The organism is Cytophaga hutchinsonii ATCC 33406, assembly GCF_000014145.1.
Classification (GTDB): domain Bacteria; phylum Bacteroidota; class Bacteroidia; order Cytophagales; family Cytophagaceae; genus Cytophaga; species Cytophaga hutchinsonii.
This window is the reverse complement of sequence record NC_008255.1, coordinates 2,865,074-2,980,416: the sequence shown is the minus strand read 5'-3', so window position 1 is coordinate 2,980,416 and position 115,343 is coordinate 2,865,074. Positions and strand designations below refer to the sequence as shown.

108 protein-coding genes and 1 other RNA gene (2 of these 109 running past the window's edge) are annotated in these 115,343 nt (G+C 39.1%); 30 read left to right on the top strand and 79 right to left on the bottom strand.

The window, feature by feature from the left end; all coding sequences use genetic code 11:
* Window positions 1–1,409, top strand: the final stretch of a protein-coding gene (locus tag CHU_RS12665) for a PKD domain-containing protein (protein WP_011585966.1). 2,992 nt of this gene lie to the left of the window's left edge; only the last 1,409 of its 4,401 coding nucleotides appear in the window; its start codon lies beyond the left edge, outside the window; it ends in the stop codon at window positions 1,407–1,409.
* 69 nt (window positions 1,410–1,478) lie between these two features.
* On the opposite strand, the gene treY is transcribed toward CHU_RS12665, so the two are convergent.
* The 13 genes from treY to CHU_RS12600 form a co-directional block, all read right to left on the bottom strand.
* Window positions 1,479–4,229, bottom strand: coding sequence for a malto-oligosyltrehalose synthase (gene treY, locus CHU_RS12660; RefSeq protein WP_011585965.1), 2,751 nt, complete (start codon window positions 4,227–4,229; stop codon window positions 1,479–1,481).
* Window positions 4,230–4,254: 25 nt separating this feature from the next.
* Entirely contained in the window at window positions 4,255–5,103 is an 849-nt protein-coding gene (locus CHU_RS12655; protein WP_011585964.1) for a transglutaminase-like domain-containing protein, read from the bottom strand.
* Window positions 5,104–5,133: 30 nt separating this feature from the next.
* Complete coding sequence (locus tag CHU_RS12650) at window positions 5,134–5,889, bottom strand: peptidase (protein ID WP_011585963.1); 756 nt, start codon at window positions 5,887–5,889, stop codon at window positions 5,134–5,136.
* A 226-nt stretch (window positions 5,890–6,115) separates the two neighbouring features.
* The gene (locus CHU_RS12645; RefSeq protein WP_011585962.1) at window positions 6,116–6,442 is read right to left on the bottom strand and encodes a hypothetical protein; all 327 of its coding nucleotides are present in this window, start codon (window positions 6,440–6,442) and stop codon (window positions 6,116–6,118) included.
* A gap of 126 nt (window positions 6,443–6,568) precedes the next feature.
* On the bottom strand, window positions 6,569–7,201 hold the full coding sequence (locus CHU_RS12640; RefSeq protein ID WP_011585961.1) for a hypothetical protein: 633 nt from the start codon (window positions 7,199–7,201) through the stop codon (window positions 6,569–6,571).
* Window positions 7,202–7,206: 5 nt separating this feature from the next.
* The gene (gene priA, locus CHU_RS12635; RefSeq protein WP_041932384.1) at window positions 7,207–9,696 is read right to left on the bottom strand and encodes a replication restart helicase PriA; all 2,490 of its coding nucleotides are present in this window, start codon (window positions 9,694–9,696) and stop codon (window positions 7,207–7,209) included.
* An 18-nt stretch (window positions 9,697–9,714) separates the two neighbouring features.
* The gene (locus tag CHU_RS12630) at window positions 9,715–10,170 is read right to left on the bottom strand and encodes a leucine-rich repeat domain-containing protein (RefSeq protein WP_011585959.1); all 456 of its coding nucleotides are present in this window, start codon (window positions 10,168–10,170) and stop codon (window positions 9,715–9,717) included.
* A 1-nt stretch (window position 10,171) separates the two neighbouring features.
* Window positions 10,172–12,217 (bottom strand): thioredoxin domain-containing protein, encoded by a 2,046-nt coding sequence (locus CHU_RS12625; protein WP_011585958.1) that lies wholly within the window; start codon window positions 12,215–12,217, stop codon window positions 10,172–10,174.
* A gap of 3 nt (window positions 12,218–12,220) precedes the next feature.
* Window positions 12,221–13,186: a GSCFA domain-containing protein gene (locus CHU_RS12620; RefSeq protein ID WP_011585957.1), complete on the bottom strand. Its 966-nt coding sequence runs from the start codon at window positions 13,184–13,186 to the stop codon at window positions 12,221–12,223.
* Between the two features lie 257 nt (window positions 13,187–13,443).
* Window positions 13,444–13,887: a 50S ribosomal protein L9 gene (gene rplI, locus CHU_RS12615; RefSeq protein ID WP_011585956.1), complete on the bottom strand. Its 444-nt coding sequence runs from the start codon at window positions 13,885–13,887 to the stop codon at window positions 13,444–13,446.
* A 22-nt stretch (window positions 13,888–13,909) separates the two neighbouring features.
* Window positions 13,910–14,161 (bottom strand): 30S ribosomal protein S18, encoded by a 252-nt coding sequence (rpsR, locus tag CHU_RS12610; RefSeq protein WP_011585955.1) that lies wholly within the window; start codon window positions 14,159–14,161, stop codon window positions 13,910–13,912.
* Window positions 14,161–14,526, bottom strand: coding sequence for a 30S ribosomal protein S6 (gene rpsF / locus CHU_RS12605; protein ID WP_011585954.1), 366 nt, complete (start codon window positions 14,524–14,526; stop codon window positions 14,161–14,163). Before rpsF ends, rpsR begins: the two co-directional genes overlap by 1 nt.
* A gap of 189 nt (window positions 14,527–14,715) precedes the next feature.
* Window positions 14,716–15,645 carry a hypothetical protein gene (locus CHU_RS12600; RefSeq protein ID WP_011585953.1) on the bottom strand — a complete coding sequence of 310 codons (930 nt, stop codon included), beginning with the start codon at window positions 15,643–15,645 and terminating at the stop codon, window positions 14,716–14,718.
* Between the two features lie 318 nt (window positions 15,646–15,963).
* Here CHU_RS12600 and kdsA point away from each other — a divergent pair, with 318 nt between their 5' ends.
* The gene (gene kdsA, locus CHU_RS12595) at window positions 15,964–16,776 is read left to right on the top strand and encodes a 3-deoxy-8-phosphooctulonate synthase (protein WP_011585952.1); all 813 of its coding nucleotides are present in this window, start codon (window positions 15,964–15,966) and stop codon (window positions 16,774–16,776) included.
* A gap of 114 nt (window positions 16,777–16,890) precedes the next feature.
* On the opposite strand, the gene CHU_RS12590 is transcribed toward kdsA, so the two are convergent.
* A complete protein-coding gene (locus CHU_RS12590) occupies window positions 16,891–17,682 on the bottom strand; it encodes an O-methyltransferase (protein ID WP_011585951.1) in 792 nt (263 codons plus the stop codon).
* Window positions 17,679–18,065 carry a Co2+/Mg2+ efflux protein ApaG gene (gene apaG / locus CHU_RS12585; protein ID WP_011585950.1) on the bottom strand — a complete coding sequence of 129 codons (387 nt, stop codon included), beginning with the start codon at window positions 18,063–18,065 and terminating at the stop codon, window positions 17,679–17,681. The genes CHU_RS12590 and apaG overlap by 4 nt, the downstream gene beginning before the upstream one ends.
* A gap of 92 nt (window positions 18,066–18,157) precedes the next feature.
* Between apaG and ung the strand changes: the two genes are divergently transcribed.
* Complete coding sequence (ung, locus tag CHU_RS12580; RefSeq protein ID WP_011585949.1) at window positions 18,158–18,826, top strand: uracil-DNA glycosylase; 669 nt, start codon at window positions 18,158–18,160, stop codon at window positions 18,824–18,826.
* A 1-nt stretch (window position 18,827) separates the two neighbouring features.
* On the opposite strand, the gene CHU_RS12575 is transcribed toward ung, so the two are convergent.
* The 9 genes from CHU_RS12575 to CHU_RS12540 form a co-directional block, all read right to left on the bottom strand.
* Window positions 18,828–19,289: a hypothetical protein gene (locus CHU_RS12575; RefSeq protein WP_011585948.1), complete on the bottom strand. Its 462-nt coding sequence runs from the start codon at window positions 19,287–19,289 to the stop codon at window positions 18,828–18,830.
* A 2-nt stretch (window positions 19,290–19,291) separates the two neighbouring features.
* Window positions 19,292–19,474, bottom strand: coding sequence for a hypothetical protein (locus tag CHU_RS12570; RefSeq protein WP_011585947.1), 183 nt, complete (start codon window positions 19,472–19,474; stop codon window positions 19,292–19,294).
* A gap of 16 nt (window positions 19,475–19,490) precedes the next feature.
* Entirely contained in the window at window positions 19,491–19,958 is a 468-nt protein-coding gene (locus CHU_RS12565; protein ID WP_041932383.1) for a nuclear transport factor 2 family protein, read from the bottom strand.
* Window positions 19,959–20,265: 307 nt separating this feature from the next.
* Window positions 20,266–21,648 (bottom strand): cell envelope integrity protein CreD, encoded by a 1,383-nt coding sequence (gene creD, locus CHU_RS12560; protein WP_011585945.1) that lies wholly within the window; start codon window positions 21,646–21,648, stop codon window positions 20,266–20,268.
* A complete protein-coding gene (locus CHU_RS19295) occupies window positions 21,638–22,018 on the bottom strand; it encodes a diacylglycerol kinase family protein (RefSeq protein WP_011585944.1) in 381 nt (126 codons plus the stop codon). Before CHU_RS19295 ends, creD begins: the two co-directional genes overlap by 11 nt.
* Entirely contained in the window at window positions 21,993–22,622 is a 630-nt protein-coding gene (locus tag CHU_RS12555) for a DUF1361 domain-containing protein (protein ID WP_041932382.1), read from the bottom strand. Before CHU_RS12555 ends, CHU_RS19295 begins: the two co-directional genes overlap by 26 nt.
* Before the next feature lie 43 nt (window positions 22,623–22,665).
* Window positions 22,666–22,965, bottom strand: a complete 300-nt coding sequence (locus CHU_RS12550) for a winged helix-turn-helix domain-containing protein (RefSeq protein ID WP_011585942.1) — start codon at window positions 22,963–22,965, stop codon at window positions 22,666–22,668.
* Window positions 22,962–23,597, bottom strand: a complete 636-nt coding sequence (locus CHU_RS12545) for a hypothetical protein (protein ID WP_011585941.1) — start codon at window positions 23,595–23,597, stop codon at window positions 22,962–22,964. Before CHU_RS12545 ends, CHU_RS12550 begins: the two co-directional genes overlap by 4 nt.
* 111 nt (window positions 23,598–23,708) lie before the next feature.
* Window positions 23,709–24,749, bottom strand: a complete 1,041-nt coding sequence (locus CHU_RS12540; RefSeq protein WP_041932381.1) for a PAS domain-containing sensor histidine kinase — start codon at window positions 24,747–24,749, stop codon at window positions 23,709–23,711.
* A 378-nt stretch (window positions 24,750–25,127) separates the two neighbouring features.
* Here CHU_RS12540 and CHU_RS12535 point away from each other — a divergent pair, with 378 nt between their 5' ends.
* The 4 genes from CHU_RS12535 (at window position 25,128) to CHU_RS12520 (ending at window position 29,454) form a co-directional block, all read left to right on the top strand.
* On the top strand, window positions 25,128–26,177 hold the full coding sequence (locus CHU_RS12535) for a sensor histidine kinase (RefSeq protein WP_011585939.1): 1,050 nt from the start codon (window positions 25,128–25,130) through the stop codon (window positions 26,175–26,177).
* A 6-nt stretch (window positions 26,178–26,183) separates the two neighbouring features.
* On the top strand, window positions 26,184–26,909 hold the full coding sequence (locus CHU_RS12530; RefSeq protein WP_011585938.1) for a LytR/AlgR family response regulator transcription factor: 726 nt from the start codon (window positions 26,184–26,186) through the stop codon (window positions 26,907–26,909).
* Window positions 26,910–27,014: 105 nt separating this feature from the next.
* Window positions 27,015–27,590, top strand: coding sequence for an RNA polymerase sigma factor (locus tag CHU_RS12525; protein ID WP_041932380.1), 576 nt, complete (start codon window positions 27,015–27,017; stop codon window positions 27,588–27,590).
* Between the two features lie 4 nt (window positions 27,591–27,594).
* Window positions 27,595–29,454, top strand: coding sequence for a cytochrome c (locus tag CHU_RS12520; RefSeq protein ID WP_143144019.1), 1,860 nt, complete (start codon window positions 27,595–27,597; stop codon window positions 29,452–29,454).
* A 92-nt stretch (window positions 29,455–29,546) separates the two neighbouring features.
* On the opposite strand, the gene CHU_RS12515 is transcribed toward CHU_RS12520, so the two are convergent.
* Window positions 29,547–30,455, bottom strand: coding sequence for an NAD(P)/FAD-dependent oxidoreductase (locus CHU_RS12515; RefSeq protein ID WP_011585935.1), 909 nt, complete (start codon window positions 30,453–30,455; stop codon window positions 29,547–29,549).
* A 156-nt stretch (window positions 30,456–30,611) separates the two neighbouring features.
* On the opposite strand from CHU_RS12515, the gene CHU_RS12510 reads away from it, so the two are divergent.
* Complete coding sequence (locus tag CHU_RS12510; protein WP_011585934.1) at window positions 30,612–31,079, top strand: hypothetical protein; 468 nt, start codon at window positions 30,612–30,614, stop codon at window positions 31,077–31,079.
* An 84-nt stretch (window positions 31,080–31,163) separates the two neighbouring features.
* On the opposite strand, the gene CHU_RS12505 is transcribed toward CHU_RS12510, so the two are convergent.
* Window positions 31,164–32,504, bottom strand: coding sequence for a DEAD/DEAH box helicase (locus CHU_RS12505; RefSeq protein ID WP_011585933.1), 1,341 nt, complete (start codon window positions 32,502–32,504; stop codon window positions 31,164–31,166).
* 200 nt (window positions 32,505–32,704) lie between these two features.
* On the opposite strand from CHU_RS12505, the gene CHU_RS12500 reads away from it, so the two are divergent.
* Both CHU_RS12500 and CHU_RS12495 read left to right on the top strand, forming a co-directional pair.
* Window positions 32,705–32,938 carry a (4Fe-4S)-binding protein gene (locus CHU_RS12500; RefSeq protein WP_011585932.1) on the top strand — a complete coding sequence of 78 codons (234 nt, stop codon included), beginning with the start codon at window positions 32,705–32,707 and terminating at the stop codon, window positions 32,936–32,938.
* A 94-nt stretch (window positions 32,939–33,032) separates the two neighbouring features.
* Complete coding sequence (locus CHU_RS12495) at window positions 33,033–33,443, top strand: GxxExxY protein (protein WP_011585931.1); 411 nt, start codon at window positions 33,033–33,035, stop codon at window positions 33,441–33,443.
* Between the two features lie 41 nt (window positions 33,444–33,484).
* Here CHU_RS12495 and CHU_RS12490 read toward each other — a convergent pair whose 3' ends face one another.
* The 12 genes from CHU_RS12490 to CHU_RS12435 all read right to left on the bottom strand — a co-directional run bounded on the left by CHU_RS12490 (window position 33,485) and on the right by CHU_RS12435 (window position 44,059).
* A complete protein-coding gene (locus tag CHU_RS12490; RefSeq protein ID WP_011585930.1) occupies window positions 33,485–33,700 on the bottom strand; it encodes a DUF3820 family protein in 216 nt (71 codons plus the stop codon).
* A 20-nt stretch (window positions 33,701–33,720) separates the two neighbouring features.
* Window positions 33,721–34,329, bottom strand: a complete 609-nt coding sequence (locus tag CHU_RS12485; RefSeq protein ID WP_011585929.1) for a DUF2238 domain-containing protein — start codon at window positions 34,327–34,329, stop codon at window positions 33,721–33,723.
* 29 nt (window positions 34,330–34,358) lie between these two features.
* Entirely contained in the window at window positions 34,359–35,267 is a 909-nt protein-coding gene (lepB, locus tag CHU_RS12480) for a signal peptidase I (protein ID WP_011585928.1), read from the bottom strand.
* A 93-nt stretch (window positions 35,268–35,360) separates the two neighbouring features.
* Window positions 35,361–36,857, bottom strand: coding sequence for a signal peptidase I (gene lepB / locus CHU_RS12475; RefSeq protein ID WP_011585927.1), 1,497 nt, complete (start codon window positions 36,855–36,857; stop codon window positions 35,361–35,363).
* Between the two features lie 2 nt (window positions 36,858–36,859).
* Window positions 36,860–37,579, bottom strand: a complete 720-nt coding sequence (gene dapB, locus CHU_RS12470) for a 4-hydroxy-tetrahydrodipicolinate reductase (protein WP_011585926.1) — start codon at window positions 37,577–37,579, stop codon at window positions 36,860–36,862.
* Between the two features lie 45 nt (window positions 37,580–37,624).
* On the bottom strand, window positions 37,625–38,254 hold the full coding sequence (locus CHU_RS12465; protein ID WP_011585925.1) for a DUF5683 domain-containing protein: 630 nt from the start codon (window positions 38,252–38,254) through the stop codon (window positions 37,625–37,627).
* The gene (locus CHU_RS12460; protein ID WP_011585924.1) at window positions 38,254–39,174 is read right to left on the bottom strand and encodes a ParB/RepB/Spo0J family partition protein; all 921 of its coding nucleotides are present in this window, start codon (window positions 39,172–39,174) and stop codon (window positions 38,254–38,256) included. Before CHU_RS12460 ends, CHU_RS12465 begins: the two co-directional genes overlap by 1 nt.
* Window positions 39,175–39,198: 24 nt before the next feature.
* Window positions 39,199–39,975: a ParA family protein gene (locus CHU_RS12455; RefSeq protein ID WP_011585923.1), complete on the bottom strand. Its 777-nt coding sequence runs from the start codon at window positions 39,973–39,975 to the stop codon at window positions 39,199–39,201.
* Between the two features lie 395 nt (window positions 39,976–40,370).
* The gene (locus tag CHU_RS12450) at window positions 40,371–40,838 is read right to left on the bottom strand and encodes a lipocalin family protein (RefSeq protein ID WP_011585921.1); all 468 of its coding nucleotides are present in this window, start codon (window positions 40,836–40,838) and stop codon (window positions 40,371–40,373) included.
* Window positions 40,839–40,914: 76 nt separating this feature from the next.
* Entirely contained in the window at window positions 40,915–42,777 is a 1,863-nt protein-coding gene (yidC, locus tag CHU_RS12445) for a membrane protein insertase YidC (RefSeq protein WP_011585920.1), read from the bottom strand.
* Window positions 42,778–42,989: 212 nt separating this feature from the next.
* Entirely contained in the window at window positions 42,990–43,583 is a 594-nt protein-coding gene (locus CHU_RS12440; protein ID WP_011585919.1) for a pentapeptide repeat-containing protein, read from the bottom strand.
* A gap of 47 nt (window positions 43,584–43,630) precedes the next feature.
* On the bottom strand, window positions 43,631–44,059 hold the full coding sequence (locus CHU_RS12435) for a hypothetical protein (protein WP_011585918.1): 429 nt from the start codon (window positions 44,057–44,059) through the stop codon (window positions 43,631–43,633).
* Window positions 44,060–44,602: 543 nt separating this feature from the next.
* On the opposite strand from CHU_RS12435, the gene CHU_RS12430 reads away from it, so the two are divergent.
* A complete protein-coding gene (locus CHU_RS12430) occupies window positions 44,603–45,043 on the top strand; it encodes an SRPBCC family protein (RefSeq protein ID WP_011585917.1) in 441 nt (146 codons plus the stop codon).
* Between the two features lie 26 nt (window positions 45,044–45,069).
* On the opposite strand, the gene CHU_RS12425 is transcribed toward CHU_RS12430, so the two are convergent.
* A complete protein-coding gene (locus CHU_RS12425) occupies window positions 45,070–45,471 on the bottom strand; it encodes a hypothetical protein (protein WP_011585916.1) in 402 nt (133 codons plus the stop codon).
* Entirely contained in the window at window positions 45,472–47,430 is a 1,959-nt protein-coding gene (locus CHU_RS12420) for a gliding motility-associated C-terminal domain-containing protein (protein WP_177254149.1), read from the bottom strand.
* Window positions 47,431–48,325: 895 nt separating this feature from the next.
* Here CHU_RS12420 and CHU_RS12410 point away from each other — a divergent pair.
* A complete protein-coding gene (locus tag CHU_RS12410; protein ID WP_011585913.1) occupies window positions 48,326–49,084 on the top strand; it encodes a porin family protein in 759 nt (252 codons plus the stop codon).
* 113 nt (window positions 49,085–49,197) lie between these two features.
* Here CHU_RS12410 and CHU_RS12405 read toward each other — a convergent pair whose 3' ends face one another.
* The 5 genes from CHU_RS12405 to CHU_RS12385 all read right to left on the bottom strand — a co-directional run bounded on the left by CHU_RS12405 (window position 49,198) and on the right by CHU_RS12385 (window position 52,835).
* Window positions 49,198–49,992 carry a hypothetical protein gene (locus CHU_RS12405; RefSeq protein WP_041932378.1) on the bottom strand — a complete coding sequence of 265 codons (795 nt, stop codon included), beginning with the start codon at window positions 49,990–49,992 and terminating at the stop codon, window positions 49,198–49,200.
* Window positions 49,993–50,143: 151 nt separating this feature from the next.
* Window positions 50,144–50,764 carry a DUF4272 domain-containing protein gene (locus tag CHU_RS12400; protein ID WP_011585911.1) on the bottom strand — a complete coding sequence of 207 codons (621 nt, stop codon included), beginning with the start codon at window positions 50,762–50,764 and terminating at the stop codon, window positions 50,144–50,146.
* A 128-nt stretch (window positions 50,765–50,892) separates the two neighbouring features.
* Entirely contained in the window at window positions 50,893–51,690 is a 798-nt protein-coding gene (locus tag CHU_RS12395) for a class I SAM-dependent methyltransferase (protein ID WP_011585910.1), read from the bottom strand.
* Between the two features lie 124 nt (window positions 51,691–51,814).
* Window positions 51,815–52,129 (bottom strand): DUF805 domain-containing protein, encoded by a 315-nt coding sequence (locus CHU_RS12390; RefSeq protein WP_011585909.1) that lies wholly within the window; start codon window positions 52,127–52,129, stop codon window positions 51,815–51,817.
* 154 nt (window positions 52,130–52,283) lie between these two features.
* Entirely contained in the window at window positions 52,284–52,835 is a 552-nt protein-coding gene (locus CHU_RS12385) for an RNA 2'-phosphotransferase (protein ID WP_041932377.1), read from the bottom strand.
* A 262-nt stretch (window positions 52,836–53,097) separates the two neighbouring features.
* Here CHU_RS12385 and CHU_RS12380 point away from each other — a divergent pair, with 262 nt between their 5' ends.
* Window positions 53,098–53,835 (top strand): outer membrane beta-barrel protein, encoded by a 738-nt coding sequence (locus tag CHU_RS12380; protein ID WP_049755559.1) that lies wholly within the window; start codon window positions 53,098–53,100, stop codon window positions 53,833–53,835.
* Window positions 53,836–53,921: 86 nt separating this feature from the next.
* Here the strand turns inward: CHU_RS12380 and CHU_RS12375 are convergent, their stop codons facing one another.
* From CHU_RS12375 to CHU_RS12360, 4 genes are all read right to left on the bottom strand, one after another.
* On the bottom strand, window positions 53,922–54,719 hold the full coding sequence (locus CHU_RS12375) for an IS3 family transposase (protein ID WP_041932722.1): 798 nt from the start codon (window positions 54,717–54,719) through the stop codon (window positions 53,922–53,924).
* A 5-nt stretch (window positions 54,720–54,724) separates the two neighbouring features.
* Window positions 54,725–55,126 carry an IS3 family transposase gene (locus tag CHU_RS19875; RefSeq protein ID WP_011585551.1) on the bottom strand — a complete coding sequence of 134 codons (402 nt, stop codon included), beginning with the start codon at window positions 55,124–55,126 and terminating at the stop codon, window positions 54,725–54,727.
* Window positions 55,127–55,392: 266 nt separating this feature from the next.
* Window positions 55,393–56,103 carry a CPBP family intramembrane glutamic endopeptidase gene (locus CHU_RS12365; protein ID WP_177254192.1) on the bottom strand — a complete coding sequence of 237 codons (711 nt, stop codon included), beginning with the start codon at window positions 56,101–56,103 and terminating at the stop codon, window positions 55,393–55,395.
* Window positions 56,104–56,164: 61 nt separating this feature from the next.
* Window positions 56,165–56,749, bottom strand: a complete 585-nt coding sequence (locus CHU_RS12360) for a Crp/Fnr family transcriptional regulator (protein ID WP_049755557.1) — start codon at window positions 56,747–56,749, stop codon at window positions 56,165–56,167.
* A gap of 357 nt (window positions 56,750–57,106) precedes the next feature.
* On the opposite strand from CHU_RS12360, the gene CHU_RS19870 reads away from it, so the two are divergent.
* Window positions 57,107–57,508 (top strand): IS3 family transposase, encoded by a 402-nt coding sequence (locus CHU_RS19870; protein ID WP_011585551.1) that lies wholly within the window; start codon window positions 57,107–57,109, stop codon window positions 57,506–57,508.
* Window positions 57,499–58,311, top strand: coding sequence for an IS3 family transposase (locus tag CHU_RS12350; RefSeq protein WP_148206040.1), 813 nt, complete (start codon window positions 57,499–57,501; stop codon window positions 58,309–58,311). Before CHU_RS19870 ends, CHU_RS12350 begins: the two co-directional genes overlap by 10 nt.
* Window positions 58,312–58,394: 83 nt before the next feature.
* Here the strand turns inward: CHU_RS12350 and CHU_RS12345 are convergent, their stop codons facing one another.
* A complete protein-coding gene (locus tag CHU_RS12345; protein ID WP_011585904.1) occupies window positions 58,395–60,014 on the bottom strand; it encodes a CTP synthase in 1,620 nt (539 codons plus the stop codon).
* Between the two features lie 341 nt (window positions 60,015–60,355).
* Here CHU_RS12345 and CHU_RS12340 point away from each other — a divergent pair, with 341 nt between their 5' ends.
* A complete protein-coding gene (locus tag CHU_RS12340; RefSeq protein WP_041932376.1) occupies window positions 60,356–61,783 on the top strand; it encodes a CCA tRNA nucleotidyltransferase in 1,428 nt (475 codons plus the stop codon).
* 174 nt (window positions 61,784–61,957) lie between these two features.
* On the opposite strand, the gene CHU_RS12335 is transcribed toward CHU_RS12340, so the two are convergent.
* The 7 genes from CHU_RS12335 to ffs all read right to left on the bottom strand — a co-directional run bounded on the left by CHU_RS12335 (window position 61,958) and on the right by ffs (window position 65,558).
* A complete protein-coding gene (locus tag CHU_RS12335; protein ID WP_011585902.1) occupies window positions 61,958–62,143 on the bottom strand; it encodes a hypothetical protein in 186 nt (61 codons plus the stop codon).
* 56 nt (window positions 62,144–62,199) lie between these two features.
* Window positions 62,200–62,589: a VOC family protein gene (locus tag CHU_RS12330; RefSeq protein ID WP_011585901.1), complete on the bottom strand. Its 390-nt coding sequence runs from the start codon at window positions 62,587–62,589 to the stop codon at window positions 62,200–62,202.
* A gap of 128 nt (window positions 62,590–62,717) precedes the next feature.
* Complete coding sequence (locus CHU_RS12325; RefSeq protein ID WP_011585900.1) at window positions 62,718–63,620, bottom strand: glycosyltransferase family 2 protein; 903 nt, start codon at window positions 63,618–63,620, stop codon at window positions 62,718–62,720.
* Window positions 63,620–64,309 (bottom strand): cell division ATP-binding protein FtsE, encoded by a 690-nt coding sequence (locus CHU_RS12320; protein ID WP_041932375.1) that lies wholly within the window; start codon window positions 64,307–64,309, stop codon window positions 63,620–63,622. The genes CHU_RS12325 and CHU_RS12320 overlap by 1 nt, the downstream gene beginning before the upstream one ends.
* A gap of 8 nt (window positions 64,310–64,317) precedes the next feature.
* Complete coding sequence (locus tag CHU_RS12315; protein ID WP_041932742.1) at window positions 64,318–64,524, bottom strand: hypothetical protein; 207 nt, start codon at window positions 64,522–64,524, stop codon at window positions 64,318–64,320.
* 118 nt (window positions 64,525–64,642) lie between these two features.
* A complete protein-coding gene (gene fsa, locus CHU_RS12310) occupies window positions 64,643–65,299 on the bottom strand; it encodes a fructose-6-phosphate aldolase (protein WP_011585897.1) in 657 nt (218 codons plus the stop codon).
* Between the two features lie 165 nt (window positions 65,300–65,464).
* Window positions 65,465–65,558, bottom strand: an RNA gene (ffs, locus tag CHU_RS19290) — signal recognition particle sRNA small type.
* 417 nt (window positions 65,559–65,975) lie between these two features.
* Here ffs and CHU_RS12305 point away from each other — a divergent pair.
* The gene (locus CHU_RS12305; protein ID WP_238379276.1) at window positions 65,976–72,782 is read left to right on the top strand and encodes a gliding motility-associated C-terminal domain-containing protein; all 6,807 of its coding nucleotides are present in this window, start codon (window positions 65,976–65,978) and stop codon (window positions 72,780–72,782) included.
* Window positions 72,783–72,872: 90 nt separating this feature from the next.
* Here CHU_RS12305 and CHU_RS12300 read toward each other — a convergent pair whose 3' ends face one another.
* From CHU_RS12300 to CHU_RS12290, 3 genes are all read right to left on the bottom strand, one after another.
* Window positions 72,873–74,255, bottom strand: a complete 1,383-nt coding sequence (locus CHU_RS12300; protein WP_011585895.1) for a dihydrolipoamide acetyltransferase family protein — start codon at window positions 74,253–74,255, stop codon at window positions 72,873–72,875.
* A 190-nt stretch (window positions 74,256–74,445) separates the two neighbouring features.
* The gene (locus CHU_RS12295; RefSeq protein WP_011585894.1) at window positions 74,446–75,702 is read right to left on the bottom strand and encodes a competence/damage-inducible protein A; all 1,257 of its coding nucleotides are present in this window, start codon (window positions 75,700–75,702) and stop codon (window positions 74,446–74,448) included.
* A 6-nt stretch (window positions 75,703–75,708) separates the two neighbouring features.
* Window positions 75,709–79,059 (bottom strand): S8 family serine peptidase, encoded by a 3,351-nt coding sequence (locus tag CHU_RS12290; protein WP_011585892.1) that lies wholly within the window; start codon window positions 79,057–79,059, stop codon window positions 75,709–75,711.
* Between the two features lie 247 nt (window positions 79,060–79,306).
* On the opposite strand from CHU_RS12290, the gene CHU_RS12285 reads away from it, so the two are divergent.
* On the top strand, window positions 79,307–80,878 hold the full coding sequence (locus tag CHU_RS12285; protein WP_011585891.1) for a bifunctional GNAT family N-acetyltransferase/carbon-nitrogen hydrolase family protein: 1,572 nt from the start codon (window positions 79,307–79,309) through the stop codon (window positions 80,876–80,878).
* 58 nt (window positions 80,879–80,936) lie between these two features.
* On the opposite strand, the gene CHU_RS12280 is transcribed toward CHU_RS12285, so the two are convergent.
* Together CHU_RS12280 and CHU_RS19805 are read right to left on the bottom strand one after the other, a co-directional pair.
* Complete coding sequence (locus tag CHU_RS12280) at window positions 80,937–81,263, bottom strand: HesB/IscA family protein (RefSeq protein WP_011585890.1); 327 nt, start codon at window positions 81,261–81,263, stop codon at window positions 80,937–80,939.
* Window positions 81,264–81,380: 117 nt separating this feature from the next.
* The gene (locus CHU_RS19805) at window positions 81,381–81,512 is read right to left on the bottom strand and encodes a hypothetical protein (RefSeq protein WP_256235589.1); all 132 of its coding nucleotides are present in this window, start codon (window positions 81,510–81,512) and stop codon (window positions 81,381–81,383) included.
* A 228-nt stretch (window positions 81,513–81,740) separates the two neighbouring features.
* Here CHU_RS19805 and thiL point away from each other — a divergent pair, with 228 nt between their 5' ends.
* The gene (thiL, locus tag CHU_RS12275; RefSeq protein WP_011585889.1) at window positions 81,741–82,781 is read left to right on the top strand and encodes a thiamine-phosphate kinase; all 1,041 of its coding nucleotides are present in this window, start codon (window positions 81,741–81,743) and stop codon (window positions 82,779–82,781) included.
* 49 nt (window positions 82,782–82,830) lie between these two features.
* Here the strand turns inward: thiL and CHU_RS12270 are convergent, their stop codons facing one another.
* The 3 genes from CHU_RS12270 to rlmD all read right to left on the bottom strand — a co-directional run bounded on the left by CHU_RS12270 (window position 82,831) and on the right by rlmD (window position 84,957).
* Window positions 82,831–83,208, bottom strand: coding sequence for a hypothetical protein (locus CHU_RS12270; protein WP_011585888.1), 378 nt, complete (start codon window positions 83,206–83,208; stop codon window positions 82,831–82,833).
* Between the two features lie 38 nt (window positions 83,209–83,246).
* On the bottom strand, window positions 83,247–83,456 hold the full coding sequence (locus CHU_RS12265; RefSeq protein ID WP_011585887.1) for a hypothetical protein: 210 nt from the start codon (window positions 83,454–83,456) through the stop codon (window positions 83,247–83,249).
* Window positions 83,457–83,517: 61 nt separating this feature from the next.
* Window positions 83,518–84,957, bottom strand: a complete 1,440-nt coding sequence (gene rlmD, locus CHU_RS12260) for a 23S rRNA (uracil(1939)-C(5))-methyltransferase RlmD (protein WP_011585886.1) — start codon at window positions 84,955–84,957, stop codon at window positions 83,518–83,520.
* A 201-nt stretch (window positions 84,958–85,158) separates the two neighbouring features.
* Here rlmD and CHU_RS12255 point away from each other — a divergent pair, with 201 nt between their 5' ends.
* The 5 genes from CHU_RS12255 to CHU_RS12235 all read left to right on the top strand — a co-directional run bounded on the left by CHU_RS12255 (window position 85,159) and on the right by CHU_RS12235 (window position 93,827).
* Window positions 85,159–86,994: a gliding motility-associated C-terminal domain-containing protein gene (locus CHU_RS12255; protein WP_041932374.1), complete on the top strand. Its 1,836-nt coding sequence runs from the start codon at window positions 85,159–85,161 to the stop codon at window positions 86,992–86,994.
* 204 nt (window positions 86,995–87,198) lie between these two features.
* Window positions 87,199–87,804, top strand: coding sequence for a TetR/AcrR family transcriptional regulator (locus CHU_RS12250; protein ID WP_041932740.1), 606 nt, complete (start codon window positions 87,199–87,201; stop codon window positions 87,802–87,804).
* A gap of 36 nt (window positions 87,805–87,840) precedes the next feature.
* Entirely contained in the window at window positions 87,841–89,232 is a 1,392-nt protein-coding gene (locus CHU_RS12245) for a TolC family protein (protein WP_011585883.1), read from the top strand.
* A gap of 38 nt (window positions 89,233–89,270) precedes the next feature.
* Entirely contained in the window at window positions 89,271–90,386 is a 1,116-nt protein-coding gene (locus CHU_RS12240) for an efflux RND transporter periplasmic adaptor subunit (protein WP_011585882.1), read from the top strand.
* 63 nt (window positions 90,387–90,449) lie between these two features.
* A complete protein-coding gene (locus CHU_RS12235; protein WP_041932373.1) occupies window positions 90,450–93,827 on the top strand; it encodes an efflux RND transporter permease subunit in 3,378 nt (1,125 codons plus the stop codon).
* Window positions 93,828–94,094: 267 nt separating this feature from the next.
* On the opposite strand, the gene CHU_RS12230 is transcribed toward CHU_RS12235, so the two are convergent.
* The 3 genes from CHU_RS12230 to CHU_RS12220 all read right to left on the bottom strand — a co-directional run bounded on the left by CHU_RS12230 (window position 94,095) and on the right by CHU_RS12220 (window position 96,367).
* On the bottom strand, window positions 94,095–94,967 hold the full coding sequence (locus tag CHU_RS12230; RefSeq protein WP_011585880.1) for a carbon-nitrogen hydrolase: 873 nt from the start codon (window positions 94,965–94,967) through the stop codon (window positions 94,095–94,097).
* A gap of 82 nt (window positions 94,968–95,049) precedes the next feature.
* Window positions 95,050–95,661, bottom strand: a complete 612-nt coding sequence (locus CHU_RS12225; protein WP_011585879.1) for a YigZ family protein — start codon at window positions 95,659–95,661, stop codon at window positions 95,050–95,052.
* A 1-nt stretch (window position 95,662) separates the two neighbouring features.
* Window positions 95,663–96,367 (bottom strand): hypothetical protein, encoded by a 705-nt coding sequence (locus tag CHU_RS12220; protein ID WP_238379275.1) that lies wholly within the window; start codon window positions 96,365–96,367, stop codon window positions 95,663–95,665.
* Window positions 96,368–96,622: 255 nt separating this feature from the next.
* Between CHU_RS12220 and CHU_RS12215 the strand changes: the two genes are divergently transcribed.
* From CHU_RS12215 to CHU_RS12200, 4 genes are read left to right on the top strand one after another with little or no spacing between them, the layout of a single operon-like run.
* Window positions 96,623–97,027, top strand: a complete 405-nt coding sequence (locus CHU_RS12215) for a sugar 3,4-ketoisomerase (RefSeq protein WP_011585877.1) — start codon at window positions 96,623–96,625, stop codon at window positions 97,025–97,027.
* 3 nt (window positions 97,028–97,030) lie between these two features.
* A complete protein-coding gene (locus CHU_RS12210) occupies window positions 97,031–97,933 on the top strand; it encodes a GNAT family N-acetyltransferase (RefSeq protein ID WP_011585876.1) in 903 nt (300 codons plus the stop codon).
* 60 nt (window positions 97,934–97,993) lie between these two features.
* On the top strand, window positions 97,994–99,259 hold the full coding sequence (locus CHU_RS12205; RefSeq protein WP_011585875.1) for an O-antigen translocase: 1,266 nt from the start codon (window positions 97,994–97,996) through the stop codon (window positions 99,257–99,259).
* Window positions 99,235–100,164: a glycosyltransferase family 2 protein gene (locus tag CHU_RS12200; protein ID WP_011585874.1), complete on the top strand. Its 930-nt coding sequence runs from the start codon at window positions 99,235–99,237 to the stop codon at window positions 100,162–100,164. Before CHU_RS12205 ends, CHU_RS12200 begins: the two co-directional genes overlap by 25 nt.
* Window positions 100,165–100,334: 170 nt before the next feature.
* Here CHU_RS12200 and CHU_RS12195 read toward each other — a convergent pair whose 3' ends face one another.
* Genes CHU_RS12195 through CHU_RS12180 form a run of 4 tightly spaced genes read right to left on the bottom strand, consistent with a single transcriptional unit; the run spans window position 100,335 to window position 104,473 of the window.
* A complete protein-coding gene (locus CHU_RS12195; RefSeq protein ID WP_011585873.1) occupies window positions 100,335–101,102 on the bottom strand; it encodes a porin family protein in 768 nt (255 codons plus the stop codon).
* A gap of 32 nt (window positions 101,103–101,134) precedes the next feature.
* Complete coding sequence (locus CHU_RS12190; protein ID WP_011585872.1) at window positions 101,135–101,986, bottom strand: TIGR01459 family HAD-type hydrolase; 852 nt, start codon at window positions 101,984–101,986, stop codon at window positions 101,135–101,137.
* Between the two features lie 57 nt (window positions 101,987–102,043).
* The gene (locus CHU_RS12185) at window positions 102,044–103,090 is read right to left on the bottom strand and encodes a hypothetical protein (RefSeq protein WP_011585871.1); all 1,047 of its coding nucleotides are present in this window, start codon (window positions 103,088–103,090) and stop codon (window positions 102,044–102,046) included.
* 24 nt (window positions 103,091–103,114) lie between these two features.
* On the bottom strand, window positions 103,115–104,473 hold the full coding sequence (locus CHU_RS12180) for a glutamine synthetase family protein (RefSeq protein WP_011585870.1): 1,359 nt from the start codon (window positions 104,471–104,473) through the stop codon (window positions 103,115–103,117).
* A gap of 139 nt (window positions 104,474–104,612) precedes the next feature.
* Here CHU_RS12180 and CHU_RS12175 point away from each other — a divergent pair, with 139 nt between their 5' ends.
* Window positions 104,613–105,050, top strand: coding sequence for a DUF6526 family protein (locus CHU_RS12175; RefSeq protein ID WP_011585869.1), 438 nt, complete (start codon window positions 104,613–104,615; stop codon window positions 105,048–105,050).
* Here CHU_RS12175 and CHU_RS12170 read toward each other — a convergent pair.
* Entirely contained in the window at window positions 105,047–105,514 is a 468-nt protein-coding gene (locus CHU_RS12170; protein WP_011585868.1) for an SRPBCC family protein, read from the bottom strand. The two genes, CHU_RS12175 and CHU_RS12170, sit on opposite strands and share 4 nt — an antisense overlap.
* A gap of 199 nt (window positions 105,515–105,713) precedes the next feature.
* Here CHU_RS12170 and efp point away from each other — a divergent pair, with 199 nt between their 5' ends.
* The gene (efp, locus tag CHU_RS12165) at window positions 105,714–106,277 is read left to right on the top strand and encodes an elongation factor P (protein ID WP_011585867.1); all 564 of its coding nucleotides are present in this window, start codon (window positions 105,714–105,716) and stop codon (window positions 106,275–106,277) included.
* A gap of 92 nt (window positions 106,278–106,369) precedes the next feature.
* Here the strand turns inward: efp and CHU_RS12160 are convergent, their stop codons facing one another.
* From CHU_RS12160 to CHU_RS12135, 6 genes are all read right to left on the bottom strand, one after another.
* The gene (locus CHU_RS12160) at window positions 106,370–106,972 is read right to left on the bottom strand and encodes a hypothetical protein (protein ID WP_011585866.1); all 603 of its coding nucleotides are present in this window, start codon (window positions 106,970–106,972) and stop codon (window positions 106,370–106,372) included.
* A gap of 5 nt (window positions 106,973–106,977) precedes the next feature.
* Entirely contained in the window at window positions 106,978–107,424 is a 447-nt protein-coding gene (locus CHU_RS12155; RefSeq protein ID WP_011585865.1) for a GNAT family N-acetyltransferase, read from the bottom strand.
* Between the two features lie 195 nt (window positions 107,425–107,619).
* The gene (locus CHU_RS12150; protein ID WP_011585864.1) at window positions 107,620–108,027 is read right to left on the bottom strand and encodes a RidA family protein; all 408 of its coding nucleotides are present in this window, start codon (window positions 108,025–108,027) and stop codon (window positions 107,620–107,622) included.
* A gap of 144 nt (window positions 108,028–108,171) precedes the next feature.
* A complete protein-coding gene (locus CHU_RS12145) occupies window positions 108,172–108,702 on the bottom strand; it encodes a hypothetical protein (protein WP_011585863.1) in 531 nt (176 codons plus the stop codon).
* 148 nt (window positions 108,703–108,850) lie between these two features.
* On the bottom strand, window positions 108,851–114,937 hold the full coding sequence (locus CHU_RS12140) for an alpha-2-macroglobulin family protein (protein WP_011585862.1): 6,087 nt from the start codon (window positions 114,935–114,937) through the stop codon (window positions 108,851–108,853).
* Window positions 114,938–115,217: 280 nt separating this feature from the next.
* Window positions 115,218–115,343 carry the 3' end of a DsbA family oxidoreductase gene (locus CHU_RS12135; RefSeq protein WP_011585861.1) on the bottom strand. Its footprint extends 603 nt past the window's final position, so only the last 126 of its 729 coding nucleotides appear in the window; the start codon falls outside the window, past its right edge — the gene reads right to left on this strand; it ends in the stop codon at window positions 115,218–115,220.

The window sequence follows — 115,343 nt, the reverse complement described above, 5'->3', positions numbered from 1 at the left end:
ATACCTGGAATTTTGGAAATGGACAAACAACTACGCAGCCTAATTACACGCTTGTATTTGAAAAAGGAACATTTGATGTGAAGCATATTGTTTCGACAACAAATGGCTGCCGCGATACAATAACCAGAACCTTTAAGGTATACAAACCGGAAGGCGATTTTGTAACAGATAAAAATGCAATCTGTAAAAGTGAAATCATTCATTTCGAAGTTAAAGACCTGGTTGATGTTGTGCATTATGCATGGGCGTTTGGAGATGGTATTGTTGTTGAAGATGAACCAGCAGTAGATCATCAATACAATTTTCACCCGCCAAGCGGTTCAACGGTTGCAAAACTTAGTTTAGTAGGGTCTGAAGGATGTAATGCCCAGATTCAACGACCGATTACCATTTATCAGGTTATTGCAGATTTTGATCGTCTTGAAGGTGGCCTGGATACAGCAACGTGTTTTAACGATGGTCCATATAAATTAACAAACATATCTACAGGAGCAAGTTCGTATCATTGGGATTTTGGAGATGGACAAACCTCTACCGCTGAAAATGTAAATACACATACCTATGCAACGCCTGGTACTTATTCCGTTAAACTGGATGTAATGAGTGAGAATTTAGGCTGTAAGGATACCATTACAAAGGAAATTATTATTTATCCGAACCCGGATGTTGTTGCAACAGGCGATACCGTTTGTCAGGTGGTAGGTGCGGTGAATTTGAATGTTGTTTCACCAAACCCTACAAGTACGTATCTTTGGACTCCGTCTACAGGACTGGCAAGCAATACAGCAACCAGTACCGTTGCAACGATTCAGCACACCGTTCATTATAATGTAGTTGAAACAGATATTAATGGCTGTACGGATAATGCCATTGCTCCGGCTGTAATTATTGAACGCATTAAGCTCCGGGATTTGGATACCAGTATTGTTATCGGCGATATTATTGCGTTGCCGGTATGGGGTGAGAGTTACTACAGCTTTAGCTGGGATCCAAGCAAAGGCTTAAGCTGCTTAACATGTAACTATCCGCAGGTACAGCCGCTGGATGATATTTTATACACGTTAACCGTTAACGATGCAAGAAACTGCTATCCGAATGATCAGTATACATACAAGATTTCGATCAAACCGGAAACGTTTGTGAAAATGCCTAGCATGTTTACACCAAACGGAGATGGTAACAATGATGTTGTGAAAGTAAATGGATGGGGGATTAAAGAACTCCGCGAGTTTCAGATCTTCAACCGTTGGGGGCAATTAATCTATTCATCGAATGATATTAACGAAGGCTGGGACGGCACATTTAACGGGCTTCTTCAAGGCAGTGATATTTATGTGTACAAAGTAAAGGCGTTAACCTGGCGTGAATTTGAAATTAAAGAAGAAGGATATATAAACCTCGTTCGATAAGTAATCATTCTTATAAATGAAAAAAGGTGTCAGGAATAATTTTCCTGACACCTTTTTTCATTTACGGAATTACTGTACACTTTTGAAAACAGCAACCGGGAAAGTCTTACATGCAGCCGCGACAGTAATACTTTTCAGTATTGGGTATGTTTCTGCTGTAAATACATTCATCCATTTATCCGGTAATCCGTCCGGCAACTGTGCGATCATATCCTTCCAGGAACGTTGAGAATATGTTTCGCCGGCTACCTCGAACCCTACAGGTATAATTACAAGCACATGTTTGTTTTGATAACTGCGTACATAGGCTATGACCTTTTTACCTGTCTCCGATGTAACAGAAACAGGTGTATACGTACCGAATAGAAAGACATCCTGGAGATCATTTCTTAGTTCTAATAACTGCCAGGTTGCAAATAATTTTTCTGCTCCGATAAAACGATTCTGACTGATAAAGTTAAGAAGCTTAGTACGGTCGTTTTCCATTGATTGTATTTTGGCTAACAGATCCTTTCTAAAAGAATAATCTACAGGTCTTCTGTTATCCGGATCTACGTAGCTGATGTCCCACAGCTCGCTGCCCTGGTAAATGTCTGGAATACCAGGTGCTGTAATTTTTATAATGGTTTGCGCAAGGGAATAAGCAGCACCATATTTTATCGCCTTTTCTACAAACGGAACAAACGTTTTTAAAAATGCATGTCCGGAATCTAATACAGAACTTATGAATTCCGTGCAGGCATGCTCATATGTATCGTTTGCTTGGGTATAATTTGTGTGCACTTTTGCTTCTTTAAGTGCTTTTACTACAAAGTTTTTTGTTCGGGTAATAAACTCATCTGTAACAAGCATGTTTTCAGGAAAAGCTCCGATCAAGGATTGATAAATAAAATATTCATCATTTAAAGAAGGCGCAGGCTGATCATTGATATGTTGAATGAAGCCATTGTTTTCCTGATGCCATTGATGTAATAAAACTTTCCACTCGGTCTGTAAATGAGATAATACATTGATACGCATACGCGCGTCTTCACCTCGTTTGGTATCATGTGTAGAAGTTGCATTCAGTGAGTATGGGTTATTGGCAAGTCTGCTCAGCATTTTATCATGAAAGGAGTCAATGCTGATCCCTAATTCACAAGGTGCATCTCCAACTTCATTATGCGAAATTAATGGGTTGTATATATAAAAGGTTGTATCTTCAACGCCCTTTGCTGCTAAGGGGCCAGTAAACTGCATAAGCTTTCTGATGAACGTTAGTTTCTGATCACACTGCTCTTCATCATATTCAAACAGATTCTTAATTATATGCAGTGTTGCTTTAAGTGTAGGTTCGTGCTGTATAGCAATATTGTATGCCGTTTCAACAATTTTAAATGCCTCCGGAATTAAAGGCAGGCGATCCGGGTAGATACGGTAAATAGGGAAGGCAGCCATAAAAACAGCTAAGCTTTTTCTGAAAACTTTTTGATCTGTACCTGCAGGCAACACATGCAATTGATTGATCAAGGTCATTAAATTATCCAGCTCTCCCTGCATATGATCATATAAAAACGTATGTTTCTTTTCATACACCATATCATCATAATGTTCATGCCGTTGAATAAAATCAAAATATTCAGAACGTATTTCTTCAGCCCCTTGCTGATCTGTCAGTACACGATTGGTAAAAGATAGAAATTCATAGCCGCTGGTACCTTCTATATTCCAGTCTTTAGCGAAGTCTTCATTATATTCCAGTATTTTTTCAGCAATAATATAACAGTGTTCGCCCAATAAATTGCGTAGCCTTTGCAGATATTGCTTGGGGTCATACAATCCATCAATGTGATCTACACGCACACCCTGAATAATATTTTCTTTATATAAATACGCTGTTAAAGAATGATATTCATTGAAAACAGATTCCTCTTCCATCCGAAGGCAAATTAAATTATTGATGGTAAAGAACCGACGGTAATTCATTTTTGAATCGGATGTTTTCCAATGTACCAGTGAATAATATTGCTGAAGGACAAGTGCTTTTAAAATGTGTTTGTCTTTATTACATTTTTTTGTAAGCCATTCTGCTTCTAGACTGTAATTGTCATCGTTTTTTATTTTTTCTGAAAATTCCGTTTTGAATTTTTTAAATGCTTCAAAAGAAGCAGTAGCAGCCTGATCCAGATAAGTTTTAATTTCACGCACAAAATCTTCATGTATGTGTTTATTCTCCAATAAGGAAATTAAAACAGGATAGGCCGTTATGGATATCGGATACCCGGTTTCAAAATACATCAGTGAAAAGCCGGTATCTGTAAAAGCAACGTGTATGTCGCCTGATTCAATAGCAGCATCTATATCAGTACCTAAGGTTGGAATGATAAGCTTTCCGAGTGAATCCGGATGTTCCCAGTTGATATCAAAAAAACGGTAATAAGAAGAATGATTTCCTCTTTCCAGCACATCCATTAACCGGATATTTTCAGTTGAAAAACACATATGATTCGGAACAATATCCTGTACCCAGCTCATGTTATGTTGTTTCAAAACGGCGGATAATTCTTTTAACTGTTCCAATGTTCCGATCTGCGGATTGATCGCTGTAAAATCTGTTACATCATACCCGTGCGCACTGTCTTTACTGGATGTTGTGATCGGTGCTGCGTAGATCGTTGAGATGCCCAGCTGGCTTAAATACGGAATCTGTGCCTGCAGATCTTTAAACGTAAACGTATGATTTAGCTGAACCCGATACGTTGATGCAGGGAAATAAACCGGGCTTACCGAACCGATGTTTAAAAATGAGTCCGGGGAAATTGTTGTTGCAAATGTATTCATAGCTGATGCATGTTTAATGTTATGTTCACTGGAAAGAGAGACCTTTTAATGAATTTTTATCATACCAGAACGGTGTAAAATCTGTATCGAGTGATGCGCATTCCACATGCATATTTGTACTGGAAGCATTTCCAAAGATGCTGGCCACGGCAGCATCTGCAGCATCACGTCCTGTAGCTATTTTTACAAGTCCGTTAAGTGGTACCAATCGTGTAGCATCAAAGATGATCCAGTTGCCTCCGATATAGGCTTCAAAGCATGCATGAAAGTCAGGTGGATTTAATTTAAAGGCATAACCAGTAAAGTAACGTGCAGGAATAGATAAGGCTCTGCATAAAGCAATCCCTAAATGTGCAAAATCGCGGCACACGCCTGCACGTTCTGTTATGGTGTCAAAGGCCGACGTTTGTGAATTTGTACTGCCGCTGATGTATTCAACATTGTTATAGATCCAGTCTGTAATCGCAAGTACTTTTGAATAGACATTTTCGATTTTGCCGAATTCTTTGTACGCCAGTTTTTGAAGCTTGTCTGATTGACAATAACGGCTTGGAAAGAGAAATGGAATAATATCTCCGTCAAGATCTACCACGGGAACAGTTTCCAGTTCCTGTCTTTGATCAATAACCTTGTATTGTGTATCAACCGTGGCAGTATAAGACATACTGAATGTCGTATTTTCAGTTGCCTTTAATCGCACAAACCGGCTTGTGCCTGAATTATACGAAAACTCTTCTATTTCTATTGGTGGCGTAACGATCAATGATTCGTCCAGTATGTGCTGGCTTTCCGTGCGTAAAGCATGAACGTTAAAAATGAATGTTGTTGGCGACATAACCTGATAGGTAATGTCACTGTGTATTTTAAATTTCATATAGAAGTATGTTAATCGTTTTCTGTAATATTAATTGGAAGGTGCAGGAGGATTGTCGAGTTTCTCTTCAAGTTTGTCAAAGGTCTTATCGATCCAGTCTTCCGGAATTTCGTCCAGTGCATTTTTTAGTTTTGCTGCCCACAGATCAGAGATAGCAGCCAGGTCTTTTTGTTCATACCGTTTTTCAAACATCTGAAAAGAGTCTTTTTTGTAGAGCACAACATCAATAGGGAAATCTACATTGTTTGAACTTACACGTGTAGAATCAAAAGAAAGAAAACCGGCTTTTAATGCCTGTTTCATGCGTGTATTCGGATTAAGAATTCTGTTTAATATGGCTTTGCCCTGCCCGGAATTTCCTATAATCACGTAGGGAGATCCTTCATCCAGTTCAACCCAGTTTCCTTCTGAATAAATAAGAAATAATTTATGCTCATCGTCATCTTTTAATTGCCCGCCAATAATGGTGTTCAAATTAAATTTTAAACCGGCATTTAATAAAAAATTTTTATCTTCCACTGCAACGCGTTTGATCTGCTCTCCAAAGGCATTAACAGCTTTATATAATTTATTATATGTTTTATTTATCTCTGTTAATTCCTGAAAATAATTAATGGCTTTATCACGCACCGAACGCAGGCCGCTTGTCATGATAAACATAGAATGTTTATCATATTGCTCTACATGTACTTTCTTTTTGATGGAAATACTTGAACCTGCTGTAATGCAGGTGTCTGAAATCGCCACCAGGCCGTCCTTAACTTTAATTGCAAGGCAATACGTCATATTTCTGGTACGTCAAAATGTAAAAACTCTTTTGAATGCAATATTGCGTACAACAAGGTATTATGCATTACATAAAAATTAAATTATGTTGCATATATAACATAAAAATGAAAAATGGGAAGAGAAACAGAGAAGGTAGTAAACAGTATTAAGACCTTATAACAAATTAAAAAGCCATCTGTTCAATAATTAAAAACAGATGGCCTGAGTGTATGGGATATTATTTTCATTTGAATTTTCCTACCGATGCAAAATGCGCAATAACATCTCTGTTTTGCATGCCAGCATTATTTAAGCAGCTCATAATTTCTTCTTCTGAAATATGAAAATCATAGAGGTCAAGCACACGCATGAAGTGTTTGCAAAAAATCAGTTTGGATTGTGCAACGGATTCTGAACCTATAGCCCAGGCCAACTGACCAACGGTTGCATCCAGAAAAGGCGGAATGTCTTCAAATGGATTTACATCATGTGCAGGGCTATCCAAAACCCCAAAGTAAACTTTAGTCAGCCAACGGATTTTTTTTTCAGGTGATAGTATTTCATCATTCATAATCTACTTTATTTTAAACAATTTATGATCTAAAATATATTAATAAAAGGCATGGAAATTCTTTCACACCTGCTTATATAAGTTAAGCAGAATAATCAGTAAAAACGAAAAAATACCGTTAAGAAATTATTGCCCCGGCTTATAGGTTTGTGCTGCAATGGTGATGTTACCTGTATTGAGATTGTATACGGCAACCAGATAGTCCGGGTTTAGATACCACATGTTTGTCTGGGCATAATGGTTGTCTTCTTCAATATTCACCAGCTGGTAAGAGCCCAGCTGGTCGCTGTAATAGTTTAATATTTTTTCATACAATGCATATCCTTTTGTATCATTGGACTCATTGAAAACAATGCTGTACCTGACTAACGTATCATTTTTAAAATTGAATTCAAGCTTGCCTTTATATTTTAAAAAAGATATATCCTGTAACGATTCCTGAAGTCCTTTTTTACCGAGCTGTTCATTAAAATCTTCGGCATGTAACGGTTTTACAGCCGGAAGTTTGTCCTTTAACTGATCATAGCTGATACCTAACGAAAATTTTTCAAACAGCAAAAGATGTGTTGCATCTTCTGCTGTATACTGCAGGGTAGATACTTTCTTTTGAATAGGGGTAGTGTCAATCGCAACCGGTGCAATGGTATCGATTTTAACCACCGGAATACTGTCTATTTGCTGTGTACCATCTGTTTCAGATTCTGTACAGGAAGTAATGCCGGTAATTAATATAAGTACGATAATGAATATCTTTTTCATTGCTGTTAATTTTGATCTGTATCTATAATGATCCTGCCTTTAGAACCAATGTGTAAAGTATGTTCATTCTGAACAATAGAGGCGATTTTATTTTTTATAGATTGCAACCCTTTAATGTCTTTTTCTAATTTAATGAAAAGTTCGATATGATAATAATTTCTTAATTTTTCAATCGACGCCACTTGCGGACCTAAAATCCGTTTGCTGCCAATAGCATCTTTAAGTTTAGCCGTTAAGCCATGTGCTGTTTTTAACGCTTCTTTTTTATCCAGATGCAGTACAGAAATATGTGTTACACGGGTGAATGGGGGATAATGATACATTTCCCGCTCATAAAGCTCCCGTGTAAAGAAACCATCGTAATCATTATTCTTTATAAACGCAAAGACAGGGTGCTCGGGTTGTGCTGTCTGGATAATAACTTTCCCCTCGCCGCTTTTTCTTCCTGCCCGTCCGCTTACCTGAACAATCATCTGATAGGTACGTTCAATGGCTCTGAAGTCAGGAAAATACAGCATGCGGTCCGCATCGTACACACCCACAAGTTCAACGTTGGCAAAATCCAATCCTTTTGTCACCATTTGGGTACCTATCAATATATCAATTTCGTGCTGACTGAAAGCTGTGATCAATTCGGCAAAGCTGTTTTTTTTGCGCGTTGTATCAAGATCCATGCGGCGGATCCGGGCTTCTGGCAGAAGTATCTGTAATTCATCTTCAATACGTTCAGTACCTGATCCTACAGTTTTTAAACGATGCGAACTGCAGCTGTCGCACTTTTGAGGCACCTTGCGGGTAAAGCCGCAATAATGGCAACGCAGTTCATGGCTGAACTGGTGATAGGTTAAACTAACTGAGCAGCTGGTACACATCGGAATGTTGCCGCAATCTTCGCATTCCAGCATCGGGGCATATCCGCGGCGGTTCTGAAAAATAATAACCTGTTTTTTATTTGCTATGGTTTCGCGTATCGCTGAAAGAAGTGTTAACGAAAAACCTTGCTGAACAGTTTTATTTTTGCGTTCAACACGCATATCTGCCAGCCTGATCTCGGGCAATGATACATTGCCATATCTGTTCAGCAGAGGCACATAACCCCACCGGTTTTTTAAGGCTGCGTCTCTGCTTTCTATGCTTGGTGTGGCAGAACCCAATACGGTTTTGGCATTGTGAATGCGTGCAAGCATCAGCGCTGCATCCCGGCCATTGTAGCGCGGAGCAGGGTCCTGTTGTTTGTATGAAGCCTCATGTTCTTCATCAATAATAATCAGGCCTAAATGTGTGAAAGGAAGGAAAACAGAAGAACGTACACCAACAATAAAATCGTAGCGGCCTTCCTGCAATCCTCTCCAGACTTCTACACGTTCGTTGTCTGAAAATTTAGAATGATATACGCCCATGCGGTCGCCGAAATATTCTTCAAGCCGCTGTACAATCTGTGTGGTTAAGGCAATTTCAGGGAGCAGCAGCAATGCTTGTGAACCATTATCAATGCTGCGTTTGATCAGGTCAATATAAATCTCTGTTTTACCGCTTCCGGTTACGCCGTGCAGCAGCACACTATCTTTAGTGTCTAACTGAAGCAGGATAGATTCTTTCGCAGCTTCCTGCTGTTCGGATAATTCTACGACAGATTTTTTTTCGTCTGCACGGTAACTTAATCTGGAAATAACTTCTTCGAACGCTTCAAACACTTTATTTTTAATAAGTGTCTGCAACGAAGAAGTAGAAAGTCCGGAAGCAGTAAAAAAAGTTTTTTCAATACCTGGTATGTTAGCGCCGGGAGTCTGAATGACCGGTACTTCCTGCAGATAACGCATCAGTACTTCCTGCTGTCTGGGCTTTTTATCCAGCTCCTGCATCAAATTCGCCAGTGCATGCGGAGTTGTATACTGATCGGCCAAACGTATTTTGGATATTATCTTCGGACTGTATTTTTCTTTTACTTCTTCAAATAACAGGATTGCTTGTTTTTGGATCAGTAATTTTATGATTGGCTGAACGCTTGACTGGTCAATGAGTTTTGAAATGTCTTTATAGCTTAATGTATTGGAACGCAACTCCTGAATGATCCTGCGTTCTTTTTCTGTTAAGTCCACAGACGCTTCCTGAAACAGTGGGTTCAATTGAATCATGGATTCACTGCTCAATTTAAATCCGCTGGGTAAGGCCGCCTGAAGTACTTCGCCGGGTGCACATAGGTAATATTCCGCCATCCAATCCATGAATTTAAATTGATATGCATTCATCGTTGGCGTAACATCCAATACATCAATTAATTCTTTGGTCTGATAACTGGCAGGTGCATGCTGATGAATGGAACGTACCACACCGGTCACAAACTTACGCTGGCCAAAGGGCACAATAATTCTGCAGCCTGCAGAAACGGTATCTACCAGCTGATCGGGTATTTTATATGTAAATAATTGTGGAAGAGGTAAGGGTAATACCACATCACAAAAAAAACCTTCCGCACGAATTTCCTTACTGCTCATTTATATTGTTCAATCGGATTATTTAAGGATTGTAACCGTTGGTAATAATTTTTTTGCTTCTTCAAATGTTGAAGCGGGCCACTCCGGGTGGTCTCTCAGATCCAGCACTTTCAAATTTTGCATGTTGGCTAAGACACTTGGCAGTTTGCCAATATACCGGGTTCCTGCTAAATTCAGGTATTCGATTTTTGTTAATGTTGCAAAGGATGGAGGAAGTGTAGGAATGCGGTTGAATGAAAGATCGAGGCAAACCAGATTTGGAAACTGCATAATTTCTTCCGGAAAAACGGTTAATTTTTGCATTGATAAATCAAGCTTTTGTACGTTCAACGGATCTTTCAGTGCTTCTGCGATTGAATAATATGTTTTATACGATTGGCAAAGTGAATCATAGGAAACCTGTGCCGAAGCATATATGCTTGTTGATAGAATACCAGTAATGGCAAGTGCTGCAATAAAAAGTATTTTTTTCATGTTAGTTTATACGGTTTAATTGATCAAATAATTCAGAAACGGAAGCCGTTGGTAACTGGCATGTTTTATCAAAACACAGATAGATAAGTGTTTTATCATCTACGGGTTTACGGTCTGTCAATAAAGGGAGTGTGCTGGAAACAACAGATCCGCAGATAACTTTATTCGGATAATAAACGGTGTTTATTTCCTTGCGTATTTTAAGCGCATCTTTTCCGCTGATAACAATTTCTGCTGTAGGTGACATAAGGCTTGTAATTAAACAACCCCAATTAGACAGGTAGGAAGGATCTGCCAGAAACGCTTTCTTGAAACGGGAACCTGTTTTACGGCCGTGCTCTATCCAGTCGTTGTTGTTTAGTAATTTACCTAAGTGATATAAATTACGGGCTAAAGAAGAATTCGATGCCGGTATCACATTATCAAATATTTCTTTTTTACGTGCGATCAGTTTTTCACTCGTGCGCGACGTGTAAAAAAATAATCCTTCGTCGTCGTCGTAGAAATGATCAATGACATGATTTACCAGCGTAATTGCCTGGCGCAGCCATTGCTCATCCAGACTTACTTCATACAAGGCCAGATAACCATCGATTACGTGCGTATAATCTTCTAAGAAACCGGGAATAGTTGCTTTTTTATTTTTATAGGAATGGAAAAGTGTTTTTCCATCGTACAGTTTTGTAAGAATAAATTCCGCGTTCATCAATGCGGTATTCAATATAGCTGCGTCGCCGAGAATGCGGTAAGCATCACACAAACCTTTCAGCATAATACCATTCCACGATGCCAGAATTTTATCGTCCAGCCCCGGATGTTCTCTGGGATCGCGCTCGCTGAACAGGATGTTTTTCCAGCGGGAAACAGATTCTCGTAATGCTTCTGCTGAAATGGAATGCGCTGCTGCAAAGGCTTCATCAGACATACGCTTATATAGGATATTCATGCCATGTTCCCAGTTGCCGTTTTCGGTAATGGCATAATACGCACAGAATAAAGCAAAATCTTCCTGAATAAGCTGTGCTAATTCTTCATATTGCCAGCAATAAAATTTTCCTTCCACACCTTCGCTATCCGCATCCAGCGCAGAATAGAAGCCGCCTTCCGGAGAAAGCATTTCACGTTTTAGCCAGGTATAGGTTTCTTCTATTACTTCTTTGTATAAAGGTTTTTTAGTAACGGTATATGCTTCGCTGTATAGAGACAGGAGCTGACCGTTATCGTATAGCATCTTTTCAAAATGCGGCGCGAACCATGCACCATCTACGGAATAGCGTGCAAAGCCTCCGCCTATGGTATCGTAGATGCCGCCCATTGCCATTTTGTCGAGCGTTAATTCCACGTGCTGCAATGAACCTTGTCTGCCCGTAAGGGCGTAGTCACGCAGGAGGTACAGATAGATCGAAGGCATCGGAAACTTAGGAGCCTTGTTCATGCCGCCCATGTCCGTATCAAACTGCTGGGAGATCCGGTCGTATGCAAGATCCAGTTCATCTTTATGAAACGTTTCAGCATCATCTACCAGGCCGTATTTGAATACATCACTCTGGTTTAAGGATTCGGTAAAGCTTTCGGCAGATTTCAGAATGTCTTCTCTGTGATTCAGGTATGCATTTGAAATCTGTCCCAATAAGTTTAACCAATGATCCTGCGGAAAATATGTGCCTCCGTAAAAGGGTTTTGCATCGGGCGTTAAAAATACATTCAATGGCCATCCGCCACGAAGACCCATGGCGCTTACTGCATCCATATAAATCTGATCCAGATCCGGACGTTCTTCGCGATCGATTTTTATGTTGATGAATAAATCGTTCATCACAGCTGCGACCTCTTCTTTTTCAAAACATTCATGTTCCATCACATGGCACCAATGGCAAGCCGAGTAGCCAATGCTTACAAGGATGGGCTTGTCTTCTGCTTTTGCTTTCTGAAGCGCTTCTTCACCCCATGGAAACCATTCGACAGGATTGTGCGCATGCTGCAGCAAGTATGGGCTGCTTTCGCTTGCCAGCCGGTTTGTATGTGTATGTTTTGTATAAGATTTCATAAGCTAGATGCATTGTGCTTTTAAGGAAGCTATTTCAGCAGATACATTCCAATGTGGAAATTGTTCGAAGCGCTGTATGGTTTGCTGCAGAAACTGCTGATGTGCTGAACCGGATGGATGAAAGGCTTTGTGGTGGAGAAGCTTCTGAAGCTGGTCCCATTCCTCCAGTGCTGCAAGAAGATCGGAAGAAAATACCCAGTTAGAAAGTTTTTTCCAGATATACTTTTCAGCCTGTTTGCTTGGGTGAATAAGATCTTCTGCATAATACCGGTAGTCGCGCAGATCATCCATCTGTATTTCATACGAAGGGAAATAATGGCAATCGGTATGCTGCTCGCACATGTAGTGTACGGACGATAGCAGGATGGCTTTGCTTACGCTGTTTAATTGAAGCGTATCCTTAATATGCCGCACCGGACTTACCGTAAAAATTATTTTAATGGAAGGATTGAGCTCTTTCAGTTTTGCATAAACCGTTTCAAAATCTTCCAGGATGTGTTTAACAGAAAGCAATTCTTTTTTGAAATACCTGCCGCTTTGTTTGTGGCAATTATTTACAATGGTGTTGGTTTCTACATGCCTGTACACCCATGCACTACCCAGCGTTATGACCAGACACGAAGCCCGTGCCAAGGATTTTGTAGCCGCTGCAATCCGTTCGTTTGTGAGTTCATGCAATGCTTCTGCACTTAACGCCGACACTTCAGAATGAAACTGGTGATCGTACCATATTTCACCTAAGGAAGCAGGGAAGGGGTTAAATTTTTTTTCGATTGCGATCGTAAGCAATTGAAAAATTGAAATCGGATTGAACGTTGTACCAAATGGATTGGCTAGCACATCAAATTTATAATATTGCAGTTTCTCGCCAATCATATCCGAAAAGCATGATCCGATTGTTACAACCGTTTGATTATGTTCAATTGTAAAAGGAGCCTTTCCGGGTGATATTTCTGTTCGGGTAAGCATGATTTAGTATTTAGTACAAAATACGAAGGATTTCAGAAAGATGCTACAGAGGAGTACGTTAGTAGAGATAGGCAAATCCCAAATAACAAAAAACAAATTCCAAACGAATAGAAAATACTAATCTAAATAAAATATAGAATAGTAATCCTTGTTTCCAGTAGTTTGGATTTTGTTTTTGGGATTTAGAAGAAATGCTAAAAAAAAGTCCCTTGCGTACGAAACACAAGGGACTTTATATGGGGAACAGTAAATACTGATTACTCAGCTACAACTGTAAATTTCAATTCAACTTTAACTTCTTTGTGTAAGTCGATTAATGCAGTGTGTTCACCAGCATCTTTAACATCACCTTTGAAAGCGATTTTTTTACGATCTACTGAGATACCTTTTTTAGCTAAAGCATCAGAGATTTGTAAAGATGTAACAGCACCGAAGATTTTACCTGTATCGCCAACTTTAGCAGCAATCTCAAGTGCAAGACCCGCGATTTTCTCTGAAGTAGCAACAGCATCTTTCTTCAATTTTTCTGCTTTGTGAGCAGCTTGCTTAATGTTTTCAGCAACTACTTTTTTAGCAGAAACTGTAGCATTGATAGCGTATCCGCGTGGGATAAGGAAATTGTTTCCGTATCCAGCTTTTACCTGAACTAAGTCATTCTTATAACCTAATCCTTTGATGTCTTCTTTTAAAATAACTTCCATGATGATAGTTTTCCTTTATAGATTATTTTAAAGAGTCAGTTACATATGGTAATAAACCAATTAAGCGAGCACGTTTTACTGCTTGAGAAACTTTACGCTGATATTTCAAGCTCGTTCCTGTAAGGCGACGTGGTAAAATTTTACCTTGCTCATTTACAAATTTCAATAGGAAATTTGGATCTTTATAGTCGATGTAAAAGATGCCCATTTTCTTGAAACGGCAATATTTTTTTCTGTTCTCGACTCTGTTGATTGATTCGTTCTGAAGTGTCATTATGCTTTCTCCTCCACTTTTTCAGATTTCTTGAATTCGCCTTTTTTTCTTTTGATGTTGTATGCAACAGCGTGCTTATCTAATGCGGTTGTTAAAAAACGCATGATACGCTCATCTCTGCGGTACTCAGTCTCAAGTGTGTTGATTACTGAAGTCGCTGCTTCAAATTCAACCAGGTGATAGAAACCAGTGTTTTTCTTTTGAATCGGGTAAGCAAGCTTACGCAACCCCCAGCTTTCTTCGTTCACAATCTTAGCGCCGTTATCCACGAGCACTTGCTTGAACTTCTGTGCGGCATCCTTCATCTGAGAATCAGATAAAACGGGAGTTAAAATGAATACCGTCTCGTACTGTTTAAGTGACATAGTTAAGTGTTATGTATAATTATTAGGATTGCAAAGGTAAGCTATTTCATATCAATCCACAAATATTTAAAGTAGATAATACAAAATCAGCATTTTAGCTTAAAAATCGGCATTATGTCCCACTTATTCTGTAAACAAAAAAGCCCTTTAACGTACATTAAAGGGCTTTTGAATAAAATTAGAAGAGGTTTAGTCAACAATGAATGAACCTGTACCGATTAGGGCACCTTCACAATATACTTCAATCGTTTGTTTCCCTGCTTTGTAAGCACCTTCTTTTGTATAAGAAACGGTTACAGGTGAAATTAAACCATTGTATAATATGCTTGTTTTAGTTGTGTAGAACAATGTCTGCGTGTTGAATTTGAATTCGCCTGAAGCAGAACCTGTAATTGTTGCACCATCCGGCTCAACAATACGAATGTATAATTCTTTTGTGTTTTTAGGAGCAACTTTGTTTTCAGCAATAGTGAACAAAATTTTGATCTGCTCGATTGCTTTTGCTTTGTATGCATCGCTGATCTTTTCTTTTCCTTTTGAGCTGATAGCAATAACTTTGATATTTTCTGCTCTAAGAATTGACGCAACAGCTACTTTCTGAGCCAGTTCCGTTTTTTCCTGCTCTAACGATGAGATTGTTGCTGTTTTTTGAACAAGCTCAGCATTTTTAATTTGAATTGTTGTGTCTTTCTGAGCCAATTGGATTCTCAGGTCTCTTACCTGATTCTCTGCATCTGCTTTCAACTTATTCGCGTTATCGATTTCTTTTTTGATCTCGAAATATTTGCTCTTATAATTAGCATCTTTCTTTAAACGCTCATTTGTTTCCGTTAATGTTGCGATTGTAGCCTCTAATTCAGTGTTTTTACCACCTGCTTCTTCTAAGCGAACCAACGTAGCCTTAAGTTCTGCGATTTTAGCATCTAAAGCAGTTGATAAGCTGTCACGTTGTGCGTTTCCTTGCTCAATTACTACTTCCTGTTGCTTAATTTCATCGTTTTGCTTGTAATTAAAGAAACCCTGGATACCATTTACGGCTAATAAAACTACTGCTAGTACAACAATCCATGCTTTATTGTTGCTTTTTGGTTCTTTAACTTTTGTTTTTTCTGGACTCATAAAAGATACGTTTTGAAAAGTTCGTTCGTAAAAATACCAAAACTTACATATAATCCAATAAAACATACATTTAAAGTCAATAAAATGTAGTTTCAATCCTATTTCAGGATTTAAACTTTATAGCAATAAAACAGAAAGATATAAATATAACCCGGATGTTTGTTGGGACGGTGAGGCCCTCAAACGGCAATGAATTATTTATTGAATTTATTGTTAGGAAGAAGCAGATGCGCATGTATATTATGAATTGCAAAAATCTAGCTTTAACTTTGAATTTATAACCCAATCAAAAAGAGTTTCACAACTCAACATATAATCATGAATATTACGATACCTAACATTCACCATAAAGATTCGAACAACTTTTTTTTAATCGCTGGTCCATGTGTTGTTGAAGGCAGAGATATTTGTTTTGAAATTGCTGAGAAGCTAATCACCATGACGGATAAATATAAGATTCCGTTGGTATTTAAAGGGTCTTATCGTAAAGCGAACCGCACAAAAGTTGATTCGTTTACGGGTATCGGCGATGAAAAGGCATTAAAAATTCTGGAAGAAGTAGGGAAGAGTTTTAGTATACCAACCATTACGGATATTCATGAATCACATGAAGCAGCTATGGCAGCCGCGTATGTAGATGTATTACAGATTCCGGCTTTCTTATGCCGCCAGACAGAATTACTGGTTGCGGCAGCACAAACCGGGAAAGTGGTAAGTGTGAAAAAAGGCCAATTTTTATCCGGACAATCCATGCAGTTTGCGGTAGAAAAAATAAAAGCTGCGGGCAACAATAATGTTATATTAACGGATAGGGGTAACTCTTTTGGCTACAGTGACCTGGTAGTGGATTACAGAAATATTGTTGAAATGAAAGCGTTTGATGTACCCGTTGTAATGGACTGTACGCATTCGCTTCAGCAGCCCAATCAAGCATCGGGTGTTACTGGCGGTAAGCCGGCACTTATTGAAACAATTGCCAAAGCGGCTATTGCTGTTGGGGCAGATGGTTTGTTTATGGAAACACATCCAAATCCTGCAAAGGCATTGTCTGATGGCGCTAATATGATTGCATTGGATAATCTGGAAGCGGTGTTGGCCAGATTGGTACGGATCCGGGAAGCTATTCTATAAGCCAAAGGCTTAAGGCCTAACGCTAAAAGCAAATAAAAAAGCTCAATGAATAATTTTCACTGAGCTTTTTTATTTGCTTTTAGCATTCTGCTTTTAGCTTTTCGCCTTAAGCTTTTAAAACCGCAGCTTAAAATCTTCCTTCACCTGTCCGGTGTGGAAGTAAAATAAACCGATCTGCCACAGGTCAATACTTACAGTGATTTCTTTTTTCTCACTTAACGCACGCCATGCTTTGGTCATTTCATACGACCAGTAAATATCATCTAATATGATCAGGCCTTTCCAGGATACGCATTCCATAATACGCTCTACATATTTTATAGTCGGCCTGAACCGGTGATTGGCATCGATGTAAGCAACGTCAATATTCGGATGTGTTTCTAAAAAAGCAGGGAGTGTTTCATCAATATTTCCTTCAATGATTTCAATATTGGTAATACCCGATTTAGAAAAAAACTCTTTGGCTGATTCGACAAGCGTAGGATTTGCTTCAAAGCTGTAAACGGTAGCATCTGGGCAGGTGCAGGCAATGTATGCCGTTGTAATGCCAAAGCTTGTACCTAGTTCTACAATAACTTTTGGTTTACGTTCTTCAACAAGCCGGCAGATAAGTTTGCGCCACGGCAGCTGCTTTATAGAATGTTTGGCTAATTTTTGTATCTGCAGCCGTTTGCCTTTACTCATGCTTGTACCGGCGCCGGGGTTCTTATTTAAAATAATGTGGTGGTCACTTAGTAATTCAAAGTAGTGCTGTTCGATCGATTCGTAAAATGGCCAGTCGTGATCCTGAATGGTTTTTGTATATAAGTCATACACAAAAGGGGAATGTAAGCCATGCTCGTTGCCGCCAACGATATAATGCTTTAAAAATTCGTAAAAACGATATATGATAGAGAAAATTTTCAATTTAATTTAAAAGGTGCTATGAGCATAAATTCGGGAATCACAACCGTAAATTGATTTCCATCAACAATGCGTTCCATTAAGTAAGTACCGCGCATTTTACCCATCTCTGTTTTTAAATTGCATCCGGAAACATATTCATGAGAAGCACCCGGTTCAAGCGTTGGCTGTACACCAACAACGCCTTCGCCTTCTACCTCACGGATTACACCATTTGCGTCAAAGATGAACCAATGCCTGCGTAACAGGCGTACAGTATGTTCGCTGTAGTTTTCAATTAATATACGATAGGTAAATACATAGTGCGACTGTAACGGACTGGAGTATTCCTGCTGATAGTCTGTTACAATGCTAACCCGTACACCTTCGGTAATTTTTGAAATCATTGATCGATTGAAGAGAAATTATATATGTTGTTAATTCGATAACAGTTAAATTTACTGAATAGTTTTATAAATAACCACATCAAAACTGAATTATGTCTGAAGATATTAAGATTGAAACTTCCTGGAAGCATAGAATTCAGGATGAATTCAATAAAACATACTTTAAAAATCTGATACAATTTGTAAAAGAACAATATAAAACACGTGTTATTTATCCTGCCGGAAAAAATATTTTCAAAGCATTTGATGCATGCCCGTTTGATGCCGTAGAGGTTGTGATTATTGGGCAGGATCCGTATCATGGTCCTGGACAGGCAAATGGCCTGTGTTTTTCAGTAAATGATGGCATTGTACAGCCGCCATCTTTAAAAAACATTTTCAAGGAAATTGAATCTGATCTGGGGAAATCTGCGCCAGTATCCGGTAATCTGGAGCGTTGGGCAAATCAGGGTGTATTATTACTCAACGCAACATTAACTGTTGAAGCAAATACTCCAGGTTCGCATCAGAAAAAAGGCTGGGAAACATTTACCGATGCTGTTATTAAAAAAGTTTCTGATGAAAAAGAACATGTTGTATTTATTTTATGGGGAGCTTACGCACAGAAAAAAGGTGAAATCATTGATAGAGAAAAACATCTGGTGTTGAAATCAGCTCATCCATCACCGTTTTCAGCATATAATGGTTTTTTCGGGAACAAACACTTCAGCAAAACAAATGCGTATCTTAAATCCGTTGGCAAAAAAGAAATTGACTGGTAGATCAGCGATCCAGGAGTTTATTTAATAGAAGTGAAAGTTCTTCGGATCTGGAATATACCATTAAATGCCCGCCATACGGTACTACATGGCTGCAGCTAATATTGGAAAGCGGAAAAATATTATCAGAAGAACCATGAATATGCTGTAAATTTTTAATCGGTGCTGCCTGCTTCCATTTTAGAAGAACGGATACTGCCCACCTGAAAAAAACAATATCCGTGTTTTTTAAGATCTGATTGAACACCGCTTTCTCGCGGATGGTATTTGCACCCATGAACCAATAAACCAACCGGCTTTTTACCTGTAAAAAACGCGTTGGAATGAATTTATGGAGTTTGAGATATTTTACCATGCGCAAATGCCAGGGTAATTGTTTATCTGTTGAAATGCTTGAAATGATAATGGTTTGAACCGGAGAAACAATTTTAGAAAGCTCTGTCGCAATAATCCCTCCAAAGGACAAACCTACAATGGTAAATGGTTCGTTCTGGTTGATAACAGGAGCCAGGCGCTGTACAAATCTTTAATTGATTCATCTTTTAAAGGCTGCAGCCAGTCAATGTATACAATCGAAAGTTTTTCCGACAGACGTAATTTTTGAAAGATGCGTTTGTCGGCCCCTAATCCACTTAAAAAATAGACAGTCATACATCTTCTATAAAATCTATCTTCTTTTTTTTATATAACCAATCAAGGTCTTTCGGGCATTTGATTGCACAACAGGTTTCAGCTGTCCGAATAAATGCAGCAGCGTACTTTTAATACCTAAAGCCTGATTGGCCCATATCTTCAGGTTGAATGAATCGATGTGCCGTATGATCTTACCATCTTTAAATTCAAATTTCGAAGTAACATGGTTTACAACTTCTCTGTTTGTTTTAGAGAATATATAGGTAGCTGTCCAGTGTGCTTTGCCATGCTCTGCATCGGCAGATATATTGCTGTAATCAATATCCAGTGTTGTACTTCTTTCCAGCAGCATGCGCCACATATTTTTTGCTGCTTCACCTTTTAATGTTCCAAAAGCCGGATCCGTAAATACAACCTTGTCGTGGTAGCAGCTTACCATACCTTCAGCATCTTTGTACTTGAAGCAATGATAAAAATGTTCTAAAACTTCCTGATTTAACATAGCATACACTGGTTTAGGTAAATCAATATAACATAAAAAATACGTAGAAACGTATTTTACAAGACTGAAAATATGTTTATCATATCAACGATTTCAGTTGCAAAATTGTTTCCGTTTCAGGGCAGTAATAACTATTTTCCTGTAAATGCTTCATACGGTGAATATTCGGTTCAATTTTTAAAAATTATTGATGTACATATAATAAATAAGTAGATGATTTTTAATACAGACAAATAAAAGTATAAAACAAGAAAGCGGTCAATCTATGAGCAAGAATGACCGCTTTCTGAAGACTTATCTGTTTTTTTTAGTCAAGTGATTCAGGCGCTGCAGAAAAATTTTCTGTTGAAGAATTGTCTTCTTTGTACCAGTCAATATTTCGGGTCAGGTACATGGTAACAGCCAGTATAATGAATAAGCCGATACTTCCCATTAGTAAAGAGAAATCCTGTAATTGCAGCAAAGCATAAAAGAATACATAAAGCGTGCTCAGGATAGCAGCGATAAGCAGGGTAACTTTAATTTTGCGAAGCATGGATTGTGTATATAAACTGATCAGCAGTACAATGCCGGCGCATGAAATCCAGTAAGCGGTTTCAAAATTGGTATGCTCAGAAATAGAAAGTAATAACACGTAAAACAATACGATACCAAAACCGATCAACAAATACTGTATCGGGTGAATTTTTTTCTTGTTAATGATTTCTACAAAAAAGAAAGCAACAACAGTTAATAATATAAACATGATGGAATATTTTGCAGACCGCGTGATTTTCTGATACTGATCTACGGGTAAAATCAGACGCAAACCAAAGGACGAAGCTTGCCCATCGGTTATGTTTGCAGCTGCGCGTTCACTTTGTCTGATAAAATCACCAAAACCATATTGGGGATAATTTCTGTTTAGCTGCAGTATTTTCCAGCGCGCATAAGAACCTGTTTCAGTAGTGATACTGGTGTCAGGCAGGAAGGCTCCCTGATAGCTCGGGTTGGCCCATGTAGTAGTTAATTCCACCATTGTTTTTTTTCCATAAGGCTGAAAGTGAAGGGATGTGCTGCCATTTAAATTCAGATTGCATGAAAAGGCAAAGGCATCTTTCGCCGTTAAGTCAATCGGAAAACTCATACCTGAATTATAGATATCTGTATTTGGAACACCAGGGTTGAATTCAAATGTGTCTGTTCCATCCATGTTGAATTGCACTACATCTTTTAATCCTTTCAAATCCGATATGCCCAGCTGAATACAGGCCTGATCAAGACGCAGCGTATTGCTTGTTTTTTGCTGCAGGTTTTGAATTTCAGATTTAAATGATCCGAGTATGGACACCTGTGTATTATACAACACAACTTCATAAAGACCACGTTTCTTTGTAGAAGGCACAAGCTTTGTTTTTATTTTAATGTCATCCGGCAAAATGTGCGCATAATTCCGATACGTTTCTTTTTGATTATTTGCGTTTACCACAACGGTGTAATAGGGAATAGAAATAATCGGTGTACCAATTGTTTGGTCCATTCCCCATTTTGAAGCTACCTCTGAAACGGCGCTGTCGCGGGTTGTTTCACGCTCTTGTATTAAGTTCTGCACCATGTTGGTTGGTATAAGCAATACCAAAACCAAGATGCCTATTATGACCAGTTTTAATGTAATGGAGGTACGTGCCCATGTATTGAAATTAGAACTCATAGTTGTAAGTAGTTAAGTATAAAATTTTAGGTAATAGAATAATAAAAGCGAGGGTAAGCGCATATACCGTACTTAGCAGTACAGCGGCAGCGGCAATGTCTTTGATCTTTTTGATCGCAAATGAATAGTCTGCAGTAATAAAATCGCATAGATATTCGATACACGTGTTGATGCTTTCTGTGACAAGAACCAATACAATAGCGGATGCTATAAATGCCCATTCAAGCGTGGAAAGATGCAGACAGAGAGAAAGTATGCAAACGCTCACAGCGGCAAGCAGGTGTATCCGGAAATTCCGTTCGCTGCACAAAAGCCTTAAACCGTTGCAGGCATAGTTTAAACTATTAAACCAATTGACCGGGTGTTTCATGACGGTAGTGGATCAAAGATGAAATGATGTGGTACATACTTAAAAAGGCAAAACCATAGCACAGACTGAATGCCCACACGTGTGGTTCCGTACTTAAGGAAATACATGCAGAAAATAAATCAAAAGGATTGGTAAAGATGTCCCAGCTGTTCCAGCGCTGTTCCCTGCCTAAGTACACACCAAAGCCGGCTAAGAGCGAAATACTGATCAGTATGATGTGCTGAACAAAAGCAGGTGCATATCTTTTCAGTACCTGATTCATTTGATAAAAAGACAACAGGCCAAGTAGCAATGCCAGGGTAGAGAAGCTGAATAAAAGCAGGCAGTCGAACCACTCCGGTACCGGTGGGCGTTCATGTAAATGTTTCAGATCGGTGATGATGTATAAGGCATTCGGCAGGAACAGCAACCAGATAAAACATTTTCCGATCAGGTTTAAGCCTGTTGGTTTTGTGGCCTGTATGTGCGTGGACAACAGATAGGGGACAGCTGCCAGAAACAGGTTCCAGATGAGGAACATGTAGCCAAGTGTGCCTGAATACAGCATACGTCCCGCTTCAAGCAGGAGGCAGAGAATGGCTAAAATAAATAATCTGTTTTTCATATAGTAAAGTACTTTGAATTGCAAAGTTTAAGGATAAAAAAAATCACGAAGATTTTTTTATAAGTTGTTCGAGCGCGTCAATATGGTCTTTAAAAGCCTTCCGGCCTTCTTTTGTGATACGGAAAGACGTATTGGGTTTTTTACCGATAAACGCTTTACGCACTTCGAGATAATTTATTTTTTCAAGCGCTGTAATGTGGCTTGCAAGGTTACCGTCTGTAGCCTCAAGCAATTCTTTGAGTGTATTGAATTCAATCCAGTCATTGGTAATCAGAATAGACATGATGCCTAACCGGAGCCTGTTCTCAAACGCTTTATTTAAATGGGAAATGAAATTTTTCAACGTTCTAATTTAAAGTACATCACTGCTCCATAAATAATATGGAATACGCCAAAGCCAGTTGCCCAAAACAACAGACCTTTACCGGGAAACAGGCCGGCTATTAACCCCAGTACAATTTCAGCCATTCCTAAATAACGAATATGGTCAACAGTGTAACGGCTGCCATTAACTAACGCAAGGCCGTAGAATATGAGCATGGCAGGTGCAATTAAACTAATATTTTGCTGTAAAAGAAACAAACAGAATATACCCCCGGTAATAAGTGGTATGGCTAAGTTCACCAGCATGCGGATGCTAAGAGAATCAAACAGAGATTCGCCGCGTTCGGAAGCTTTTTTATTTGTAAAGAAAAATGCAGCAGCCAGAGCAAGTATAAGCGTAATGCTGGCTAACGCGATCAGTTCAAACAGTAAACTGTACAGCACATCGAAACTGGGAATTGCTTTGTAGGAAACTACGTTGTTGAAATCTAATACATTGTGTATGCGCCAGCGGGCAACAAATGCACCGATCAGCGCAATAACGCCTGCAGATATACCGGATAGTCCGCTTAACGAAATAAATTTTGAAGACCGCTCCATTAATTGACGGATCTGCTTCAGGTCAGAAAGTTGTTTGTCTATTTCAGTCATTATAAAAGAACTTTGTATTTCAAAGTAATGTAAAACCTTTAATCTTTGCAACTATTTTTTTAAAAAAAATAATATTGATTTTTAAAACCTGAAATAAAACCTATAGCAGGCTTATTTATCCGTATTTACATTGGGGATATAGAAAGAGAAGGTCGTTCCTGTATTTTTTTCGCTGGTTAAGGAAATTTCTCCTTTCAGCTTTTTAATAAAATGTTTTACGGTATACAACCCTAAACCGGATCCGGAACTTTTGTTAGTGCCTCTGTAGAACATTTTGAACACATTCTTCTGAATATCATCATCAATACCTATACCGTTATCTTTAATAGTAATGCGGACGCCGCTTTTTTCATCGGACATGTTAATGTCTATTAAAGATTGTATGTCGTGATTTCTGTATTTAATTGCATTGTCTATAATATTTTCGAGGATACAAATCAGCAGAGATTTGTCGCTGAAAAATTTTTCTTTGCTGGAAGAAGTAACAGTAAACTTTATGGCTTCAAAATCTGGAATTTTTGAAAACGAATCAATCACATCGGATACAACAGTTTTCAGATCTACCAGATAAATGATTTTATTATCATGCATTAACCGGCTGGTATTTGCTAATTGGTGAATGATGTGGTCCAACCGGTCTGTCTGATGTTTGATCATATTCAAAAATTCAACCGTGTGGGGATCTTTGGTATCTTCTAATGCCAGCTGAATCAATCCATAAATATTTGAAACCGGCGTGCGCATGTCATGAGAACATTTATAGATAAAGGTTTCCAGATCATCTATCGCGTCGCGTAAATCGGTTATGTTTAAAATCGCTAAACCTATACCTTCACCTACTTTAAAACAGGAAACCCGTATTGTATAACTTCCCAGGTTAGGATGTAAACGGATATCATCCAGAATAATTGATTCCCCGGTTTGCAATACTTTTTGATACAGTCTGAAACGTTCGGTATTTTTAATGGAAGAATTGAATTCAATAATATTTTTTCCAATAAGTTTATCACGGCCTGTTTTTAATGATTCTGTAAAAGATTTATTTATATCAATAAAATTTAAATCTTTATCCAGAATGGCAAATGCTTCCTGCGCATTTTCAAAAAACGATTCGCGCATGGTCTGAAAATCGTGTTCAAAGGTAACGTTCATTGGTATCATGGATGATAAAAATTATAGCTGAAGAATTCGTAAATGAATACGTACAAATTTAATATTCCTTGTCATTAATACGTGACTCGCACTGATTGGTTGATTGAATGATCAAATACTTATGCATATCGTACATGAATGTACCGGATATTTTCATTCTTTGTAATTGTTCATTATCTTTTGTTAACAATTGGTTGTATTTGGAACGACAAAATAGGTGCTTTTATCGAAACAATTACCCCATATATATAAAGAATCACAGGTATAGATTTCTTTTTTGTTTATTTAAATACAGATACTAGTATTTAATGATCTACAGATTAAAAATAACCCATGGATTTAATCTGCGGTTGTTCAAAATGATAAGAATACAGAAATATGAATACTGAAAAAGATATAAAACGCAGCTATATATTCATCGGCACACACGTAATTGTGTGGGTGGTTCTATTCAGTTTGCCGTATCTGCTTTCGGTAGGCGATGAATTTAATCTCATGCGCAACTTACGGCATTCCACTATTCCGTTGGTATACTGTCTGATTATTTTTTATACCAATTATTTTATTCTGATTGACCGCTTTTGGTTTTCCCCGAACAAGTCGGTTTTTATATTATTGAATATAATTATGGTTGTGTTTTTTGTTTTTGTCAACTATGAGGTAAAAAAAGTATGCTGCACTTTGGGTGTGGTAAAACCCAATGCACCTCCGCTGCAGTTATATCTGTATGTAGATATGATTTCACTTATTATTCCGGTGTTGTTTTCGATCGGATTAAAAACGTACGAACGCTGGATGGGATCAGAAGATATACACAGGCAGGCAGCAAATGAAAAACTGATATCTGAATTACAGCATTTAAAATATCAGCTGCAGCCGCATTTCTTTTTTAATTCGCTGAATAATATTTATTCGCTGATTGATCAGCACCCGGAACAGGCGAAGGAAGTTGTCCATAGTTTAGGAAAGCTGATGCGATACTTGCTGTATGATACCTCTGTTGAAATGATTCCGCTATCAAAGGAAATTGATTTTATGAAGCGGTATATTGAATTGATGCAATTGCGTACTTCTACCAATACCGCCATTGAAGCGAATTTCAGTCCGCTTGAAAAAAACATTGATGTAGCGCCGTTGTTATTTATTTCATTGATTGAAAATGCCTTCAAACACGGTGTATCCGCTTCTCAAAAATCTACCATGCGGTTTAATTTATCGGTTAAAAATGATACCATCGTTTTTACGACAGAAAATTTATATATACCTAAAGATGTGTCGGATAAGAGCGGTTCGGGGATCGGTTTGGAAAACATGGAAAAGCGATTGGCATTATTATATCCCGATGCACATGAATTTAAACGCGAAGTGATTTATGGAATCTATCATACCACATTACGCATTCAATATTTGAAATACACACAATGCTAAGTTCATATGCTGAAGATAACCTGTTTGATTGTTGATGATGAACCCATGGCATTGAGCTTAATGGAAAGTTATGTGTCGAAAATTCCTTTTTTAGAATTGAAAGGAAAATGCAGCAATGCTTTTGAAGCGCTGGAAAAAATCAACAATGAAAAAATAGATGTGTTGTTTCTGGACATACAAATGCCGGAACTTAATGGCATAGAGCTTTCCAGAACCATTGGTAAAGATACGCGGGTAGTTTTTACTACAGCCTTTGATCAGTACGCTATTGATGGTTTCAAAGTAGAAGCGTTGGATTATCTGTTAAAGCCCTATAATTTTGAAGAGTTTTATACCGCTGCATTGAAAGCACGCGACTGGTTTGCGCTGGTGCAGAATAGCCGTAAAGGTGAAGGAAAAGAAGAGCCTGTTTATATTTTTATCCGGGCTGATTATAAACATCTCAAGGTGATGCTGGATGATATTTTATATATCGAAGGATTAAAGGATTATGTAAAAGTATGGCTGGTAAATGAAACCAAACCCATTCTTACCCATTCAAGCTTAAAGAAACTGGAAGAAGAATTGCCATCTACCCAATTCATGCGTGTGCACCGTTCCTTTATCATTGCACTCAATAAGATTCAGGCGATTGAACGCAGCCAGGCGATCATTAATAATCAATACATTCCTATTGCCGACCAGTTTAAACAGCAATTTCAGGAATTTGTCGGACGCAATTCGTTAGACTGATCCATCCCTTGTTTTTCTGTCTTTTTTATTCTTTTAAAAATACTTCATCTTTGCATGTATCTTTTTTCCGTCTTCCGGTTATAGGTATGAATAAAGCAATAAAGTATGAGTTCCTCGTCCCGTTATCATGTATCCGTGCAAACCATGGAACAAGAACTTCAGGTTATTGAAGTTTCTAAAAAAGATCCTGCTGCTTTTCAACCTCTGTACGAAAAATACCACGAGCCAATCTTTCGCTATATCTATCAGCGCACCGATGATAAGGAGGCTGCTTTTGATATTAGCCAGCAGGTATTTGTTAAAGCATTGATACATTTGCCGCGTTATGCGTTTAAAGGCGTACCATTTTCATCGTGGTTATATCGCATTGCCCGGAATGAAGTATACCGGTCAATTGAAAAGAATAAGGTGCAGCGTACCTTAAATATAGATGTAGATGCCCTGAAAGGATTGCTGCACGAAGCAGACGCAGATGAAGGCCTGATTCAAAAAGAAAAAAACTTAACAGTATGTTTGGGGCAATTGGCAGAAGCTGATATGCAGTTGATTGAGATGCGTTTTTTTGAAAGCCGTGCCTTTAAAGAGATCGGGCAGATACTTGAGCTGACAGAAAATAATGCAAAGGTAAAAGTATACCGCATTCTGGAAAAATTAAAGAAATGTATATTGGCAACGAGATAAGACCATGAAAAAAATTAAGATAAATATAAACCGTACACCGGTTTCAAAAGAAGAAATTGAATCGAAGCGGAATTTTGAAAATGTGCTGGCTGAATTCAGATCTTATTCAAAACCGTTTTATACAACAAAACTGTTTTTGAATAGTTTGTTCCTTGTAATTTTTGCAATGGTAACTGTATACACGGTTACAAAACTGGAACGGGAAGTTAAAAAAGCACAAGAACATGAAAACGATGGATACGTAAAGGTCCCTGAAGTAAAAGAGATCAGTTCGGTTGATTCATTGGAGACACAGGAATTTGTTGTACGCATTGATCGCGATACAACGCTGCATACGGCTAAGGGGGCACTTATAACAATACCTTCCGGGTCCTTGCAATCAACAGATAAAGATGTTGTATTGGTTCTGAAAGAAGCGTATAGCATGGAAGATATGATCCGTGGAGGTTTGACGACCAAGTCGGGAAAAGAGTTGCTGAGCAGCGGTGGGATGTTTTACATCCGGGCGAAAGACAGTGCGCGCGTAAAGATTGTGAAGCCAATAGTTGTAAGTGTGCCGACAGATGAAGTGAATGCAGATATGAAATTATACAAAGGCCAACCTACTGCTGCCGGTAAGATAGACTGGCAGGATCCGGTTCCGCTAAAACCGGAAACGTCAGAGAACGTAGTTTCAGAAGGAGAGATATTGTTTAAAGAAAATTGTAAAAGCTGCCACACATTAGGGAAAGAATCTGTAGGCCCTGATCTGGCTTATATAGGTAAACGAAGGGATTTTGACTGGCTTAAGCTTTTTATAAATAATTCCTCAAGCATGATTAAAGGTGGAGTGAAATATATGAATAATGATTCGACAGCTATGCAAATATCGCCGGGTGAAGGATATGCATGTTGTTTGTATAATAAATATAATAAAGCAGAAATGACAGCTTTTGTAACGTATACCGATAAAGACATTAAAGCACTGTGTGATTATTTTACTGACGAAAGTAAACGGTTGAAGCTGCCGTATCCGAAAGATGAAACATATATCAATTTTCAAAAATGCAAAACGTATAACACGTTGATAGCATCATTAAATGCGCAAAAGAACATGCTTAAGAATAAACGTATCGATATTAATACAGATAACAGTCCTTTTATTAAACAGGTAAACCGTTCTATGAAAGTGATGCAAATGCCTGATGATGCAGCATTGATTAATAGTGCGGATAGAAAACTCCTGATTCGTACTGCTTATCAGCAATCCGAATATTATCAGATTGAAATCAATTCATTTGGCTGGTATAATATTGATATGCTTACTAAAAATGCTCCGGGATTAGTTGCGTCAAATTTAATTGTGCATGTAGATACATCATTTATTAATACTTTTAATATTTATTTCGTTTTGCCGGATATGAACGTTCATGCACGCGGAGGCTTGCTGAAAAATAAAAATGATACGTATGGTTTTTATGAAGACAATGGAAATATAAAATTGCCTCAGGGAAAAACAGCTCATGTGTATCTGGTAGGTGAAAAAAAGGGTCAGCTCATATACGCTGCTGCTACGTTTACGACCGGTACGTTAAATACTATCAGTCTATCTCCTGCAGTAATTTCTAAAGAAGCATTTAATCTTAAAATAAAAGAGTTACTGAATACAGAGGGGATTTCTGTGGAAGCGAAGGATTCAAAACATGCCGCTTCTCTTCGTAAAATAGATTTCAGTTTAAATGAACTTGAAGAAAAAATAAAAGCTGCAGAGCTGTTAACGCCAAAGGATTGTAATTGCAGTTGTAGTACATATGAAGAAAATGTTGTAGATACAATAATAACTGTAAACGCAGGAGGAGAGAAGCAAAAGATTGATGCATTTTAGATTCAAGTCAACTGCGTTAAAATAGGATATTAGTTTATCTACAGAACAATAAAATAAATGGGATAATCATTTATTTTATTGTTCTGTAATTTCTAGAAGGCTTCTTCAATCATTTCTCTATTCAATACGGCGCCTGCTTTAGAACCTGCAGCTACAGCGGCTGCTACAGCACGCATGGGTGAACTGTTATCACCGGCGGCATATACACCAGGTACACTGGTTTTATTAAATTCGTCTGTTTTTATCAATCCGTCTTCATTCAATGTACAACCCAATTGTGCCGGCACTGCGCAATGCTGTTCAAACGGTATCCTGGCAAACAAAGCTGTTACTGCATGCTGCGTGCCATCTTTAAACAGTACATATTTCACATACCCATTTTCATGAATAAATTCAGCAATTTCTTTTTCAACGATTTTAATGTTGTGCTCTTGTACTTTTCGTGTCTGCTCATACGTCAGCGTTGATTTACCATCGGTGAAAAGAATAAGATCTTTTGTCCAGTTACTGATCAGCTTACAAAATTCAAATCCTATATTTCCATTACCCAACAAACCGATTGTTTTTCCGTGTACTTCGTAGCCATGACAATATGGGCAATGTAAAACAGAAATTCCCCAGCAGTCGGCGAATCCTTTGTAGGCAGGCATCAAATCACGCACACCTGTAGCTATTACCAGTTTTTTGGAAGTAAAAGAATCACCGTTTTCTGTTTTTACCATAAACCCGGTATCCGTTTTTTCTCCGTTTACAGCTAAACCATTGTAAAAGGTGATCGTATCATAGGATAACACCTGTTGTTTTGCAGCTTCAGAAATTTGTTTGGGTGTATGTCCGTCATGGGTAATAAAATTATGGGAATGAGGAGTTTGCCGGTTGCAGGGTTTGCCGCTGTCAATGATTAAAACCTTGCGTAATGAACGCGCAAGCGACATCGCAGCGGATAGTCCGCTGTAGCTTCCACCGATGATAATTACATCGAACCTGTTTTTGTGAGCCATGAGCAGGAATCAATTAAGTTCAGAAATGAAACAGAAAAGGGCTGTATTTTAGTTCAACGGTGATCAGAATAGTTCTTCTTTATTTCGTCTAAGAAAACAATTCCATCATCTGATTGTATCGATCACTTTACCTTTATGGCTTATTTTGATTAACTCATGACTGTAGACTCAAATGAAAAAAATGTGCAGCGGGCAGCTTTGTATTTTTTTCTGTCCACTGTAATTACCTGGTACTTTATTGAATGGTCGCCTGTTTACATCGATGTAAATCAGAAGATTCTTTCCTGCTGTATTGCCGGTGCCAAATGGAACATACAGATGATTGCAGCGTTGATCTTTATGGACGAACGCAGGTGGTTATTTCTTAAAAACATCGGTAAGACCTGTTTAATGGGTTCGCTCATTCTGATTCCATACTCAATAAGCTGCTTGTTGGGAATGGAAAGCGGTATTGTATTTTTTGCAGGTTCTTTATGTGCATCTGTAACGGCAATGATTGTATCGTATTATATACATGTAAAAAATATGCACATCGGGTTTCTCTGGTTTGCAGGCTGGCTTTTGTGTCTGGCAGTTGCAGTTAGCTTACAATTAGCGCTTGTTTTTGATATTCAGCTGCTTTAAAATACATTCGCTAAAACAAAAAAAGGATCCTTCAATATGAAGTATCCTTTTTTGTTTTGCTATATCTATATAATCCGGCTAACCTTATTTAGTATTCGATCCGGATTTGCCATACCATTTCTTTTTGCCTGTACTGCTTCCGCTGCGGGAAGAAGAACCACTGCTGCGCTGGCTTCCGCCGGCATTTCCTGCACGTGAACTTCCGCTGTTTGCTCCGGAGGCTGCCTTAGGTCGTGATGATGAGGCAGGGCGCTGCTGGCGGCCTTGTGGTGTCTTTGGCGGATTGTGGTCCATCAATGGATACGGATGTTCATCAATAACAGGAATCTTTTTTGAAATCAGTTTTTCAATATCTTTCAGATATGCTTTTTCTTCCGCATCGCAGAAAGAGAAAGCTGTTCCTTTTGCACCCGCTCTGCCTGTACGACCAATGCGGTGTACATACGTTTCCGGAATATTCGGAATTTCGTAATTGATCACAAATTCTAAATTGTCTACGTCAATACCACGTGCTGCAATATCAGTAGCAACCAATATCCGTGTTGTTTGTGCTTTGAAGTTAGTCAATGCATTCTGGCGTGCATTCTGACTTTTATTTCCGTGGATGGCTTCTGCTTTAATTTTATGCTCCGCCAGCATTTTTACAACTTTATCTGCAACGTGTTTGGTACGTGTGAAAACAAGGCAGGTTTTTATTTTGGGATCCTGTAATACTTCAACCAACAGATTGTTTTTATTTCCTCTGTCAACAAAGTACATGAACTGTTTGATTGTATCGGCTGTAGATGAAACCGGGGTTACTTCTACTTTTGACGGATTTACTAAAATATTATCTGCAAGTTTTACAATTTCAGGAGGCATCGTTGCAGAGAAGAACAGCGACTGACGTTTGGCAGGCAAAGCAAGCAGCAGGCGTCTTACATCATGTACAAAACCCATGTCCAGCATCCTGTCGGCTTCATCGAGTACAAATATTTCAATGTGGCGCAATGAAATAAAACCCTGGTTCATCAGATCCAGTAAACGGCCCGGAGTGGCAACCAATACATCAATACCGTTTTGCAGGGCTGTAACCTGACGGCTTTGATTAACACCGCCAAAGATTACGGTAGAAGTTAATCCGGTATATTTTCCGTATGCCTGTAAGCTTTCGCCGATTTGTATAGCAAGTTCACGCGTTGGTGTAACAATAAGGCTTCGGATGGGTCTTTTACGATCCGTACTTTTCTTTACACTTAATAATTGTAAAATAGGAATTGAAAAAGCAGCTGTTTTGCCTGTTCCTGTTTGTGCACAGCCTAATAAGTCTTTGCCTTGCAATACATACGGAATAGCCTGAGACTGAATAGGAGTGGGAGTTGTGTAGCCTTCTTCTGAAAGTGCTTTCAAAATGGGGTCTATCAGTTTTAAATCTTGAAATAACATGATATAATGGAAATCAGAATCTTAAATATCAATGTATTTCGATCCTGTAATTAATAAAGTATGCAAGATACAATATAATATGCTAGGAATTGGGTTCTTGTACCTATTTGAGCTAAGTATGAGGAAATTAAAAGCATGTACTGTATAAGAATTTCTGTCAGAATGCATATTTTTGGTGCAGAACCTGAAATTGAAACACCATGGACGATATCACAAAACACTACTCGAACGATGAAATAACGGTTGTATGGAAACCATCCCTTTGCACCCATTCAACGTTGTGCTGGAAAGGGGCAACCGGATTAAAACGTGTATTTAACCCTATGCAACGGCCGTGGATCACTCCTGAAGGTGGTACAACTGCTGAAATTATTGAACGCGTAGACCGATGTCCTTCGGGTGCGCTGAGTTATGTTAGGCTGGAAGATATCTGAATTTGGATTCATTGGATTGATTGGAAAATGGGATTACATGTATTTTTTCACCCTGTTTTTTGTGAATGATTTTTACTTATAACCATATTTTAAAATGAATAATCAGCAAATTGAAGATGATTTGACCTATAAGATTATAGGTTGTGCAATGAAGGTACATACAACTTTAGGCAATGGATTTCAGGAAGTCATATATCAACGTGCTTTAGCAATTGAAATGAAAAAAGCGGATTTGAATTTTGTTAGAGAATTAGAGATGAAAATATTTTATGATAGCGAAGAAATTGGAACGCGTAGGGTTGATTTTTTAGTTGAAGATTCCTTACTCATTGAATTAAAAGCATTAAAATGCATCGAAGATACTCATTTAGCACAGGGATTAAATTATCTCGTAGCATATAAGCTAGATAAAGGCTTATTAATAAATTTTGGAGCAAAAAGTATTGAAGTGAAACGGTTAAGACATCCCAAAAACAAAATGCTTAATACGATACCAAGGAAATAATCTACATTTTCCATAAATCCAACTAATCCAAATTTACACGATCACTTTTTCAACGGCTTCAACAGATCTTCCAGTCCGTTTAGTTTGATCTCATACATGGTTTCAAGCAGCACACCTAACTTGCCCGCAGGAAAACCTTTGCGCTGAAACCATTCCAGGTAGCTTACCGGAAGATTACATAATATCACACCTTTGTATTTACCAAAGGGCATTTGCATGTTTACGAGTTCGAGCAGGAGTTGTGGATTCGCTTGCATAATAAGTGCAGTTTGTTGTTTTACTTTTGATCCTGCAATTGTTTTATCTGTTTGTTCTGCACAGAAGATAAAAGTATCAATGCAGTGATAGCGCCAATAGTAGCATACAGCATGTCGGATTGTGTATCCCACACGTAGCCTTGTGTACCGAGAAATGCATCGCCTGCTTCTCCGCTGAACAGTGAAACAAACCACTCCAGCAATTCATACGCAGCGCTGATTGCCATGCAGATGCAGACAACAATAAAATTGAGCCAGCCTTTATTGAATACAACTTCTTTCCGGATAAATAATTCACGGATGATCAGTGCAGGTACAAAGCCTTGCGCAAAGTGTCCGACTTTATCGTAATTATTCCTGGACTGGTGCAGCATTTCTTTTAACCAATCAAATGCAGGTACTTCTGCATAGGTATAATGGCCGCCAACACACAGGATACATGCATGTATACAGATACATGTATAGACAAGCGGAGTAAACGGAAAGGAATTTCTTGTAGCAATCAGTACAATGGCTCCGATAATGGCAGGAAAAATTTCGAGCAGCCAGGTGAACGTTTCTTTCGGTTGTATACCTGACCAGGTAAGTACAAGCAGAAAAAGTATGAGTAGGATGGATGTGTATTTCATAGATTGGTATTATCTTTAAATAAATATAGCTAATGTATTTTTCGTGCTTTACCTATGATGTGATCTTCCGGAACGAAACCCCAGTATCTGCTGTCAGCAGAGTTACTTCTGTTATCTCCCATCATAAAGTAGTAGTTTTTTTTGAATGTATATTCATGTAAAACTATACCATTAATTGTTAATTTGTTGTCTTTAACTGATGATCCTTTATTGTCTTCGTAGTTCAAAATGGTTTGTCCATATATTTCAATCATATTTGGATCTAATTTGATGGTGTTAGCTTTTTTAGGTATCCAAATTGATCCGTAATTATTTAAGTTCCAATCCTGTGTTTTGTGTGCAAATGGAAATAAAATTTCAGAAGGATTGAATTCAGAAGGATTGAACTCCTGTATAGAATCAAATATTTGTGCCTTAGTTAATTTATGTATGTTATATGGATTTAAATCGATTATATATAGTTTTTTATTATTATACTCTACTAATTTATTCAGATAAATATCATCTGTTTCAATCGTATATTTATTTTTTGTATTTTCCGAAATTTGCTCAGATGTAAAACATTTATATCTGAATTTTAGAGCAGGAGGATTTGCTGCTTTTAGATGGTTAATAAAAACTTCTTTATTTTTTATTGAAAAGGTATCACCTGCGATTGCTATGCATCGGCTTATATAAGGTGTCTTTAGATTAATTTTTATATCGAGTTGTTGTGGATAATAAAATGCAATTACATCATTGCGTTGAATTGTATTATGCAAATAAAAATTTGTATCAATAATTACTTTCTCTCCTTTTGAAATAGACGGTGACATTGAATTATATTTTATGGTGAATATTTTCACATGTGAAATAACCTTCAATGCATAACTAGTAAAGGATAAAAATATGATATATGGCAAGCTGCAATAAAAAAGTTTTTTTTTTAGCTTATACATAATAGCTTTAGCTTATTAAAAGTGCTATTGACAGTTCATAATAAAAATGCCGGATGATATTCACCCGGCATTTTTATTATGTAATATAAAATGTTATTTAATCATTTTAAATGAACGGCTCCAGCGGATGCGTTCCGGGAATGAAAGTTCTGAATCGAGCGATAACCAGACCATCCAGGCTTTACCAACAATGTGGTCACCCGGAACAAAGCCCCAGTATCTGCTGTCGGCAGAGTTATGTCTGTTGTCTCCCATCATAAAATAATAATCCTGTTTGAAAGTATATTCAGATACAAGTTTACCATCTATTTTTAATTTATCGCCTGCTAATTCAATTGTCTTATCTCCTTCATAATTGATGATGGTTTGTCCATACATTTCAACCATGTTTGAATCTAATTTAATTGTTGCACCGGCTTTGGGTACCCACAGCGAACCGTAGTCATCGGCAGTCCAGTTTTGGGATTTGCGTGCAAAAGGGAAGAACAAACCATTCTGATCCAGTTCGTCCAGTTTGAAATCTACAATTGAATCAAATACTTTAGCTGTACGTAACTTGGCAACGGTTGCAGGTGTCAGATCAATCAGGTATAGTTTTTTACCCTGGAACTGCAGTACATCATTAGAATACAAATCGTATGTGTGGATGTTGTATTTTTTACGTGTACGTTCAGAGATGATATTATTTGTAAAACATTTGTACTTAAACTGCATTGCCGGCGGATTTTCTACTGCAACACCATTAATGAATAATTGCTTGTTGTGTACAGATAAGCTGTCGCCCGGAATGGCAATACAACGTTTGATGTAATTTGTTTTCAAATCAACCGGAAGGTCTGTTTCCGGCGGGTAGTTGAAAACAACAATATCGTTGTTGTTAATTTTTGTGAAACCCGGGAATCTGAAATACGGAAGACGAATGGCATCACTGAATGATTTTAAATTTGTTCCCCACACTTTCTGGTGTGTAAGCGGAATCTGTAACGGCGTGATGGGTGCGCGTGTACCGTAGGATAATTTATTTACGAATAAGAAATCACCCACCATCAATGTTTTTTCCATTGAGCCGGTAGGTATGGTGTATGGCTCCAGCCAGATCCAACGTACAAATGTTGCTACAACAATGGCAAACGAAATAGAATCGCCCCATTCCTGAAACGAATTGGTATAAACTCTTTTTTGACCTTTAGGCTGTTCCAGTTCCAATAAAATTGTTTTAGCAATCTTATCATGTAAGCCGCGTCTTTCTTTATCGATCAGAATAGATATGATTACAAAGGGCCACAGGTAATATTTAAGAATGAAACGAATGGCTAATTGCTTTGCCGTTGGATTCGCTCCGCGCTCTTCGCTGTTTCTAAGAAACATACCCATTATATCCTGGCCGGGTGTGAAGTGCATGTATTTGTGGAATACAATATCATACACAATACCCAGTACGCCGAATAACAACCAGTTTACAACTGTGGGAACAGTAGAGAAGAACGGTAAGGCATTCGTAATAATGATCAGTACAATGATCAGAAATAATAAATCAATTGTATTGTATTGAATTCTTCTGAAAAAAGAAGGGGGAACAAGATTCTTCATGTTTAGCTGATTTTTAGCAAATCATTCATACCAAATACACCACGGTTTTTTGCTGTCCACTCGGCAGCCATAACAGCCCCCTGAGCAAAACCTTCGCGGCTGTGTGCAGTATGTTTGATCTCTATTGTATCGATCGGTGAATTATAAAATACAGTATGTGTACCCGGCACGTCATCGATACGTTTGGAAATAATTTCTAATTCATCATCGTTTTCAGATGCTTCATTCACCCATTTTGTTTTAGCTGAGTTCTGGCTCATCAAACCTTCCGCCAATGTAATCGCTGTACCGCTTGGCGCATCTTTCTTTTCTGTGTGGTGAATCTCTTCCATGGAAACAGCATAGTCCGGAAATTTTTTCATCAATCCGGCCAATATTTTATTCAGGTGAAAGAAAATATTTACACCAATGCTGTAGTTGGAAGCATAGAAGAATGAACCGTTGTTCTGACGGCAGATTTCATCCAGTACGGGTTTTTTCTTTAACCATCCGGTTGTACCGGATACGATCGGCAGGTTATTTTCCAGGCAGTGGCTGATATTCAAAAAAGCACTTTCAGGTTGTGAAAATTCTATTGCAACATCCGCCATTGAACCGTTCAGGTTTTTAATGTCTTCTTTGTTATGAACATCAATGATCGCTGAAATGGTGTGTCCTCTTTCTATGGCAATACGTTCGATCGTTTTGCCCATTTTGCCATAACCTATTAATGCAATTCTCATAGGAATGTATTTGGGTATTTAATGTAAAACTTAGGTAATAATGATTTATTTAAGCCTTATAGAAAGGGTTAAACCTGTTGCAAGATGGGAATAATTCGTGGCATAAAAAAGTGGCTTAACCTTAAAGCTGAGGTTCTCATTTACATCAAACTCTTTCAGGTGTGCATCAACATAGGCATCTACAATATTCAGGGCATAGATACCCGAAAAGATGACAATATTCATGTACATGTATCTCCGGGAATCATCCTGCAGGGTTCGGAGTTGTGTGGCAGAGAGTGTTTGCAGGTTATAGCCTGCATTTGTGTAGGATGTAGAGAGAGCGGATCGGTCTGCATTATGTTCCGCAAGGCTTGCAGCTTCCCCGTATACCTTTGTTTTATTGCTGTAATCTATTGCCAGATAGCCTGTGATCAGCAAACCGATTGGCGGCAACGGGGCTTTCCAGTATTTTTTGTTGTATACCTGTCCGGCACCCGGTAATATGGCAGACATCAGCGCAGCTTTGTTGGGCTGGCGGTTCATGATTTTTTTATTCGCTAATTCCTGTTGGGTAGGAGGAGGCTCAATCGTGTCGGAAGGTACGGGAACAGTAGTTTGCTGTTGCTGCTGAGCAAAAACCTGCTGGGCAGCAACAGTAAACAATAAAAATAATGCAAATGAAAAACCTTTCATTAGAAGTTTAATATCTCTAAAATACGGTTCAGGTCTTCTGCAGAAACAAACGGAATCTTGATCTCGCCTTTAAATTGCTTATCACTCTTTACCTGTATTTTAGTTCCGAAGTGAGAGGTTAATTTGTTCTGAAGGCTTGAAATCTCCGCATTGGCAGCCGCTGCTGGTTTTGCAGGTGTTCCCTTAGTATCTGCTGAAGCCGGTTTATTATTCTGTAAGTTACGTACCAGTTCTTCAACGGCACGCACCGATAATTCTTCGCTTTTGATTTTATTTAACACATACAATTGCTGTTCTATTTTTTCCAAACTGATAATAGAACGTGCATGTCCCATACTGATTTCGTTATCACGTAAGGCAACCTGTATATCCGGTGGTAATTTCAGTAAACGTACATAATTGGTAACGGTTGAACGGTTCTTACCAACACGGTCGCCCAGTTCTTCCTGCTTTAAATTACATTCCGTAATCATGCGCTGATAACTGATCGCAATTTCAATGGGATTCAGGTTTTCACGCTGAATGTTTTCGATCAGTGCCATCTCCAGCATCTGCTGGTCGTTTGCTGTACGGATGTAGGCAGGAATGTTTGTTAAACCTGCAAGTTTAGACGCACGTAAACGGCGTTCACCGGAGATTAACTGGTATTGATTAGGAGCTAACTGACGAACAGTGATCGGTTGAATGATACCCTGGATCTTTATCGATTCCGATAATTCCTTCAGAGCTTCATCATTGAAATGAGAACGCGGCTGATAGCTATTTACTTCGATCTGCTCAACCGGGATTTCATTCAGGTTGCTTGCTACAGCAGCGGTTGTTTCAGTAGTGTTTTTGCTTTTTACTGAATCCGCATCTTTCAACAAGGCACCTAAACCTCTGCCCAATGCATTTCTCTTTATATTGTTCGTATTACTCATTAGTCAACTTCTCTTTTAAAAAACTCAGGCAACAACAATACCGTTTCTTACCAATACTTCCTGTGCTAAACTCATATAGCTTTGTGCACCTTTACTTTCCGCATCGTGTGCAATAACAGGTATTCCAAACGATGGTGCTTCACTTAAACGAATGTTTCTTGGAATAAGTGTTTCAAAAATCAATTCTTCAAAGTGTTTTTTTACTTCGTCCACAACCTGATTTGATAAACGCATGCGTGAATCAAACATCGTCATTAACACCCCTTCAATATGTAATTCAGGATTTAAATGCTCCTGGATAATTTCAATCGTTGATAATAATTTACCAATTCCTTCAAGGGCGAAATATTCGCACTGAACGGGTATTAAAACAGAATCAGCAGCGGTAAGCGCATTTACGGTAATTAAACCCAGGGAAGGAGAACAGTCAAGAATGATGAATTCATATTGGTCCTTAATACTGGCCAGGGTTTTTTTCATTCTGAATTCACGTTCTTCCAGATTAATTAATTCAATTTCCGCACCCGCCAAATCGATGTGAGAAGGAAGCAGGTCCAGGTGATTGATTTCTGTTTGAATAATCAATTCGGCCGGGTCAAATCCTTCCACCATACAATCATAAATACCACGTTCAACATCTCTTGGATTTACACTTAATCCGGAAGAAGAGTTTGCCTGTGGATCTGCATCAACTAAAAGCGTTTTGTGCTCCAATGCTGCTAAACTAGCTGCTAAATTGATTGCAGTAGTTGTTTTACCAACGCCGCCTTTCTGATTCGCAATCGCAATGATCTTACCCATAAAATTTGAAACGGTTTAGAATTAAACGAAATCCCCTTTTTTGATTATTTCAGATTATACAAAGATAACATCTTATTGCTTAGCGGGCGGGTGTCTAACTTCGAAGTTACCCTATTGTTATCAAGAATAAATGTGGATAACATGTGGATGTTTGGGTCTAATGCCCAAATAAATAATGGCTTAACTGAATTGGTTCTCTAATATATGCACATGGATAATAAACATATATTCAGGAGTTTTAATTCCAAGGTTGGTATTAAGAATTCAATTGGTTGGTTCTCCACAAAAATAACCAGAGAAATGAGCTGGTTCTTTATTGTTTTTATATCTAATGCCCGTTATAAAAAACAAAAGGACTGCCGGTTATAAATTATCAGCAGCCCTTTTGTTAATAGTCAAGACAGTAATTTATAGCTTTTTGTATGTATCTGTTCGTACATAAGCCGTTCCGTTTTTGTCGGTATCCTCGCGTACGAAACAACTAATGTATCTTCCGTCAGTTGTAAAATTGTCCAGTTATTTACTTGTCCATATGCAGTAATGGTTAATACTGTTTCACCCGAAGTTAAAGCCCATGTAAATCCAATAGATTGTGGGGTCATTGTACCACCGCAATCTCCACCGTATGTCCCTTTTTTATTAGCAGCATACGTGTATTCTACATCTGATGCACAAACAGACATTTGGCTGTAAAGATTTGTGCTTGCCGTTTCGCTTCCTAATACATACACGGGTTTATCAGCTGTTGATGCTGTAAAATGCCAGGTTGTTTGAGTTAATAATTTTTCTTTTGCGGATAAAGTAGCAGTTGTTGTTGGTGTTGAAGCAGGAGCTGGGTCATCACTTTTAACCCAAAGTTTCATTAAAAAAGCCGCCGTTGAAGTTTCAACCGGCGGCTTTTTTAATGTGAAGACGCAATAAATTGCGGTTCTGTCTGAATTATTTTTTCTTGATATTTTTCTTAAACTGTTGTTCCTGCTCTCTTTGTTTCATTGCTTCTTCCATACGTGCCATGAAACGGTTCTTTTTAGGAGCGCCGCCTGTTGTATCGCCGCTTAAGTTTTTATCCCTTTTTGCTTCCAGCTGCAAACGTAATTGACCTTCGTCTACAAAACGACGGATAATTAATTGCTGTGCAATGGTTACTAAGTTTGAAACAAAATAGTAGAAACTTAAACCTGCAGGGAAGGAGTTTAATACAAATAAGAATACAACCGGCATGGCATACGACATGTATTTCATCGGTCCTGTTACGGTGCTTACCTGATTGTTTACCCAGGTATACGCAAGGGTAGAGATGGTCATCAATAATGTAAACATGCTTACGTGTGAACCATAAAACGGAATGGTGAATGGTAGTTTTGCAAACTCATCGTAGCTGGAAAGATCGGTTGCCCACCACAAGGATTCCCCACGTAAGTCGATTGCGTTCGGGAAAAAGTTGAACATAGCAAGTAAGATCGGCATTTGTAACAATACCGGAATACAGCCGCTTAACGGGTTAATACCGAATTGCTTGTAAACCTGCATCTGCTCCATCTGGATTGCTTGCTGATCATCGCCGTGCTTTGCTTTTAATTCGTCCAGCTCCGGTTTCAATGCCTTCATTTTAGCCATTGAAACAAATGACTTATACGATAATGGAAGCAATACAAGTTTGATAAGCAATACCAGAATTACGATGATTAAACCGAAACTGCTGAACACGCCTTTTAAACCATCAAATACCGGGATTACCACAAAACGGTTGATCCAGCTGACAAGCGGCCAGCCAAGGTTTACGTTTTTCTGATAATTTTCAGCCGGTACAGCTTTACATATTTTGAAATCGTTTGGTCCGAAGTAAAACGCATACGCAGCTTTACCGCTGATCACAGCCTCTAAAGGTAATTGTACCTGAGCTTCCAGTGCTTTGATGAATTTTTCTGAGTTAACAGGCGCATTGGGTAATGTGCTGTACATCGGATATGCAGTAACGGTAGCAGAAGGAATGGTACCGCCTTCACGAATATAAAAACCACTGTTAAAGAATTTTTGTTTTAATGAAACCCAATATACATTGGAAAGTGTTTCTGTTTCTCTGTCTTTAGAAGCTTCAGATAAATAGTCGAAACCATCTTCGGCAGCCATATAGTTAACCGTTGATTTAACACGCGCCTGTTCTGAATCGTATTCAATACGTTCAACCTGCTCCCTCCAGTCAAGTGTTAACGGGAGGTTTGGAAGCTCTCCGCCAAAACCGGCTGCTTTCAGATTATAATCTACCGTAAAACCTGCTGCACCTAAGGTATACGTGTGCTCAATTGTTTTACCGTTGCCTGCATCTGTTTTGAACGTTACTACCTGCTTATCGCCTGCTTTGCTTTCAACACCTGCATAGTACAGCGAGTATAGATCTACCGGTTTTTTGTTTGTGTTGAGGATAAGAGATAACTGATTGTTTTCCTGTTTGAATAGGAACAATTGTTTTTTATCCCAGGTAAAATAATTTTTAAGAAGTACTGATTTAATTGTACCGCCTTTTGTAGAAAGCGTAACAACAACATCTTTGTTTTCCAGTTTATATTCTTTTGCTTCACCAACCATTGCAGCAGCAAAGTCACCGTATTCACGCTGGTTTTGAGCTTTAAGTGCTGTATCTGTTGCAGCAGATTTTAAAAGTACGGTATCTGATTGAACAGGTTGTGTAATTGCAGGAGGTGTAGTAACGGGTGTTTCCGGCGTTTGTGTTGACATAAAGCCGAAGTAGCCCAACATCAATACTGAAATTAAGGAAATACCGATAATTTGATTCTTATCCATTGGTAATTTGTATTGTTATCTTATTTAAAACCCTGCAAAGATACCATTTTATATATGATTTATGGCTGTCTGCTGAGATAAAATATACCCTGCTAAATGATGTGTAAGTGCTTAAAAATGAGTGTTGTTGTTGGATGGAATATGCGAAGCATGAAAAAAATAATATAACCGTTACATGTAAAATATGTATGAATGCCAATGTTTAGATGCAACTAACCGCTGTATTCGATATCCAGTTGATGCTTTGATAGGAGGCCGGCAAGGTTCATCGCATGGAACTTTGCTTTTTTCATTTTATTGGAATCCGGGTCAATCGAAAAATGTTGAGCCGTTCTGAAATCTGTTTTTTCAAGGATGGTATTTAAAAAACGTGTTTCTGAAAGATCACAATTTTCAAATACGGCAGATGTTAAGTCTGCTTCAGAAAAGTCTGTTTCTTTTAACGTACAATTCAGAAAGTTTGTCTTCCGTAATTTTGTTCCAAAAAATGTGCAGTAATCAATGTGGCTATCCTTAAAGGTAAAAGAAAACATAAACCGGTTGCAGCGCGTGAAATCAACACCCTGAATTTTACATCCTGTAAACGCAGCATCTCTGAAACCGGTACCTTCAATAATGGACATTGAAAAATTACATTGATTGAAATGACATCCTTCAAAATCGTTATCACGTAAATCACTTTTACTGAAGTCACAGCCAATAAACGTGCACGAGATAAATTCCCTATCGCGTAGTACCTTACCGGAATAGTTGACGTTGGTAAATGTTTTTTGCTGATGTACGATGTGTTCTCCGGAATGGCTCATTATACTGCTTATTCAGTTATGTGCGTACTAATGATTACATATATGGATTACATCCATACATGCCACGGAATTCTGCTTAAAATGAATACCAATCCGATCACATAAAATATACTCAGCAGTTTATATTTTTGTTTGTCTGTTGCAGCGCGTTTAGATTTTGAGTAACCAATCGTAATGCTCACAATCGCAAGAAGCATCATAAGCGGGTGTTCAAGCATGTATAAGCGGCTCATGCTATTACCCATGGAGGCTTTTGAGAAGTTTTCAATACCCAATGGGGAAATAAAATAAATAATTAAACCAACTACTAGCTGAAGGTGTGCCGCTATTAAACCTGCCAGTGCTATACGTTTGCTGGAAGCTGTAAATTCTTTGTTGCCCATGAACCCAATAAGGATATAAATTACTGCAGCGAATAATACAAAGAGTAAAACCAGGGCAAGGTTTGAATGAAGAGATTTGATAATTGAATACATGGGATATTGTTTTAATTAATGTATAGTAGTAGCCTGAATCGATGACTGTAAAATTATTTTTTATATGTTATTAGCTGTTTTCCTTTGATGTATTTTTCGGCATGCACAGCTGCCCGCCTGAATAATCAAATACATAAGAAACGGAAACACAGCTGCCTGTTTGTGTTCAACACAAATATCGGTATTTATTTTTACTCTTGTAGTATTTCAATCAAAACAATAATGGAAACTATTAAGATATATGATAGCACATGTAATTAGTTAGTATTTCAGGGGAATTTTATCAGAGCAGAGAAACTTATATTTTAACGTACAGCATTTAAGAATCTCTATAAAACAAGCTCATTCAGGCACCGTTATGCTGCATGCATTCTTTTAAAATGTAAATAAAAATAAACCTGAAGGACGAAATTTAATGCCGGATTGGAAACCGGAACATTAATTTTTATTCCTTTTTTTCAATAAACAGTATAAAGTAAAATCTACTGTTTTTTGATTGCATTTTTTTTAATATATTATTATGTAGATCAACACGTTAAAGCTATGGAAATAAAATTGATTGCTCAGGTAAAAACAGTTATTAATGCACCCATTGAAAAAGTATGGGAAGCATTGGTTAATCCGGAAATCATTAAAGAATACATGTTTGGTACAACTGTGGTATCAGACTGGAAAGAAGGAAGTCAGATTGTGTGGAAAGGGGAATGGAAAGGAAAGGCATATGAAGACAAGGGAACAATACTTCAATTCAACGAACGGAGTATCTTACAGTATTCGCATTTCAGTCCGCTGACCGGTAAACCCGACCTGCCGGAGAATTATCATGTTGTTACCATCACATTAACAGCATTGAAAAAAGGCGTTGAAGTGGAATTGACTCAGGATAATAATGAAACTGAAAAAGAACAAAAGCATTCAGAAGATAATTGGAATACAATGCTGGAGGGATTAAAGAAATTTCTGGAGAATAAAGTGTCCGCGTAATCTAATGTAAGCGCAATTCTTTTTTCTTACAACTCGCAGATCACAATCCTGAGCCGCATGGGTTCAGGTAATGTATCTCCTTCAAAGATTAACGTGGATGTATTTCTGTCTATGTAAACTTTTTGATGCTGCTTAATCTGCTGTGCACTGTTTACATAGTAAAGGTTTATCGTATCGTGATTCCTGTTCCATGAACCAGCCTCAAACGACTGCAGCATGCCGCTTGATGTATGTTCAAATTTAGTATTCTCCCGAAGGATGAGAAAAGTTCCGGAAAAAGGTCCATCTGCATAGGCTTCCAGCACAGCGGGAGATTCGCGCCAGTCTGCAGTTGCCTTTTTTAACTGCTGTGCTTCCTTAGGCGTGATGCAGGCAAATGTTCCTGACAGGAAGGCAAGCGTAATAAATAGAATTGAATTCTTTTTCATTTATTTAACAAGTTGTATCCAGCCCGTAACAGTATCTGCATATTTCTGATCCTGCAGGTTTATGATGTAAAAATAGGTTCCATCCGGCAACAGATGTCCATTTCTGTAGTTTGTGCCATCCCAGTTTGTTGAGTAGCCTTGTGTGTGCCATACCAGGCTGCCCCAGCGGTTGTAAATATCAATGATTGCATTCGGATACCCTTCAATATTTTCAATCACCCAATCATCATTGATTCCATCTCCATTTACGGTAATCACATTAGGTACCTTGATTGGTCCTTTTACAAACACGGTTACTTCATCTTTCGATGCACAATCATTACCGGGTTCGCTTACTGTTAATACATAAGTAATGGTATGAGCTGCTGTAAGACTTGGATTTGCTATAAAGGCATTGTTTATGGTGTTTCCCGAAGACCAGCTGTAAGCGCCTCCACCGCTGCCATTCAGCGTAACCATGTCGCCCTGCCAGGCAGTAATGTCTTCGCCGGCATCAGCCTGAAGAGTTGGTATGATTGTTAACCTTACCGGGTCTGAAATAAAATCGCATATGGTGTTACTTTCAAACAGTGTGTAGAAGCCGCTTTCAGTTGCCATGTAATCAAGCTCTGTTGCACCTGGTATAGGCGTATTATTCAGGTACCATTGAAAGTGTGTATCTATGCCGCCCGTACCATGATAGGTAAAATTTTCCGGCCAGCAGATTGTTTGATCGCCTTCCATAATTGCAGGGGCCGGTATTGGTTTGATTTCCATTAACACTTTATTGGAGGTATACGGATTTGTTCCTGTCTGGCACATTGCGTTCGATATGAGTTGTACAAATACCTGATCCCCGTTTGTTAAATTGGTCGGATTATATATTTGGCTGCCTGTTCCTACAGGTTGCAGTAATCCCGTAGCGGCCGGAATTACATACCATTGATAGGAGGGAGTTGTTCCGGCTCCGGTAGCTGTAGCGGTAAAGCTTGGTGTTACTAAGCCCGTGCAGATTCTATTGCTTGGTATAGAGACGGTAACCTCAGGTGTTGTAAGGTTTAAGATATTCAATGAAACGATATTGGATGCTGCCCCCCCGGTACAGCTCGACGCACTTGTTACAAATACGGTAACCGTCTTATTATTATCGGCAGCACTTGCGGTATAGGAATATGTTGAGCTGTTGGTACCTACCGGCTCTGAACCGGAAGTACTTGTTACATACCATTGGTAATTTAGCGGACCTGCGCCTGTTGTACTGGCTGATGCAAAAAAATCAACAGGTGTAGTTCCATCACACAGCTGACCGGGATCGTTGATCTGTGCGGTAATTGTTTCAGAATTGGTTGTCACAATTACTTTAAATTGTGCCGTAAGTCCGCAGGCAGAGGTAGCTATATAGGTTGTTGTAACCAATGGCGTTACATCAACGGTAGAAGTGCTGGCAAGTATAACGGATGGCGTAGATGCCTCTGCCCAGCTTATAATGCTATTGTCAATGCGTAACGTAGTGGTAGTGCCTTTACAGATTGTTTCTGTTGCATCCTGCGGGGCACATTCTTTTTTTACTAAAACATCATCAATAAAATAATAGGCATTAGGTTTCATTGTATTTGCCAATTTTACTAATGTATTTGTACTGACATTGTCGTAGAAGTTACCTATGATTAAATATTCCGCGGCTTCAGTTGCTACAAACGTTCCTGATATTTTAACCCAGTCATCAGTATCAATAATAATAGTACTGCTCCTGATTTGAGGTGATAATGGTATATACGACATAGAGCCAGGAGCCAGAATTTCGGTGGTAGAAAAATACATGCCAACATTGTCGCAGCCATATTGCATATAGTCTGCTGCAGATACATACATTTCGGCATAATAGCGTTCGCCTGCGGTAAGTGGTGTTGTTAATTTAACTTCAAGATATTCTCTGTAAATAGGATCGCCCCCAGACCCGTACGCGAAAAAACCGCACATGTTTTTTCCTGATCTGGGAGCCTGGGTACCTAAAGAATTCATTTCTACTGAGAAGCAACTGGCAAAGCAACTGGGAGGAACATCTGTGCTGTAGATGTCGCTTGAACCATTACTGGGCATTGTCCAATCTTGTATTAAGCTGTTAAAATTACTTGGCGGGTCAATAATCCAGGAACAGGGCAAGCTAATCGTATTTTCAAAACTTGGATTTGGAACCAGATTTTGACTTTTTACCTGAAAAAGAATAAAGAGTAAAAAAAAACCAAAAAAGCCTTTTTTATACAACATCAGCACTTACATTAAAAATGTTTAATATATTATTTTGTATTAATGGATTTGTATGATTATTTGTAACCCTAATGTAGAGAATTATTCTTGAATGTATAAATTTATTGAGTATTAAGTATTTCTGCTCACAAAGGAAGGATGAAAGAGTTAACATGAAGTCAGATGGAATAAATGCACATGCAGGCTGATTCAAAATATTGATGGTATTTTTATACCTGTTTTCAACACCGGTACAGAAATATAAAAAACAGATCATGAAAAGCGTTCCGTTTTAGTATTCAAGTGCGTGCGTCATGTAAACTCATAATGATGTTGATGCAATTTTTAAATTTTCAGATCTGTTTCTATTGCAATTAAGTACACGAGAAATATGTTAGTTCTTTCATGTAAAATTTGAAAGAAAAATATTAAACCCTGCATGAATGGGTAAAGAGCAGATCTGTGTGTTGTCGCCTGTTTTTATAAAATATATAGTTAGCGGTTTAACTCTTCATATGAAGAAAATGTAATTCAAAATCATAATGGTGTAAGCTGCCTGTTATTTTTTTATATGAAATTTGATTAACAAAATAAAAACATGATCAACCACAGCTAACTGATATTTATTATGAAACTTTCAAGACAATTCCTACTAAGTCATTTATTATTACTTTCTTCATTCGCTTCTTTTGCAGGAGAGAAGGACACTACAGAGGCATCTCATTATTCAGGCAGATTCAATGTTGAAAAAATCAGATCGTTAAGAACAATTCAGGATGACGATGTTGAATTACGTCATGTTGAATTAGGTGTACGTTATATGCCAACGTTTTCTTCTATTGATTTTAATACTTCAGATGGGGGCGTGGTGGAAGGAAGCTTCACAATGAGCCATGGCTTTGGTGTTATGGCCGGTATTAATCTTACTAAAAATATTGGTGTGCAGGCAGAAGTGAACTATTATCAAATCAATCAAAAATATGCGGATGGCAATTTAAACCGCGATTTAACAATTAATTATTTCAACATACCCGTATTGTTATCGCTGAACACAAATAAAGCAGCTCCGGTTAATTTAAACCTTGTAGCTGGTCCGCAGTTTGGTATAAATGCAGGCTCTAAATTTGAAACATCCGGTAACGGAAATACGGATTCTACAACAGCAGTAGTTGCGTTGAGAAAAGGGGATGTAGGTGTAGCTTATGGTGCAGGTTTGGAGTTTGCACTGAATAAAAGTCACAGCGTACGTCTTGATTTAGGCTTCAGAGGTTTTTACGGTCTTGTAAATATGGATTCGTCAACAAACGGACAGGGTACTTATAATGTTATTGTAAGTGCTTCCAGAAAAACATATGGCGGTTATGCAGGTATTACCTGGATGTTCTAAAAAATATATTCATAAAAAAAGCTGCTTCTTCATATTATGAAGAGGCAGCTTTTTTTATGAAAAAAATAACATAACTTATGCATCAATAATAAATCCTGAATAAGAAATATTTTTTATTCTACATCTATTATATAAGATTTCGGGGGGTAATTGTTTGTGTATTTTTTTATATAAGGAAGGATCATTTTTGCATGCGTTTTATATTCTATGGAAAACCCATATTCCTTTAATTTATTTGTATCCATCTTTACAGGCAAATAAAACAGAATACCTGTATGATTTAATAAAATGTGTTCAGTAAGTATATCGTCTAATTTTATCGTTGAAATAAACTCTTTGTAGAAATCGGGATTCGAAATATCTTTTTGAACAGAGGAAAGAATAGAAATATATTCTTTTTTAAAAACAGCGGTATCTACAACATCTTTTAATAGCAATACCTTGTTTGTATTGCAGTCAAGTGTAAAGGCATAATTAAATTGGCGCGATAAACGTGTACTGTTTTGGCAGCAATCATATTCATTTTTATAAAACATTATACTAAGGATATCTTTGCTGAGGATATTTTTTGTATAATATATTTTGGTAAGACTTGGTTTTTTATTTTCTAATGTAGAAATCCAGGTTGCGTTTAATGTATTCATATTGAATGTATCTGAATCTAATCCCTGATTGTGTATATAGTAGGCTAAATACTTGTTTTCTGATTCATCTGATGAAATAAAAAAAGGAAGGGATATTTGATTGACATGTGTCAGAATGGTATCATATGAGGTATTTACATTGTGATTTGTTGATTGTTCAACTATATAGGTATAATTGTAATATTTTTTCATAACTAATTTATTCTGTGCAGATACAGATATCGGTAGTAATGCTGTAAGTAAAAAGAAATAGATTAATCGCATAGTCAGATTTGTTAATTGTTTGTTTGAGAATCTGTATTGTAAAAATGGCATTGAAATTTTATTGTCAATAATTCAATTGGTTTGGCTCAATTGTTTTAAATAAACGCAAACCTATTGGCTTGTCATTTTTAAAACCATTCATCGTTTCGAATTAAACCGGCTGATCTTCCCATTCCATGCGCACCGATGTGATCCAGTTTACAGTAAAGTACCGTTCAAAAGCAATGTGCGCATTCAAACCTTCCACAGGTGTTTTACTCATTGCCCAGTTTAATCTGAATATAAAATCCGCTTCATTTAATATCTCCGTTGCGGTTCGAAGGCTCGCGTCTTTGATATAATCGAATGGATCATCCAGGAATGGCGGGAGCAATGGAAAAAGTTCATCAACGTTTACTTCACGTGTAGGCAATGTAAGACGTTCAACTTTATTAATCGACCAAAGTAATACCCAAATGCATTCTGCCCGCATAGCGATCAGATCTTTTTCTTCATCAGTAAACGACGTTTTTTCAAACAAGCGTTTTTCATTTGGTGAAACCTTTGCCCATAAGCCGTGAGTCTGCAGGTACTCCAGAATGATGGGCTGCAGTTCTTCCTGCGTTACAAGACAATTCAGATACGTTAAGATCATGATGCGCGCTGTGATCTCCTGAACAGTTCTGATGTGTACGTCGCTTTCTTCTTCGATCACAGGTAGTTCATCCTGTACAGGAATACCTAATGTTTTAAGAAATGTTTCTGTTTGTTCTTTTCTTTCGAGGGCTGTCATCGCACAAATGAGTTACTGTTTACTATTCATTTAAGATAAATTATTTTACTTTCTGAATTCCAAAAAGAATAGCTACCTAGATGTCAGATGATGCCAATAAATTTGGTCCGACAAATAAGCAGCAGTGTTTATATTTTCCTTCCAAAGAATATTTTTCTGTAATTTGTTGCCAGCGGATGCTGTGATAAAACCGGCGGGAACAAAACATAATGCGCTGCAACATGTTTGTCAAAAAAATGTTCATCCACTGCGGTAACTTCAAAGCCGGCGTTTTGTAGTATCGTAGTAAAATCGTCTCCGTATATTCTCAGGTGATCGTATTGTCCGAATATTCTTTCCCGTTCTTTTTTATCTGTAATGGAAAGGTCTTCAAAGGTTACCTGCAGATGATCTTTTTGGGGTACTGTAAATATGCAGTAGCCTTCATTTTTTAGTATTCTGTAAACTTCTCTGATACCACCAATATGATCGGGTACATGTTCCAGCACATCACAGGCAATAACACAATCGAATGTTTCTGTTTGTATGGTTTTCATATCCGAAATATCGATGTTGTAATCAATATTTTTATAAGAATATCCTTCGGCGAAAAAATCTGCTGTCCGGTATTCTTTGGCACGCTGTTGTATTAATGCACCTAATGCTTTTTCAGGGGCGAAGTGCAGTACGTTTTTCTTATCTATGATTGAGTGAAAATTGAATCTGTCAAGAAGTGTAAAAGAAGCCATCAGCAGCCGTTGACGCACTCCGGATGAACAATTCGGGCAGGTGCAGTATGCATGCCAGCTGTCACTGTTTAATTTATTTGCCTTGTAGTGACAAATATTGCATTCAACCTTACTGCCAAAAATCTGAAAATAAATTTGCTGCAGTTTAACTACTGTTGATTTAATAATTCTTTTCGCTAATCCCAGAACTTTTCTCATATTCTCTACTTAATTTACCGCTCATACAGAAGCGAATTTAGATGCGCTAAACAAGTTGTCCCACAAATGAACGTAACGTCGCTTATCTTTTCTTCACAAGACTGAAGTACAATCATTACTGATTCTACTGAATGCCTTTTGGATTCAAGCCATATTCGTTTTCACCTTTTTGACCATCAGCAAAAAGTAAAAAGAGGCGGTAAAATGGTATGTATTGAAAGAAGCCGCTGTTGCCTAAATCATGACAGCGTTTAGCCCCCTGAGCAAGGATGAACCAGCAAGCAGGAATAAATCCTACGCATAACATAATCACACCGGCGAAACCAAATAAAGCCATTGTTAAATAACTCATTCCGAAAAAATAGAGGAACATGACAAAACTTATAAAATATTCGGCTCTTCGGATACGGCCGTTAAATGAAAATGGTTTTTTGAACATATGCTGTTGATGATTAACGATTAATACAAAAATAGTTAAAATTATTTGATTGCCCGCTTGATCAAGGTTTGTAAAAGATCGGTTTCATTAGCAGAAAATAACACACTAGCAGGTTACGTAGGAATAACTTCTGAAGTTGTTTTTCTAAGTATCTTCACGGGTTAATAGTTAAATATATAACAGGAACATGATCTGTAAGCCAGACACCATTATCCGAAAGATAAAAACTGAAATCGTTAGCATACATCTGTTGTGCAAGAACTGTAAATACAACTGGTTTTCCGTGGCGCTGGCCAACATGGATGGCAGTTTCAATAGTGCTGCTTAAATGTACATGCTGTCTGCGGCATTTTTCAAGACCTGTTTCCAAAATCGATTGCATAAATTTTTCTGCTGTTCCATGATATAAAATTTCAGGCGGCTTTTGATTTTTGTACCCTAATTCAATATCTACGGAATGTCCCTGACTTGCACGTACGTATTCTGCATCGGGGCTGAAGGCAAAGCGTTTTTTTGAGTTTGTCGCAACAAGGTACTTTAATGTTTGCTTGTCAAAGGAAACGCCATAAGCAGCCGATTTTTCAAGCAGCGTTTCTATATGTGCCCAGCCTTGTTCATTTAATTGCAGACCGATTAACTCCGGCTGATGTCTTAACACAAGACTTAAAAATTTACTTATACGTATTTGTTCTTTTTCAGTAATCATGTATCTAAAGATCAATTCTTTTGATAATAAAAACAATTAAAACAACAGGTGTTTTATAAATGGACCCATGCTTTTTTAAATAACGAACAATAAAAACATATAACGATTTTCAAAAATTATGCAACAAAGGCCTGATATAGGATCTATACCTTTGATCTGTTATATAAATGATATAAGAGAATCACATGATTAAACGATATAGTGTGATACCTTTTAATATCTGAATGTGCAGTGTTTTCAACCTAAACTAAAAATAAACAACATGAAAAAAGTATACACAAGTTTATGTCTTTTACTGGCAGCTTCAGCTCTTCAAGCACAGGTAACCATTGGACCAAAGGTCGGATTAAATGTGAATTATGAAAGTTATGAGTTTTCAGGCGACCTTTCTAACACTCGTGTTCAATCTAGAACAGCTAAAGTTGGTTACCAGGCCGGTGTGGCAATCAACCTTAAAACATCCGATTATTTTTCTATCAGACCTGAAGTTTTATATAACATAATGGGAGGTGATACTCAATATGGCGATGATGAAGGTAACACGAAGGTATTAAAAAACAGATATGATTATCTTTCTATTCCGTTGAACTTTGTTGCTACGTTTGAAGCAGGTCCGGGTAAAATTAACGTCTTTGTGGCTCCTCAATTCAGCCTTGGTTTAGGAGGTAAATACACATCAAATACAGATTCCAGCGCTGTTGGTTTCTTTGGTGTGAGACGCCGCGAAGACAGATCAGGAACATTACAGACAAGTGATGTGCCGGATAACTACACCGGCACTAACAAATACTTTAATCAGATTAACTGGGGTATTAACTACGGTGTCGGTTACCAGGTGAAAGGGTTATTATTTACTGGCCAGTATCACATGGGCTTAAGCAACAATGAACCACATTATTCTAATCCTGATCAGGAAGCACACAGAGGTAATGTTGTTACAAAAAATTATGGTTTCACTGTTGGTCTAACGTACTTCTTTGGAGATACAAAGGATGAGTAGTAATCATATATAGTTTGAATCGTCCTGAAATAGGTTGACAGATTTTAATACTAATCCCAGTTATCAAAAGTAACTGGGATTTTTGTTTAATGCACCATTTCTGGCGTTTTCATTTTTAATGATAAATGAGGTCTTACGTTATTATATAATTGTATTGCTTGCTCAGTAAGCTCTTTTGCTACTTGTCTGGTTATTATTTTTTGACCTAATCCAAATTCTTCTTTGAGCGTTCTATTCATCCTTTCAGCTAACGCATTTTCATAAGGGTCAGATTGTTCGGTCATACTTATGCTTACTCCATTGCTATTTGACAATGCTACATATTCTTTACTGCAATACTGAAGCCCTCTGTCAGAATGATGAATCAATTTTGAATCAGGATACTTTCTATTTTTCAATCCCATTTCAAACGCTTTTATCATGGATTCTGTATCCATAGAGTCTGCTATAGAGTAGCCCATTATTTTTCTGCTGTAGGCATCAGTGACCATATTTAAATAGCAGTTTCCTTCATCTGTTTTTATGTATGTGATGTCACTAACCCATACCTGCTCAGGTCTATGTATGATGAGCCCTTTCACTATATTGGGATATTTCCTGAGCCAATGCTTAGACATCGTTGTTTGAATATATCTGCGCCTGGGCTTAATAAGCATATCATAAAACCTTAATATTGAGAAGAGTTTATCCCGGCCAACTTTGAGTTCTGCCTGATCAATAAACGGCTTTATAATATGGTAAGTCTTTTTTCCTCCTAATCTAGGAAGCTGCTTTCTTTGTGTATCTACCAGTTGTTTGATAGCCTTTCTTCTGTCAATGAGTATCAACTCCTGCTTGAGCATTTTGTATAAATACTGACGACTATAACCTAACGTTGAAGCTATACCTTTTACTGTGATAAATCTTCTTTGTTCCCCTTCTCTTTGAAAGCGGCTTCTGAGAGGGGCAAATACTTTTTTCTGATTTCTGTATCAAACAGCTCATCTGCTATGTCAATAGCGGCATTGAGAATTTCTTTCTCGGCTTCCAGGCGTTTTAGTTTACGCTCCAGTTCTTTGATTTGCTTATTGGGGGCCTTCTTTTTCATCTGGTCAGATTCTTTCCAATCCAATCTACCATGTTTTCGTAACCAAGTCAATACGGTACTTCTTCCCTGGATACCATATTTCAATTGTGCCTGCTTGTAGGTTAAGTCCCCTTTTTCTACTTCATCTACTAATTGTAGTTTAAAGGCTAAACTGTAATCTTTTTGAGTCCGCTTTACATAAACTCTTTTTCCTGTCTTTTCCATAAGTTTGACTATTTTGTGTCAACTTATTTCAGGACGATACAGTTTATTTTCATAAAAAAGCACACTTCTTGGTTGAGGTGTGCTTTTTTATTAGACGCTGGTATAGTACAAATCGTTTATTTTGTTTTTCATTCTGATAAAAAACAAAAATGATTAAAGCGAAAAATATACGATTCTTTTTATTTTAGTTCGTTGCGGTATACGTTGTGTGGTGTCAGCATCATTGGAAAAGTGATTCGCCAAACAGCTGTAAGTTACTCTTTGTCTTATAACAATGTATTTTGCTTAACATGCATCATCATCAACGCTGTAAAAATGATGATGTCCTGTATAAAATGTATTGTCCATGCAATTGAAAGTCCTTTGGTTTCTATTGTCGCCTTGCATAAGATATAACCTAATACTGCTGACATTAAAATGCCAATAAACCCACTTGGAAAACCAAAATAATGCGGCAGCCCGAATAATATAGCCGATAGAATCAATATGGTTGGTTTCGAATACTGATTGAACAGTCCGCCGACAATACCAAAACGAAAAATCAACTCTTCTGACACTGCGTTTGTCAGGGAAAACACTAACACGAAGGGCATAAAGCCCCACGTAAAATTGTCCATGCTGTTTGTATATTTTACGGCTAAGAACATACATATTCCAGTTGCAGCACTTACAAAGAACAACAATTGAAGACCGTTTACTTTCCACGAAGATTTGCCGTTTATTCCAAGCCATTTTTCTTTTTCGGCCATTGTATTTATTTGTCCTATGCGGATAAACTGTTTGCTGGCAGGGTTTAAAAGCAGAATGGATATTGTCGCTAACGTTGCTACTGTCAAAGCAAAAATCTGATACGTTGCTAAACCATTAACAAAATTATCAGAATGAATATGTAGGGAAATATAATTGGTAAAAGTTGGCGCAGTTACTAATAGGAGAGTGGCAGTTCCTGTAATCAAAAGGGTATAAAATAGTTTCATATCAGATCTTGTTTTTGCAAAGTTCTGATTGAAAAATACTTTTTCTGTTACCATATGGTAACTAATGCTTAAGTGCACACTCGTTTCTTATTCTACTCAAACTTTGAGGCGTTATTCCGAGATAAGATGCAATGTATTTTTGAGGTGTTCGCTGAATAATAGTTGGTTGTTCGGCCTGCAATTCAATGTATCTTTCTGTTGCCGTTTTTGACAGTATATCTATTTGCTGCTTTTGTTTGTGAATGAAAAGTCCTTCGGATGCAAACCGGCAGATTTTATCTCCAAATTCTGTATTGCTGCTTAGCTTGTCAAAATTGGTTTTAGATATTCTGAAAAGTTCGGAGGGTTCAAAAGTTATCACTTCAAGCGGTGTTGGTCGTTGGTTAAGAAAGGACATATAATCACCAAAAAATTCTCCTTCGTAGCAAAGGTCAATACACACAAAATTAGCATTATTCCAAAATAAGATTCCGCCACTTCCTTTTAGAATAAAACTCAGGTACTTTTCTGTTGTGTCCGGATTTTTTATGATTTGGTCTTTAGTGGTTGCTATAACTTCTCCTAAGTCCGTAAATGATTGCCACGCTTCAAGAGGAACATTGAAGTAAGGATCAAATGCTTGTTTTATTAGCTCTTCGGTATTCATTTTCGGGTTAAGTTGTAATCCAAAGATGAATTCTTTTGAGTATAAAAACAATGATCAGAAACATAATTGTTTTTGACAGTGCGGAAAGACAAGACACATAAAAATCAGGCCCTCCCTTCACTCACTGTCTCTATGGATCGGTGAGGCTCGTAAGATTAAATCAATCGTATTATTAAAGCTCGCTCAACTCCGCCGCTACGGATTTGAGCGAGAAGCTTAAGGAGAAGAAGTAACGCCACCGGGGTTTAAACTTCAACGACGTTACTAATAAAAAAGCCTCACACTTTACAGCATGAGGCTTTGTCTATTCAATAGTTGTATCGTCCTGAAATAAGTTGACACAAAATAGTCAAACTTATGGAAAAGACAGGAAAAAGAGTTTATGTAAAGCGGACTCAAAAAGATTACAGTTTAGCCTTTAAACTACAATTAGTAGATGAAGTAGAAAAAGGGGACTTAACCTACAAGCAGGCACAATTGAAATATGGTATCCAGGGAAGAAGTACCGTATTGACTTGGTTACGAAAACATGGTAGATTGGATTGGAAAGAATCTGACCAGATGAAAAAGAAGGCCCCCAATAAGCAAATCAAAGAACTGGAGCGTAAACTAAAACGCCTGGAAGCCGAGAAAGAAATTCTCAATGCCGCTATTGACATAGCAGATGAGCTGTTTGATACAGAAATCAGAAAAAAGTATTTGCCCCTCTCAGAAGCCGCTTTCAAAGAGAAGGGGAACAAAGAAGATTTATCACAGTAAAAGGTATAGCTTCAACGTTAGGTTATAGTCGTCAGTATTTATACAAAATGCTCAAGCAGGAGTTGATACTCATTGACAGAAGAAAGGCTATCAAACAACTGGTAGATACACAAAGAAAGCAGCTTCCTAGATTAGGAGGAAAAAAGACTTACCATATTATAAAGCCGTTTATTGATCAGGCAGAACTCAAAGTTGGCCGGGATAAACTCTTCTCAATATTAAGGTTTTATGATATGCTTATTAAGCCCAGGCGCAGATATATTCAAACAACGATGTCTAAGCATTGGCTCAGGAAATATCCCAATATAGTGAAAGGGCTCATCATACATAGACCTGAGCAGGTATGGGTTAGTGACATCACATACATAAAAACAGATGAAGGAAACTGCTATTTAAATATGGTCACTGATGCCTACAGCAGAAAAATAATGGGCTACTCTATAGCAGACTCTATGGATACAGAATCCATGATAAAAGCGTTTGAAATGGGATTGAAAAATAGAAAGTATCCTGATTCAAAATTGATTCATCATTCTGACAGAGGGCTTCAGTATTGCAGTAAAGAATATGTAGCATTGTCAAATAGCAATGGAGTAAGCATAAGTATGACCGAACAATCTGACCCTTATGAAAATGCGTTAGCTGAAAGGATGAATAGAACGCTCAAAGAAGAATTTGGATTAGGTCAAAAAATAATAACCAGACAAGTAGCAAAAGAGCTTACTGAGCAAGCAATACAATTATATAATAACGTAAGACCTCATTTATCATTAAAAATGAAAACGCCAGAAATGGTGCATTAAACAAAAATCCCAGTTACTTTTGATAACTGGGATTAGTATTAAAATCTGTCAACCTATTTCAGGACGATTCAAGTATCAATTAATTATTTCTTTCCTTTCGCAAAATCATTTGCAGCTTTTACAAACTTAACAAAGATCGGGTGCGGGTTTTCTACCGTACTTTTTAATTCCGGATGGAACTGGCTGCCGATAAAGAACGGATGATCTCTTAATTCAACAATCTCTACGAGCTTTGTCTCCGGATTGATACCTGTTGCAAGCATACCTTCTTTTTCATATTGCTTCAGGTATTTGTTGTTGAATTCATAGCGGTGACGGTGACGTTCCATGATCTTAGACTTACCATAGATCGCATGTGCTTTAGAACCTTTTGTAAGTTCGCAAGGATATGCACCTAAACGCATGGTTCCACCTTTCATGGTTACGTTCTTCTGAGATTCCATCATATTGATCACCGGATTAGCTGTGTCTTTATTCATCTCTGTAGAATTCGCATCTTTTAAACCCAGTACGTTACGTGCAAATTCAATTACGGCACATTGCATACCCAGGCAGATTCCGAAAAACGGAATATTGTTTTCGCGGGCAAATTCTACGGCTGCAATTTTACCTTCCAGACCACGTTCGCCAAAGCCAGGTGCAACTAAAATACCGTCTGCAAAGCCTAAGTGATGCTGCAGGTTATCTTTTTGCAATTGCTCAGAAGAGATCCAGCGAATCTTTACTTTGCATTCGTTCATTGCACCTGCATGAATGAATGCTTCAGAAATAGATTTATAGGCATCCGGAAGTTCAACATATTTACCAACCAGGGCAATGTTTACTTCCGACAATGGATTCTTCAGTTTACCCAAAAACACTTTCCAGCTCTCAAGATCCGGTTCGTTTTTGCTTGAAAGTTTTAACTTAGATAATACACGTTCATCCAGTTTTTCTTTTTTCATTAATAACGGCACATCATAGATCGTTTCTGCATCGATTGATTCGATTACAGAATTAATGTTTACGTTACAGAATAAGGCAACTTTTTTACGCAGCTCTGCCGGTAGGGGATGCTCGGTTCTGCAAACAAGAATATCCGGATGGATACCTGTTTCAGACAATAATTTAACGGAGTGTTGTGTTGGTTTTGTTTTTAATTCTTTGGCTGCATTTAAATACGGCACCAATGTTAAGTGAATCACCAACGTATCGGTTGGTCCCATTTCCCAGCGGAACTGACGTACAGCTTCTAAGAACGGAAGCGATTCAATATCACCAACGCAACCCCCAATTTCAGTAATCACGATATCGTACTTGCCGGATTCGCCCAGCAACTGAATGTTGCGCTTGATCTCATCAGTAATGTGCGGAACAACCTGTACCGTTTTTCCTAAGAAAGCACCCTGACGCTCTTTCGTAATAACCGTATTGTAGATTCTTCCGGTAGTAATGTTGTTACCCTGAGAAGTAGGAGTACCTAAGAAACGTTCGTAATGTCCCAGATCTAAATCTGTTTCCGCACCATCGTCTGTTACATAACATTCGCCATGTTCGTATGGATTCAATGTACCCGGGTCAATATTCAGGTATGGATCAAATTTTTGGATGGTGACAGAAAAACCTCTTGCTTGAAGAAGTTTGGCGAGAGAAGCGGCTACAATGCCTTTTCCGAGTGATGATGTAACCCCGCCGGTTACGAAAATATATTTAGTTGCAGACATAATCCCGTTTTTTGACTTACGGGATACAAAGTTAACTAAAACTGGTAATTTTTCTAGGGTTGGGGATAAGAAAGATGGATAATTATAAATTATGAATTACAAATTATGAATGTAAGAAACAGGTTTTTAATGCTTTATCATTATATAACTACACGTAATCATGTTTGCAGCAGCGAATAGATAATAATTTAACCGCAAAGGGCATAAAGATAATTGCAAGGCAGGCAAAGTGTTAACAAACGGCAAGACATAGCCCATGGCTTTAGCATGGGAATATTGAATGTGGTTAATCATCGTTTAGACAAGTTGCAATTTGTCATTTATATGACGTGTTTTGCAGAATGAATCTGAAAACGTCGATTGAGAATAATGTTCATATCCGTGCGGTAGCAGCTGCCGCCGATGAACTTGGACTCGAGACATATATTGTAGGTGGCTATGTGCGCGATCTGATCATGGACCGCGATAATAAAGATATTGATTTTGTTTGTCTGGGCAGCGGTATAGAGCTGGCGCAGAAAGTAGCTGCAAATATGGGCGAACATGTGCAGGTGCATATTTTTAAAACCTTCGGAACGGCAATGATCAATGCCGGCGATACGGAACTTGAATTTGTGGGAGCACGTAAAGAGTCGTACGATTTCAATTCGCGCAAACCCACAGTAGAGAGCGGTACACTGGAAGATGACCAGCTGCGCCGTGATTTTACCATCAATGCATTGGCGATCTGCCTGAATAAAGCCCGTTTCGGCGAGCTGGTAGATCCATTTGATGGTGTGAGTGATATTAAACGTAAAATTATTAAAACACCGCAGGATGCCTTGCTGACATTCTCAGACGATCCGCTGCGAATGATCCGTGCGGTCCGTTTTGCTACCCAGCTGAACTTTGATATTGAAGCGGCAACCTTTCAGGCCATCGCCACCAATAAAGATCGGTTAAGTATTGTTTCCATGGAACGTATTTCGCAGGAATTGAATAAAATCATTTCGGCCCCTGTGCCTTCTTACGGGTTTAAGCTGCTGTATATTTCAGGTGTGTTAAAAGACATCTTTCCGGAATTTGTGGCGCTGCATGGTGTGGAATCCATCGATAATAAATCACACAAGGATAATTTCTATCATACACTGCAGGTACTGGATAATGTGGCAAAAGTATCGGATGATCTGTGGCTGCGCTGGGCAGCTATTCTGCACGATATTGCAAAGCCTCTTACCAAACGTTTTGTAGAGCGTATCGGCTGGACATTCCACGGACATGAAGATAAGGGCGCGCGAATGGTGCCCGCTATTTTCAGAAAGCTCCGTCTGCCGTTAAATGAAAAGATGGATATGGTTGCGAAGCTGGTCCGCCTGCATCTACGCCCGATTTCTCTGGTGAAAGATGAAGTGACCGATTCTGCCGTACGCAGGCTGATGTTTGAAGCAGGTGAACATTTTTCAGATCTTATGATCTTATGCCGTGCCGATGTTACATCAAAGAACAATAATAAAGTAAAGCGCTACCTTGAAAATTTTGATAAGGTAGAACGCAAGGTTATTGAAGTAGAAGAAAAAGATCAGCAGCGTAATTTCCAACCCGTAGTGAGCGGCGAAGATATTATGAAAACATTTGATATCAAGCCCGGAAAAGTAATCGGCGACATTAAGGCTGATCTGATTGAAGCCATCCTGGAAGGCGATGTGCAGAATGAATATGAGATTCTGTTTCCGTTTATGATAAATCTGGCGGAAAAGAAATACGGACTCGTGAAACCGGAAACGCATTAAACATATATCACCCAGCCCCGGGTTTCAACCCGGGGAATACAAAGGTTTCAATCGTGAAATCTATAATGAATGAATCCTGTGCTGCATGATTCATGCCACCGTGTTACACCAGGTACATCCGGGCTTATATGTTAAGAATGCTGCTTACTAAAGCGTCTTACAGCCTGATATATATTACTTGCTGCTGAACAGCAAAACCACTACGTAAATAATCGATACACCTAACAATATAATACCACCTTTTTTGAATAATGATTTTTTCTTATGATAGGATGCATCCTGCTTCTGAACAAGGATATCAGGAAATGCAAGTAATACAACACCTGCTAAAAATGGTATAAAAACGTCGATGTAGCTCATAATTTATGTTCTCCGTTTGAAATTTGTTTTTGTAATTTGAAATTTCAAGCACCGCTTTATCCTTCGTACAACTCAAGTGGAAGCCCATCCGGATCAGCGAAGAATGTAAAACGTTTGTTTGTTAAGGTATCGATGCGGACAGGTTCGCAGGTAATGCCTTTACCGGATAAATACGCAATTGAATTTTCTATGTTATCGACAGAAAAGGCCAGGTGTCTTAAACCGCAGGCTTCCGGGCGGCTCGGGCGTGCAGGCGGCCCGGGAAACGAAAATAATTCAATGATATACGTGCCGTTTATGGCCAGATCCAGTTTATAGGAATTACGTTCCGCACGAAATGTTTCCAATACAATGGTACAGCCAAGAACTTCAGTGTAGAATGTTTTGCTGCGTTCATAATCCGAACAGATTATGGCGATGTGGTGGACGGTTTTTAATCCAAGCATGAATAATTATAAGTTATGAGTTATACATTATGAATTAAAATTGTCTGAACTGCGATTTTTGTGATTGATTTGATTTAACTGAAATATATTGGAATAATAATCATATTCTTTCATGAAAATCAAAAGAATCATAGTTCAGCCTTCATACATTTTTCAAAATACCACAACTTCAGCAGATCCATATAGAACATAGAAGGAGCGGGGCCCAGCAGATTTTTTTCAATCGCGGGAATGAAAAGCCCGATACACGAAGTAACCAATCCGTTTATTTTTAATGCGGCTAATTTGCTATGCAGTTTTATTAATTTTGTTTTAGACGGAAGTTTTTGCTGCTTATATAAATCCACCAGCGTTTCAATGGATTGTTTTATTTTGTCTAAAAAAACAGCATTGGTATCAAGCCCTTCATGATATACAAAATTGTCGGTGTGTACAATATTGATACCATTTGCAGCCAGCGTCATTCCTAATAAGGTGTCTTCATGACCGTATTTCTGAATCGTGTCGTCTAACGGAAATTTCAGCAATACCTCTTTGCGGATCAATAAATTATTTAAGGTAAATGTATCGAATGGATTTTGATTTCTTTTTTCAGCGGAAATTTCTTCCCGTGCAATGCCGTAGGTCCAGCGCAATTTCTGATCGGGTGCAGGTACATTTTTTGTATAAGCAGTGCCTCCGCATATGCAGGTATTTACGATGTGTAAGAAGGGCAGGTATTTTTTTAAATAATCCTCCTTCGTAGGAATGGTATCTACATCTAAAAAAAGCAGCCATTCGTACGACGATTTTTTGATCAGTTCATTGCGTGTGCCCGCACGGCCGATATTTTTATCTGTACGGTAAATGTGCAGGTTTACAACCTTGTCCAGACCAGGCTTCCAGTTTGTATAGCTTTCAACGCTGCTGGCGTCATCAAATACAATGAGTTCAAAAGGAATGCCCAATGAAGAACATTGTCTGTGCAGCGTTGTTACTAATGTTGCAGGATTATATTCGTGAACTGGAATTAAAATTGAAAGGCCTTTCATTACACATGTGTTCCATGTTCCAGCACTTTCTTATCTGCTACACGTAAGGTACGTGCCGGATATTTTAAGAGGAACTGGTGATTGTGCGTGGCCATTAATACAGCTGTTCCGTTGCGGTTGATCTCAAAAAATAATTTCAGAATATCTTCTGCCACTTCCGGATCCAGGTTGCCAGTAGGTTCATCTGCCAGTAAGATAAGCGGCTCATTCAATAAGGCGCGTGCAATAACAACACGCTGCTGTTCACCACCCGATAGCTGATAGGGCATTTTATTCATGGAACTTGTTAAGCCCACACGCATTAGTACATCATTTAAACGGATTTTTATTTTAGCGGAATCTTTCCATCCGGTTGCTTTCATCACAAAAATCAGATTCTCTGCTACACTGCGGTCGTTCAGTAATTGAAAGTCCTGGAAGATAATACCCAGTTTTCTGCGAAGGAAAGGGATTTTTTTACGCTTGATTTTTTCAATGGGAAACCCGGCAACAGTTACTTTACCCGTTGGGTTCAGCAGATCAGCATAAAGTGTTTTTAATAGGGAAGACTTGCCGCAGCCTGTTCTGCCGATGAGATATACGAATTCGCCTTTGTTTATTTTGAATGTAACATCGTCTAATACTAATTCATTTTCCTGAAAAATATCAGCGTTTACTAATTCCAATACGGTCTCATTCGATTCTAACATATCTACATTCAGGCTAATGCGAATTTTTGTAATTTGCCAAATGGTAATTCGTCGATCAGTTGAAGGAACGCTTCTTCTTTACCTTCAAGCCCCAGTTTTTTTAATATTTTTAAAGGCCGGTCTGCTCTGAAGTACGCAACTAATACCATTTTTTCATCACGTAACTGAATATAGTCCGGAATCTTCGCTTTCCCTTTTACTTTGATAATAAACATATCAGAGCCGACAGGGGTTTTAACGAAAATATCTTCTTCCATGGTATTTCAGAAATGTAATAGTCTTTCCACGAATTTACTTCATAGAAAGACTATTAACAATGTTTTATAGATGAAATTAACCGTTTACTTTTTTATGATCGGCTAAAAATTTAGCTAAGCCGCTATCTGTAAGGGGGTGGTTCAATAAACCGGTGATTACATTTAACGGGCACGTAACAACATCTGCACCTACTTCTGCACAGTTAATTAAGTGCATGGTGTGACGTACAGAAGCAGCCAATACTTCAGTCTGGTAATCATAGTTTCTGTATATCCCGACGATCTGTGCAATCAGTTCCATGCCATCCTGAGAGATGTCGTCCAGACGGCCGATAAATGGAGATACATACGTTGCACCAGCCTTGGCAGCAAGTAGTGCCTGGCCAGCAGAGAATACCAATGTACAGTTTGTACGGATACCTTTCTGAGAGAAATATTTTATCGCTTTAATACCATCTTTAATCATAGGTACTTTCACAACAATCTTAGGATCAATCGTAATAAGCTCTTCGCCTTCTTCGATAATACCTTTATAATCGGTTGCAATTACTTCAGCACTAACATCACCATCTACAATATCACAGATCGCTTTGTAGTGCTTGAAAACATTATCTTTGCCAGAGATACCTTCTTTGGCCATTAACGAAGGGTTTGTTGTAACACCATCTAAAATACCAAGCTCTTGTGCTTCTCTAATTTCATTCAGGTTGGCAGTGTCAATAAAGAATTTCATATACAGGATAAATTTTTAATGTATTCGGTTAAAAGGTATAAATGGTTACAATAATCCTGAAACTATTTAATAGAAGTGAACTTCATCAAAACAGCATCAAGGAAATTGAATGAGATTTAATTGGAAAGATAGGGACAGAAATTGACTAAAAGAAGAGAAAAATAAAAAGGCAAACTGAATATCGCACCGCTACAACCACTTATCCTTGCTTCCTTCCGGACCTGGGGAGGTTCACAGGAGCTGGTCGTACCAGTCTGCCGGTACAAATGTACTCAAATTTACTTACGATACAAACTCCTTTAGAAACGAAAGATATTAAGCAACCGAAAAGTTCATCAGAGATAGGTAAAACTAAATGACAATGAATGTTTTAGGAGCACAATAAATAGTGTTTTTTTATTGGATGTGAAGTTAATTATTTTGTAATAATTAAAGATTCTGTAAACATTCAAACAAAAAATAATAGTATATGAATGATATATAATTATATGTAATATATCCATTTGGAATACAAAAAAATAGATTGCAATTTTTTACCCCACATTCTCGGATTAATTTAATTTAAAATGGGTTATATCCTATTAGTGCAATATTAAATTTTGTAAATGCTTATATATAAGTTAATTTTGTAATTGTATACATCGAATTACAATACTTTTTTATTTAACATATGAATATGAAAATCGGAATTCTAACATTTCTGTTTGCTGTTTGCGCTAGTATACAGGGATATGCCCAATGTAATAATTGTACAACTTCTTATGCTTCAAATGCTGCAATTGTTGCAACAGCTAATAATCAGGTAATTTGTATTTCCGGAGGAAGTTCATTTACATTTATTTCTACGTATAGAAATGTACGGTTGAAAATCTGCGCTCCGAATGTTCAACTGACCAATGTTCAGGTCGGAACAACCGCCCTGAGCAATACAATTGAAAGTTTTGGAGACAATACCCATATAACTTCCCTGGTAGCAGAAGCGGATACCTTTTCATTTATTGCTCATAATACAGGCGCACTTTTGTCTAGTGCAACCATTAACGGCAAGTCGTCTTTCCTTACTACAACAGGAGCCATACTTACGATTTCTCAGAATTTAAATCCGGGCGGGCAGATATTTTTTACTGCGGAAGAAAATTCAACCATAAACACACAGGAAATTACATCCAATCAAGGCGGTAGAATTATTGTCGGGAAAAACGCTCACTTTAACTCAACCGGAAAAGTGATCCTTCAAAATGAAGGGTTCGTTTTGAATAATGGAGAACTTACTGCTTCAGGAGATTTTACTGTACAGAACGGTGGAAACGCGCTGACAAATTTTTGTGGCGAATCGAAGATAACCATTGGCGGAAAGCTGATCATCAATAGTGGTAGAATATATAATGCAGGAACTGTTATTGCAGGAACCATTGCAATCAATGCAAATGCAGGACCGATTTACATGAATGAAGGTGCTGTGATGCAAGCCACAAATCTGGAAACAAATAATACCCCGAATTTATTCAGAGGAGATAGTATTCCTGCCGGGGAGTGTGCGTTATTTAAAATAACTTCTTACGGTTCATTTAACTCTGCCTTGTCGAATTCTTCTAAAATTAAATATTGCGGACCTTCAGCAACTGCTACACAATTAGGACAGGCAACACCGGATTGTAACTGTATTTCGGATAAAGCATTATGTACGCCTCTTTGCCTGCCACCTACAGCAGTAACGATCACTGCTCCCGTGAACAATGTATGTGCGGGAAGTTCAACGGTATTAACAGCGAATGCAAGTGGATTGAAAGCAGGGGATACCTATACATACAGCTGGTATAAAAACAGTGTTGTTCCCGCAAACCTGATCGTGACTAATACAAACACGAATACACTTACTGTTTCAGAGAGCGCCACCTATTTTGTTGTTGTTGCAAATACCATTAAGCCTGCTGCCTGTTCTACCCAAAATACGAGCGGCTTTACATTTACAGTAAATCCGATTCCGCCGCAGCCTACCGTAACGCCAAGCGGTCCGTTAACCTTCTGTAACGGTGGCTCTGTAACGCTTACCGCATCAACCGCAGGTTATACGGGCGGTACATACACGTGGTCAACCGGCGCCACCGGCAGTTCGCTGGTTGTAACTACATCAGGAACATATTCCGTAATCTATAAATCGGCCGCAGACTGTACGGCGCCAACTTCGGCATCCACAACAGTAACGGTAAATCCGATTCCGCCGCAGCCTACCGTAACAGCAAATGGTCCGACAACCTTCTGTAACGGTGGCTCGGTAACGCTTACCGCATCAACCGCAGGGTATACAGGTGGTACGTATACCTGGTCAACCGGCGCAACCGGCAGTTCGCTGGTTGTAACTACTTCAGGAACATATTCCGTAATCTATAAATCGGCCGCAGATTGTCCTGCACCAACTTCAGCATCCACAACAGTAACGGTAAATCCGATTCCGCCGCAGCCTACCGTAACAGCAAGCGGTCCGTTAATCTTCTGTAACGGTGGCTCGGTAACGCTTACCGCATCAACCGCAGGATATACCGGCGGTACGTATACCTGGTCAAACGGAGCAACCGGCAGTTCGCTGGTTGTAAGTACTTCAGGAACATATTCCGTAATCTATAAATCGGCCGCAGACTGTACGGCACCAACTTCAGAATCCACAACAGTAACGGTAAATCCGATTCCGCCGCAGCCTACCGTAACAGCAAGCGGTCCGTTAATCTTCTGTAACGGTGGCTCGGTAACGCTTACCGCATCAACCGCAGGATATACCGGCGGTACGTATACGTGGTCAAACGGAGCAACCGGCAGTTCGCTGGTTGTAAGTACTTCAGGAACATATTCCGTAATCTATAAATCGGCCGCAGACTGTACGGCGCCAACTTCGGCATCCACAACAGTAACGGTAAATCCGATTCCGCCGCAGCCTACCGTAACAGCAAGCGGTCCCTTAATCTTCTGTAATGGTGGCTCGGTAACCCTTACCGCATCAACCGCAGGTTATACCGGCGGTACATATACGTGGTCAACCGGCGCAACCGGCAGTTCATTGGTTGTAACTACATCAGGAACGTATTCCGTAATCTATAAATCGGGAGCGGACTGTACGGCACCAACTTCAGCTTCAACAACAGTAACGGTAAATCCGATTCCGCCGCAGCCTACCGTAACAGCAAGCGGTCCCTTAATCTTCTGTAATGGCGGTTCGGTAACCCTTACCGCATCAACCGCAGGTTATACCGGCGGTACATACACATGGTCAAACGGAGCAACCGGCAGTTCGCTGGTTGTAAGTACTTCAGGAACATATTCCGTAATCTATAAATCAGCCGCAGATTGTCCTGCGCCAACTTCGGCATCCACAACGGTAACGGTGAATCCGATTCCGCCGCAGCCTACCGTAACAACAAGCGGTCCGACAACCTTCTGTAATGGCGGTTCGGTAACGTTTACCGCATCAACCGCAGGATATACAGGTGGTACGTATACCTGGTCAAACGGAGCAACCGGCAGTTCGCTGGTTGTAAGTACTTCAGGAACATATTCCGTAATCTATAAATCGGCCGCAGACTGTCCTGCGCCAACTTCGGCATCCACAACGGTAACGGTGAATCCGATTCCGCCGCAACCCACAGTAACAGCAAGCGATCCGACAACCTTCTGTAACGGTGGTTCTGTAACCCTTACTGCATCTACAGCAGGATATACAGGTGGTACGTATACCTGGTCAAATGGAGCAACAGGTAATTCATTAGTTGTAAGTACTTCAGGAACGTATTCCGTAATCTATAAATCGGCCGCAGACTGTACGGCGCCAACTTCGGCATCCACAACAGTAACGGTAAATCCGATTCCGCCGCAGCCTACCGTAACAGCAAATGGTCCGACAACCTTCTGTAACGGTGGTTCTGTAACCCTTACTGCATCTACGGCAGGATATACAGGTGGTACGTATACCTGGTCAAATGGAGCAACCGGTAATGCATTGGTTGTAACTACATCAGGAACGTATACGGTTGATTATAAATCCGGCGCAGATTGTACGGCGCCAACTTCAGCTTCAACAACAGTAACGGTAAATCCGATTCCGCCGCAGCCTACCGTAACAGCAAGCGTTCCGACAACCTTCTGTAACGGCGGCTCGGTAACCCTTACTGCATCAACCGCAGGTTATACCGGCGGTACATACACATGGTCAAACGGAGCAACCGGTAATTCATTGGTTGTAACTACATCAGGAACGTATACGGTTGATTATAAATCCGGCGCAGATTGTACGGCGCCAACTTCGGCATCCACAACAGTAACGGTAAATCCGATTCCGCCGCAACCCACAGTAACAGCAAGCGATCCGACAACCTTCTGTAACGGTGGTTCTGTAACCCTTACTGCATCTACAGCAGGATATACAGGTGGTACGTATACCTGGTCAAATGGAGCAACAGGTAATTCATTAGTTGTAAGTACTTCAGGAACGTATTCCGTAATCTATAAATCGGCCGCAGACTGTACGGCGCCAACTTCGGCATCCACAACGGTAACGGTGAATCCGATTCCGCCGCAGCCTACCGTAACAGCAAATGGTCCGACAACCTTCTGTAACGGCGGCTCGGTAACCCTTACTGCATCTATGGCAGGATATACAGGTGGTACGTATACCTGGTCAAATGGAGCAACAGGCAGTTCGCTGGTTGTAAGTACTTCAGGAACGTATACGGTTGATTATAAATCCGGCGCAGATTGTCCTGCACCAACTTCAGCTTCAACAACAGTAACGGTGAATCCGATTCCGCCGCAGCCCACAGTAACAGCAAGCGTTCCGACAACCTTCTGTAACGGCGGCTCGGTAACCCTTACTGCATCTACAGCAGGATATACAGGTGGTACGTATACCTGGTCAAATGGAGCAACAGGTAATGCATTGATTGTAACTACATCGGGCATCTACAAAGTGGATTATAAATCAGACGTAGATTGTCCTGCACCAACTTCAGCTTCAACAACGGTAACGGTGAATCCAATTCCGCCAAAACCTGAAATCGCAACTACTACACCCGCAACGTTTTGTTCAGGAGATTCAATTATACTTCGTGCAAGCAGTTTGGGTTTTAGCGGAGGAACATTTAACTGGTCTAATGGTTCAGCGGTTAATCCATTAAAAGTAACTGCATCCGGTAAATATTCCGTTACGTATACGTCATCAAATGATTGCCCCTCTGCAGCTTCGGATAGTATTGAAGTAACGGTTAATCCAATCCCTCCAAAGCCCGAAATAGCAACTACTACACCGGCAACGTTTTGTTCGGGAGATTCAATTATACTTCGTGCAAGCAGTTTGGGTTTTAGCGGAGGAACATTTAACTGGTCTAATGGTTCAGCGGTTAATCCATTAAAAGTAACTGCATCCGGTAAATATTCCGTTACGTATACGTCATCAAACGATTGCCCCTCTGCAGCTTCGGATAGCATTGAAGTAACGGTTAATCCAATTCCGCCAAAACCTGAAATCGCAACTACTACACCCGCAACGTTTTGTTCAGGAGATTCAATTATACTTCGTGCAAGCAGTTTGGGTTTTAGCGGAGGAACATTTAACTGGTCTAATGGTTCAGCGGTTAATCCATTAAAAGTAACTGCATCCGGTAAATATTCCGTTACGTATACGTCATCAAATGATTGCCCCTCTGCAGCTTCGGATAGCATTGAAGTAACGGTTAATCCAATCCCTCCAAAGCCCGAAATAGCAACTACTACACCGGCAACGTTTTGTTCGGGAGATTCAATTATACTTCGTGCAAGCAGTTTAGGTTTTAGCGGAGGAACATTTAACTGGTCTAATGGTTCGGCGGTTAATCCATTAAAAGTAACTGCATCCGGTAAATATTCCGTTACGTATACGTCATCAAACGATTGCCCATCTGCCGCTTCGGATAGTATTGAAGTAACGGTGAATCCAATTCCGCCAAAACCTGAAATCGCAACTACTACACCGGCAACGTTCTGTTCAGGAGATTCAATTATACTTCGTGCAAGCAGTTTGGGTTTTAGCGGAGGAACATTTAACTGGTCTAATGGTTCGGCGGTTAATCCATTAAAAGTAACTGCATCCGGTAAATATTCCGTTACGTATACGTCATCAAACGATTGCCCATCTGCAGCTTCGGATAGCATTGAAGTAACGGTGAATCCGATTCCGCCGGCGCCAAGAATAGATACTGACGGCCCAACTGTTTTCTGCATGGGTGGTTCTGTCGTTCTTTCAGCATCGAGCGCTGGTTTTACTGGAGGAACATTTAACTGGTCTAATGGTTCAGCCGATAACCCATTAAAAGTAACTGCATCCGGTAAATATGCGGTTACGTATACTTCATCAAATGATTGCCCTTCTGCAGCTTCAGATACTATTGAAGTTACCGTTAACCCAATACCTCCGCAGCCTGCTGTACAAGCAGACGGCCCATTAACATTCTGTCCGGGAGAAACAGTTACCATGTCTGCCGTGACAACAAATTTTACAGGTACATTTGAATGGTTTAAAGAAGATGTTTCATTGGGTACCGATGCTGCTGTTACATTAAGTGAAGCAGGTAATTATCGGGTATACTTTAAAACGGATGCAGGCTGTGCGGCAAACCTTTCAAAAGAATTTTCGATACGTTATTCCCCTGATAATTCTCCTGTCGATTTAGGAAAAGATATCGTAACCTGTCAGAACTATATTGATCTGCATGCTGTAACGCCTGCAGTAGGTAAAGGCAAGTGGTCGGTATATGAAGCAATTGCTACAACGTTTGCCAGTAAAACAGATTCAAACAATGTTCGTGTACTTGGCTTGCAGGCAGGTTCAACCTATTCGTTTATCTTTACTGTTTCTGAAGGATGCGGACGTGAAAAATCAGATACGATTAGTATTCGGGCTGGTCTGCCTGATTTTGATATTACATCGTTGCAGATTCCGATGGATACCTTATGTGTTGGTGTATCCAGAAGGGTAGAAGCTTTTGCTACCGGCGGCTCTGACCATTATAGCTATGCATGGATCAACGCAGCAACGAAGGATACCATCACAACCTACCGGAATTACCTCGATATTGTTCCGGATGGCATGGATAATATTTATTATGTATATGTGAACGATTTAGACCAGGCTGGTTGCAGAACGTTTCAGGATACCCTTACCATTCACGCGATTGATAAACAAATGCTTCTTATTCCAAATCTGATTACACCAAATGAGGATGGTAAGAACGATGAATTGAAAATTGTTGAGGTGAATAATTATGATAAAAAAATGTTCTCTGCAAACTCTTACATTGAGATCTATAATCGTTGGGGAAACCGTGTGTATGAAGCCAATAATTACGACGGAACATGGAAGGCGGATAACACAGAAGACGGAGTTTATTATTATTATTTAAAACCAGGCTGCGGTCACGAGGAATACAAAGGCTGGCTTCAGATTTTAGCTAAATCTAATTAAGTTTTAAACATAAAAAGAAAGAGGTTCGTTATACAGATAACGAACCTCTTTCTTTTTATGTTGATTTATTTAAAAACAGCTTACTCTGCTTTAGACAAATATTTTTCTGTTTACATCAAAGTTTTCTAAGAAATCAGCCACTCTGCGAACAAACATACCGCCTAGTGAACCATCAATTGCGCGATGATCGTAAGAGTGTGATAAGAACATCATATGGCGGATACCAAGTGTATCGCCTTGTGGTGTTTCAATAACAGCAGGTTTTTTAACCACAGCACCCAACGCAAGAATGGCTGCCTGAGGCTGAACAATGATAGGCGTTCCCATTAAATTACCGAAAGAGCCGACATTTGAAACGGTATAGGTTCCTCCGGAAAGATCATCCGCTGTAAGTTTATTCTGACGGGCACGCTTTGCCAGGTCATTTACTTTTTTAGTAAGTCCTACAATGTTTAACTGATCTGCATTTTTAATTACAGGAACAATTAAATTACCATTCGGAAGTGCAACCGCTATACCGATATTGATATCTTTTTTTACAATGATTTTATCGTCTTCAATAGAGATGTTAACCATCGGGTAATCTTTTATTGCTTTAACAACGGCTTCAATGAAAATAGGTGTAAATGTTAAGGCAACATTTTCACGTTCCATGAAATCATTTTTCCAGCGGTTTCTCCAGTATACAATATTGGTTACATCTGCTTCAACAAAAGATGTAACGTGCGGAGAAATGCGTTTTGATTCAACCATGCGGTCTGCAATCATCTTACGCATGCGATCCATTTGTATGATTTCTACATTACCGCTTTGAGAAGAAGCAGGTTTGTTCACATAAACAGGTTCAGCAACTGGTGCTTTTTGTTCCGTTGCCTGTGGTGTTTCGTTAACAACAGTTTCCTGAGTAACAGCCGTTACCTTACCTTCTTTTTTAGCCTGCAGGTAATCGAACAGATCATTTTTTGTAACACGTCCGTCTTTGCCTGTACCGGCAATGGTTTCAACTTCCGCCAAAGATATATTTTCCTGGCGAGCAATATTTAAAACCAATGGCGAATAGAATCTTCCGCCTTTGGCACCAGCTGTATGAGCGGGGATATGAGTCTGAGGAGTGGAGACAGGTATTTTTTCAGCCACAGCTGTCTGTTGTACTGTTTGTGTAGTTGCCGTACCAGAATTTGTATTTGCCGCAGGAGCAGTGGTTGCAGGCTCACTATTTGCCGCCTGATTGACGTCGGTTTCAATAAGAGCTATCGCTGTTCCTACCTGAACAACATCACCCTGATTCGCTTTTATTTCTTTTAAAATTCCGTTAAATGGAGAAGGCACTTCTGTGTCTACTTTGTCTGTAGCTACTTCCAAAACAGATTCATCTTGTTGGATACGATCTCCCGGTTTTTTCAACCAGTTTAAAATCGTTCCTTCCATTACGCTTTCTCCCATTTTGGGCATTACCAATTCAACCAAGGCCATGAATGACGGAATTTTATTTAATTACTAGGTACAAAAATACGCTTTTTTTATTAAGTCGCATGCTTTTATAGAACGTGAATCCCAGAATAATCCCCAAAGGATCATTCTCACAGATAAAACCCTATCACTCTTTTTAAAGAACTTTTTAGTTGAAAACAAAAGGTAAAGGCTTAACAGTTAGTGGTAACCGTTATTTTACTTCTTTTAATTGTCTGCGGACAAGATTCAGAATGGCTAACGCTGTCATCCGGATATTGTTTTCACGAATGTTTGAAAGCTGAAGTTTTAGTGTCACAACTTTTGATTCATCGGCATATGCAATCCATATGGTACCTACAGGCTTTTCTTCTGTGCCGCCATCCGGGCCGGCTATTCCGCTTGCCGAAACACCAATGGATGCGCCGAATTTTTTGCGTACTTCAGCAGCCATTATTTTGACAGTCTCTTCGCTTACAGCGCCGTATTTGGATAAAACTTCAGCAGGTACATCTAAAAAATCTGTTTTGATTTTATTTTGATAAGCAACAACAGACCCGGAATAATACGCTGAAGCGCCTGCTACAGAAGTGAGCAGATGTGCCAGGTAACCACCGGTACAGCTCTCTGCCGTAGCGATGGTTTTGTTTTGTTTTTTCAGTAATTGACCAACGGTATATTCCAGCGTATCTGCATCAAAGCCATATACATATTTTTCAATGGAAGGAAGTACTGAGTCTACCTGCTGTTGAATTTCAGCCTGCAGCTGTTCAAGGTTATCACCGGAGCCGGTTAGCCGTAATTTTACTTCTCCTGCAGAGGGTAAGTAGGCGAGGCCCATGTACGGCGGTAACGCAGCTTCCCAATCAGCAATCAGTTCCGCGAGTGTTGTTTCACCTACACCGCTTGTTTTAATAACACGGTGTATAATATGAGGTGTCTGAAACCGGTGTTTAAGTTTATCAAAACCAACATCACTTAAAATCCCTTTCATTTCAAAAGGAACACCGGGTAACGAAATATAAACCACGCCATTTACATCAAACCACATACCTGGTGCTGTACCATGTCTATTGGTCAAAACCTCACAGTTAGAGGGTATCAGTGCCTGTTCTTTGTTTAATGCATTCATAACACGGCCACGGATAAAAAAAAGATTTTCGAGATGCGCCAGTACTGCATCATTCCAAACCAATTCGGTTTTAAAATAGGTACACAACGTTTTTTTTGTGATATCATCGTTGGTAGGACCAAGGCCACCGGTTAATATAACAATGCTGGAACGCTGACTTGCTTCGCGCAGCATTTGTAAGATTTCGTCTGCTTTGTCGCTTACTGAAGACTTCCGGCGTGTTTTAATTCCAAGCTTATCTAATTCAGCACTGATCCATTGAGAATTTGTATCTGTAATCTGTCCGTATAAGATCTCATCACCAATGGTTATGATATCGGCGTATATATGTGTATTCATGATAAATTACTTCACAAAACGAAGTACTGTATTTGTGTTTTTAATTTGAATGAAATAAAGTCCTGCAGCCAAGTTAGAAACATTCAGCTGAACTTGATTGTTCGCGCTATGAATATTTTTTTTCTCTGAAATGAATTGTCCTGTTGCATTAAATAATTCCACATCAATCGTTTCGGAAACATTACTTTGAAACTCAAGAATCAACACGTCCTGCGCGGGTATGGGAAACACGCGGACATCTGTCGTATTCAGCTGACCGGTAGTATTTAAGGGAGGAGAGGTGATCACAAAGGTATGCTCAACAGAATCGATACAGGCTTCGTTACTTGCCTTTAATATTACCGTATACATATCCGGCAGCGCATATGCATGCATCGGATTTTCATCGGTTGATGTCTGGCCGTCTCCGAAATCCCAAAGAAGGGATTGGTATTGTGGCGTTTCATTAATGAATGCAGATTCATTTGTTGCTGTTGCTGTAGTATAACTAAATGCTGCTACAGGTCTTTTATCAAGAATTGCATACGTTGAAAATGCAGATTCATATAAGGAATCCATACTTGTAATGTAAATGGTATCAGCAACAGAAACATTGGCCAGTGTATAGGCATTTCCTTTAAATACTGGCACAGATGCCAGTACAGGTTTTTCTGAATAAAAATTAAATAGTTGGCCGGGTGTTGGTTTTATGATTAAATCAGTGGCATCATTGCGGCAGATTTTTACAGAATCTGCTTTAGGTACAGGGGCTGTATGTATTTCAATAAATTTTTGTCTTGCCCGTGCTGCTGCAAGTTTTAGGTTTAGCAAAGTGGTGTGGGAAGTAAGTAATGCAAAGGCAATGGTAACGGTATCGTTCGGTTTTAAATGATTGATGCGCCCGGCCATGGTCATTGAGATATCGTTTCCGCTTGAATTTGTTCCGGCAGCGAAACGGCCGAAGCCGCTTGATATGGATCTGAATTTTTCGGCATCGTCATACCCATCATTCGGGTTTATGTTTGTTCCACCCACAAATGAATTGTCCATGGCGTAATAGTTAACCGTTTGATTTGTTAATAAGGAGATGCCGGCATATAAGTCATTTGAGGTGATATTATAGGCATATCCCAAGCGTGCATCTACATCATATCCGGCACGGTTGGAATAATAATTTTCTATATCCCAATCGATAAAATGACCCACATATAACGAATCAATTTGTGTCAAAGAATGATTAATAATTTTATATTCCAGGAATAGGGTATTAGCCTGATCTGAAGTATTGAAGGCATACGAGCGCTGAATACATTCAATACCCTGTATGTTTGTATTGGTTGAAGAAGAATCATTGAATCGGGATACTACTTCGCGGTACTTGATAGGGCTGGAAAAGAAACCAGGTGTAGTGAGTGATTTGAAATCCATTTCCGTTGTTGTAGTTCCGCGTACGCAATCGGAAATTTTTGTTGGCGATTGACCGATCAGTAAACCTCCTTCATAAATAACATTAATTCCCTCTGAAAGAAAACCTATGCCAACCGTGTTGTACATATCCTGATAGCCAAACCGTCCGTTTGAAGTGATAGTGGTTTGCACATGATCGTTGTATAGTGTTGTATAGGCAGGGTTGATCTGGATCTTGAAATATTGATAATCGGTGTATGCTTTCGCCGGATCTGTATAACCAATGCGAAACTCAATGACCTGATCATTCTGCGCGGTATTTTTTATAACAAATTTAAACGGTGAGGAAGCATTTGATTTAGCCTGCAGACTGTCTATGACCGATGCCTGAAATGTGTTTGAAATAACAGTTATATCCGGTGAAGTACAAGACAGATCAATGGTTAAAGTAGCAGAAGGTCGTAAATAGTTAAAAAAATCTGCTGTTACATATACGGTATCTCCTGTATACAACAGATTGCTGTAAGCAGATTTCAGCACTAAATTTTTATAGCGGATAGCAGGAGATTGCGTATCAGTTAATGCTCTGTAGACATTGATTCTTCCTTTGCCCATTTTTTCCTTATACAGTGCATTTTCGGGGAATGTATCAACGATGTCGGCCGTTACACGTAATAATTCTGCAGCCTGTAAGGCAGAAATGTTCGGAAAATGCGAACGCACCAGCGCTGCCGCTCCTGCAACAACCGGGCTTGCAGCAGACGAGCCGTCCTGTTTCATGTAGCCGTTACCTGGAATTGTTGTATACAAATTCATTCCCTGCGCACCAATGTCAACAGAACGTGCATACGTTGCCTTGTAGCAGCATGCCCAGTTTGTAAAACTTGCACGGGTATCAATGTATTTATTTGCAGCGGAAGAGAACATGGTATCCATTGCAATAACAGAAAGTACATTATCATATGCCGCAGGATAATAATCGGCCTCCTGGTCTGTGTTGCCGGCGGCTGCTACAAGTAACACATCTTTATTGATGGCTGCATAATTAATCACATCCTGATCAACGGATGAATAATTTCCTACTCCGCCCCAGGACAAATTGATTACTTTGCAATTGTGGTTTGCTGCATAAATTATACCATCATACCCTTTACTAATGGCACCGGAAGTGCCGTCCAGCGATGCTTTAATAGGAAGTATTTTTGAGTTGTATGCAATACCTGCTCCGCCCAGCGAATTGTTTGCCGTAGCGCCCGCTACGCCTGCTACGGTGGCTCCGTGGTTTGCAGAAGGAGAAACATTCGGGTCGTTGTCGCCATTGGCTAGATCCCAGCCCTGATAATTATCAACATATCCATCTCCGTCGTCATCTATACCATTGATCGGATCTGCCAGGTTGTAGGCAATATTATCTTTAATGTCGTTGTGCGTAAAATCAACCCCGGTATCAATGATGCCAATAACAACGTTCGGGTTTCCCTGTTCAATGGCCCAGGCTTTATACGCACCCATACGGCCTAAATAATGCTGGTTGCCGCTGGTAACTGCCGGATCGTTGGGATAAAATTCCGCTTGTTTTTCCTGAATATAGTTTAATTCTACATAATCAAAATAGCCGAAGGACATTACTAAACGTGCAAAAGAGGGGAGTTCTTCTTTTGTTTTGCCTTCAAGGGTTATTGTATAAATACGTGATAAGTCTACGTGATCCGGTTCTGTTGGCGCTTCAATACCAGGAAATGTTTTACACACCGTTTTAAGAATTGCCGGCGCAATTTTTATCTTAAATGTTTCCACACTGTTTGCATCCTTGAAAAATGTGATGAATTCCGGTTTCACTTTAATTAACAGGATGTTTGCTTCAAAATCTGCCGGAACAGCTTTTTTTTGTGCATACACATTCAGGCTGCTGAAAATCAAAAAAAGTATACCTGCAATGTGTTGAAATCTAATGGTTATAATGTGTTTCATCGTGTGGATGTTGTCCTAAACAGGAAATAACTAAGTTATCTGTATAATAGCTAACATACGTAAAAAGTAACCTTTCCAGATGAAAATTATGAGGTAAATATGTGTCAGGCAGCAGAAGTGATTCGTTTAAATCTGTTTAATCTGTATCCGGGTGTTAAATTATTGATTTATTCGGATCGAAGGTTTTTACTTCAGCTTTTGATCCGTAACTTCGAAATACGAATTATCCAGTATTGACAACATTTCTATGGCAAAAAATAAAGAACCTGAAGTAGGCTCCTCCGAACATAAATTAAAAATCAGGAATATAAAACTGAGTGACTACGATGATATTTTTGAGATCATGGAATCTGTATACGCTGATATCGGCGGCCCCTGGACGAAAAAAGAACTGCGTTCACATTTAAACCATTTTCCTGAAGGGCAAATCTGTATTGAAGATAATGGTAAAGTGATTGCGGCTGCATTCAGTCTGATTGTGAACTATTCCAATTATGGAGATAAACATACGTATCAGCAGATAACCGGCGACGGGCTTTTAACCAATCACGATCCGGAAGGAGATACGCTGTATGGAATAGATATCTTTGTACATCCCGAATTCAGGGGCTTACGATTGGGGCGCCGTTTGTATGATGCGCGTAAAGAACTGTGTGAAAAATTAAACCTTCGTGCAATCATTGTGGGCGGCAGAATTCCGGGCTATAAAAATTTCGCTAAAAAATTAACACCGCGTCAATACATTGAAGAAGTTAAGAAAAAAGAAATCTTTGATCCGGTATTGACATTTCAGTTGGCCAATGATTTTCACTTGCGGAAAATCATTCAGGGATACCTTCCGGATGACCGCGATTCAAAGGCATACGCCGCATTACTGGAATGGAAAAATGCCTTGTATGAAATTGAAGAAACATTGTTTGGCGGAAATAAATCGCTGGTACGTGTAGGTTTGGTGCAGTGGAAAATGCGTAACATGGCTTCTGTTGATGAGCTTTACCGCATGATCGAATTTTTTGTAGATACCGTTTCCGGTTATAAAGCGGATTTCTGTGTATTCCCGGAATTCTTTAATGCCCCGTTAATGGCCAGATACAATCAGAACTCTGCTTCTGATGCGGTGCGTGCCTTAGCAGATTATACGGAAGAGATCCGTGCTAAAATGATGGAACTGGCTGTATCGTATAACATCAATATTATTGCAGGCAGTATGCCTAAATATGAAGATGATGGTCTGTACAACGTTTCTTATTTATGCCGTAGAGATGGTACGTGGGATTATCAGTATAAATTGCATGTAACACCTGATGAAGCCAATTACTGGGGTTTACAGGGCGGAGATAAATTAAAGGTATTTGAAACAGATGCCGGAAAGATTGCGATCCTGATTTGTTTCGATATTGAATTCCCTGAACTATCGCGCTTACTTGCCGATAAGGGCGTGAACATTATTTTCGTTCCGTTCTTAACCGATACCAAGTCTGCGTTCATTCGTGTACAGCGCTGTGCGCAGGCACGTGCCATTGAAAACGAATGTTATGTTGCAATTTCAGGCAGTGTTGGTAATTTACCGGGTGTTGAGAATATGGATATTCAATATGCACAGTCAGGCATATTTTCTCCATCTGATTTTATATTCCCGCATGACGCTACACTGGCTGAAGCAACGCCGAATACAGAAACAACCTTGATCGCTGACCTGGATCTGGATCTGTTGAAGCGTCAGCGTAAGTTTGGTTCGGTTCGTAATATGGAAACGCGGCGCAATGATTTATATGAGCTGCGCTGGCTGAACAAAAAAGATGAAGATGATAATCATTAAATAAAAAAAGTCATCACGCGTTAAGCGTGATGACTTTTTTATTGATATAGAAAGGATGTTAAACAGAGAAACTTTCTCCGCAACCACAGGTTCTGCTGGCATTTGGATTTACGAAATGAAATCCTTTGCCATTCAAGCCATCTGTAAAGTCAAGTGTTGTACCCAGCAGATACAGTAAGCTTTTTTTGTCCACTAAGATTTTTACACCTTTATCTTCAAAAACCTGATCGGCTTCATCAATTTTATTGTCAAAATCCAAATCATACATCAAGCCAGAACAACCGCCGCCCTTAACAGAAACACGAATGTTATACTCTTCTGTGTATCCTTCACGTGCGCGAAGATCGGCTACGTGATTTTTTGCTTTATCTGTTATTGAAATCATGGTTTTACAAAATTACTTTTATACGTAACGTTAAAAAAGCATAAAGAGTTCTTGTTTAACGTTGTAAATGTACAAAGGAATTCGTTGAATGATGAAATAAGTAAGAAAATAAGCGCCTTAGTTTGTCCAGGCACTCTTGCTTTTTCTTACTTTTTTGTAATCTTTTTTACAGCTTTTGCTGGCACGCACACAACTAGCACCTAAGAACAGGAGTATTGTTAAGCCAATAAGGATTTGTTTTGTTTTCATGTGAGTGGAGGATTATAAATTATACTTTGAAGTGAGGATCATTTTTTCTTCTTTTCTTGATTTTTTTCACATTCTGGCGACATGTTTTACTTGATTTAACACAATCAGTAAACGTTCCCACTGTAAAAGCAAGTATAAGGAAGAGTGCTATTTTTTTCATAAATTTAACGCTTATTAGTCGAGTTAATACTAGTAAAGTTATAAAAAGTAACCAATTAATTCAAATTAATGGACAGCTCAAAACGTACAGAATTATCTGAAATTGGCGAATTTGGCCTTATTGACCGATTAAAGGAGTTTTTACCCGCAAAATCGGATAAAGTAATTAAGTCTATCGGCGATGATGCAGCTGTAATAAGAACCGATGAAAATGTATTTCAGTTCATTTCTACCGATTTATTGATGGAAGGCGTGCATTTTGACCTTGCTTATACACCGTTAAAACATTTAGGCTACAAATCAGTAGCGGTGAATGTTTCTGACATAGCAGCGATGAATGGTACTGCATCTCATATTGTAGTGGGAATTGCTTTGAGTAACCGTTTTTCTGTAGAAGCTATTGAAGAATTATATACAGGTATGAAACTGGCCTGTGATGCTTATTCCATTGATCTGGTTGGCGGCGATACTACATCCAGCAGAAGTGGCTTGGGTATTTCTGTTACTGTTGTGGGTGAAGGCAGGGAAGAAGAAGTTGCGTACAGAAGCGGTGCGCAGGTGAATGATCTGATCTGCGTAACAGGCGATCTGGGAGCAGCGTTTATGGGGCTTCAGGTGTTGGAAAGGGAAAAGCAGGTATATCTGGCTAACCCCGAGATGCAGCCTGAATTGCTGGATAAGGAATATATTGTACAGCGCCAGTTACGGCCGGAGGCACGTGTTGATGTTATTAAAAGTTTTAAAACGTTAGGGTTAAAACCAAATGCCATGATTGATGTGTCGGATGGTTTAGCTTCTGAACTGCTGCATATCTGCAAAGAATCAAACGTAGGCGCCTATATCTACGAAGATAAATTGCCCATTGATCCGATGACTTTTGATACCGCACGGGAGTTTGAACTGGACCCGCTAACAATCATGCTGAACGGAGGCGAAGACTATGAATTGCTGTTCACGATTCCGCAGGCGGATTATGAAAAAGTCAGAAACCATCCGGATATTTCTGTGATCGGTTATATAAAATCAGCAGATGAAGGTGTTAATATTTATACCAAGGGAGATCATTTAGTACCCGTAACGGCACAGGGCTGGAATCACTTTAAGGCTTAATGCTTAACGCAGAAAGCCTAATGCTTTTAGCTTTCCGCGTTAGGCCAATTTAATCTTCCGGATATGGTATAAATAAAAAGTTTGTAAACTCTTTATCTACCACAAACAGGCAGCAGAACTCTTCCGGGTCTTTATAGGTAGATTGAAAAGCATCAAATTTATCTTTGTCAATAAATCCCAGTTGCTGGAATTCATCTCCGGTAGAAAAGTAATAATTCCATTGTGTCTCTACTTCTGTTTTTCCAAGCAGCAATTGCCCGAAAGGTAAGCTGGCTTTGCAGATCGGGAAGATCGGATATTCTGAAATGCCGCGCGCTTTTAATTGATAGGCTGCTTCTTTCAGGGTGTCACATACTTTTATAAAATCTGAAGATACGGTCCCTAAAAATTTACCATTGATTTCGGGGTCGTTTGATTGGTCACTCATTCGTTTAAATTAGAAATGTATGTGTTGTATAGTTTATATCAGCCTTGTTCTCCGTAGGGTTGGATGATAAATAGTACATTATCGCCGGATTGTGTAATACATTGATATCCGATTTTTGCATTTCTTAAAAATGCTTCAATTTCAGTCTTGTCATTTTCATTCACAATAAAAGAATCTTCAAGCTTTATTGTACTTGCCAGCATGTTGTCTTGTGCCAGTGCTCTGATTGTATTGATGTTTAATTCCATAGCTTTTATTCAGTTTTTGATGTTACTGAATTTAACTATTTGAATTCAAATTTCATAATCATTATGCCGGCTCACTAACAGGCTTCTGGATAATTTTTTTAACCGCTCTTTTTGTCAGCAGCACAACATTTTCCACATGCGCTGTATGCGGAAACATATCTACCGGCTGGATCCTGCTTACTTCATAATCCGAATCAAGCATCGATAAGTCGCGCGCCTGTGTTGCCGGGTTACAGCTTACATAAACAATTTTTGGGGCACCGATAAATAACAAGGTATTGATTACGTCTTCATGCATGCCTGCTCTCGGCGGATCTGTAATGATCACATCCGGGCGCTGATGCTGCGCAATGAATTCTTTATTTAAGACATCTTTCATGTCACCCGCATAAAACAACGTGTTATCGATGTTGTTTATCTTCGAATTTACTTTTGCATCTTCGATTGCATCGGCAACATATTCAATGCCGATAACCTGTTTCGCTTTTTTTGCAACAAAATTTGCAATGGTTCCTGTACCGGTATATAAATCGTATACCACTTCATTGCCCGTTAATCCGGCAAAGTCGCGCGTTACTTTATATAATTCGTATGCCTGATCAGAGTTTGTCTGGTAAAAAGATTTTGGTCCGACACGGAAGATCAATCCTTCCATTTCTTCCTGTATGTAGCCAGGACCGTGGAAGACATGCACATCCAGATCGGAATAGGTATCATTCTTTTTTGTATTGATAAAATATACCAGCGAAGTGATCTGGGGGAATGTAGTGATCAGATGTGAAAGTAATCCCTGAATGGCTGGTTTGTTATCTTCTCCAAACTGCACCAATACCATAACTTCATGTGTGTTTGTGGTACGGATGATCAGATTACGCATCAACCCTTCGTGTGCACGGACATTATAAAAGGTTAGTCCATGTTTTAATGCATATGCTTTTACTTCCAGGCGGATTGAATTAGAGGGTTCAGGCTGCAGGTGGCATGTTGAAATATCAATCACCCGGTCAAATTTTCCCGGAAGGTGAAACCCTAATCCATACAGAGTATCATGTTCAAGGCTCATTTCTTCTTCCAGCAGCCAGCGTTTGTTAGAGAAGGTAAAATCAAGCTTGTTACGGTATTCATATGTTTTGCCTGAACCTACAATCGGCATGATCTCCGGTATCTCAATTTTACCCAACCGTTCGAGGTTGTCTTTTACCTGTTTCTGTTTGAAATGTAATTGCGTACTGTAATCGATGTGTTGTAATTTACAGCCTCCGCATAATCCAAAGTGCTGGCATTTAGCTTCTACACGATGTTCCGATGGTGTAATGATTTTATAAACGTTGGCTTCTCCGAATTTCTTCTTTTTAAAATGTGTTACTTTTAAATCTACAACATCTCCCGGAACTGTTCTTTCCGAAAAAATAACAATGTTGTTGTATCTGCTTACACATTTACCTTCTGCGCCTAATTCTTCAATCGCTACAGATTCTAATATTTGACCTCTTTCTAACATAAGGCTACAAAAATACGGAATATATTTGTTCTAATTTATCCGGTAGATACTTTTTAGGATTTGAAGCGTGGCATAACGAGTTATTTACATGTTTTTATTACGATAAAGCGGGTGATAGGAACGGGTTGTTAGCAGAAATAGCGGGAACTTTCTGGAAAAATCAGCGTAAAGCGTATATTCAGGTATCTTTTGAGGGAAAGTATGGATAAATTGTTGTTGAGGTTACTATTCTTCCTGGTAACGGCATTGTTTTTTCAGTTCAATGGCTACGCTACACACATCGTTGGAGGGGATATTTTTATCCGATGGACAGGAACAGATAATCGTTACCAGATCATATTAAATAAATATGTAAATGAAAGAGGTTATTATCAGGAAATTTATGGTCCGGACGCTATTGAAACAGTTACGCTTGAATTTTCAAATGGTAATAATACTACAGTTATCCGCACAGAATATCTAGCGTTGATATCGAATACACTTCTGGTCAATAACAATAATTATTGTGTCAATTCAACTATTGTTAAAACAAGTTTACAGGTGTATCAGAGTGTTGTAACCCTGAATGAATTTAATTCCTATGATGCATGTAAAGTAAGGTGGGTGCAGTGCTGCAGAAGTTCGGATATTACAAATATTGCCAAATTGTATAGTAGCAGTAGCAATAGTTATAGTCAAGAACAGGAGATATTTTTATTTACAACAAAATACGAAGGGAAAATAAAAAACACAACGCCATTTTTCAAACGCTTAAATAACGAATATTTTTGTCTGGATGCACTCAATACATTTGATATGAGCGCAGCAGATGCAGAAGGAGATAGTCTGGTATATAGTTTAGTTTCACCACAGGAATCAAACGGCCGCAACGTACAATGGCTTAGCGGATACAGCGGCAACAGCCCCGTTCCGGGAACGGTTCCTATGCGTATTGACAAACATACCGGGCAAATGATATTTAATCCTTCGCAGTCTGGTACATTTCTTTTTGGCATCAGAGTATTCGAATACAGAAATAACATATTGCTGAGTGAAGTACGTAAAGATTTTCAGTTTAATGTGCAGTCATGCGCTCCAAATAATAAACCTGTTATTGATTTTGGAAACACCCCACTTCATACAGGCGCTGTTATTGAAGTACCGGTCAAAGGTGAAAGCTGTATCCCCATTTACATAACAGATGTTGATGCATCACAATTCGGCAGGAGTGAATTTATCAATGTAAGAACGACAAGTGATTTTCCGTCAGGAAAATGGAATTTTATCAATCAATTAACATTGAATCCGGTTGATGATACCATTGTTTCGAACCTGTGCATCAATCCCTGTTTGATGGAGCAACTCAAAGCAACAACAGATTTTAACTTTCATATTATTATTAATGATATACGCTGCCCGGCACAATATGATACGCTCGATTTTATAGTAAAAGTGCTTGTGCCGCAAAATGCAGTACCTGAAGTTTTCATTTCTCCATCGCTTAATCCGCAGGTGGTGCGCGTTGATTCACTGCTTACGTTTGATGTGTTTGGTGCAGATGCAGATCCTGCAGATGTATTATCCCTTACCATACAGAATGCACAACGCAGCATGAATTTTCAAAATGTTTTTGACAGTACTTCTACGATCCGTTCAACGTTTAGCTGGATACCCAACTGCAATGACCTGTACCCGGGTATATATGATATTTATTTTTTAATAAACGATAACAGCTGTATTTATGGACACGCAGATACGGTGCAGCAACGCATTGTTGTATTCGAAAATGAAGTTTCCTTTGCTGGAATGGAGATTACAAATTTGGTAACACCAAACGGAGACGGGTTAAATGATTTTTACCAGGTGCGTGACATTCCCGTTGGCAACTGTTCAAAATATTTCAAAGGCATAGAAATATACAACCGCTGGGGATCACGTGTATACTATAGTCAGGATAGGTTTTTTCAATGGTTTCCCAAGGAAAGTGATGGTATCTACTATTATTCCATTGATCTGAATGATGAAGTAAAAAAAGGATGGATCCAAGTTACCCGGTAGGAAGCCTTTATTCAGTAAAGGGTTTTATTTTATTTATTTGACTCCATAAAAATGGAATAGTTTAATTTTTTACAGATATTTTTATATTAAAAACACTCTAATACCCTCATTTTGGATATTTTATAAAATAAACTATGGAAACTATTGATATGTAAAAAGTTTCCATAGTTTTGCATTGGTAAAAGTGAAAAGCCAATGGATGAAATGAAAAATAGAATTATTTCAGGAGCGGAATCTTTATTCCTGGCTTATGGAGTAAAATCTATCACGATGGATGAAGTAGCTAAAAAACTGGGTGTTTCTAAAAAAACGATTTATCAGCATGTTTCTGATAAAGATGAATTAGTAACATTAGCGGTAAAACTAAGCATGGAAAGTCAGGAATCTCAGGTAGATGTGATCCATGCAACAGCGAAGGATCCGATTGATGAGGTATTGAAATTATCGGAATATATGCGTGGATTGTTTTCAAATATGAATCCGTTTTTGTTAATGGAGATTCAGCGCTATTATCCGAAAGCCTATGAAAACTATCTGAGCTTTAAAGAAAAATGCATCATTAATTCGATGTCAGAAAATTTGAAGTGGGGAATAACGATGGGTTATTACAGAACACAGATCAATATTGATATTTTATCCCGCCTGCGGATGGAGCAGGTAGAATGGGGGTTTAACCCGCGGATATTTAAAGAAGGCAAATATTTCTCAGATGTTCAGATTCAATTGTTAGAGCATTTTCTATACGGGATCTGTACACTGAAAGGACATAAGCTTATTAATAAATACAAACAGATACAGGAAGAAGAATAACGAACACGAACAAACGACTATATACTAATACGAACTATGAAGAAGCTATCAATTTTATCTTTACTCGTCGCCATGATTTTTTATCATGGTGCGCAGGCACAGCAGGACTCCGTTTTTACACTGGATGAATGCATCAATTATGCCTTTACAAATCAGGCAGATGTTAAAAATGCCTCACTGGACCAGCAGATTTCAAAGAACAAAGTGAATGAAACACGGGCCTATGGTTTGCCTCAGATTAATTTTGAAGGGAGCAGCATGTATAATGTTGCGTTGCAGCCAATGTTCATGACAAATGAAACGGCTAATCAATTTATCAATGGAGGCGCGCCTTTACCGCCAGGGGTTGATCCGAATGGTACGCGTGTTATCCCGAATCTGTTTCAGTTGAAAGCGTCAAATACAGCAACACTGAATGCTTCTCAGATTATATTTGACGGTTCTTATCTCGTTGGATTAAAAGCTTCAAAAACATATAACGAGCTTGCAACAAAATCCATGACACAAACAAAAATTGAGACGACAGATAAAATAACGAAAGGATTTTACCTGGTTTTAATTAATGAACAACGTATGAAATTGCTGGATGCTAATATTGCGCGTATTGATACTTCGTTAAAACAATTGAAAGAAGTAAATAAAAGCGGTTTTGCCGAAGGTCTTGATGTTAACCGTCTGGAAGTAACTTCAAACAATTTAAAAACAGATCGTCTGAATGTTCAGAACCAATTGATTCTTACCTATGCATTGTTGAAATACCAGATGAGCTATCCGGTAAATCAGGAATTGAAATTGAGCGGTACACTGGATGAATTAGTGGCACGTTTAAATACAGTAAGCAATCCTTCTACCGGTGCCTTTGATTACAATACGCGTATCGAATATTCTTTATTGAAAACGCAGAAAAGGCTGGAAGAATTGAATTATAAAAATACACGGGCGCTTAGCTATCCGAAACTGGTTGCTTTTGGTACAGCCGGAATTATAAACATGAATAACGACTATATGAAATTATATTCAACCAAATATTATGGATATGGGTTTGTAGGCGCAAAACTTACCGTGCCGATCTTTACAGGTGGTAATCACTATTACCAGCAGCAGGGGGCTAAACTTAAAGTAAAGAAGGTTGAAAATAACATGGAACTTATGGAAGACGCGATTGATCTTCAGGTACAGCAGACAAAGATTATACTGGATAACAACCTGGAAAATATCAAATCGCAGAAACGCAATTTAGAATTAGCTGAGCAGGTGATTAAACAAACAAAAATCAAATACGATGAAGGCGTTGGATCAAACCTGGAAGTAGTTGATGCAGAGAATTCATTTAAAAACGCACAGACAAATTATTACGATGCGGTATACAATGCACTCGTTTCATTAATTGATTATCAAAAAGCAACAGGATCATTATTTACAGAATAATTCTTTTAGAATATTTTACTCTTAAAAAAACATTCGTTATGAAAAACAGAACATATACATATTTAAGTTTAAGCTTGCTGGCAGTAGCCATTTCATGCGGTGCACCGGATAAAAAAGCTGAGTTGGAAAAATTGAAATCAGAACAGACTACGTTAGCTGAAAAGATAAAAACACTAGAAGAAGAAATTAAAAAAACGGATACATCGGCAGGAGCGGCAACAAAATATATTGTTGTAGGTTTTGAACAGGTGAAGAAAAAACCATTCACACATTATCTTCAGATTCAGGGTAAAATTGATTCAGATAAAAATGTTGAGATCAGTTCTTCTGTAGGTGGTTCTGTAGACCAGGTTTATGTTGTAAAAGGACAGCAGGTACAAAAGGGTGCATTGCTTGCTAAAACAGATGGCGATCAATTAATGAAAGGTATTCAGGAAGTAGACAAACAACTTGAACTCCTGAATCAGTTATATGATAAACAAAAACGGTTGTGGGATCAGCAGATCGGAACGGAAGTTCAGTATTTAAATGCGAAGAATCAGAAAGAAGCAGCAGAAAGCAGAAAAGCTACGTTACAGGAACAATATTCAAAAACATCCATTCGCGCACCGTTCTCAGGTGTAATTGACGAGGTGTATACGAAAGAAGGACAAATGTTAGCGCCCGGCATGCCTGCATTCAGATTGGTAAATACAGGTGATCTTAAATTAGTTGCTGCTGTTTCTGAATCTTATGTAAGTAAAGTGAAAGTAAATCAGGAAGCGATTGTTACGTTCCCGGACATCAATAAGGAAATCAAAACACGTGTGAAAGTAGTTGGTGATGTGATTGATCCGACAAACAGAACGTTCCAGGTTGATCTTGATCTGAAACAGGATAAAAATCTGCTGAAAGCAAATATGATTTCCTATATCAAGATCAAAGATTATTCAAATCCAGCTGTGATTGTAATTCCTGTAAATCTTGTACAGCGCAACAACGACAAAAATTATGTATATGTTGTTGACGGAAATATTTCTGCAAAGCGTTTCATAACACTTGGACAGTATTATGATAACTCTGTAGAGGTATTAGACGGTTTGAAAGAAGGTGAAAAATTGATCACGATCGGGTATCAGGACTTAGTAGAAGGCCAGCCAATTAAATTTGAATAATCAGTATAACTCAATAGATATATATGTGCAGTCATTTTGCACACAAATAATAATCTTACACATATGAAAGAGTTTAAAGTCAGTAGCTGGTCCATTGATAATAAGACAAGTATTTATGTACTCACCATCATCCTTTCGATTTTTGGTTTGATGTCTTATTTCAATATGCCCAAAGAGCAATTCCCTGAGATCGTATTTCCTCAGATGTATGTTGCTACCATATATCCCGGTACTTCGCCAAGTGATATGGAGAAGTTGGTTACCAAGCACATTGAAAAACAGGTAAAGGGTATTTCCGGTGTTAAAAAAATCACCAGTAATTCCATCCAGGATTATTCAAGTGTATTGGTAGAATTCAATACAGATGTGGATGTAAATATTGCGAAACAGAAAGTTAAAGATGCGGTAGATCAGGCGAAGAATGATTTACCGACAGACTTACCGGATGATCCGCAGGTAATTGAAGTAGACGTTTCTCAGGTTCCGATCATGGGTATCAACCTTTCGGGTGATTATGAATTAAGCAAACTTAAAAAGTATGCGGATGATATGCAGGATCAGATCGAATCGATGAGAGAGATCCGTCGTGTAGACATCATCGGAGCACCGGAGCGTGAGATTCAGATCAACGTGGATAAATACAAAATGGAAGCGGCGAATATTACATTTTCGGATATTGAGCGCGCTGTACAAAGCCAGAACTTAACGATCTCCGGCGGTACCATTAAAATGGATGGTATCAAACGAAACATTACTGTTACAGGTGAATTTGATGAGATGGATCAGATCAATAACCTCTTGATCTTATCACAGTCAGGCGCTAAAACATATCTGAAAGACATTCTTGAGAATGGTGGTGTAAAAGACACGTACAAAGAAGCAGAAAGCTTTGCCCGTTTGAATGGTAAGAACGTAATTACCCTGAACGTAATTAAACGCGGCGGGATGAACCTGATCGATGCTTCTGATAAAATTCAGGAATTGATTGCAAACCAGCAAAAGACAAAATTACCGGATGGTTTAAAAATAACGATCACCGGTGACCAGTCGGATGCAACACGTACAACCCTGCATGATCTGATCAATACGATCATCATTGGGTTTATCCTTGTAGTTATCATCTTAATGTTCTTCATGGGTACAACCAACGCCATCTTTGTTGGTTTGTCTGTACCATTATCCATGGCGATCGCATTCATTGTTCTGCCTACGATGGGCATCACGCTGAATATGATCGTACTCTTTGCCTTCCTGCTCGCACTCGGTATTGTGGTGGATGATGCGATTGTGGTTATAGAGAATACGCACCGTATCTATGAAAACGGAAAAGTTCCGATCAAGCAGGCTGCGAAACAAGCGGCAGGCGAGGTATTCATGCCGGTATTCTCCGGTACGATGACTACATTGGCTCCATTCGTTCCGTTGTTATTCTGGAAAGGGATCATTGGTAAGTTCATGTACTTCCTGCCTGTTACATTGATTGTAACCTTGCTTGCATCGTTATTGGTTGCATATATTATCAACCCGGTATTTGCGGTTGATTTCATGAAGCCGCACGCGCATGATGAAAGCCATAAAAAAATTACACGTGGTTATATCATTACGATGATTGTATTTGCTGTTATCGCTTTATTAGGTTATGCAGCAGGTTCATTCGGTTTTGGTAATTTTGTGGTTGTTCTTGCGCTTCTGTATTCATTAAATAAATTTGTACTCATAGATGTGATCCAGCATTTCCAGGACGATATCTGGCCGGGTGTACAAAATAAATATGAAAAAGTGCTTGAGTGGTGTCTGGTTGGTGCAAGACCTTTCCTATTGTTAGGTGGTATTGTTTTCATGTTTATCTTTTCAATTATCTTAACAGGTATTGTTAAACCTAAAGTGGTTTTCTTCCCGTCAAGTGATCCGAATTTTATTTACGCATACATCAATTTACCGATTGGTACGGATCAGTCTTATACAGATTCGATCTCTCAGGTAGTTGAAAACCGCATTTTTAAAGTCATTGGCCACGAGAACCCTATTGTATCTTCAGTCATTACGAACGTTGCGATCGGCGCGGGTGATGCAAATGAGATGGATTTAAGTACGGCTCCGCACAAAGCAAAAGTAACGGTTGCTTTTGTTGAGTTTGCACACCGTAAAGGTGAATCAACAGTACCTTATTTGGGCAAGATCCGTGAGGCTGTGAAAGGTATTCCCGGAACACAGATCATCGTTGATCAGGAACAAGGCGGTCCGCCAACGGGTAAGGAGATCAACATTGAAATTATTGGTGATGATTACGATGAATTGATTGAAGTTTCTGAAAAGTTAAAAAGAACGATTGATAATTCAGGTATCCAGGGAATTGAAGATCTGAAATCGGATGTTGTTAAAAACAAACCGGAAATTGTAATTGACATTGATAAAGAGAAAGCTAATGCAGAAGGTGTTTCTGTAGCCCAGATCGGTATGGAATTACGCTATGCAGTGTTTGGAAAAGATGTTTCTAAATTCCGTGATAAGGATGATGAATATGATATTGAATTGAGATACACATTCGGTCAGCGGACAAACATCGATGATCTGATGAATTCAAAAATTACGTTCCGTGATATGAACATGGGTGGCGCGATCCGCCAGATTCCTTTATCATCTATTGCGAAAGCGCGTTTTGACAATTCATATGGCGGTATCAAACGTAAAAATCAGCGTCGTATCGTAACGTTATCATCTAACGTATTATCCGGTGCCAATTCAAATGAAATCAATGCAGAGATCAAAAAACTGATCCCTGGCTTCAAGAAGCCGACAGAGGTATTGATTCAGTTAACAGGTGCACAGGAAGAACAGGCTGAAACAGGGGCATTCCTTGGAATGGCTATGCTGACTTCATTCATCATGATCTTATTCATTCTTGTAACACAATTCAACTCGATCAGTAAACCGTTGCTGATTATTTCTGAAATCGGATTCAGTGTTATTGGGGTATTGCTGGGGGTAGCTATTTTCGGAATGTCTATTTCGGTTGTAATGACTGGTGTTGGTATCATTGCACTCGCAGGTATTGTAGTTCGTAACGGTATTATCCTGGTTGAGTTCACCGATATTATCATGGAAGAAGGCCACGACCTGAAATACGCGATCGTTCACGCAGGTAAAGTGCGTATGACGCCGGTATTGCTTACGGCTACGGCAACCATTCTTGGTTTGATTCCATTAGCTGTAGGTCTGAATATCGACTTCGTACGGTTATTCGCAGAAGGTAATCCGCATATTTTCTTTGGTGGCGACAGCGTTGCATTCTGGGGCCCTCTGGCATGGACAATGATTCACGGGTTAGCTTTTGCTACGTTCTTAACATTGATCTTAGTACCGATCATGTACTATATCAACTACAAAGCCAGCAGAAAAATTAAAGGCTGGTTTGGCGTTAAGGTGGAGAAACTGTCGTAAAGGCGGAACGCCTGAAGCTAAAGGCTTAAAGCTAAAAAAGGTCGTCCCGCTCATCAGCGGGGCGGCTTTTTGTTTTATAAAGTATTTGTTACAAAGAACTTTTAGCTCAAGGCTTAACGCGAAAAGCTTAAAATTAAAAAAGGTCGTCCTGCAAATAGCGGGACGACCTTTTTACTTATCATATTTATTAGAAAGAAACTTTACGGTTAAACGCTGCTCTTAACCATTGAGCTTTTAGCGTTAGGCCTTGAACATTCCGCTTTAAGCTTACTCGCCATCAATAAACCTTTTCTGTATCGGCGCATACGAATCAATGCGTCTGTCACGCAGGAAAGGCCAGTGAGTACGGTAATAATCGGTTTGAGACATATCAATTTCCTGTACATGGATCTCTTCTGTTAAATGCGGTGCCTGGTATAGTACGCGGCCCTGCGCATTGGATACAAAGGAGCCGCCCCAAAACTGCATGCCGGCTTCAACTCCGGTTCTGTTAACGGATACAACAGGTGTGCCGTTAGCAACCGAGTGCGAACGCTGAATCGTTTGCCATGCATTGTACTGATCGGTATTGACTTCTTCTGTCTGGTGGTCTGCCCAGCCGATAGCGGTCGGGTAGAAGAGGATGTCTGCACCCATTAAAGACGTAATACGTGCAGCTTCCGGATACCACTGGTCCCAGCAGATCAACACACCTACGGTAGCAAACTTTGTTTTGAAAACTTTATATCCAAGATCACCAGGTGTGAAATAGAATTTTTCATAATAACCCGGATCATCCGGAATGTGCATCTTGCGGTACTTACCCAAATAACTGCCGTCCGCATCGATCACTGCTGTTGTATTATGATACAGACCTTCTGCACGTTTTTCAAACAGTGAAGCGATGATCACTACACCCAGTTCTTTCGCCAGCGCCTGAAACGCATCCGTAGCCGGACCGGGAATTGATTCTGCTAATTTGAAATTGTCGTAATCTTCTACATCACAAAAGTAGAGTGAACCGAACAATTCCTGCAGGCAAATGATCTGCGCACCTTTCGCGGCTGCTTCACGGATGCCTTGTACATTCTTTTCAAAATTGTCTTTAACATTGCTGCTGCAGGACAATTGAACCAAACCAACGTTTACTTTCTTATTCAATTTTTTATAAGATTAGTTTCTGAATTTAAAATTAACAGTATTTAAAGGGAAATAAAAGGAACAGCAAGAGTTTAACCATTCCTTATTCTTCCTTGTTGCACTCTATTTCCACGGTAACTCCAAGAATAGGATTTTGTAAGAACTTAGGAGTGATGCTTTTACGGATTTCTACCTGCAGTATAACCTTGTTTTGATAATCCAGGGAGATGATCTGTCCATTGAATTCTTTTACCATCCGCATTACTTCGCCTTGAAGAGCAGCTTCAAAGGTAATGTGCAGGGTGTCTGAAAGGTATTTTTCAAGGATGGTTGCTTTGTTCAGGCATGCTTTGGCTGATTCTTTGTATGCCTCAATCAACCCGCTTACTCCTAATTTAGTTCCACCAAAATAACGCACAACTACTACCAGCGTCTGTGTTAAATTTTTAGACCGGATCTGGTTTAAAATCGGCGTGCCTGCAGTATGTGCTGGCTCTCCGTCGTCCTGGCATTTCATGACCCGGTCTTCTGTACCGATGATGTAGCCGTAGCAAACATGGCGCGCATCGTAATATTTTTTTCGTGTTTCCTGAAGGATTTCTTTTATTTCCTGCTCAGTAGAAACCGCATACGAGAAGGTCAGAAATTTGCTGCCTTTCTCTTTGTATTCAGCAGTTGTAGATGCTGCAATGGTAAAATAAAAATCATCCTTCATATTAAGCTTTGATCAGATATAATAAGAGAATGGATGTTGAAGCAAGTGCCAAACCAAGGATAAGCTTTGCCGTAAATTTTTCTTTAAAGAAGAGATAGGAAATAAGTGCTGTAAATAAAATGATGGAAAGGTTAAGCATTGGGAAAACAAAGGATCCATCGTGCTGAAAATAGTTCAGTGTTTTTAATAAATAATACACCGAAAAATAATTGGGTATACCTAATGCAATACCGCTGAGTATGGCTTTGGATTGAAACGAAGATTTTTTGAATAGTAACAGAATAAGTAAGGTGAGCGTACCCCAGCTTGCGGCAGCTGTAAAGGTATGCAGTGAAAACAATCCTATACTTTCCGGATGTGCGATATGCCCGTTAACATACAGGATCGCCAGATCTAATAAACCTGCTGATATAAATACAAGCCAGGGCAGGTAACGGTTTGATGCTGTCACATTGGTTGAAATTGATCCGGCATTTTTTTGTGTTACCAGATACACCGCAACAATGCCCAGCAGAAAAGCTATTACCTGCATCCAGCTGAATACAGCCATGCCGGTAATAAGTGCAAAGCATGCGGGAATGACCATGGATAGTTTATTCGCCATTGTAGTAGGTGTTAAACCTGCCCGATGAGTAGATGTGCCGATCAGAAAAAAGGAAGGAAGAAAACAACTGCCAAGCAGGCTTGCAGCAACTACCGTATCCATGTGTTTTATGTAATGCGTTTCCGTAAGGCTATTGTACTGATGTATCACGCCGGTAACAGAGCATGTTACATAGTTCCATACAATACTTTGAAATATATCAATTTTCAGATTACTGTATAACCGAAATAAAATGAACAGAGCAGACGTACAAAGGATGGTTAAAAAGAGATAGGTCATTGCTTACAGGTAAACGATTGCAGCGTATTTACGACAATTCGTGTAAATCACTATATTTACCAAAGTTAAAGAATTTCTATGTTGGAAAAACCTCATTGGATACATTTTACGGGAATCGGTGACGAAGAAGTAGGATATATTTCGGTTGCGCAAAGTAACCGTCATGTGCCTTTTGAGATCAAACGGGTGTATTGGGTATATCATACCCCTGAATACATAGAACGCGGCAACCATGCACACAAGGCATGCCGGCAGATCTTAATAGCCGCCGCCGGTGCTGTTGACGTTGAACTGGAAAATATACGGGGTGAAAAAGAACTATTTCAACTCCATGCGCCGTCGATGGGGCTGTTTGTTCCGGTAATGCACTGGCGCAGAATTCGTCTGTCAAAAGGTGCGGTATTGTTATGCCTGGCGTCACATGATTTTGAAGAAACAGATTATATCCGCAGTTATAATGATTTTGCTGCTTATAAAAAGTAACATATGATCATCGAATCGAATCGGCTGGATACGGAAACAGCACATTTTTTATTCAACCAGAATAGATATTTACAGGCAAATAGTTTAACGGCTTTAACGTTTGCAGATAAGGCATCCTCGCCGATGTGTTTCATTAACATGATTGAAGCATTGCCCAAAATGTATATAAGCGGCTTGCGCGCACCCTTTGCCGGTATTGAATGTTCGGATACAAACGCGCTGGATACATTGGTAAAAGAACTTGTAGAAACTTACCGCAAACGTGGCGACGGAGAAATATTCATAAAACAAGCACCGGTTTTTTACCACACAGCAGTAGCTGCAGATATTGATGCAGCCTTACGCAGCAATGGATTTAAACTTTTGCATACAGATGTTAATCAGTATTTACCTGTTGATGCAGCTAAATCATTTATAGGCAGCATTGATTACCAGAAACGCAGATCGCTGCGGATACTAAAACAGAAAGGCGCGCAGGCAGTATTTTTTAATGCCATAGAATCAGATATCTGGTATGCGCTGTACCTGAAATCACGAAAGTATAAAAATTACCCTGTTACGATTTCAAAAGAACAATACGATTTACTCAGTACAAAACTTCCCGATGCTTATCGGTATGTAGGGGTATTTTTAGACGGTAAACTTATTGCCAATGCTGTGTGGGTACAGGTTACAAAAGATATTGTATATTATTTTCTGGCGGCTTCAGACCCGGATTATGATGTGTTTAGTCCGTCTATTATGTTGATTGAGGCCCTATACGACCGGGCCTGTGCCGAAGGTATTAAAATCATTGATCTGGGTGTTTCTTCCATTGAAGGCGTGTTAAACGAAGGCCTCCATTTTTTTAAACGCAATGTCGGGGGGATTGATTCTCAGAAAAATACCTATGGGCTTTTATGTTAAGCGAAACAAGCCTGCAGGCGGATTATATAATTTTGATTTGAATCCGTACCTTTGCTGCGTATGAATCAAATCCGGAACAGCTTTTTTTCTTTAATCAGTATCTTTTTAAACGTAGCCTTTGGGTTTGTCTACAATAAAATCGTATCTGTTTATTTTGGTCCGATCGGTTTATCCTTATTAACACACTATCAGAATTTAGTTGCCTTCTTCATGCACATTCCGCAGGAAGGAATTCATAAAGCGTTCATCAATCAGCTGACGCAGGAAGAGGACAGTAAAAAATATACAGGAAAAATTATTGTTCATACGGTTGTATGGAACGTTATTATATTTTTAATGCAATGGGTGTGTCTGCTTGTATACATGTATTGGGCCGAATCGCCGCTGGAAGAATTATTCGTTGACTGGAAAGCTTCTTTGCTGATCGGTGTTTCTTTTTTTCTTTTTGTATTGAATTTACTGGCATCTTCGTGGATGGTAGCACGCCATAAGCTGAAACGCTATGCCGTTTATACTTTTTTATTGGGCATTACATCGGTGATTGGTATGTTCTGTTGTGTATACTTTAATGTTTCACATTCTTTATACTGGATTATTTTAGCCGTTACGTTATCGAACTTTCCGGTGTTCATATACATGTGCCTTACCGTTTACAGAAAGTTTCATTACTCCTGGAACGATGTAAAAGATCTGTTTGATGGTAAGGATTATTTTATGCCGCTTATCATCATGGGGGCTGTATCGCTCATTTCCGGCAAGTTGCTGGATTATATTGTTCGTGAAATTGCCTTTGATTTAATCGGTCCGTATGAAACCGGCTTGTGGCAATCGGCGGTGAAGATCTCACAAGCGTTTGTATTTTTATGTGGTGCATTTCTATCAACCATCTTTTATCCGTATGCATCAGAGTGCATTAAAGATAAATCAGCCTTACATAATTATGTGAAAAAGTTTATGCTGCTGTATGCTCCTGTTACATTGATTGGTGTAGCAGCGATGTTTATACTGAAAGGATTATTATTTCAGATTTTATTTTCAGAAGAATTCATACAGGCAGATAAATACTTCTTATTGATCCTGATCGGCGATTGGCTGCGTTGTTTGTCGTGGGTAGGCGGCTATTTGCTGATGGCTTCTTCCGATACGCGTCGTTTTATTTTATTTGAAATTATTTCCGGTGTCGTATTTATTCTTGTCTTTATTTTAGGAACGGATTATTTTAGCTGGGAAGTAATGGCGGTGGCAAACCTGATCCGTTACATCGTCTATTCAATACTGATGCTTTTTTATTATAAACGTGTATGGATGCTGAAAGAGAGCCGCTAGTCACCATCATTGGTTTAAGTTACAATCACGCTCCTTATATAAAAGCTGCTTTAATCTCTCTATTTAATCAGTCGTATTCCAACATAGAAATTATTCTGGTAGATGATGCAAGCACCGATGGAAGTGCTGCTATTATTCAGGAATTGATTCAGGGAAAGAATATTGTTTTCATTCAAAACCATATCAATCAGGGTAATTGTATTTCGTTCAACAGCGCTTTGAAAATAGCGAAGGGGAAATATATTGTTGATTTTGCTTTAGACGACATATTGTATCCGGATCGAATCAAAAAACAAGTTAACGTATTAGAAGCGGCAGCTGATAACGTTGGCGTGGTGTTTACCAATGTTGATATTATGGATAAAAAAGGCAATCTGCTTCAAACGCATTATCCGGCGTATTATCATCCTTTGCATAGAACAGCCATTCCGGAAGGTGAGGTGTTTGAAGCTGTATTGAGCAGGTATTACATCAATCCGGTGAGCATGCTGGCTCGCAGAACTGTTTTCGATAAACTGAATGGATACGATGAACAGTTAGCCTATGAAGACTTTGATTTCTGGATCCGTTCGTCCAGACTTTTTAACTATGTGTATTTGCCGGAAATCTTATCTGCCAAACGCCTTACGCCGGATTCGTTATCCGGTTTGTTTTATAAAAAAAACCAGGAACGCATGTTTGCTTCTACGCTGGTGGTTTGTAAAAAGGCATGGTGGCTATGTTCTACCGAATCAGAAAAGAAAGCTCTTGTAGTACGTTGCCGCTATGAGACCAGACAGGCGCTTAACTATGGCTATGGAAAGATTGTTAAAGAATATTTAACGGTACTGAAAGAAGTTGATCCGTACTATTATTTGTATGCTCCTGTGGCATGGGTGTTGCTGTCAGTTAAAAAATACATCTAAAAATATTATATGCTTTCGTCTCAATAAATGATACGGCAATGAAACGCGTCGTATCTTATTAAAAGATCTGCCTTGCTTCATTGCCGTTTTGCTTTAGCTAGCGGTTAATGTTGGTTAAAGCATACAAGATGTTTGAATGCCAGGTTATATAGATAATTAATCTAGAAATATTATCTGAAGAAATAATAAATACCTGTTCCTACGCTTAACGTATTGAAGTTAAAGTATTCCAGATTGGTTGTTGTTGCTTTACTGGTGTTTCCATTATCATCATCTGTTTTACTGATTGTTGAGTTGATGCCAAGTAAATTTCCCAATGAAAATTCAATACCGATTTTTTTGCCTGGCATAAATAATAAACCCGGGCTGATACCTAATTGCATACCGATAGTATTTGTTTTATTCGGACCGTATTCATCGCTGCGCACTACATTTGTTACATTTCCGGAACCATCATATGAAGTTGTTTCTGTATATCCAGATGTTTTTCCTGTACTGTTTTGGAAATTATATGAACCCTTTACAAAAAAATATACTTTGTTGCTATCGTTCAACGGAATATAATATGTTACATACGGCATGACACTGATTCCGGCAGAGGTCGTTTTTGTGTAGGAATAATCAGTAAGCGGAAGAGCATTATACTTATCAGTTGTTTCTGTTGTATTTGCATAACCAACATAGCCAACCTGCGCACCTACCGCGAAACGATTGGAAAGAAAATAACTCACACTTGGCGATACATTAAATGTTGATTGTTTAACAACATATTCAGAATAATATTTATTCGGATTTCCGCTGTTGAAATTATATTCGTTGGATGTTTTATTTGCTGTTATGGCAGACGTAAGGCCAACTGCGACCATGCCCGCACTCAATTGCGCGAAAATATTCTGAGACGCAGCCAGCAGACATGCGGTAATAAAAAGTTTTTTCATAAGGTATGTGTATTTGGGGTTGAAGTGATTTTTTACAATTCAATTACGGCAGACTCACAAATGTGTGTTGGTACAATACCCGTCGATTTAATTTTAGTTTCGGCATCATCAATCCGTGTATTACCCGTCAGCACAAGCGCTGTATCGAGTCCGAATTTATTTCCGCCTAATATATCGGTATGCAGTGTATCGCCAACCATCAGAATTTCGCGTTTGCTGATCTCCATTTTTTGCCGCAGCATATCATAGGCAAACATGAACATTTGCGAGTCGGGTTTACCGAAACGGATAAAACGCCTGCCCAAAATACTTTCGATCATGGTAGCAACACCGCCAATAGCAATAGCCACATCCGTTTTGGTTAATGGATAGGTATTATCTGTATTGGCAACAATTGCAGGAATGGTACGCTTACGCAGTAAGTTTACCGTTTTATTGAGGTCATGAAACCAGTTAAAGCCTTCATCATCCAATAAAACCAGCGCATTTACTTCACCGATATTACTATCGTCAATAGCACTTACCGGAAGCATTTTTATGCCATCACTTACCAGGTAGTTTGCAGAGTTTGCTGTACCCAGGTATGCAACAATACCACCGTCTACTTTAAGATCAATGTATTCCTTGGTGATCATTCCCGACGAAATAATTTTATCTGCCGTTATCGAAAACAAGCCAAGCTTGTGATACGAGTCAGCTAATTGTTCCGGACTTCTGGAAGCATCGTTGGTAACAATATAATAATCCTGTCCCTGCGCTTTTAAATAATCAAATGTATTTTCAATGCCGGGCAATAAACCATTGTAGGTTTTTAACACACCAAATGCGTCAAAGAAAATGCATTTGTATTTAGGTAAGAGGGATTTGAATGATTCGATCTGCATACGGTTTCGGTTGTACAGTACTGCTGATGGCAGCGTTGTACGGAATGTAAAATGGTATTAATTTAAGTGTAACGCTTCCAGAATTCTGGTTGCGTCAAAGTCTCTGTCTATAGAAGGCAAGTATATTTCAAACGCTTCAGCCTGTAATTTGCTTGCATACTTTTCATTAAAGAAATAGTTTCCGTCTTTCATTACATAATTTAAGATGAAGAAACGATACCCTTCTTTCAGGAATAAAATTTCATTTTTGGTTAATGGATTTACTTTATGGTATTCCTGTAAGAAAATAATGAAACGGTCTTCCATTAACGGCCCGATTACATAACTGAATACGGTACGGTCGCCTATGTCTGAAACCACACGGCTGAAGAAATAGAAGTCAAGCATGCGGTAGCTCATTCTGAACCAATCGTAGTCCCAGCGGGAGAATAGGTCCAGCTTATCTGTTACAGAGAAATTACCAATATTCCAGTCAATGAATACTGGCATAATATCGAATTCCCGTACTTTTAACTTATTTCTGTTTTTTAAAAACTGTTCACAATGATGTTTCAGATAATCTCCCTTCGCGCGTGTTCCGAATAAGGTTGGATTAGCATCCAGCGATTCCAGCAGTTTATAGATATCGGTGCGGAGTGTCTTGGAAGATTTTGGAATAACGTTTCTTAATTTGGCACAGGCCTTATGAAATTTTCCCATCTGTTCGCCAAGCTTACGGATGTCGGATTCGCTTAAGCGTTTGGGAAGCCTGTGCTGCGTGCGGATCGGGTTATAAAAAACAACCCAGGCATCCATCTTGTTTTCCTGATAACGGAAGGTATATACCTGATTGTTTTTTAACAACGATTTACCTAATACATTTTCAAACGGATATAATAAATTATTAGATAACGCATGAATGATGCGGTGATCCTCTTTGAAGTTTTCGTATTGACCAAAAAAAGAAATTTTTGCAATGACGATATCGTCATCTACAAAGGTAACTCTGTATACGTGATTGGTAGATACCTTTGCACTGATATCTTCAACTTTTTTTATTTCTTTGCTGCTATCAAATCCTTGCCAGGCCTTCGTAATAATGTCTGACAAATTGTTTAATTCCATTGGGGTGTATATGTGTTAATGATTTTAAATAATTTCCATGTAGCGCTTCATTTCCCAATCACTTACGTGTTTGGAAAATTGTCTCCATTCCCATTCACGTGTAGCAGTAAAATGCTGAACAAACGCCTCTCCGAATAATTCTTTTGCTATAGACGAATTTTTCATTAATTGGGTTGCATCCATTAAGTTGGATGCAATAGAGCCGTTGCTTTTGTTGGCATAGCCATTACCTGTAGTAGGGGGAACGTCTAATGAAAGTTTATGCTTAATACCGTATAAACCCGATGCAAGCGAAGCCGCTATAGCTAAATACGGATTGGTATCTGATCCGGAAACACGTTGTTCGAGACGGGCAGTTTTTTTCGAATGATTTAATACACGCAAGGCAGTTGTGCGGTTATCAAAACCCCAGGTGAGGGTTGTGGGCGCCCAGGCACCTTCGACCAGGCGTTTGTAACTGTTCACGGTAGGTGCAAGCATGGGAACAATATGCGGCAGGCAATATAATTGTCCGGCTACATAGTGTTTAAACAGGTCACTCATGTTATGTTCCTGATTCGGATCATAAAATAAATTTTCTGTTTTACCGGTATTCCATAAGCTCTGGTGGATATGACCGCTGCAGCCCGGAAGCTTGTCACTGATCTTAGCCATAAACGTAGCAATGATACCATGTTTATTGGCGATTTCTTTTACAGCGGTTTTTAGTAAGGTTGCTTTATCAGCAGCGCGTACTACTTCATCGTGGAAGTAAGCACACTCATACACACCCGGACCTGTTTCTGTATGCAGCCCTTCCAGCGGAATATCAAATGCACCTAACAGATCAAACAGGTCATTGTAATAGGCATCTTCTAATGAAGGGCGAAGGATTGAATAGCCGAACATGCCGTTGGTTAGAGGAGTGAGGTCGTGAAAGTTTTTTTCAACGAGCGACTGTTGCGTTTCTCTGAAATTAAACCATTCAAACTCCTGTGCAAACGCTGCATGGTAGCCCATAGCAGAGCATTCCTGAGCGATCCTTTTTAATAAAGTACGCGGGCAGATAGGCAAAGCTGTCTGGTCGTTGTTTTTATAATCAGCTAAGAAGAACGGTGTATTGTTTTCCCAGGGAATTAAACGGAATGTAGAAAGATCTATCTGCGCAAGTTTATCGGGGTAACCCGTGTGCCAGCCTGTAGCGGATACATTATCGTAGCCAGCATCTGCACTATCCCAGCCGAAGACAACATCACAAAATCCCAGGCCTTCTTTTAAACCATCTAAAAATTTATCGGTATGAATGAGTTTGCCGCGTAAGACACCATCTATATCTGCAAAGGCAAATTTTATCTTTTGAATGTCATTGTTCTTAATATAATCAACGATTTCTTTTTCAGTCATACGAGCTTAAATTAAAAGGATACTGTACTGAAATGGCAGATAAAAATCTTTCATTTATGCACAATTTAGCATATTTTATATGAAAATTGAGTAATATCTACTTCAAATTATAATAAACCACTAACTGTAAAACCGTGCTATGGAAACTCAGAATTATTCAAATCATATCCGCTATTATACACCACATCATTTCGTGTTTTACCCTGTAGTATTAACCTGTACGGCGGTGTGCATCTATTTGATGTTTGCTCAGCAAGGACAGGTGCTCATCTGGCTGGCATTTACAGGCTTGTTTTTATTACTGGCAGCTTTGTCGTTTATGATGCGTCAGCATTATGCACTGAATAATCAGAACCGCATTGTACGGCTTGAAGTATATTACCGCTATTTTGCAAGCACAGGTAAACGTCTGGATACATTGATTGAACCCCTATCATTCGGCCAATTGGCAGCGTTACGTTTTGCATCTGATGAAGAATTTGTGGCGTTAACGGAACGTACGATCAGCGAAAAACTGTCTCCCGATCACATAAAAAAATCTATTAAGTATTGGAAGCCTGATTATATGCGGGCTTAAGCGTGTGAGGCGGCCCGGCGTTCTGCTTCCTGTTTGATAACGTCATTGCGGTGCTGCAGTAAATTGTGCATGTAACGGGTTAAATAAAGTGTATTGAAAAGCTTGCCAAGGAAACCAAGCGGAGATTCAAATACAAATATATCGGTCATGCGGGTATACGTTTGTTCCCGTTCAAAAATATGTTCGTGTTTCATAGAAGCAAAAGCTCCGTCCGTCATTTCGTCTACAAAATACGTAGGATAGGTAAAGGACGTGATCTTCGTACTGAGTGTTTGCCAGATGCCTAAATGTTTTGCACGCCAGGTAACAGATTCACCCAACCCGATCAGTCCGCTTGTAGTGCCGGCAATAGCCGTTTCGCCGGTATGTTTTGTAGATTCTACATGTACATCAATATCTCTTGAAACGTCAAAGCAAATTTCAAGAGAAGCATGGATCGTTGTTTCAAGTTTTATTCGCGTCATTTACATCTTTTTGGGTGCCGAGATACAAATAAAACGAATATGCCGGAAGCTTCAAAAGCGCAGCGTTATTTCCGTGTACTGCACGTTCTTATTTTTTATAAGTATTTAGTATATAGATTGTTGTGTTCTTTCGGCGAGAATTAATTTGCCAATCTCGGATTCTGTCAATACCTTTAACCTTAGACTTTAAATTAAAACAATGGCAACTACTTCAGATATCTCAAAAGGGTGTTTTTTCAAGCAGGATGGTGAACTGCTAACGGTATTAAGTTACGATCATATTACACCCGGAAAAGGCAATGCAATTTATTCTACTAAATGCCGCAACGTTAAAACGGGTAAACAAAGTGAAGTCCGTTTCAGATCCGGCGAAAAGGTGGATATTGTTCGGGTGACGATTGTTGAAATGCAGTATTTATATGAAGAAGGTGATTCACTGGTTTGTATGAATCAGGAAACATTTGAACAGATATCCGTTCCTAAAGTAGCTTTTGGTGATGCAATTAAATTTGTGAAAGAAGAAATGATTCTTTCAATCCGTTTTGATGATGATGAGCAGCCATTGGATGGTGTACTTCCAAAGCATGTTGAATTGGTTGTTACCTACACAGAGAACGGCATCAAAGGTGATTCAACATCTAAGTCATTGAAAGCAGCAGAGGTTGAAGGCGGCATCAATGTTCAGGTTCCGTTGTTTGTAGAAACAGGGGATAAGCTTCGTATCAATACAGAAACAGGTGAATACGTGGAGCGTGTGAAATAAGTTATTTAAAAAATATATGAAAGAGGAGTGAAGCTGCTGGTTTTACTCCTCTTTTTATTTATAAGGAAATTTTACAAGAATATTTTTTAGTATTAAAGATTAATAGCCATGTTGTATTTTACAATATCGCCATCTTCAAATTTTTCACCTGCTAAAAAATAATTCTTTTTAATTTTAATAATATGATCTTTCAGCGGCGTATCTTCACAACGGTTTGCAGCAACCTGAGCAACAATTTCCCATTTGTTATTTTTTAAACTATACACATATAATTGTCCCCGGCAGCTATGAAACCACAATGGACAAAAGATCAGTTCATGAATGCCGTCGCTGTTTAAATCTCCGATATTTTCTATTTGGCCCCAAACCGATGTGTTGAAAATGATTTCAGGGAGATTACATGAAAATGTGATCCGGTTAAAACACACCGTATCGCAGCCGAAATAAGATTCCAGTGTTCCGTTTACATCAACTTGTTTAACCGTTGGAGGTGTATATAAAAAAGCAGTATCTGCAATACCGTCCGTATTGAGATCACCGCATGCGATCGTATCCCATTGCTCTGGTTCTACTACATGGTTATTATTGGTTGAACTGACAGATGTTGTTGTGTCTGTTTCCGTAATGGTGGTATGGACAGCTGTTTGCTGGTAGCAGCCTGCACTCAATAAAAGTAATAGAAAAAAGTATTTCATAGGTGTTACACGTTATCCCACGAATAATAATTATGTTCCGCATCCAGTGAAAGACCTGTGCGCTGATATAAATTATTTCCAATCGTATTTGATTTTTCAGTTTCAAGCATGAAACCGCAGGCATTGGTTTCCATGCATAATTTTTTTGCTGCATCAATCAAGCGCACAGAGATTCCTTTGCCTCTGTAATTGAAATCAACAAACAGGTCATTGAGCAGCCACAGGCACTTCATTCGGGTAGAGGAGAAGAGCGGGTACAAGTGCACGAAACCAACCAATTTTTTCTGATCCGTTTCTGCTACAAAGATTTCTGATTCCTTATTCTGAAAACGTTCGGTCAGAAATTTTTCAGCCGCAGGCACATCACTTTCTTTTTTATAAAATATTCTGTAAGCATCAAATAATACCGATAGGTGTTGAATATCTGCTGCCTGAATTTTTCTGATGATCATAAATTATAAGGAAGATCTTACCGAATATTTTTTTGCTGAATATACAGATGTTTGATCGGATCTGTATGGTTCTATCTAAAATAGTGAAAGATATCTTCGTGGTCTTTACCGCAACCTCAGCGCTTTTTTCGCTTAATTATAGTATATAAAATAACCGGAAGGAACGCGCATAAAATAATTGATTTGTATACCGTGTTACTTTCCGACAAATGCAATAGCTTCTATTTCCAGCAGATAATCAGGTTGCCCCAGGGCTGCTACAAATAATACCGTTACTGCGGGTGGCTTGGATGCATTACTTAAAAATTTTTGTGCCGCTGCAAACCCTTGCATGGCATCCTGCCCATGTACAAGATTAATATTCAGTTTTACTAAATCGCTGAAAGTAGCGCCGGCAGCCTGCAGCGCTATTTCAATATTCTTCATTACCTGCTCGGTTTGCAACGAAAGATCGCCTTTACCTACCAGTTCGGCTTTACTGTTAACTGCATTTTGGCCGCCGATATAAATCGTTTTGCCGCTTCCCTCTGTAGTTACAACCTGAGAAAATGCCGGGCTTTTGAATAGTCCTTCCGGATTCAGATGTTTTAGCTGATTTTCCATAATAGTAGCTGATTAGGTTTTTAAAGAAACTCCTATATAAAAATAATGAAAAAAATGAAACATAAAAGAGCCGTGAATAATCGATGATCCAACAGTTGCGTGTGTATTTTGCAGCCGGTTTTATTTCTAAACGTACCTGTTCCGTTATTCTAAATGATTTTCTATATACGTAAGGTTTTGCTGATCCGAATCTTCCCATACGATATTGAGTGACCGGGCTATTTTAAAAAAATCAATCCAGTCTTTTGTTTCCAGCTGTATAGATTGGTAGTCGCAAGATTTTTTAATGTTGTTTTCCCTGAATATAATATGAATCGTATTTTTATATATAAAGGGATATTCGATTTTTCCTATGAATATAATTTTTATGATGTCCGTATAAAAGAAATTGTGTTGATGTTTCTTTAAAACATTCCGTACGGTAAGTCTATCCTGGCTGAATTCGTAATAAAAGTATCTTTCTGATAGTACCCAATACATAAATGCAAACAGGGCCGTAAATGTAAAAAGGCAGAGAATGCTTTCAATGTTTCCTATATCCAGGAGTGAAGCATCGGAAGATAAAATCTGATAGAGTAAAATTAATATCACAATCAGAATAAAACATGTCTGAAGCAGGTAAATATCAAAAGGAGTAAATCTGCCCCTGAGTAGAATGTTTTTCTTTTTATTCATTTAATACGAAGATGCTACATCTAACACAGATGTAGCATCGTATGATTTGGGAAATTGTAGCATGTTCATGTAATAATAGCTATACTAAGATACATACTTAAAAAGAGGATTTCCCGATTTTCCCCGTGTTTTTTTATTGCATAGATATCTATTTGATTTCTACTCGGATACCCTGTGAATGCGCATTAAATTCAGGGGCATACATGCACTGGATATTGGTAATGCCGTTCGAGAAGTTACCTGCATTATTCACACGCAGGCTGTATTCAAACACATAAGTACCTCTTGGCAGGAACCCGATAAAGAAATCGGTAGAAGCATCACGGGTGCTTTCATAATAGCCAAAGTTTCCGTTCCATTTTGCTCCGGATAATACATTTAAGGGCTCGAAACCTGCTGCACGCATGTCCTGTACATGTACATACTCCAGATCACGGTCTGAGCGGATCACCAGTTTCACTTTTACCAGATCACCGGCTTTCAGAGTTGTTGCAGCCGTTATAGGGGTCAATACCTTACCGCCGGCAGTCTGTACTTCAAGCATCAGTTCTTTTGTTAATTGAATCTGATCATTTTTATGTGTGGTGATCTTATCGAGGTCTTCGTAATATTGCCAGTGTAAGGCGCCCCATGCCACACCTTCACCTTGTTTGCTTAATGTTACCTTAGCCATCTGTGGTTTAATCTCTGTTGTGTTCCACACTTTTGTCAGCGTAGGATTCAGTTCACTTTTCGGGAAAACTACGTTGGTATTGGCAACCTGTACCGTAAGGCTTTCATCTGCGCTTAACCAGGAAGTTCCGTTCAGCAATAAGGCATAACAAGCTTCTGTAGTAGCTTTGGTTGTTTTCCAGTGTGTCGTTTGTTTTTGTGTGAGCAGCCAGAAACGCATTTTATCTACAGAAATACGGTCTTTAGCCGCTTCTTCAAAGAATTCGATCAGTATTGCCTGGCGTTCGATCGGCGCTTCATACCAATAATAGCCCGGATTGGTTTTCCAGTACATGCCTTTATCTTCTGTACTGATTGCACGTTCTGTAAAGGATTTATGCAGCGCATCAGAGAACGTTGTAGTGCCATCGCGGTAGGCAGTAAGTCCGATCAAAGCCTGCTCGTATAAGGCGTATTCTGTCCAGTATTTGCGCGACTGGTCTTTGTAAAACTGAATGGCTGTTGCAAGTTCTCCTTCTGCTTTTACAGAAAAGAAACTTCTTCCGTACAGATAATGTACTTCAAGAGACGACGGACGCACTTCTTCTATTTTAAGTTTATCAACCTGTACACGTCTTACTAATTCTTTATAATCCATCAGCAGCTTTGCATCGCTGTAATCCAGTGCTTTCCGGGTCATGTCTGCGATCTGTTCATCATGTCGGCCCTGTGCGCCTAAATGTTTCAGATGGCCTAAACCAATAAGAATATGCTGTGTGATATAACGGTCTTCGCGCATCCCGGTGAACCATGGCCACGCTCCGTTACCCAGCTGCATTTTTTCAAGCTTGCCGATAGCACGGTCAAGTTCGCTGTTCATGCGCGTCAGGTCAAACAATAAACCGATACGTCTTTTCTGTTCCGTCTCATTTTCTGCGTCGCGTAACCAAGGTGTCTGTTCCAGCAAGAGCATTTTCAATTCCTGATTTTTTTCAAGATTTGAAAGCAAAGCATCCGGTTCCATTTTTTTCCATAAGTCAAACATGCGTTTCAAGGCCGGACTGCTGTTGGCAACAAAGCCTGCAAGCGAATTTGCATAATAGTGGCTGAACGTTTGTTCCGCACATTCATACGGATACTCCGCCAGATACGGCAAGGCCTGCACGGCGTACCATACCGGATTTGGCGTCAGCTCTAAGGTCAGACGATGATTAACAAGTGTTTTAGATGTAGTGGTGGCAAGTTTATCCAGATTATATGTTTTGGTCTGGCCTTTGGTAATCACCATTGGAATGCTTTCTGTTACCAGCATGCGATTTGAAAATACCGGTATTACGTTTTCTTCGCCATCGCTATAGTTTCCTGCCGCGGCAACTACGCGGTAAGTAATCGCCTGAAAGCCCCCCGGTACCTGGATCGACCATGTTTTAACTTCGCTTGGTGTGTTGGCATCGCCAAATACTTTCAATGGTGCTGTGTTTCCTAATTCTTTATCAATCGGCTGCATGGTTGCCGCATCAAACAGCTGTAGTGTTACTGTACCTTTCATTGGTGCACCGCTCAGGTTTGTTACTTTTGCAGATAAAACAAGCTGATCTCCTTCACGTAAAAAACGTGGTGCATTCGGCACTACCATCAGCTCTTTCTGCGTCACCACTTCCTGTTGCGTGAAGCCGTAGCTCATATCTTTGGTATGCGCAAACCCCAACATTTTCCAGCGTGTGAGTGCTTCCGGCATGGTGAAGTTTAACACTACATTGCCTTCAGCATCTGTTTTCAGATCCGGGAAAAAGAAAGCCGTTTCACGGAAATCTTTCCGGATCGCAGGCTGTTCAACCGCTTCAGGTTCTTTCACAGCAAGCACTTCTGAATCTGCTTTTACAACAGGCGGAAGAAAATTTACACGTTCATTTCTGGATTCTTCTTTTGCAACAGCCGACATCATTGGGGCTGCCATATCCATTTCCGCCTCTTCGTGAAGTTCCCCGCCGCCGCCAGGTGCTGATTTTTTACGCAGCTCTCCATTGCGTGTACGGCCGCCATAGTGATAGCCAAAGGAATAACCAAACCAGTTGAATTGGTCATAATACTTATACGAACCATAACCTCCATGTCCATAATAATCCCATACGGTAAACGCTTCGGAACCGAAAGTAGCGGGATTATTCATCCAGCTGAGTTTGCCGTAATTGGCACGGTATAGGTTTACAAACCAGGAATGGGATGCAAAGGCATCCAGCGAAGCATCATACATCGTAGCTAAAAATTCTGCAGCCTGTTTTTCTCCATCCTTTTTATTGATGATTACACGCCACTGCTCTGCCTGCCCCGGCTGCAGCTTGCTTCGGAAGGTTTCCCATTTTATCGTTACGTCTTTATTGCTAAACGGTATGGATATGTTTTCTGTGCCGCCGTACAAACGGTTATTATGCACGAATACATAATGCACAGCTAAGCCGCCACGGTCTGCTTCAGTAATAAGCTGTTCAAATTTTTTAATATCATTTTTCAGTGTAATAAATTCTTTGCGGATAATTACTCCGTCACGTTCCACTTCGCAGATCACATGTACGTCAGAGAAAGATGAGCCGATCTCAAACATGGCTTTCTGCAGCGGTTGTGTACTGGCAGGTAAAACGTTTGTCCATTTTTGCATGGCATATGGAAGTTTGCTGCCTGACGGATCTGTTTTAGTGAATGTCGTTTGTGTTTCACTTTCGGTTTTATCTTTATCCAGTGCTGTTGCTTTTACAAGATACTGTCCGGTTTCCCAGTTTTCAGGTACATTCCATACCGCGCCTTTTTCTTTGGTTGCCTGCAGGGTTGTTTCGAAGATTAATTTCTGAGGAAAATTTTCCTGATCCGTTTCATTTGCATATACATCTTCCGGGAATAATTTCCGGAACGCCTCCTCGCTTAACAGGGGCTTGTCCGGTGCTTCCCATAAACGTTCACGTAATGCTTTAGCAGGCGCTGCCAGCTTGAAAACTTTTACCTGTATGGTTGCGGCTTCAGGTTCTCCGGATTGATTGGCAGCAGAAAAAGTGCATGCGGATGGCTTTCCTTTTTCAACAACGGCAAGAGCCTGAATGTTTAATACCAGAGAAGAATAACCGATTGAAACAGAGAGCTGGTCGCTGTGTGTTTCACCATTGATGTCAATCACATCCGCATATACGGTATACAGGAATGTTGATTTGCTTTCCGGAGAAACGGAGGCATCAGGCAGGGCAGCGAATTTAATGGAGAATGCACCAGCTGCATCTGTAACAGATTTTCCGGTCATAATAACCGTTTCCTGCGGGTTGCGGTAACCCCAGTAACGCGCGTACCAATAAGGGATCTGTACCTGACGTACTACACGATAATTAACTTCTGCACCATCTATAGCATTCCCGGCATAGGCTTTTGCCAAAGCGTTAACTTCTACTTCCTGATTCAGTTTATATTGCCCCGTAAGCGGCTGTATCTTTACTTCAAACTTCGGGCGCTTATATTCTTCTACATTGAAATAGGCATTCCCCATGTCATTGCCAATATGCATGCTTCCGGTAAGCGATCCGACTGGTGCGGTAAAAGTTCCCTGCACAGATCCAAATTCATTCGTGACAAGATCTGCAAATGCCGTTTCTTTATTATTCGTATCATAGAAATAAATGCGTACGGGAGTATTTTTACTAACGTTATATGTATTTTTTACATCCGTATTAAATACAATGCCTTTGAAATAGATTGTTTGTCCGGGTCTGTAGATGGCACGATCTGTAAACACCAGCATAGACGTATGATAAAAAGAATTACCGGTCGGATGTTTTTCATTGTAGATATAATACCCCGAGGAATTTCTGTTATCACTGATCAAGCGATCTGTTTTTGTTTTAATATCAAAATTTACATAAGACGAATAGCTATCTTTTGCAGCCTTTACTTCTGTGTAACCAGTTTCATCGGTAGGAAAGATACCTATTACTTTTTTCCGGTTCCGGTGTGTTTCATAATTATATTCGTTTGTATAAGCGCTTACCTGTGCATCTTTAATGGGTTTGCCTGTATGCCTGTTCAATACATACAGCTGCACCTTGCCTTCCGTAGTACGTGCTACATATGAAATGTTTGAAACGGTTGTAAACGTATATGCAAAAAGCGCTTTCTGTTTTTCAATCTTTTCAACATCTGAAGCAATGATCAGATAAAAACCTTCTGCAAGCGGGTCAATAACAACTTCTGTGTGATGCCCGCGCAGCTGCGGATCCTGCGGCAGACCAACCGACCATTTTTTTACAGGTGTGCGGTCAAGATAAGGCTTGAATGATTCGAAACGTTCATCGTACCGGTAGTCGAGATCATTTCTTAATTTTTCCGATTCTTCCGCGGTTAACCGGATCACACGAAGTGAAAGGGTTTTGATATTGTTATAAGCAACCAGCGTGCGGAAAGGTGCCTGCGGAATATTAACTTCTTCCAGTTTTAATTCAAGCGATGGTTTAAGGATTGTTTCTTTTACAGATTCACAGTGGTTGGCACCCTCAGAGCCCGGAAAACGTTTAATGGCTGCATCACACGTCTGTATGCTTTTAATATTTGCATCCGGATACTTCGGACTGTTTTTCAAGCCGCTCATATCCGCAGCACGTTCATGCCAGATCACCGCGATCTCATAACTTACCTCCGTTGAGATCGGATAGGGTAAGGAAGATGCTTCCAGATTTTCAAGTGCAGCAAGTTTAAGCTCAATAGCATTTGGAAGGCCTGAATGTGCTGACGTAAACTTTAAACGGCTTATAGCCAGATCAACAAGTACAGTTGGGTTGCTATCATTCAGATGGATCTTTTCCAGGTCCTGCATCAATCGCATGGCATATAAATGCAGGCTCAGCGTGTCTTCGCTTTGTATGGTTAATGTGGTGAATACAGCAGGCAGTGAAAAATACCGTGCATCATTCAGATTGAATTGTTCCGCAGGGCGGCTTACACTTGATTCTGACGACTGGAAAAATGTCAGTGCTCTTTTACCCAGAAAGTCGTACAGATTGGCTGTATAAACATGATTACTGCTTTTATAGATAACTTCTTTTAATGTTTCTGTCGGATAGTTCAGCAACAGCTCTTTATCTTTGAGCGATGCATGATAGGAGTTGATAGCCGCTTCCAGAATTGTTTTCAGATCCCATGTCTGAATATCCGTATCATCTGCATTGGTAGAAGCACTGATATCAGAACGGTATCTGCTGCGCTGAAAATATTGCCAGTACATTTCTCCCAGCATGGATTCAAGAACAGCGTTAACCGGGAAGGCAGAAGTCTTAATTTCTTTGCGTATAAAAGCAATGTCTTTTTCAAAAGCATCTTCTTCAGACATATCCGTGCAGCGCATGATATACATCAATGCTTTGATCTGCGTATCTGCATCTTTTTTTTCTTTTGCTTCGCTGTAAAGTTTCGTGAGGTCTGTTAACGCAGACTTAGGTAAGGATTCATTTAAATAAGCGTCAATTTTGTCCCAACGTTGTTTCATACCATCTGTTTGTGCCATTGCAAGAGTAAGTGTAAAGAATGATAAAATGGTTAAAGTTAAAAATCTCATAAGATCTCAGGGTTACGTATACAGATTTCGCCCACACAGTTAACGTATAGAACGAATACAGGGTTAAGTTCCACATACTGAAGCAGAAAAGCAAAAGATGCACCAATAGTTGCTGTTAAGAAACAGAATAATGTATGAGCTTGAATTACATTATTTAAGATAGGATAATAATGTATGTTTGTAAAACAGCCCCGGGATTCATCCCGGGGCTAAAAGTTTGTACTGAATTCCGGAGAATAATTGTACGCCGGATATCGAATGAAAAATAGATCTATTGTAATTAGTCGCAGCCATCAACAGAACACGATGGTCCTTCGGATACTTCAAATGGAGAAGCCGGATGTTCTTTGCGCCATTCTGAAAACGATTTTTCCAGCGTTTCCAGAAAAGCCTGCGGAGGCTGTGC

Excerpts from the sequence above, each read along its gene's own strand:
- CHU_RS12565 (WP_041932383.1), bottom strand. The coding sequence starts at position 19,958 with ATGTTAAATCAGGAAGTTTTAGAACATTTTTATCATTGCTTCAAGTAC.
- CHU_RS12380 (WP_049755559.1), top strand. The coding sequence starts at position 53,098 with ATGAAAAAAGTATACACAAGTTTATGTCTTTTACTGGCAGCTTCAGCT.
- CHU_RS12320 (WP_041932375.1), bottom strand. The coding sequence starts at position 64,309 with ATGTTAGAATCGAATGAGACCGTATTGGAATTAGTAAACGCTGATATT.
- CHU_RS12330 (WP_011585901.1), bottom strand. The coding sequence starts at position 62,589 with ATGCTTGGATTAAAAACCGTCCACCACATCGCCATAATCTGTTCGGAT.
- rlmD (WP_011585886.1), bottom strand. The coding sequence starts at position 84,957 with ATGTTAGAAAGAGGTCAAATATTAGAATCTGTAGCGATTGAAGAATTA.
- rplI (WP_011585956.1), bottom strand. The coding sequence starts at position 13,887 with ATGGAAGTTATTTTAAAAGAAGACATCAAAGGATTAGGTTATAAGAAT.
- CHU_RS12425 (WP_011585916.1), bottom strand. The coding sequence starts at position 45,471 with ATGAAAAAGAATTCAATTCTATTTATTACGCTTGCCTTCCTGTCAGGA.
- CHU_RS12285 (WP_011585891.1), top strand. The coding sequence starts at position 79,307 with ATGGCAAAAAATAAAGAACCTGAAGTAGGCTCCTCCGAACATAAATTA.
- CHU_RS12305 (WP_238379276.1), top strand. The coding sequence starts at position 65,976 with ATGAAAATCGGAATTCTAACATTTCTGTTTGCTGTTTGCGCTAGTATA.
- CHU_RS12400 (WP_011585911.1), bottom strand. The coding sequence starts at position 50,764 with ATGACAGCCCTCGAAAGAAAAGAACAAACAGAAACATTTCTTAAAACA.
- CHU_RS12180 (WP_011585870.1), bottom strand. The coding sequence starts at position 104,473 with ATGACTGAAAAAGAAATCGTTGATTATATTAAGAACAATGACATTCAA.
- CHU_RS12625 (WP_011585958.1), bottom strand. The coding sequence starts at position 12,217 with ATGAAATCTTATACAAAACATACACATACAAACCGGCTGGCAAGCGAA.
- CHU_RS12540 (WP_041932381.1), bottom strand. The coding sequence starts at position 24,749 with ATGAACGTTACCTTTGAACACGATTTTCAGACCATGCGCGAATCGTTT.
- CHU_RS12250 (WP_041932740.1), top strand. The coding sequence starts at position 87,199 with ATGAAAAATAGAATTATTTCAGGAGCGGAATCTTTATTCCTGGCTTAT.
- CHU_RS12335 (WP_011585902.1), bottom strand. The coding sequence starts at position 62,143 with ATGAGCTACATCGACGTTTTTATACCATTTTTAGCAGGTGTTGTATTA.
- CHU_RS12280 (WP_011585890.1), bottom strand. The coding sequence starts at position 81,263 with ATGATTTCAATAACAGATAAAGCAAAAAATCACGTAGCCGATCTTCGC.
- CHU_RS12450 (WP_011585921.1), bottom strand. The coding sequence starts at position 40,838 with ATGAAACTTTGGGTTAAAAGTGATGACCCAGCTCCTGCTTCAACACCA.
- thiL (WP_011585889.1), top strand. The coding sequence starts at position 81,741 with ATGGACAGCTCAAAACGTACAGAATTATCTGAAATTGGCGAATTTGGC.
- CHU_RS12405 (WP_041932378.1), bottom strand. The coding sequence starts at position 49,992 with ATGCGATTAATCTATTTCTTTTTACTTACAGCATTACTACCGATATCT.
- CHU_RS12430 (WP_011585917.1), top strand. The coding sequence starts at position 44,603 with ATGGAAATAAAATTGATTGCTCAGGTAAAAACAGTTATTAATGCACCC.
- CHU_RS12325 (WP_011585900.1), bottom strand. The coding sequence starts at position 63,620 with ATGAAAGGCCTTTCAATTTTAATTCCAGTTCACGAATATAATCCTGCA.
- CHU_RS12175 (WP_011585869.1), top strand. The coding sequence starts at position 104,613 with ATGGAAACTCAGAATTATTCAAATCATATCCGCTATTATACACCACAT.
- CHU_RS12510 (WP_011585934.1), top strand. The coding sequence starts at position 30,612 with ATGACTGTAGACTCAAATGAAAAAAATGTGCAGCGGGCAGCTTTGTAT.
- CHU_RS12485 (WP_011585929.1), bottom strand. The coding sequence starts at position 34,329 with ATGAAATACACATCCATCCTACTCATACTTTTTCTGCTTGTACTTACC.
- CHU_RS12160 (WP_011585866.1), bottom strand. The coding sequence starts at position 106,972 with ATGAAATACTTTTTTCTATTACTTTTATTGAGTGCAGGCTGCTACCAG.
- CHU_RS12185 (WP_011585871.1), bottom strand. The coding sequence starts at position 103,090 with ATGGAATTAAACAATTTGTCAGACATTATTACGAAGGCCTGGCAAGGA.
- CHU_RS12315 (WP_041932742.1), bottom strand. The coding sequence starts at position 64,524 with ATGTTTATTATCAAAGTAAAAGGGAAAGCGAAGATTCCGGACTATATT.
- CHU_RS19875 (WP_011585551.1), bottom strand. The coding sequence starts at position 55,126 with ATGGAAAAGACAGGAAAAAGAGTTTATGTAAAGCGGACTCAAAAAGAT.
- apaG (WP_011585950.1), bottom strand. The coding sequence starts at position 18,065 with ATGATTTCAAAAATTACCGAAGGTGTACGGGTTAGCATTGTAACAGAC.
- CHU_RS12490 (WP_011585930.1), bottom strand. The coding sequence starts at position 33,700 with ATGCAAGCGAATCCACAACTCCTGCTCGAACTCGTAAACATGCAAATG.
- CHU_RS19870 (WP_011585551.1), top strand. The coding sequence starts at position 57,107 with ATGGAAAAGACAGGAAAAAGAGTTTATGTAAAGCGGACTCAAAAAGAT.
- CHU_RS12340 (WP_041932376.1), top strand. The coding sequence starts at position 60,356 with ATGAATCTGAAAACGTCGATTGAGAATAATGTTCATATCCGTGCGGTA.
- CHU_RS12345 (WP_011585904.1), bottom strand. The coding sequence starts at position 60,014 with ATGTCTGCAACTAAATATATTTTCGTAACCGGCGGGGTTACATCATCA.
- CHU_RS12520 (WP_143144019.1), top strand. The coding sequence starts at position 27,595 with ATGAAAAAAATTAAGATAAATATAAACCGTACACCGGTTTCAAAAGAA.
- efp (WP_011585867.1), top strand. The coding sequence starts at position 105,714 with ATGGCAACTACTTCAGATATCTCAAAAGGGTGTTTTTTCAAGCAGGAT.
- CHU_RS12300 (WP_011585895.1), bottom strand. The coding sequence starts at position 74,255 with ATGGCCTTGGTTGAATTGGTAATGCCCAAAATGGGAGAAAGCGTAATG.
- CHU_RS12440 (WP_011585919.1), bottom strand. The coding sequence starts at position 43,583 with ATGAGCCATTCCGGAGAACACATCGTACATCAGCAAAAAACATTTACC.
- CHU_RS12435 (WP_011585918.1), bottom strand. The coding sequence starts at position 44,059 with ATGTATTCAATTATCAAATCTCTTCATTCAAACCTTGCCCTGGTTTTA.
- CHU_RS12465 (WP_011585925.1), bottom strand. The coding sequence starts at position 38,254 with ATGAAAGGTTTTTCATTTGCATTATTTTTATTGTTTACTGTTGCTGCC.
- CHU_RS12645 (WP_011585962.1), bottom strand. The coding sequence starts at position 6,442 with ATGAATGATGAAATACTATCACCTGAAAAAAAAATCCGTTGGCTGACT.
- CHU_RS12525 (WP_041932380.1), top strand. The coding sequence starts at position 27,015 with ATGAGTTCCTCGTCCCGTTATCATGTATCCGTGCAAACCATGGAACAA.
- CHU_RS12195 (WP_011585873.1), bottom strand. The coding sequence starts at position 101,102 with ATGAAAAAACTTTTTATTACCGCATGTCTGCTGGCTGCGTCTCAGAAT.
- CHU_RS12190 (WP_011585872.1), bottom strand. The coding sequence starts at position 101,986 with ATGCAGATCGAATCATTCAAATCCCTCTTACCTAAATACAAATGCATT.
- CHU_RS12225 (WP_011585879.1), bottom strand. The coding sequence starts at position 95,661 with ATGAAGGATGATTTTTATTTTACCATTGCAGCATCTACAACTGCTGAA.
- CHU_RS12600 (WP_011585953.1), bottom strand. The coding sequence starts at position 15,645 with ATGAGTCCAGAAAAAACAAAAGTTAAAGAACCAAAAAGCAACAATAAA.
- CHU_RS12270 (WP_011585888.1), bottom strand. The coding sequence starts at position 83,208 with ATGAGTGACCAATCAAACGACCCCGAAATCAATGGTAAATTTTTAGGG.
- CHU_RS12570 (WP_011585947.1), bottom strand. The coding sequence starts at position 19,474 with ATGACTGTCTATTTTTTAAGTGGATTAGGGGCCGACAAACGCATCTTT.
- CHU_RS12145 (WP_011585863.1), bottom strand. The coding sequence starts at position 108,702 with ATGAATAAAAAGAAAAACATTCTACTCAGGGGCAGATTTACTCCTTTT.
- creD (WP_011585945.1), bottom strand. The coding sequence starts at position 21,648 with ATGAGTTCTAATTTCAATACATGGGCACGTACCTCCATTACATTAAAA.
- CHU_RS12650 (WP_011585963.1), bottom strand. The coding sequence starts at position 5,889 with ATGACGTATTGCCTTGCAATTAAAGTTAAGGACGGCCTGGTGGCGATT.
- lepB (WP_011585928.1), bottom strand. The coding sequence starts at position 35,267 with ATGTATAAGCTAAAAAAAAAACTTTTTTATTGCAGCTTGCCATATATC.
- dapB (WP_011585926.1), bottom strand. The coding sequence starts at position 37,579 with ATGAGAATTGCATTAATAGGTTATGGCAAAATGGGCAAAACGATCGAA.
- CHU_RS12215 (WP_011585877.1), top strand. The coding sequence starts at position 96,623 with ATGTTGGAAAAACCTCATTGGATACATTTTACGGGAATCGGTGACGAA.
- CHU_RS12620 (WP_011585957.1), bottom strand. The coding sequence starts at position 13,186 with ATGCTTACCCGAACAGAAATATCACCCGGAAAGGCTCCTTTTACAATT.
- CHU_RS12640 (WP_011585961.1), bottom strand. The coding sequence starts at position 7,201 with ATGAAAAAGATATTCATTATCGTACTTATATTAATTACCGGCATTACT.
- CHU_RS12655 (WP_011585964.1), bottom strand. The coding sequence starts at position 5,103 with ATGAAATTTAAAATACACAGTGACATTACCTATCAGGTTATGTCGCCA.
- CHU_RS12455 (WP_011585923.1), bottom strand. The coding sequence starts at position 39,975 with ATGGGTAAGATCATTGCGATTGCGAATCAGAAAGGCGGCGTTGGTAAA.
- CHU_RS12200 (WP_011585874.1), top strand. The coding sequence starts at position 99,235 with ATGGATGCTGAAAGAGAGCCGCTAGTCACCATCATTGGTTTAAGTTAC.
- lepB (WP_011585927.1), bottom strand. The coding sequence starts at position 36,857 with ATGAAGAATCTTGTTCCCCCTTCTTTTTTCAGAAGAATTCAATACAAT.
- CHU_RS12360 (WP_049755557.1), bottom strand. The coding sequence starts at position 56,749 with ATGAATACCGAAGAGCTAATAAAACAAGCATTTGATCCTTACTTCAAT.
- CHU_RS12410 (WP_011585913.1), top strand. The coding sequence starts at position 48,326 with ATGAAACTTTCAAGACAATTCCTACTAAGTCATTTATTATTACTTTCT.
- CHU_RS12500 (WP_011585932.1), top strand. The coding sequence starts at position 32,705 with ATGGACGATATCACAAAACACTACTCGAACGATGAAATAACGGTTGTA.
- CHU_RS12460 (WP_011585924.1), bottom strand. The coding sequence starts at position 39,174 with ATGAGTAATACGAACAATATAAAGAGAAATGCATTGGGCAGAGGTTTA.
- CHU_RS12170 (WP_011585868.1), bottom strand. The coding sequence starts at position 105,514 with ATGACGCGAATAAAACTTGAAACAACGATCCATGCTTCTCTTGAAATT.
- CHU_RS12505 (WP_011585933.1), bottom strand. The coding sequence starts at position 32,504 with ATGTTATTTCAAGATTTAAAACTGATAGACCCCATTTTGAAAGCACTT.
- CHU_RS12555 (WP_041932382.1), bottom strand. The coding sequence starts at position 22,622 with ATGAAAAACAGATTATTTATTTTAGCCATTCTCTGCCTCCTGCTTGAA.
- CHU_RS12385 (WP_041932377.1), bottom strand. The coding sequence starts at position 52,835 with ATGATTACTGAAAAAGAACAAATACGTATAAGTAAATTTTTAAGTCTT.
- CHU_RS12265 (WP_011585887.1), bottom strand. The coding sequence starts at position 83,456 with ATGGAATTAAACATCAATACAATCAGAGCACTGGCACAAGACAACATG.
- CHU_RS12290 (WP_011585892.1), bottom strand. The coding sequence starts at position 79,059 with ATGAAACACATTATAACCATTAGATTTCAACACATTGCAGGTATACTT.
- CHU_RS12295 (WP_011585894.1), bottom strand. The coding sequence starts at position 75,702 with ATGAATACACATATATACGCCGATATCATAACCATTGGTGATGAGATC.
- CHU_RS12495 (WP_011585931.1), top strand. The coding sequence starts at position 33,033 with ATGAATAATCAGCAAATTGAAGATGATTTGACCTATAAGATTATAGGT.
- CHU_RS12210 (WP_011585876.1), top strand. The coding sequence starts at position 97,031 with ATGATCATCGAATCGAATCGGCTGGATACGGAAACAGCACATTTTTTA.
- CHU_RS12235 (WP_041932373.1), top strand. The coding sequence starts at position 90,450 with ATGAAAGAGTTTAAAGTCAGTAGCTGGTCCATTGATAATAAGACAAGT.
- fsa (WP_011585897.1), bottom strand. The coding sequence starts at position 65,299 with ATGAAATTCTTTATTGACACTGCCAACCTGAATGAAATTAGAGAAGCA.
- rpsF (WP_011585954.1), bottom strand. The coding sequence starts at position 14,526 with ATGTCACTTAAACAGTACGAGACGGTATTCATTTTAACTCCCGTTTTA.
- ung (WP_011585949.1), top strand. The coding sequence starts at position 18,158 with ATGTCTGAAGATATTAAGATTGAAACTTCCTGGAAGCATAGAATTCAG.
- CHU_RS12220 (WP_238379275.1), bottom strand. The coding sequence starts at position 96,367 with ATGGATACGGTAGTTGCTGCAAGCCTGCTTGGCAGTTGTTTTCTTCCT.
- rpsR (WP_011585955.1), bottom strand. The coding sequence starts at position 14,161 with ATGACACTTCAGAACGAATCAATCAACAGAGTCGAGAACAGAAAAAAA.
- CHU_RS12365 (WP_177254192.1), bottom strand. The coding sequence starts at position 56,103 with ATGAAACTATTTTATACCCTTTTGATTACAGGAACTGCCACTCTCCTA.
- CHU_RS12245 (WP_011585883.1), top strand. The coding sequence starts at position 87,841 with ATGAAGAAGCTATCAATTTTATCTTTACTCGTCGCCATGATTTTTTAT.
- treY (WP_011585965.1), bottom strand. The coding sequence starts at position 4,229 with ATGAATACATTTGCAACAACAATTTCCCCGGACTCATTTTTAAACATC.
- yidC (WP_011585920.1), bottom strand. The coding sequence starts at position 42,777 with ATGGATAAGAATCAAATTATCGGTATTTCCTTAATTTCAGTATTGATG.
- CHU_RS12535 (WP_011585939.1), top strand. The coding sequence starts at position 25,128 with ATGAATACTGAAAAAGATATAAAACGCAGCTATATATTCATCGGCACA.
- CHU_RS19295 (WP_011585944.1), bottom strand. The coding sequence starts at position 22,018 with ATGAAACACCCGGTCAATTGGTTTAATAGTTTAAACTATGCCTGCAAC.
- CHU_RS12390 (WP_011585909.1), bottom strand. The coding sequence starts at position 52,129 with ATGTTCAAAAAACCATTTTCATTTAACGGCCGTATCCGAAGAGCCGAA.
- CHU_RS12395 (WP_011585910.1), bottom strand. The coding sequence starts at position 51,690 with ATGAGAAAAGTTCTGGGATTAGCGAAAAGAATTATTAAATCAACAGTA.
- CHU_RS12630 (WP_011585959.1), bottom strand. The coding sequence starts at position 10,170 with ATGAAAAAAATACTTTTTATTGCAGCACTTGCCATTACTGGTATTCTA.
- CHU_RS12205 (WP_011585875.1), top strand. The coding sequence starts at position 97,994 with ATGAATCAAATCCGGAACAGCTTTTTTTCTTTAATCAGTATCTTTTTA.
- CHU_RS12155 (WP_011585865.1), bottom strand. The coding sequence starts at position 107,424 with ATGATCATCAGAAAAATTCAGGCAGCAGATATTCAACACCTATCGGTA.
- CHU_RS12255 (WP_041932374.1), top strand. The coding sequence starts at position 85,159 with ATGGATAAATTGTTGTTGAGGTTACTATTCTTCCTGGTAACGGCATTG.
- CHU_RS12140 (WP_011585862.1), bottom strand. The coding sequence starts at position 114,937 with ATGAGATTTTTAACTTTAACCATTTTATCATTCTTTACACTTACTCTT.
- CHU_RS12545 (WP_011585941.1), bottom strand. The coding sequence starts at position 23,597 with ATGACTGAAATAGACAAACAACTTTCTGACCTGAAGCAGATCCGTCAA.
- CHU_RS19805 (WP_256235589.1), bottom strand. The coding sequence starts at position 81,512 with ATGAAAACAAAACAAATCCTTATTGGCTTAACAATACTCCTGTTCTTA.
- kdsA (WP_011585952.1), top strand. The coding sequence starts at position 15,964 with ATGAATATTACGATACCTAACATTCACCATAAAGATTCGAACAACTTT.
- CHU_RS12420 (WP_177254149.1), bottom strand. The coding sequence starts at position 47,430 with ATGTGCGGTTTTTTCGCGTACGGGTCTGGGGGCGATCCTATTTACAGA.
- CHU_RS12240 (WP_011585882.1), top strand. The coding sequence starts at position 89,271 with ATGAAAAACAGAACATATACATATTTAAGTTTAAGCTTGCTGGCAGTA.
- CHU_RS12150 (WP_011585864.1), bottom strand. The coding sequence starts at position 108,027 with ATGGAAAATCAGCTAAAACATCTGAATCCGGAAGGACTATTCAAAAGC.
- CHU_RS12515 (WP_011585935.1), bottom strand. The coding sequence starts at position 30,455 with ATGGCTCACAAAAACAGGTTCGATGTAATTATCATCGGTGGAAGCTAC.
- CHU_RS12530 (WP_011585938.1), top strand. The coding sequence starts at position 26,184 with ATGCTGAAGATAACCTGTTTGATTGTTGATGATGAACCCATGGCATTG.
- priA (WP_041932384.1), bottom strand. The coding sequence starts at position 9,696 with ATGAGCAGTAAGGAAATTCGTGCGGAAGGTTTTTTTTGTGATGTGGTA.